The sequence below is a fragment of the Lentzea fradiae genome (assembly GCF_900100955.1).
GTDB lineage: Bacteria > Actinomycetota > Actinomycetes > Mycobacteriales > Pseudonocardiaceae > Lentzea > Lentzea fradiae.
Genome location: NZ_FNCC01000013.1, coordinates 57,194 through 169,603 on the forward strand (window position 1 = coordinate 57,194; position 112,410 = coordinate 169,603).

At 70.5% G+C, this 112,410-nt stretch carries 112 protein-coding genes and 2 pseudogenes (2 of these 114 only partly in view); 60 read left to right on the forward strand and 54 right to left on the reverse strand.

Annotation, left to right across the window (positions count from 1 at the left end):
- Positions 1–44: the 5' end (the start) of a DUF7711 family protein gene (locus BLT23_RS28680; protein ID WP_143036078.1), read on the reverse strand. 541 nt of this gene lie to the left of the window's left edge; 44 of the gene's 585 nt are visible here — the first part of the coding sequence; it begins with the start codon at positions 42–44; the stop codon falls past the left edge of the window.
- Positions 45–109: 65 nt separating this feature from the next.
- On the opposite strand from BLT23_RS28680, the gene BLT23_RS42320 reads away from it, so the two are divergent.
- From BLT23_RS42320 to rnhA, 3 genes and pseudogenes are all read left to right on the forward strand, one after another.
- Positions 110–1,021 (forward strand): amidase family protein, encoded by a 912-nt coding sequence (locus BLT23_RS42320; protein WP_425434420.1) that lies wholly within the window; start codon positions 110–112, stop codon positions 1,019–1,021.
- Between the two features lie 65 nt (positions 1,022–1,086).
- Positions 1,087–1,728, forward strand: a complete 642-nt coding sequence (locus tag BLT23_RS28690) for a hypothetical protein (protein WP_245744282.1) — start codon at positions 1,087–1,089, stop codon at positions 1,726–1,728.
- A 47-nt stretch (positions 1,729–1,775) separates the two neighbouring features.
- A pseudogene (gene rnhA, locus BLT23_RS28695) lies at positions 1,776–2,219 on the forward strand (ribonuclease HI); the annotation flags it as partial.
- A 270-nt stretch (positions 2,220–2,489) separates the two neighbouring features.
- Here rnhA and BLT23_RS28700 read toward each other — a convergent pair.
- Positions 2,490–3,626, reverse strand: a complete 1,137-nt coding sequence (locus BLT23_RS28700) for an aminotransferase-like domain-containing protein (protein WP_090054432.1) — start codon at positions 3,624–3,626, stop codon at positions 2,490–2,492.
- Positions 3,627–3,715: 89 nt separating this feature from the next.
- Between BLT23_RS28700 and BLT23_RS28705 the strand changes: the two genes are divergently transcribed.
- Positions 3,716–4,027 carry an ArsR/SmtB family transcription factor gene (locus tag BLT23_RS28705; RefSeq protein WP_090054435.1) on the forward strand — a complete coding sequence of 104 codons (312 nt, stop codon included), beginning with the start codon at positions 3,716–3,718 and terminating at the stop codon, positions 4,025–4,027.
- 2 nt (positions 4,028–4,029) lie between these two features.
- Positions 4,030–4,905, forward strand: coding sequence for an SRPBCC domain-containing protein (locus BLT23_RS28710; RefSeq protein ID WP_245744283.1), 876 nt, complete (start codon positions 4,030–4,032; stop codon positions 4,903–4,905).
- A gap of 61 nt (positions 4,906–4,966) precedes the next feature.
- On the opposite strand, the gene BLT23_RS28715 is transcribed toward BLT23_RS28710, so the two are convergent.
- Positions 4,967–5,176, reverse strand: coding sequence for a hypothetical protein (locus BLT23_RS28715; protein ID WP_090054437.1), 210 nt, complete (start codon positions 5,174–5,176; stop codon positions 4,967–4,969).
- A gap of 28 nt (positions 5,177–5,204) precedes the next feature.
- Positions 5,205–6,266, reverse strand: coding sequence for a DNA polymerase IV (locus BLT23_RS28720; protein ID WP_090054439.1), 1,062 nt, complete (start codon positions 6,264–6,266; stop codon positions 5,205–5,207).
- Between the two features lie 10 nt (positions 6,267–6,276).
- Between BLT23_RS28720 and BLT23_RS28725 the strand changes: the two genes are divergently transcribed.
- Positions 6,277–6,723: an NUDIX hydrolase gene (locus BLT23_RS28725; protein WP_245744284.1), complete on the forward strand. Its 447-nt coding sequence runs from the start codon at positions 6,277–6,279 to the stop codon at positions 6,721–6,723.
- Here the strand turns inward: BLT23_RS28725 and BLT23_RS28730 are convergent.
- From BLT23_RS28730 to BLT23_RS28735, 3 genes and pseudogenes are all read right to left on the reverse strand, one after another.
- Positions 6,710–7,498, reverse strand: coding sequence for an endonuclease I family protein (locus BLT23_RS28730; protein ID WP_425434423.1), 789 nt, complete (start codon positions 7,496–7,498; stop codon positions 6,710–6,712). The two genes, BLT23_RS28725 and BLT23_RS28730, sit on opposite strands and share 14 nt — an antisense overlap.
- Positions 7,484–7,876 (reverse strand): annotated as a pseudogene (locus BLT23_RS42325) (DUF6359 domain-containing protein); the annotation flags it as partial. The gene BLT23_RS28730 and the pseudogene BLT23_RS42325, both read right to left, overlap by 15 nt.
- Before the next feature lie 105 nt (positions 7,877–7,981).
- Positions 7,982–8,500: a DinB family protein gene (locus tag BLT23_RS28735; protein ID WP_090054821.1), complete on the reverse strand. Its 519-nt coding sequence runs from the start codon at positions 8,498–8,500 to the stop codon at positions 7,982–7,984.
- Between the two features lie 79 nt (positions 8,501–8,579).
- Here BLT23_RS28735 and BLT23_RS28740 point away from each other — a divergent pair, with 79 nt between their 5' ends.
- The 3 genes from BLT23_RS28740 to BLT23_RS28750 are packed head-to-tail and all read left to right on the forward strand — an operon-like array spanning position 8,580 to position 10,976.
- Positions 8,580–9,245 carry a YqeB family protein gene (locus tag BLT23_RS28740; protein ID WP_143036079.1) on the forward strand — a complete coding sequence of 222 codons (666 nt, stop codon included), beginning with the start codon at positions 8,580–8,582 and terminating at the stop codon, positions 9,243–9,245.
- The gene (locus tag BLT23_RS28745; protein ID WP_090054448.1) at positions 9,233–9,829 is read left to right on the forward strand and encodes a TetR/AcrR family transcriptional regulator; all 597 of its coding nucleotides are present in this window, start codon (positions 9,233–9,235) and stop codon (positions 9,827–9,829) included. The genes BLT23_RS28740 and BLT23_RS28745 overlap by 13 nt, the downstream gene beginning before the upstream one ends.
- A 4-nt stretch (positions 9,830–9,833) precedes the next feature.
- Positions 9,834–10,976 (forward strand): cysteine desulfurase-like protein, encoded by a 1,143-nt coding sequence (locus BLT23_RS28750; RefSeq protein ID WP_090054450.1) that lies wholly within the window; start codon positions 9,834–9,836, stop codon positions 10,974–10,976.
- Positions 10,977–10,979: 3 nt separating this feature from the next.
- Here the strand turns inward: BLT23_RS28750 and BLT23_RS28755 are convergent, their stop codons facing one another.
- Positions 10,980–12,581 carry a hypothetical protein gene (locus tag BLT23_RS28755; protein WP_090054452.1) on the reverse strand — a complete coding sequence of 534 codons (1,602 nt, stop codon included), beginning with the start codon at positions 12,579–12,581 and terminating at the stop codon, positions 10,980–10,982.
- Between the two features lie 109 nt (positions 12,582–12,690).
- Between BLT23_RS28755 and BLT23_RS28760 the strand changes: the two genes are divergently transcribed.
- Positions 12,691–12,876 carry a hypothetical protein gene (locus BLT23_RS28760; protein WP_090054454.1) on the forward strand — a complete coding sequence of 62 codons (186 nt, stop codon included), beginning with the start codon at positions 12,691–12,693 and terminating at the stop codon, positions 12,874–12,876.
- Entirely contained in the window at positions 12,863–13,783 is a 921-nt protein-coding gene (locus BLT23_RS28765) for a YihY/virulence factor BrkB family protein (RefSeq protein ID WP_090054456.1), read from the forward strand. The genes BLT23_RS28760 and BLT23_RS28765 overlap by 14 nt, the downstream gene beginning before the upstream one ends.
- Here BLT23_RS28765 and BLT23_RS28770 read toward each other — a convergent pair.
- Entirely contained in the window at positions 13,754–14,116 is a 363-nt protein-coding gene (locus BLT23_RS28770; protein WP_090054458.1) for a hypothetical protein, read from the reverse strand. The two genes, BLT23_RS28765 and BLT23_RS28770, sit on opposite strands and share 30 nt — an antisense overlap.
- A 136-nt stretch (positions 14,117–14,252) precedes the next feature.
- Between BLT23_RS28770 and BLT23_RS28775 the strand changes: the two genes are divergently transcribed.
- Together BLT23_RS28775 and BLT23_RS28780 are read left to right on the forward strand one after the other, a co-directional pair.
- Positions 14,253–14,927 carry a GNAT family N-acetyltransferase gene (locus BLT23_RS28775; RefSeq protein WP_218133929.1) on the forward strand — a complete coding sequence of 225 codons (675 nt, stop codon included), beginning with the start codon at positions 14,253–14,255 and terminating at the stop codon, positions 14,925–14,927.
- A 48-nt stretch (positions 14,928–14,975) separates the two neighbouring features.
- Positions 14,976–15,731 carry an EI24 domain-containing protein gene (locus BLT23_RS28780; protein WP_090054462.1) on the forward strand — a complete coding sequence of 252 codons (756 nt, stop codon included), beginning with the start codon at positions 14,976–14,978 and terminating at the stop codon, positions 15,729–15,731.
- Here BLT23_RS28780 and BLT23_RS28785 read toward each other — a convergent pair.
- A complete protein-coding gene (locus BLT23_RS28785; RefSeq protein WP_090054464.1) occupies positions 15,721–17,658 on the reverse strand; it encodes a beta-propeller domain-containing protein in 1,938 nt (645 codons plus the stop codon). The two genes, BLT23_RS28780 and BLT23_RS28785, sit on opposite strands and share 11 nt — an antisense overlap.
- Positions 17,659–17,714: 56 nt before the next feature.
- Entirely contained in the window at positions 17,715–18,521 is an 807-nt protein-coding gene (locus tag BLT23_RS28790; protein ID WP_090054822.1) for a S1 family peptidase, read from the reverse strand.
- A 171-nt stretch (positions 18,522–18,692) separates the two neighbouring features.
- On the opposite strand from BLT23_RS28790, the gene BLT23_RS28795 reads away from it, so the two are divergent.
- The 6 genes from BLT23_RS28795 (at position 18,693) to BLT23_RS28820 (ending at position 25,126) form a co-directional block, all read left to right on the forward strand.
- The gene (locus tag BLT23_RS28795) at positions 18,693–19,067 is read left to right on the forward strand and encodes an FKBP-type peptidyl-prolyl cis-trans isomerase (RefSeq protein WP_090054466.1); all 375 of its coding nucleotides are present in this window, start codon (positions 18,693–18,695) and stop codon (positions 19,065–19,067) included.
- A 151-nt stretch (positions 19,068–19,218) separates the two neighbouring features.
- The gene (locus BLT23_RS28800; RefSeq protein ID WP_090054823.1) at positions 19,219–19,749 is read left to right on the forward strand and encodes a YbaB/EbfC family nucleoid-associated protein; all 531 of its coding nucleotides are present in this window, start codon (positions 19,219–19,221) and stop codon (positions 19,747–19,749) included.
- A 33-nt stretch (positions 19,750–19,782) separates the two neighbouring features.
- Positions 19,783–20,088 (forward strand): type VII secretion target, encoded by a 306-nt coding sequence (locus tag BLT23_RS28805; RefSeq protein WP_090054468.1) that lies wholly within the window; start codon positions 19,783–19,785, stop codon positions 20,086–20,088.
- Complete coding sequence (locus BLT23_RS28810; protein WP_090054470.1) at positions 20,088–24,218, forward strand: hypothetical protein; 4,131 nt, start codon at positions 20,088–20,090, stop codon at positions 24,216–24,218. The genes BLT23_RS28805 and BLT23_RS28810 overlap by 1 nt, the downstream gene beginning before the upstream one ends.
- The gene (locus BLT23_RS28815) at positions 24,187–24,645 is read left to right on the forward strand and encodes an antitoxin YezG family protein (RefSeq protein WP_090054472.1); all 459 of its coding nucleotides are present in this window, start codon (positions 24,187–24,189) and stop codon (positions 24,643–24,645) included. Before BLT23_RS28810 ends, BLT23_RS28815 begins: the two co-directional genes overlap by 32 nt.
- A 43-nt stretch (positions 24,646–24,688) precedes the next feature.
- Positions 24,689–25,126: a hypothetical protein gene (locus tag BLT23_RS28820; protein ID WP_090054824.1), complete on the forward strand. Its 438-nt coding sequence runs from the start codon at positions 24,689–24,691 to the stop codon at positions 25,124–25,126.
- Between the two features lie 5 nt (positions 25,127–25,131).
- Here BLT23_RS28820 and BLT23_RS28825 read toward each other — a convergent pair whose 3' ends face one another.
- Positions 25,132–26,277, reverse strand: coding sequence for a hypothetical protein (locus BLT23_RS28825; RefSeq protein WP_245744285.1), 1,146 nt, complete (start codon positions 26,275–26,277; stop codon positions 25,132–25,134).
- A 308-nt stretch (positions 26,278–26,585) separates the two neighbouring features.
- Between BLT23_RS28825 and BLT23_RS28830 the strand changes: the two genes are divergently transcribed.
- Together BLT23_RS28830 and BLT23_RS28835 are read left to right on the forward strand one after the other, a co-directional pair.
- On the forward strand, positions 26,586–27,515 hold the full coding sequence (locus BLT23_RS28830; protein WP_090054476.1) for a hypothetical protein: 930 nt from the start codon (positions 26,586–26,588) through the stop codon (positions 27,513–27,515).
- Between the two features lie 66 nt (positions 27,516–27,581).
- Complete coding sequence (locus tag BLT23_RS28835; RefSeq protein ID WP_090054479.1) at positions 27,582–28,127, forward strand: HdeD family acid-resistance protein; 546 nt, start codon at positions 27,582–27,584, stop codon at positions 28,125–28,127.
- Here BLT23_RS28835 and BLT23_RS28840 read toward each other — a convergent pair.
- Entirely contained in the window at positions 28,069–29,238 is a 1,170-nt protein-coding gene (locus BLT23_RS28840; protein ID WP_090054481.1) for a glycosyltransferase 87 family protein, read from the reverse strand. The two genes, BLT23_RS28835 and BLT23_RS28840, sit on opposite strands and share 59 nt — an antisense overlap.
- 156 nt (positions 29,239–29,394) lie before the next feature.
- Here BLT23_RS28840 and BLT23_RS28845 point away from each other — a divergent pair, with 156 nt between their 5' ends.
- Positions 29,395–29,979, forward strand: a complete 585-nt coding sequence (locus BLT23_RS28845) for a DNA-binding protein (RefSeq protein ID WP_090054483.1) — start codon at positions 29,395–29,397, stop codon at positions 29,977–29,979.
- A 27-nt stretch (positions 29,980–30,006) separates the two neighbouring features.
- Positions 30,007–30,663 carry an RES family NAD+ phosphorylase gene (locus tag BLT23_RS28850; protein ID WP_090054485.1) on the forward strand — a complete coding sequence of 219 codons (657 nt, stop codon included), beginning with the start codon at positions 30,007–30,009 and terminating at the stop codon, positions 30,661–30,663.
- Positions 30,664–30,694: 31 nt separating this feature from the next.
- On the opposite strand, the gene BLT23_RS28855 is transcribed toward BLT23_RS28850, so the two are convergent.
- A complete protein-coding gene (locus BLT23_RS28855; RefSeq protein WP_090054487.1) occupies positions 30,695–32,557 on the reverse strand; it encodes a S9 family peptidase in 1,863 nt (620 codons plus the stop codon).
- Between the two features lie 89 nt (positions 32,558–32,646).
- Between BLT23_RS28855 and BLT23_RS28860 the strand changes: the two genes are divergently transcribed.
- A complete protein-coding gene (locus tag BLT23_RS28860; RefSeq protein ID WP_090054489.1) occupies positions 32,647–33,855 on the forward strand; it encodes a metal-dependent hydrolase family protein in 1,209 nt (402 codons plus the stop codon).
- 69 nt (positions 33,856–33,924) lie between these two features.
- On the opposite strand, the gene BLT23_RS28865 is transcribed toward BLT23_RS28860, so the two are convergent.
- Positions 33,925–34,935 carry a TerC family protein gene (locus tag BLT23_RS28865; RefSeq protein WP_090054491.1) on the reverse strand — a complete coding sequence of 337 codons (1,011 nt, stop codon included), beginning with the start codon at positions 34,933–34,935 and terminating at the stop codon, positions 33,925–33,927.
- A gap of 359 nt (positions 34,936–35,294) precedes the next feature.
- On the opposite strand from BLT23_RS28865, the gene BLT23_RS28870 reads away from it, so the two are divergent.
- Genes BLT23_RS28870 through BLT23_RS28880 form a run of 3 tightly spaced genes read left to right on the forward strand, consistent with a single transcriptional unit; the run spans position 35,295 to position 39,242 of the window.
- On the forward strand, positions 35,295–38,138 hold the full coding sequence (locus BLT23_RS28870) for an alpha/beta fold hydrolase (protein ID WP_090054493.1): 2,844 nt from the start codon (positions 35,295–35,297) through the stop codon (positions 38,136–38,138).
- Positions 38,131–38,319, forward strand: coding sequence for a hypothetical protein (locus BLT23_RS28875; protein ID WP_090054495.1), 189 nt, complete (start codon positions 38,131–38,133; stop codon positions 38,317–38,319). The genes BLT23_RS28870 and BLT23_RS28875 overlap by 8 nt, the downstream gene beginning before the upstream one ends.
- Positions 38,316–39,242, forward strand: a complete 927-nt coding sequence (locus BLT23_RS28880) for an ABC transporter permease (RefSeq protein ID WP_090054497.1) — start codon at positions 38,316–38,318, stop codon at positions 39,240–39,242. Before BLT23_RS28875 ends, BLT23_RS28880 begins: the two co-directional genes overlap by 4 nt.
- Positions 39,243–39,281: 39 nt before the next feature.
- Here the strand turns inward: BLT23_RS28880 and BLT23_RS28885 are convergent, their stop codons facing one another.
- The 5 genes from BLT23_RS28885 to BLT23_RS28905 all read right to left on the reverse strand — a co-directional run bounded on the left by BLT23_RS28885 (position 39,282) and on the right by BLT23_RS28905 (position 44,557).
- Positions 39,282–39,674 (reverse strand): VOC family protein, encoded by a 393-nt coding sequence (locus BLT23_RS28885; protein ID WP_090054499.1) that lies wholly within the window; start codon positions 39,672–39,674, stop codon positions 39,282–39,284.
- Positions 39,675–39,793: 119 nt separating this feature from the next.
- The gene (locus BLT23_RS28890; RefSeq protein WP_090054501.1) at positions 39,794–40,141 is read right to left on the reverse strand and encodes an MmcQ/YjbR family DNA-binding protein; all 348 of its coding nucleotides are present in this window, start codon (positions 40,139–40,141) and stop codon (positions 39,794–39,796) included.
- A gap of 7 nt (positions 40,142–40,148) precedes the next feature.
- Positions 40,149–40,619 carry a MarR family winged helix-turn-helix transcriptional regulator gene (locus BLT23_RS28895; protein ID WP_090054503.1) on the reverse strand — a complete coding sequence of 157 codons (471 nt, stop codon included), beginning with the start codon at positions 40,617–40,619 and terminating at the stop codon, positions 40,149–40,151.
- A 623-nt stretch (positions 40,620–41,242) separates the two neighbouring features.
- Positions 41,243–43,405, reverse strand: coding sequence for an excinuclease ABC subunit UvrB (gene uvrB, locus BLT23_RS28900; protein WP_090054505.1), 2,163 nt, complete (start codon positions 43,403–43,405; stop codon positions 41,243–41,245).
- 63 nt (positions 43,406–43,468) lie between these two features.
- Entirely contained in the window at positions 43,469–44,557 is a 1,089-nt protein-coding gene (locus tag BLT23_RS28905) for a DUF5685 family protein (RefSeq protein WP_090054507.1), read from the reverse strand.
- Between the two features lie 50 nt (positions 44,558–44,607).
- On the opposite strand from BLT23_RS28905, the gene BLT23_RS28910 reads away from it, so the two are divergent.
- Positions 44,608–45,117: a ribonuclease FAU-1 family protein gene (locus BLT23_RS28910; protein ID WP_090054509.1), complete on the forward strand. Its 510-nt coding sequence runs from the start codon at positions 44,608–44,610 to the stop codon at positions 45,115–45,117.
- A gap of 265 nt (positions 45,118–45,382) precedes the next feature.
- The gene (locus BLT23_RS28915; RefSeq protein ID WP_245744286.1) at positions 45,383–45,724 is read left to right on the forward strand and encodes a DUF402 domain-containing protein; all 342 of its coding nucleotides are present in this window, start codon (positions 45,383–45,385) and stop codon (positions 45,722–45,724) included.
- Here BLT23_RS28915 and coaE read toward each other — a convergent pair.
- From coaE to rpsA, 3 genes are all read right to left on the reverse strand, one after another.
- Entirely contained in the window at positions 45,700–46,848 is a 1,149-nt protein-coding gene (gene coaE / locus BLT23_RS28920) for a dephospho-CoA kinase (protein ID WP_090054514.1), read from the reverse strand. The two genes, BLT23_RS28915 and coaE, sit on opposite strands and share 25 nt — an antisense overlap.
- Positions 46,849–46,858: 10 nt before the next feature.
- Entirely contained in the window at positions 46,859–47,476 is a 618-nt protein-coding gene (locus BLT23_RS28925; protein ID WP_090054516.1) for a hypothetical protein, read from the reverse strand.
- Between the two features lie 165 nt (positions 47,477–47,641).
- The gene (rpsA, locus tag BLT23_RS28930) at positions 47,642–49,132 is read right to left on the reverse strand and encodes a 30S ribosomal protein S1 (RefSeq protein WP_090054518.1); all 1,491 of its coding nucleotides are present in this window, start codon (positions 49,130–49,132) and stop codon (positions 47,642–47,644) included.
- Between the two features lie 179 nt (positions 49,133–49,311).
- Between rpsA and BLT23_RS28935 the strand changes: the two genes are divergently transcribed.
- From BLT23_RS28935 to BLT23_RS28955, 5 genes are all read left to right on the forward strand, one after another.
- Positions 49,312–50,145 (forward strand): class I SAM-dependent methyltransferase, encoded by an 834-nt coding sequence (locus BLT23_RS28935; RefSeq protein WP_090054520.1) that lies wholly within the window; start codon positions 49,312–49,314, stop codon positions 50,143–50,145.
- 10 nt (positions 50,146–50,155) lie between these two features.
- The gene (locus tag BLT23_RS28940; RefSeq protein ID WP_090054521.1) at positions 50,156–51,076 is read left to right on the forward strand and encodes a GNAT family N-acetyltransferase; all 921 of its coding nucleotides are present in this window, start codon (positions 50,156–50,158) and stop codon (positions 51,074–51,076) included.
- Between the two features lie 78 nt (positions 51,077–51,154).
- Positions 51,155–51,784, forward strand: coding sequence for an ATP-binding cassette domain-containing protein (locus tag BLT23_RS28945; protein ID WP_090054524.1), 630 nt, complete (start codon positions 51,155–51,157; stop codon positions 51,782–51,784).
- Positions 51,781–53,697, forward strand: coding sequence for a YhgE/Pip family protein (locus BLT23_RS28950; protein WP_090054528.1), 1,917 nt, complete (start codon positions 51,781–51,783; stop codon positions 53,695–53,697). Before BLT23_RS28945 ends, BLT23_RS28950 begins: the two co-directional genes overlap by 4 nt.
- Entirely contained in the window at positions 53,694–54,269 is a 576-nt protein-coding gene (locus tag BLT23_RS28955; protein WP_090054530.1) for a TetR/AcrR family transcriptional regulator, read from the forward strand. Before BLT23_RS28950 ends, BLT23_RS28955 begins: the two co-directional genes overlap by 4 nt.
- 3 nt (positions 54,270–54,272) lie before the next feature.
- On the opposite strand, the gene BLT23_RS28960 is transcribed toward BLT23_RS28955, so the two are convergent.
- The 6 genes from BLT23_RS28960 to BLT23_RS28985 form a co-directional block, all read right to left on the reverse strand.
- Entirely contained in the window at positions 54,273–54,785 is a 513-nt protein-coding gene (locus BLT23_RS28960) for a Rossmann-fold NAD(P)-binding domain-containing protein (protein ID WP_245744287.1), read from the reverse strand.
- Positions 54,782–55,354, reverse strand: coding sequence for a P-loop NTPase family protein (locus tag BLT23_RS28965; RefSeq protein WP_090054533.1), 573 nt, complete (start codon positions 55,352–55,354; stop codon positions 54,782–54,784). The genes BLT23_RS28960 and BLT23_RS28965 overlap by 4 nt, the downstream gene beginning before the upstream one ends.
- A gap of 68 nt (positions 55,355–55,422) precedes the next feature.
- Positions 55,423–55,626, reverse strand: a complete 204-nt coding sequence (locus BLT23_RS28970; RefSeq protein ID WP_090054535.1) for a cold-shock protein — start codon at positions 55,624–55,626, stop codon at positions 55,423–55,425.
- A gap of 170 nt (positions 55,627–55,796) precedes the next feature.
- Positions 55,797–56,312, reverse strand: coding sequence for a hypothetical protein (locus BLT23_RS28975; RefSeq protein ID WP_090054538.1), 516 nt, complete (start codon positions 56,310–56,312; stop codon positions 55,797–55,799).
- Between the two features lie 91 nt (positions 56,313–56,403).
- Entirely contained in the window at positions 56,404–57,876 is a 1,473-nt protein-coding gene (locus BLT23_RS28980; RefSeq protein ID WP_143036080.1) for a DUF8189 domain-containing protein, read from the reverse strand.
- 129 nt (positions 57,877–58,005) lie between these two features.
- Positions 58,006–58,521 carry a GNAT family N-acetyltransferase gene (locus tag BLT23_RS28985; protein WP_090054545.1) on the reverse strand — a complete coding sequence of 172 codons (516 nt, stop codon included), beginning with the start codon at positions 58,519–58,521 and terminating at the stop codon, positions 58,006–58,008.
- Between the two features lie 75 nt (positions 58,522–58,596).
- On the opposite strand from BLT23_RS28985, the gene BLT23_RS28990 reads away from it, so the two are divergent.
- A complete protein-coding gene (locus BLT23_RS28990; protein WP_090054547.1) occupies positions 58,597–59,046 on the forward strand; it encodes a winged helix-turn-helix transcriptional regulator in 450 nt (149 codons plus the stop codon).
- Here BLT23_RS28990 and BLT23_RS28995 read toward each other — a convergent pair.
- The gene (locus BLT23_RS28995; protein ID WP_245744288.1) at positions 59,040–59,645 is read right to left on the reverse strand and encodes a TetR/AcrR family transcriptional regulator; all 606 of its coding nucleotides are present in this window, start codon (positions 59,643–59,645) and stop codon (positions 59,040–59,042) included. The two genes, BLT23_RS28990 and BLT23_RS28995, sit on opposite strands and share 7 nt — an antisense overlap.
- A 64-nt stretch (positions 59,646–59,709) precedes the next feature.
- On the opposite strand from BLT23_RS28995, the gene BLT23_RS29000 reads away from it, so the two are divergent.
- A complete protein-coding gene (locus tag BLT23_RS29000) occupies positions 59,710–60,147 on the forward strand; it encodes a DUF1453 domain-containing protein (protein ID WP_245744290.1) in 438 nt (145 codons plus the stop codon).
- A 10-nt stretch (positions 60,148–60,157) separates the two neighbouring features.
- Here the strand turns inward: BLT23_RS29000 and BLT23_RS29005 are convergent, their stop codons facing one another.
- Complete coding sequence (locus tag BLT23_RS29005; RefSeq protein ID WP_090054556.1) at positions 60,158–61,225, reverse strand: Hsp70 family protein; 1,068 nt, start codon at positions 61,223–61,225, stop codon at positions 60,158–60,160.
- Positions 61,226–61,583: 358 nt separating this feature from the next.
- Positions 61,584–64,208, reverse strand: coding sequence for a DNA polymerase I (gene polA / locus BLT23_RS29010; protein ID WP_245744314.1), 2,625 nt, complete (start codon positions 64,206–64,208; stop codon positions 61,584–61,586).
- A 154-nt stretch (positions 64,209–64,362) separates the two neighbouring features.
- Here polA and BLT23_RS29015 point away from each other — a divergent pair, with 154 nt between their 5' ends.
- Together BLT23_RS29015 and BLT23_RS29020 are read left to right on the forward strand one after the other, a co-directional pair.
- Positions 64,363–64,722 carry a hotdog fold thioesterase gene (locus BLT23_RS29015; protein WP_090054560.1) on the forward strand — a complete coding sequence of 120 codons (360 nt, stop codon included), beginning with the start codon at positions 64,363–64,365 and terminating at the stop codon, positions 64,720–64,722.
- A gap of 100 nt (positions 64,723–64,822) precedes the next feature.
- Positions 64,823–65,101 (forward strand): hypothetical protein, encoded by a 279-nt coding sequence (locus BLT23_RS29020; protein WP_143036081.1) that lies wholly within the window; start codon positions 64,823–64,825, stop codon positions 65,099–65,101.
- Positions 65,102–65,155: 54 nt separating this feature from the next.
- Here BLT23_RS29020 and BLT23_RS29025 read toward each other — a convergent pair whose 3' ends face one another.
- The 5 genes from BLT23_RS29025 to BLT23_RS29045 form a co-directional block, all read right to left on the reverse strand.
- Positions 65,156–65,872, reverse strand: a complete 717-nt coding sequence (locus BLT23_RS29025; protein WP_090054565.1) for an ABC transporter ATP-binding protein — start codon at positions 65,870–65,872, stop codon at positions 65,156–65,158.
- Positions 65,869–66,678, reverse strand: a complete 810-nt coding sequence (locus BLT23_RS29030) for an ABC transporter ATP-binding protein (protein WP_090054568.1) — start codon at positions 66,676–66,678, stop codon at positions 65,869–65,871. Before BLT23_RS29030 ends, BLT23_RS29025 begins: the two co-directional genes overlap by 4 nt.
- Complete coding sequence (locus tag BLT23_RS29035) at positions 66,675–68,387, reverse strand: branched-chain amino acid ABC transporter permease (RefSeq protein WP_090054571.1); 1,713 nt, start codon at positions 68,385–68,387, stop codon at positions 66,675–66,677. The genes BLT23_RS29030 and BLT23_RS29035 overlap by 4 nt, the downstream gene beginning before the upstream one ends.
- On the reverse strand, positions 68,384–69,298 hold the full coding sequence (locus tag BLT23_RS29040) for a branched-chain amino acid ABC transporter permease (protein ID WP_090054574.1): 915 nt from the start codon (positions 69,296–69,298) through the stop codon (positions 68,384–68,386). The genes BLT23_RS29035 and BLT23_RS29040 overlap by 4 nt, the downstream gene beginning before the upstream one ends.
- A gap of 78 nt (positions 69,299–69,376) precedes the next feature.
- Positions 69,377–70,603, reverse strand: coding sequence for a branched-chain amino acid ABC transporter substrate-binding protein (locus BLT23_RS29045; protein ID WP_245744291.1), 1,227 nt, complete (start codon positions 70,601–70,603; stop codon positions 69,377–69,379).
- Positions 70,604–71,077: 474 nt separating this feature from the next.
- Between BLT23_RS29045 and BLT23_RS29050 the strand changes: the two genes are divergently transcribed.
- On the forward strand, positions 71,078–72,463 hold the full coding sequence (locus BLT23_RS29050) for a hypothetical protein (protein ID WP_090054580.1): 1,386 nt from the start codon (positions 71,078–71,080) through the stop codon (positions 72,461–72,463).
- Here BLT23_RS29050 and BLT23_RS29055 read toward each other — a convergent pair.
- Together BLT23_RS29055 and BLT23_RS29060 are read right to left on the reverse strand one after the other, a co-directional pair.
- Complete coding sequence (locus tag BLT23_RS29055; RefSeq protein WP_090054583.1) at positions 72,444–73,055, reverse strand: ANTAR domain-containing response regulator; 612 nt, start codon at positions 73,053–73,055, stop codon at positions 72,444–72,446. The two genes, BLT23_RS29050 and BLT23_RS29055, sit on opposite strands and share 20 nt — an antisense overlap.
- 42 nt (positions 73,056–73,097) lie before the next feature.
- Positions 73,098–73,916 (reverse strand): hypothetical protein, encoded by an 819-nt coding sequence (locus BLT23_RS29060; RefSeq protein WP_090054586.1) that lies wholly within the window; start codon positions 73,914–73,916, stop codon positions 73,098–73,100.
- Between the two features lie 280 nt (positions 73,917–74,196).
- Here BLT23_RS29060 and BLT23_RS29065 point away from each other — a divergent pair, with 280 nt between their 5' ends.
- Both BLT23_RS29065 and BLT23_RS29070 read left to right on the forward strand, forming a co-directional pair.
- A complete protein-coding gene (locus BLT23_RS29065; RefSeq protein WP_090054589.1) occupies positions 74,197–75,783 on the forward strand; it encodes a thiamine pyrophosphate-binding protein in 1,587 nt (528 codons plus the stop codon).
- 45 nt (positions 75,784–75,828) lie between these two features.
- Entirely contained in the window at positions 75,829–76,314 is a 486-nt protein-coding gene (locus BLT23_RS29070; RefSeq protein WP_090054592.1) for a DinB family protein, read from the forward strand.
- 4 nt (positions 76,315–76,318) lie between these two features.
- Here the strand turns inward: BLT23_RS29070 and BLT23_RS29075 are convergent, their stop codons facing one another.
- Together BLT23_RS29075 and BLT23_RS29080 are read right to left on the reverse strand one after the other, a co-directional pair.
- Positions 76,319–77,050, reverse strand: a complete 732-nt coding sequence (locus tag BLT23_RS29075; RefSeq protein ID WP_090054594.1) for a HEAT repeat domain-containing protein — start codon at positions 77,048–77,050, stop codon at positions 76,319–76,321.
- Between the two features lie 7 nt (positions 77,051–77,057).
- A complete protein-coding gene (locus BLT23_RS29080) occupies positions 77,058–77,975 on the reverse strand; it encodes a LysR family transcriptional regulator (protein ID WP_090054597.1) in 918 nt (305 codons plus the stop codon).
- 83 nt (positions 77,976–78,058) lie between these two features.
- Here BLT23_RS29080 and BLT23_RS29085 point away from each other — a divergent pair, with 83 nt between their 5' ends.
- The 7 genes from BLT23_RS29085 to BLT23_RS41015 all read left to right on the forward strand — a co-directional run bounded on the left by BLT23_RS29085 (position 78,059) and on the right by BLT23_RS41015 (position 84,836).
- Positions 78,059–79,543 carry an aldehyde dehydrogenase family protein gene (locus BLT23_RS29085; RefSeq protein ID WP_090054599.1) on the forward strand — a complete coding sequence of 495 codons (1,485 nt, stop codon included), beginning with the start codon at positions 78,059–78,061 and terminating at the stop codon, positions 79,541–79,543.
- A gap of 43 nt (positions 79,544–79,586) precedes the next feature.
- Positions 79,587–80,684 (forward strand): NAD(P)/FAD-dependent oxidoreductase, encoded by a 1,098-nt coding sequence (locus tag BLT23_RS29090; protein WP_218133935.1) that lies wholly within the window; start codon positions 79,587–79,589, stop codon positions 80,682–80,684.
- An 8-nt stretch (positions 80,685–80,692) separates the two neighbouring features.
- Positions 80,693–81,811 (forward strand): Glu/Leu/Phe/Val family dehydrogenase, encoded by a 1,119-nt coding sequence (locus BLT23_RS29095; RefSeq protein WP_090054602.1) that lies wholly within the window; start codon positions 80,693–80,695, stop codon positions 81,809–81,811.
- Positions 81,808–81,945, forward strand: coding sequence for a hypothetical protein (locus BLT23_RS41010; RefSeq protein ID WP_176946967.1), 138 nt, complete (start codon positions 81,808–81,810; stop codon positions 81,943–81,945). Before BLT23_RS29095 ends, BLT23_RS41010 begins: the two co-directional genes overlap by 4 nt.
- Positions 81,942–83,027 carry a CaiB/BaiF CoA transferase family protein gene (locus BLT23_RS29100; protein WP_090054605.1) on the forward strand — a complete coding sequence of 362 codons (1,086 nt, stop codon included), beginning with the start codon at positions 81,942–81,944 and terminating at the stop codon, positions 83,025–83,027. Before BLT23_RS41010 ends, BLT23_RS29100 begins: the two co-directional genes overlap by 4 nt.
- Position 83,028: 1 nt before the next feature.
- A complete protein-coding gene (locus BLT23_RS29105) occupies positions 83,029–84,189 on the forward strand; it encodes an acyl-CoA dehydrogenase family protein (RefSeq protein ID WP_090054609.1) in 1,161 nt (386 codons plus the stop codon).
- Between the two features lie 104 nt (positions 84,190–84,293).
- A complete protein-coding gene (locus tag BLT23_RS41015; protein WP_176946968.1) occupies positions 84,294–84,836 on the forward strand; it encodes a TetR/AcrR family transcriptional regulator in 543 nt (180 codons plus the stop codon).
- Between the two features lie 62 nt (positions 84,837–84,898).
- Here BLT23_RS41015 and BLT23_RS29115 read toward each other — a convergent pair whose 3' ends face one another.
- From BLT23_RS29115 to BLT23_RS29130, 4 genes are read right to left on the reverse strand one after another with little or no spacing between them, the layout of a single operon-like run.
- The gene (locus BLT23_RS29115) at positions 84,899–85,594 is read right to left on the reverse strand and encodes a peptidylprolyl isomerase (RefSeq protein ID WP_090054612.1); all 696 of its coding nucleotides are present in this window, start codon (positions 85,592–85,594) and stop codon (positions 84,899–84,901) included.
- Positions 85,595–85,645: 51 nt separating this feature from the next.
- Entirely contained in the window at positions 85,646–85,978 is a 333-nt protein-coding gene (locus BLT23_RS29120) for a hypothetical protein (RefSeq protein WP_090054615.1), read from the reverse strand.
- A gap of 59 nt (positions 85,979–86,037) precedes the next feature.
- Positions 86,038–86,664: a response regulator gene (locus BLT23_RS29125; RefSeq protein WP_090054617.1), complete on the reverse strand. Its 627-nt coding sequence runs from the start codon at positions 86,662–86,664 to the stop codon at positions 86,038–86,040.
- Positions 86,661–87,734 carry a sensor histidine kinase gene (locus BLT23_RS29130; RefSeq protein WP_090054619.1) on the reverse strand — a complete coding sequence of 358 codons (1,074 nt, stop codon included), beginning with the start codon at positions 87,732–87,734 and terminating at the stop codon, positions 86,661–86,663. The genes BLT23_RS29125 and BLT23_RS29130 overlap by 4 nt, the downstream gene beginning before the upstream one ends.
- Positions 87,735–87,842: 108 nt before the next feature.
- Here BLT23_RS29130 and BLT23_RS29135 point away from each other — a divergent pair, with 108 nt between their 5' ends.
- The 4 genes from BLT23_RS29135 (at position 87,843) to BLT23_RS29150 (ending at position 92,743) form a co-directional block, all read left to right on the forward strand.
- Positions 87,843–88,526: an ABC transporter ATP-binding protein gene (locus BLT23_RS29135; protein WP_090054624.1), complete on the forward strand. Its 684-nt coding sequence runs from the start codon at positions 87,843–87,845 to the stop codon at positions 88,524–88,526.
- Complete coding sequence (locus tag BLT23_RS29140; protein WP_090054627.1) at positions 88,523–90,298, forward strand: FtsX-like permease family protein; 1,776 nt, start codon at positions 88,523–88,525, stop codon at positions 90,296–90,298. Before BLT23_RS29135 ends, BLT23_RS29140 begins: the two co-directional genes overlap by 4 nt.
- Before the next feature lie 54 nt (positions 90,299–90,352).
- Entirely contained in the window at positions 90,353–90,544 is a 192-nt protein-coding gene (locus tag BLT23_RS29145; RefSeq protein ID WP_090054629.1) for an antitoxin, read from the forward strand.
- A 183-nt stretch (positions 90,545–90,727) separates the two neighbouring features.
- The gene (locus BLT23_RS29150; RefSeq protein ID WP_143036083.1) at positions 90,728–92,743 is read left to right on the forward strand and encodes an NACHT domain-containing protein; all 2,016 of its coding nucleotides are present in this window, start codon (positions 90,728–90,730) and stop codon (positions 92,741–92,743) included.
- A 245-nt stretch (positions 92,744–92,988) separates the two neighbouring features.
- Here the strand turns inward: BLT23_RS29150 and recQ are convergent, their stop codons facing one another.
- Both recQ and BLT23_RS29160 read right to left on the reverse strand, forming a co-directional pair.
- The gene (gene recQ / locus BLT23_RS29155; RefSeq protein WP_090054834.1) at positions 92,989–94,980 is read right to left on the reverse strand and encodes a DNA helicase RecQ; all 1,992 of its coding nucleotides are present in this window, start codon (positions 94,978–94,980) and stop codon (positions 92,989–92,991) included.
- Between the two features lie 39 nt (positions 94,981–95,019).
- On the reverse strand, positions 95,020–96,870 hold the full coding sequence (locus tag BLT23_RS29160; RefSeq protein ID WP_090054634.1) for a Xaa-Pro dipeptidyl-peptidase: 1,851 nt from the start codon (positions 96,868–96,870) through the stop codon (positions 95,020–95,022).
- A gap of 100 nt (positions 96,871–96,970) precedes the next feature.
- Here BLT23_RS29160 and BLT23_RS29165 point away from each other — a divergent pair, with 100 nt between their 5' ends.
- The 4 genes from BLT23_RS29165 to BLT23_RS29180 all read left to right on the forward strand — a co-directional run bounded on the left by BLT23_RS29165 (position 96,971) and on the right by BLT23_RS29180 (position 104,042).
- Positions 96,971–97,909, forward strand: a complete 939-nt coding sequence (locus BLT23_RS29165; protein ID WP_090054637.1) for a maleylacetate reductase — start codon at positions 96,971–96,973, stop codon at positions 97,907–97,909.
- 92 nt (positions 97,910–98,001) lie between these two features.
- Positions 98,002–99,300: an alpha/beta hydrolase gene (locus BLT23_RS29170; protein ID WP_090054640.1), complete on the forward strand. Its 1,299-nt coding sequence runs from the start codon at positions 98,002–98,004 to the stop codon at positions 99,298–99,300.
- Positions 99,297–101,747: a rhomboid family intramembrane serine protease gene (locus BLT23_RS29175; protein WP_143036084.1), complete on the forward strand. Its 2,451-nt coding sequence runs from the start codon at positions 99,297–99,299 to the stop codon at positions 101,745–101,747. Before BLT23_RS29170 ends, BLT23_RS29175 begins: the two co-directional genes overlap by 4 nt.
- 114 nt (positions 101,748–101,861) lie before the next feature.
- On the forward strand, positions 101,862–104,042 hold the full coding sequence (locus BLT23_RS29180) for an ATP-binding protein (RefSeq protein WP_090054645.1): 2,181 nt from the start codon (positions 101,862–101,864) through the stop codon (positions 104,040–104,042).
- A gap of 8 nt (positions 104,043–104,050) precedes the next feature.
- Here BLT23_RS29180 and BLT23_RS29185 read toward each other — a convergent pair whose 3' ends face one another.
- From BLT23_RS29185 to BLT23_RS29200, 4 genes are all read right to left on the reverse strand, one after another.
- Entirely contained in the window at positions 104,051–104,659 is a 609-nt protein-coding gene (locus BLT23_RS29185; protein WP_090054647.1) for a LysE family translocator, read from the reverse strand.
- A gap of 63 nt (positions 104,660–104,722) precedes the next feature.
- On the reverse strand, positions 104,723–105,304 hold the full coding sequence (locus tag BLT23_RS29190; protein ID WP_176946969.1) for a DUF4232 domain-containing protein: 582 nt from the start codon (positions 105,302–105,304) through the stop codon (positions 104,723–104,725).
- A gap of 26 nt (positions 105,305–105,330) precedes the next feature.
- On the reverse strand, positions 105,331–106,002 hold the full coding sequence (locus tag BLT23_RS29195) for a response regulator (RefSeq protein ID WP_090054652.1): 672 nt from the start codon (positions 106,000–106,002) through the stop codon (positions 105,331–105,333).
- On the reverse strand, positions 105,999–107,507 hold the full coding sequence (locus tag BLT23_RS29200) for an ATP-binding protein (RefSeq protein ID WP_245744295.1): 1,509 nt from the start codon (positions 107,505–107,507) through the stop codon (positions 105,999–106,001). Before BLT23_RS29200 ends, BLT23_RS29195 begins: the two co-directional genes overlap by 4 nt.
- A 205-nt stretch (positions 107,508–107,712) precedes the next feature.
- Here BLT23_RS29200 and BLT23_RS29205 point away from each other — a divergent pair, with 205 nt between their 5' ends.
- The 4 genes from BLT23_RS29205 (at position 107,713) to BLT23_RS29220 (ending at position 111,090) form a co-directional block, all read left to right on the forward strand.
- Positions 107,713–108,684, forward strand: coding sequence for a Bug family tripartite tricarboxylate transporter substrate binding protein (locus BLT23_RS29205; RefSeq protein WP_090054655.1), 972 nt, complete (start codon positions 107,713–107,715; stop codon positions 108,682–108,684).
- Complete coding sequence (locus tag BLT23_RS29210; RefSeq protein WP_090054657.1) at positions 108,681–109,172, forward strand: tripartite tricarboxylate transporter TctB family protein; 492 nt, start codon at positions 108,681–108,683, stop codon at positions 109,170–109,172. The genes BLT23_RS29205 and BLT23_RS29210 overlap by 4 nt, the downstream gene beginning before the upstream one ends.
- Positions 109,165–110,661 carry a tripartite tricarboxylate transporter permease gene (locus tag BLT23_RS29215; RefSeq protein ID WP_090054660.1) on the forward strand — a complete coding sequence of 499 codons (1,497 nt, stop codon included), beginning with the start codon at positions 109,165–109,167 and terminating at the stop codon, positions 110,659–110,661. Before BLT23_RS29210 ends, BLT23_RS29215 begins: the two co-directional genes overlap by 8 nt.
- A gap of 78 nt (positions 110,662–110,739) precedes the next feature.
- A complete protein-coding gene (locus tag BLT23_RS29220; RefSeq protein ID WP_090054663.1) occupies positions 110,740–111,090 on the forward strand; it encodes a helix-turn-helix domain-containing protein in 351 nt (116 codons plus the stop codon).
- 48 nt (positions 111,091–111,138) lie between these two features.
- Here the strand turns inward: BLT23_RS29220 and BLT23_RS29225 are convergent, their stop codons facing one another.
- The 3 genes in view from BLT23_RS29225 to BLT23_RS29235 are tightly spaced (at most 57 nt apart) and all read right to left on the reverse strand, a layout consistent with a single transcriptional unit that may run on beyond the window.
- Positions 111,139–111,729, reverse strand: a complete 591-nt coding sequence (locus tag BLT23_RS29225; RefSeq protein WP_090054665.1) for a ClpP family protease — start codon at positions 111,727–111,729, stop codon at positions 111,139–111,141.
- The gene (locus BLT23_RS29230) at positions 111,726–112,340 is read right to left on the reverse strand and encodes a ClpP family protease (protein ID WP_090054668.1); all 615 of its coding nucleotides are present in this window, start codon (positions 112,338–112,340) and stop codon (positions 111,726–111,728) included. The genes BLT23_RS29225 and BLT23_RS29230 overlap by 4 nt, the downstream gene beginning before the upstream one ends.
- A 57-nt stretch (positions 112,341–112,397) precedes the next feature.
- Positions 112,398–112,410, reverse strand: partial view of an alpha/beta fold hydrolase gene (locus tag BLT23_RS29235; RefSeq protein ID WP_090054671.1) — the final stretch only. The gene runs 734 nt beyond the window's last position; only the last 13 of its 747 coding nucleotides appear in the window; its start codon lies beyond the right edge, outside the window; the stop codon is at positions 112,398–112,400.

A 112,410-nucleotide genomic window follows, 5' to 3' on the forward strand; every position in this document is an offset into this window, starting at 1 on the left:
TCGACGAGCTCGGTCAGGTGGTGCACTGCTCGGGTCCACTTCACCCGCGTCATTCTGCTGGAGGCGCACCATCGACCCGGTTTCGGCCGCCCTGGCCCGGCTGGACGCCGTGGAACCGCGGCTGTGCGCGTTCCACGAGGTGTTCCGCTCGCCTGTGCGGAACGTCGACCCGTCGCTGCCGCTCGCCGGGGTGCCGATCGCGGTGAAACGGGGCGAGCGCCGGAGTCACCGGGAGGCGTTGACGGCTCTCGGGTGCGTGCCGATCGGGTTGACGACGACGCCTGACGGCAGCACTCCGTGGCAGACGTGGGGCCGCAACTCCCGCGGTGTCACGCGCAACCCGTGGAACCCGGACCGGACGCCCGGCGGTTCGTCCGCGGGGTCGGCGGTCGCGGTGGCGGCCGGGGTCGTGCCGCTGGCCACGGGGGTCGACGGCGCGGGGTCCATCCGCATTCCGGCGGCGTGGTGCGGGGTGCTGGGGCTGAAGACGACGTCCTCGGAACGGGCCGCGGTCGGCGTGTTCACCCGCGACGTGGACCTGCTCGCGACCTACCTCGGCGTCTCCGGAACCGGCGAGCCGACTGCCGTCTGGTCAAACGACCTGGGGTTCGCGGAGGTGGACGACGAGCAGGTGGAGATCGCCTGGCGCGCCGCCGCTCCGTTGCGGCCGCGGCCTGTCCCGCTCGTGCTGCGCGACCCGGCGGAGGACTGGTACGCGCACCGGTGCGGCCCGAACCCCGCGCTGGACGAGCTGTTCGAGACCACCGACCTGCTGCTCACCCCGGCGACGCCTGGTCCCCCGCACGGCCACGACGGGCCGGGGGCGCGCGTCAACACGGCGTTGACCTGGGCGTTCAACCTCAGCGGCCATCCGGCGATCAGCATCCCGGCCGGGTTCGACTCCGCCGGTCTGCCGGTCGGGCTGCAGGCCGTGGCACGGCACGGACGTGAGGCGGACCTGGTCGCGGCGGCCCGCGCCGTGCTCGGAACCACGTCGCCACCGCTCGCCTCGATCGGGTGATTTGCTCCCGTTCGACCTCGGCGAGCTGGGTCTGTGCGCTGGGCTCGTGGCTTGAGGAGGCTGACGTGGGACGACGAATCGGCGGTGCCGGCGGAGGCTCGGATCCGGCGGGCAAGAGCGGCGCCGTGGTGGCCGCGGGGGTGCTGGCGGTGTCGCTCGCGGCGGGCGGTGGGATGTTCGTCAGTGGAGGCGCGGCGACTGATCCTGCTGGGGTGAACCTCAACAAGGCGAGGTATGAGGGCAGGAAGTCGGCCCGCAAAGGTGATGCCGACGGGGCGTGGCGTCAGTTGAACATGCGCACGCTGAAGCACACCGCCAGGCAGGCGGCAGAGTGCATAACGCACTCCTTCGGCCAGGTGCAAGTCCACTTCACGCGCAACCCGTGCACGTCGCTAGACCGATCACTGTTCGTCATCGGTGACGACAACGGTGCTGTCGCCGTCGTGTCCGTGGTGTGGGTCGGCTTCCGGACCCGGCGCGACGCGCGCGAGTTCAAGGAGTTGATCGACGTGCACGGCACGGGCGACGTCAGACCGCTCGCCACGCCGTTGCTCGATCTGGCAGACATCCGTTTCACCGGCCTGCACTACCAATCCCGGCCGGACGGCAACACGGTCGTCATCGCCGAAACGGAACCCACGTCGGGACGCGCGAGCGGCGAAATGCTGGACGTGATGGCCGACGTGGCGAGCTGGTTGCCGCGTTGAGCCTCCACCGGTCCGGGCGCAGACACCCGTCGGTAGCCTCCTGACGCATGGCGGTCGAGATCTACACCGACGGTGCGTGCAGCCCCAACCCCGGACCGGGCGGATGGGGTGCCGTGCTGCGCTACGGCGAGCACGAGAAGGACATGTACGGCGGCGACATCGGCCCCACGACGAACAACCGCATGGAACTGATGGCGCCCATCATGGCGTTGGAGAGCCTGACGCGTCCGTCCACCGTGAACCTCTACACGGACAGCACCTACGTGCGGAACGGGATCACCTCGTGGGTGCACGGGTGGAAGGCGAACGGCTGGCTCACGAAGTCCCGTGAGCCGGTCAAGAACGCCGACCTGTGGCGCCGGCTGGAGGAGGCCGCGAACCGGCACGAGGTCGAGTGGCACTGGGTGAAGGGCCACGCCGGTCACCCGGAGAACGAGCGCGCCGACCGGCTCGCCGTGCGCGGGGTGGAGGAGGTGACCGGGCGGGAGGTCACGCAGCCGCAGGCGAAACCGAAGAAGGTCAAGCCGAAGCAGCCGCGTGAGCTGTCCGGTCAGCCGTGCGGGGCGGTCACGAAGAAGGGCACGCCCTGCCCGATCACGGCCGGCAAGAACGGGTTGTGCCACGTGCACGATCCCGCGTTGCAGTGCGGTGCGCTCACCAAGAAGGGCGTGCCGTGCACCATCGCGACCGGCGGTGGCCGGTGCGAGTACCACCAGGACGCGCTCGAACTGTTCAGCTGACGCCGTCGTCGCGGAGCAGGCTCACCGCAGGACCTTCGCCAGCCGCCTCAGCCCTTCCTCGATCTCCGCGGGAGTGTTGGTGGTGAAGGACATCCGGAACGTCGCGGGGTCCGGCGTCGTCGCGAAGAACGGTGCGCCGGGCACGAAGGCCACGTCGTGGTTCAGCGCTTCGCGGAGCAGGGTGGCGCTGTCGGCGTCGCCGGGCAGGCGCAGCCACACGAACATGCCGCCGTCCGGGTCGCTCCACGTCGTTCCGTCGGGCACGGTGGACGGCAGGGCGGCGATCATCGCGTCACGGCGGGTGCCGTACTCGATGCACAGGCGGGCCACGTGTGCGTCCAGGTCGTTGTGGGACAGGTAGGCCGCGGCCGCTGCCTGGTCCACGGTGGACGTGTGGAGGTCGGTGGCCTGCTTCACGATCACGAGCGTGCGGAGCAGGTCCTCGGGGGCGCGCAGCCAGCCCAGGCGCATTCCGGGCGCGCCGATCTTGGAGAAGCTGCCGAGGTAGACGGTCCTGTCGCTGTGCGAGGCGATCGGGGCGACGGCGGAGCCGCGGTAGCGCAGTTCTCCGTACGGGTCGTCTTCCACGACCCAGAAGCCGTGCTCCTCGGCCATCGCGGCGACGGCGGCGCGGCGGGACTCCGACAGGGTGCGGCCGGTCGGGTTCGCGAAGGTGGGCACCAGGTAGAGCAGCGTCGGGCGTTCGCGTTCGACGACGTCGCGGAGTGACTCGGGGTCCAGGCCGTCCTCGTCGCTCGCCACGGGGACGATCCGGACGCCCGCCAGTTGGAAGCACTGCAAGGCGGCCAGGTACGTCGGTTCCTCGACCGCGACGACGTCGCCGGGCTCCAGGAGCGCCGTGGTCACCAGCGACAGCGCCTGCTGGGAGCCGGTGGTGATCAGGACGTCCGAGGTGGGCAGCCCGCGCCGGGTCAGGCGGTCCGAGACGAGCGCGCGCAGTGCCCGGTTGCCCTCCGTGGGCGCGTACTGCAGCACCGAGCGGTCCTGCAGCGCGAGGTCGTACGCGGCGCGCAGGGCGGGCACGTCGAACAGCTCGGGCGCGGGCAGGCCGCCCGCGAAGGAGATCACCTCCGGGCGCGAGGTCAGCGCGAGCAGGTCGCGCACCGGAGAGCTGGCCACGGAGAGGGTGCGGGGCATGGACGAGACGCTATCCGCCGGGGGTGGCCAGGAGAACGCCCCTTCCCGGTGACTGGACACGTATATTGCCCTCTGGCTATATTGCCGACATGGCATCTACTTTTGCCGCGCTGGCGGACCCGAGCCGCCGGGAGATCCTCGACCTGTTGCGCGAGCGCGAACGGCCGGTCGGCTACCTGGTCGAGCGGCTGACGCTCGCCCAGCCGACCGTCTCGAAGCACCTGAAGGTGTTGCGCGAGGCCGGTCTGGTCGAGGTGCGCACCGAGGCGCAGCGGCGCTGGTACCGGGTCTCCCCCGGACCGCTCGCGGAGGTCGACGCCTGGCTCGCGCCGTACCGGCGGATGTGGGAGAAGAGCCTGGACGCGCTGGAACGACGACTCGACGAGATCGAAGGGGACTGACCGTGGACGTCGAACTGCGGATGATCAAGGGCAGGCCGGTGTTGCGCTTCGAGCGCGAGCTGCGGCACTCGCCCGAGAAGGTCTGGCGGGTCGTCACCGACCCCTCCGAGATGCGGCACTGGTTCCCGGCCGAGGTCGAGCTGGACGGCCGGAAGATGCGCTTCACGTTCCCGGAGGCGGCGCCCGTCGACGCCGACGGCGGCGAGGGCGAGCTGATCGAGTCCGACCCGCCGAAGGTGTTCGCGTTCCGCTGGGAGCAGGACGTGCTGCGGTTCGAGCTCCTGCCCCGCGAGGACGGCTGCCTGCTGGTCCTCACCGTGGCCGTGACGTCGCGGCTCAGCGTCGGCCGCGACACTCCCGGCTGGATCGGCTGCCTCGACGCGCTGGAGGCCCACGCCGATGGCAGGCCGTTCGAGCCGGTGACGGACCACCTGCCGCTGATCGAGCACTACGTCCGGGAGTTCGGTCTCGACCTGGGCACCGACGAACCGGAGGGCGTGCGGTTCGTCCGCGACCTGGTCTGGGCCCCGCTGGACGACGTCTGGCGGCTCCTCACCGACGGCGGCGCGGACACCGTGCCGGCCCGTGCCGCGCACCCCGGCCTGACGCCCGGCCGGGTCACGAAGGCGGAGGCGCCCCGGCTGCTGGAGTACGAGTGGCTGCGAGACGGCGAACCGCAGGGCGTGGTGCGCTGGGAGTTCGAGCACGTGCCGTTGCAGGGCACCACGGTCACGCTGACCCAGGAGAACGCGCACGGGCCCGAGGCTCTCGCGGCCTGGCACGTGCACCTGGAACTGTTCTTCGCGGCCATCCAGGGCGTCGAACGCCCGTGGTCCGCCGAACGCGAGGCGGAACTGACCCGGCATTACACCGGTTGACCGGGAAATGCAGCGAAAAGACCGTCGCCGAGCCAGATCGGAAACCGGCGGCAAGAACTGATCAGGCGGCGAGCAGGGCCTGTCCGGCGCTGGTCAGGGCTGCGCGTCCGGGCCGGGCGCTGATCAGGCCCGCAGTGGTCAGGCGCAGGCCGACGAACTGGTCGGCGCAGCACAGGCCGTCGACGAGCAGGGAGTGTCCGGCGATCTCACAACGGCCGTCGGCGACGGCTTTGAGAACCGCTCGGTCGCGATGAGTGAGCGAGGCGTTCATCTTCTTCTCCTAGCGGTGGAACGTCTACTTACTGATACGTCGAAGGAGAAGAGTTCGGTTCGACATTTTCGGAGGAGAATTCCGCGCGGACTCCGAGAAGCCGCACAGCGCGACCGTGGTCGAACCGGTCGAGCACCACCAGGGCGGCGTCGGCCAGGTCCGACGCGGACGACGTCGGCTCCGGCAGCTTCATCAGGCGCACCTTCGTGAAGAACGGGACGAACCGCACCTTCACCCCCACCCGCACGACCGGGCGGCCCTCGGCTTCCACGTCCGCCGCCACCTGGTGGGCCAGTGCCACGACCTCGCGCCGGATGTCGTCCAGGGACACCAGGTCCTGCTGGAACGTCTTCTCGTGCGAGCGGGACTTCACCACCCACGGCGTCGCGCTCACGGTCGTGTCGCCCGCGCCCCGGCCGAGGTCGTGGAAGTACGGACCCATCCGCGGGCCGAAGCGCGCGGCCAGGTCGCCCACCGGCGCGGTGGCCAGGTCCGTCACGGTCACGAGGCCCATCTCGGCCAGCTTGCGCTCGGTCTTCGCGCCGACGCCCCACAGCGCGGACGTCGGCCGGTGACCCATCACCTCCACCCAGTTGTCCCTCGTCAGGGTGAACACACCGGCGGGCTTGCCGAACTCGGTGGCGATCTTGGCGCGCAGCTTGTTGTCTCCGATGCCGACCGAGCAGTGCAGGCCGGTCCGCCGCAGCACCGCTTCCTGCAGCGACCGGGCTAGCGCGACCGGGTCGTCGACGGAGGCGCCGACGAACGCCTCGTCCCAGCCCAGCACCTCCACGACCACGGGGAACGACCGCAGCACGGCCATCACGTCCGCCGACGCCGACTCGTACAGGGTGTGGTCGGCGGGCAGGAAGACGGCGTCGGGGAGCTTCTTGAACGCGGTCCGCAACGGCATCCCGGAGCGGACGCCGAACTCGCGCGCCTCGTACGACGCGGTGGCGACGACCGCGCGTTCGGTCGGATCACCGTTGCCGCCCACCACCACGGGCCTGCCGCGCAACGACGGGTCCCGCAGGACCTCGACCGCCGCGATGAACTGGTCGAGGTCCACGTGCAGGACGTGGTCCGCCATGCTGGACAGTATGAAACGGTCGGCCGGAATCCTGCTCTTCAGACGACGCGAGCAGCTGGAGGTGCTCCTCGGGCACATGGGCGGCCCGTTCTGGGCCCGCAAGGACGCCGGGGCGTGGTCGGTGCCGAAGGGCGAGTACACCGAGGACGAGACGCCGGAGGCCGCCGCGCGGCGCGAGTTCGAGGAGGAGCTCGGGCTGCCCGTGCCCGAGGGCGAGCTGGTCCCGCTCGGCGAGGCCAAGGGGTCCGGCAAGGTCATCACGGTGTGGGCGCTGGAGGGCGACCTCGACCCCGAGGCGGTCGTGCCCGGCACGTTCGAGCTGGAGTGGCCGCCGAAGTCGGGGCAGCGCAAGACCTTCCCCGAGGTCGACCGCGTGGGGTGGTTCTCCGTGGAAGAGGCGAGCGCGAAGATCGTCTCCGCGCAGCGCCCCTTCCTCGAACGACTCACGGCCAGATAGCGGCGACCCACTCCGGGTGGTCGATGAACGGGTTGCGGTTGTGCTGGTAGCTGTCGAAGATCACCTGGTTGCGGCGCTTCTCGAACGCGTCCGGCGGGTCCTGCTGGTGCCACTGCTTGAGCACCGACAGCTTGCCCATGTACGGGGCGGAGCCGTTGGACACCGAGTTGTTGATCTCCAGGTTCACGTAGCCGTCGTTGCCCTCGTAGCGCACGGCCATGTAGAAGATCATCCGCGCGACGTCGCCCTTCACGGCGTCGCGCGGCTCGAACGAGTCGCCGTCGGCGTAGTTGCCGGGCGCCTCGGCGACCGGGGAACCACCGTTGTCGAAGTCGAGGTTGCCGCGCGCGGAGTTCACCGAGACGTCCGTCGGCCGCAGGTGGTGGATGTCGGTGCCGGGACCGGTGGACGTGCCGAAGTCACCGTGCGACTTGGCCCAGACGTGCTCGCGGTTCCAGTCGTCGGCGCCGCCGCCGTTGGTGGACTTGGCCTGTGAGCGGCCGCTGTAGAGCAGGATCACGTTGTTCGAGTTGTTCGGGTCCTGGTCGGTGGCCTTCAGCGCGTTCCAGACCTGGTCGTAGCTCAGCTTGGTCTGGTTGCGGATGATCCCGTTCAACGCCGACTTCAGCGTCGCGCCGCTCTTGCCGCACGCCGCCGTGTAGTAGCTCTCGCACGCCGAGTTCGGGGGTGCCGTCGTCGTGGTGGCGGTCGTTGTTGTTGTCGTGGTCGGCGGTGTTGTCGAACCGGCGAACGCGAACGCCGTGGACGAGGTCAGGCCCGCGTGCGAGAAGTACGCGCCGAGCTTGCCCGTCACGTCGATCTGCTTGCCGAGCAGCGAGGGGTTCGTCTTCATCCCCCACTGCGCGCGGAACGCGGACGGGATCTGCACGTAGACCATGCTCGACGTGCTGGTCGTCGACGCCGAGTCGGCGAGAGCCAACGCGTAGTCGTTCGGGTAGTTCGAACGGAGGACGGTCGTCGTGGCCGTGGGCTGGCCGACGACGTAGCCGCGGACCGTCGCCGACGAGCCGTTCTGCTGGCTGATCGCCTGGGCGACGGTGAGCGGTGCCGCTGCGACGGCGGCGGTCGACCCGTACAGGCCGGCCGCCGCGAGCAAACCGATGACTAACGCGAGAGGATTCCACCGAGCCATGTGCTCTCCCCGATCGTGTGGACGTTGTGCACACGATCGAGGGGTGCGGTCAACGAACGGTTAACGCGGGGTCACGTCGGCAGGACGACCTGAGGTCGGTCAACGTCAATACCTGCGGATTCCTCGGTTCTTGCGCGCGTAGAGGTCGCGGAGCAGCGAGATCTCGGCGCCGTGGTGGATCACCTCGCGGTTGATGTGCAGCACCAGAGTCGCCATCGGTTCCGCAGCGAACGGCCCCTCCGCGGGCCCGACCGGCAGCGAGAGGTCGGCCTTGCGCGCACCGGCCATCCACGTCTCGCAGGCGTCGTCGAGCTGCCGCAACGCCTCGGCGGCGGTCAGCGCGTAGGGCCAGGTCGCGTAGTCGGCCGGTGGACCGCCGAAGTGCGAAGCCGACCGCATCGCGAACACGCCCACGATCACGTGCGCCATCCGCCAGGCGATCGTCGTGACCGGTGCGGGCTCGGGTGGCGGGTGCTCCCAGTCGATCCCGCCGGACCGCAGGGTCCACGCGCCCGGGACGGGTTCCCAGAGGTACTCGTCATCGGTCAGGCCGTCGAGCCGCGGCCGCAGCTGCACCTTCCAGTGCCATTCGAGCTGGTCCGTCAACTGCCTGTTCCAGTCCATGACGGCGACGGTATGACCGTTCGCGGACACCTACTGTCCTGAAACTGATAAACCGAGCGCTCGGTCTATTATTCATCGCATGACGACTGTGCGAGAGGCGGCGGCGGTCCGGCACGGCATCTGGGCGCTCTGCCCGGCCGTGGGCGCCGCCGCGGTGTGGGGGCTCGGACTGGCGGCCGACTGGGTCGCGAACCTGCGGTGGTTCCCGTTCCAGGGCGTGTTCCAGCTGGTCGCGGACATCCCGGAGCCGTGGGCGACGATCGCGGCGGTGGCGCTCGGCGCCGTCGCGGGCCTCGTGTTCGCGGCGCTCTGGGCTAAGGACATGCTGGCGGTCGAGGTCACGTCCGGGCGCGTCGTGCTGCACCGCGACGACGTGGTCCTCGCCTTCGAGCGCGCCGAGGTGGAGTCGGCGTTCACCGACGGCAAGCAGCTCGTGCTGCTCTCCCGGGACGGCGCCGAACTGGCCCGCGAGACCTCCGACCTGAGCAGGGCGGACCTCGAACGCGCTTTCACCGGCGAGGGCTACCGGTGGCGCGACGCCGACCCGTTCGCGGCGGAGTTCCGGCTCTGGGTCGAGCACGCGCCCGAGCTGGCACCGGAGGTGAACGCCCTGTTCGCCGCCCGCCGCAAAGCCGTCGCGAAGCACGAGTCCGAGGAGGCGGCAGAATTGGCGCGGGAGATCCGGCACCGCGGCGTCGCGGTCAGGGACGAGAAGAAGAGGCAGTACTACAGGTGCGAACGGTAGATCCGGTCAAGCACGCGGAGAAGAAACGCCACATCACCGACACCGCGGCGGGGCTGTTCGCGACCAAGGGCTTCGACCGCACGACGGTCGCCGACATCTGCCAGGCCGCCGGCATCAGCACCGGCAGCCTCTTCCACTACTTCCCCACCAAGCGGGCGATCTTCCGGGAGATCTTCGAGCAGGACAGCGCGGACAACGAGGCGATGTTCGCGCAGGCGCGCGAGCTGAGCCCGTGGGACGGCGTCCTGCTCGTCGTGGACCGCCTCAGCGAACCCGCGCTGGACCGGGCACTGGCCGGGCTCGTGGTGGAGATCGTGGCGCAGGCGAGCCGCGACCCGGAGCTGTGGGAGCTGGCCGCCCGCAACGAGCGGGTCGTGCGCGACGAGCTGGCCGTCCTGTTCCAGCGGGCCCACGACGCCGGCCAGATCGCGCTGTCGGTGAGCGCGACGACCGCGGCGAGCTGGACGCAGGGTCTCGTCGACGGGCTGTACGGGCGGCTGGTCGACCCGGAGTTCGACGCCCCCGAACAGGTGGTCACCCTACGTCTGATCCTTTCCCGATTCGTGGGTGCTGAAGCACGATGAGGGCATGGCTTACGACGTCGCAGCTGTTCGCGCCCACTTCCCCGCCCTGCGCGAGGGCGCAGCGCACTTCGACGGTCCCGGTGGGGCGCAGGTCCCCGACGTCGTCGGTGACGCGGTCAGGGAGGCGCTGACCTCGGCGGTCTCCAACCGCGGCTCCGTCACGGCGGCGGAGCGCAGGGCCGAGGAGATCGTGCGGACGGCCCGCCGCACGATGGCGGAGTTCCTCAACGCGGGCAGCGTCGTGTTCGGCCGCAGCATGACCCAGCTGACCTACGACTTCGCCCGCACGCTGTCGAAGAACTGGCGGCCGGGCGACGAGATCATCGTCACCAGGATCGACCACGACGCGAACATCCGGCCGTGGGTGCAGGCGGCCGAGGCGGCACGGGTCACCGTGCGCTGGGCGCCGTTCGACCGCACGACCGGGGAGCTGCCCGTCGAGTCGGTGACGAAGCTGCTGTCCGACCGCACGCGGGTCGTCGCCGTCACGGCCGCGTCGAACCTGCTGGGCACCCGGCCGGACATCGCCGAGATCGCGCGGGCGGCGCACGAGATGGCGGCGTTCGTCTACGTCGACGGCGTGCACTACACGCCGCACGTCCCGGTCGACGTCGAGGCGCTGGACGCGGACTTCTTCGTGTGCTCGCCGTACAAGTTCCTCGGACCGCACCTCGGGGTGCTGGCCGCCGCGCCGGAGCTGCTGGAGACGCTGCGGCCGGACAAGCTGCTGCCGTCGACCAACGCCGTGCCGGAACGGTTCGAGCTCGGCACCCTGCCCTACGAGCTGCTGGCAGGGACGACCGCGGCGGTGGAGTTCATGCGCGGGCTCGACGGGCTGGAGGAGCACGAGCTGGGCCTGCGCGAGAAGCTCGAGACCGGCCTGCGCGAGCTGGGCGTGCGGATCTACAGCAAGGCGTCGTCGCGGACGCCGACCGTGCTGTTCTCCGTCGACGGGCTGGAGCCCGCCGAGGTGTACCGCCGGCTCGGCGCCGAGGGCGTGAACGCGCCCGCCGGGCACTTCTACGCGCTGGAGTGCTCGCGCTGGCTCGGCCTCGGCGACAAGGGCGCGGTGCGGGCGGGGATCGCGCCGTACACCGACGAGTCCGATGTGGACCGGTTGCTGCAGGCCGTGTCCCGGCTGCGCTGAGCCTCAGACGAACAGCGCGAGCCCGGCGTAGGCGGCCGCGGCGAACACGCCGACGTTGAGCCGGCGGGTCACGCGGTCGCCGGAACGGCCGGAGAGGAGCGAGCGGGCACGGGCCCACATCACCTTCTCGCCCGCCTCCCGGTCCGGCAGCTGCGGCGTGGTGAGCACGTCGCCGTGCGGGCCGAACGCGAGCATCAGCTGAGGTCCCGCCCTGCGCACGCCGTGCAGCTGCGCCCACGGCACGCGGTACGTCCAGACACCGGTGTAGAGCACGACGTGCCGGTGGTCGAGGCGCATCATCGGCTGGAACCGCGTCACGGCCGACAGCACGCACTGCACGCCGATCAGGCCGAGCACGACGAAGCCCGGGTAGTACTGCAGCCCCACCAGCGCGCCGACCGCGCCGAGCAGCAGGACGACGCCCTCGGTGCGGCGGCGGTCACCCGGCCACACCGCGTGCGGCAGGTCGACCGGTGTCCCCGCGGTGACCGGTTCGCCCGGCAGGTGGGCACCGTGGACGGTGTGGTGCCGGCGGATCCTGCCGAGGCTGCTGGTCGCGACCACGTCCCCGTCGCGCACCAGCGCGACCTGGCCGCCGTGGTGCCACTCCCCCGCGACGAGCAGCTCCACCGGGTCGAGCGGCACCGGCGGGTCCTCCTCGCCGCGCCAGACCCGGCCGAACTCCTCGGTGTCGTGGTAGAGCGGCTCCTCCAGGCCGAGGTCGGCGAGCGTGGTGACGACGGCGACGTCCGCGTCCCCGTGCCGCAGCAGGACGCGGCGCGGTCCGACCGGGACGGCCCGCACCCGGACCGCCTTCACCGGGCCGCTCCACAACGCGCGGCGGCGGCGTTCCCGCACGGCGAGCATCACCGCGAGGAACACCGCGGCGCCACCGAGGGTGAGCCACCACGTGACGTCCTCCGGCTCGTTCTCCATCCGCACCCACTCGCCGTCGGCGAGCACCTGCACGGAGTCGCCGACCTGATAGGTCTCCGGGGCGAGCGGCTCGAACCCCGCGCGCTGCCGGTCCGGCAGCTCCACCCACACCTCGTAGGTGTTCTTGATCTCGACGACCTCGGCCTCGACCCGGCTGGCCTTCGCGACGTGCTGCTCGATCTCGCCGCTGGACAGGTCGTACTGCACGAACGTCAGGAACCCGAACAACACGAGCAGCACGGCGACGACCCGCAGGGCGCCTCGCTGCGGCGGCATGTCCGGCAGCATGACGAGCGCCGTGCCCGCCGCCTCGTGCTGGTCCGCACGCGACCTCACCGTCCACGCCGCCACCACCGCGCACGCGGCGGCGTGCAGGCCGAACGCGAGGTTGGCGGTCGCGCTGCCGTCGAGGGCCAGGTCGAGCGCACCGAACACCACGCCCGTCGCGCACCCCGTGAGCACGCGGCCGAACAGCAGCAACAACGGCGTCGCCAGCAACGGCACCACGGCGAGGGCGAACAGCGGGTCCGGCGCGCAGGGATGCGCGGCCGTGCAGGGCACGTCGTTGCCGCCCACCGCGAAGTAGAACGCGGCGACCCACCCTCCGACGAGCCCCACCTTGGTCACCCACCACGGAACCGCGGCCGCGTGCCAGCGATGGAGGTCCACGGACCGATCATGACACGTCCATTGCTCCGAACGGCGCGGTTCCCCGGCATCGGAACGGGTATCCGCCGCTCACCACGAATCCGGAGCAACTGAGCAGGAGGCGGACGCAATGCTGGCCATCATCGCCGCGGTGTCGTTCGGGTTAGCGCTGATCCTGGACCTCGCCAAGACCGGGCTCGGTGACGTGATCACGGTGAACACGCTCGTCGTGCTCGGCCTGTTGCTGCTCGCGCTGCACCTCGCCGGCGTCGGCAGCGGCACACGGTCGTTCGGCTGGCGCCGTGCCCGCAGGTAACCGCGTCGCGAGCCCCGCCAAGCTGTCCAAGGGCGCTTGGTGGGGCGTTCTCAAACGGACGGTCAAGGAGTTCGGCGACGACAACCTGACCGACTGGGCCGCCGCGCTCACCTACTACGCGGTGCTCTCCCTGTTCCCCGGCATCATCGTGCTGACGTCGGTGCTCGCCGTGCTCGGCGAGACGACGACGCAGGAGCTGGTCAAGTGGGTCGACGAGGTCGCCCCCGGCCAGGCGGGCGACATCGTGAAGTCGTCCATCGAAGAGCTGCAGAAGAGCCAGAACGCGGCGAGCCTGCTCGGCATCGTCGGTCTGCTCACGGCGCTGTGGACGGCCTCGGGCTACCTCGGCGCGTTCATGCGCGCGTGCAACGCGGTGTACGACGTGGAGGAGGGCCGCCCGCTCTGGAAGACCCTTCCGCTGCGGCTCGCGCTGACGCTCGGCTCGGTCGTGCTCGTGTCGCTCACGCTCGGCGCACTCGTGCTGACCGGCGGTGTGGCCGACGCGGTCGGCGAGCTGCTCGGGCTCGGCGACACCGTCGTCACGGTCTGGGACATCGTCAAGTGGCCGGTCATCCTGCTGCTCGTGAGCCTCGCGTTCGCGGTGCTCTACTGGGCGGCGCCGAACGTGCGGCAGCCCGGCTTCCGCTGGGTCACGCCGGGCAGCCTGCTCGCCATCGTGCTGTGGGCGCTCGCCACCGTCGGGTTCGCGATCTACGTGGCGAACTTCGCCTCGTACAACAAGACCTACGGCTCGCTCGGTGGCGTGATCGTCTTCCTGGTGTGGCTGTGGATCTCCAACATCGCGGTGCTGCTCGGCGCCGAGTTCGACGCGGAGCTGGAACGCGGCCGCCGGCTCGCCCAGGGCGAGCGGGACGCCTCACCCGAGCCGCGTGATCTCCCCGGGTAGCTCGGCCTCGACCGCCGTCCACACCCCGTCCGGCCCCGGTTCGACGCGCTCGCTCGTGTCGCCGGGGACCAGGACCCACAGCTGGTCCCGCTCCGGCAGCCACACCACGCCGATGCCGTCGGAGCGCGAGCTGGTCGCGTACTCGTAGGACTTGCGGAACACGTCACCGCCGTTGCGGTCGGTGACCCGCACCTCGCTCGCGCTCTCGGCGTGCGCGACGAACTCGCCGCTGGGCGAGGTCTTCGGGGCACCCGGCCGGGCGAACCGGTCCTCGGAGCCGCCGCAGCCGGCCAGGACCACCACCAGTGCGACGAGTGCGGCCAGGAGCCTCATGACGGACCGCTGCGGAAAATGCCGAGCCTCATGCGGCCCAAGGTAACTACCGTGATCGTCCGTGTGGGACGTTCTGGAGAGCTTTTACGACTCTGTGGCCCGACCGGGATCTCGCGTTGAGGAACACGGCGAGCTGGTGCTGTTCGTCCAGGAGGGCGACGGCTACCCGTTGTACGCGCGGCCGCGCTTCCCCGGCGGGCGGCCCTCGCTCGCCGACATCGCCGCGGTGCGGGAGCGGCAGCGCGAGCTCGGCGTGCCCGAGGCGTTCGAGTGGGTGCACGAGACCACGCCCGACCTGCACGACATCGCCGTCGAGGCCGGTCTGGAGGTGCTGCGGGCGCCGCTGATGGTGCTCGAGGAGGACGCGCTGCCGGAGCCGCACCCGCACGTCCGCGTGCTCGCCACCCGGCCACCCGAGGTGCCGGTGGTGGCGGGCATCGCCTTCTCCTCCCCCGGCACGGCCAGAGGCGAGGCCGGGGCCGCCGACCGGGACGCGGCGCTCGCCGGAGCCACGCAGGAGAACACCCGGCACCGGCACGCGGTGGCCGACCTGCCCGGTGAGGGCGTGCTGGCGGTGGGCACCGCGCAACGCGCCGGTGACGTCGTCGAGATCGCCGGGATCGGCACGCTGCCCGCGGCCCGGCGGCGTGGCCTGGGCGGAGCGGTCACCGCCGCGCTGGCACGCGACGCGCTCGACCGCGGCGCACAGCTCGTGTTCCTGTCCGCGGGAAGCGAGGACATAGCGCGTGTCTACGCCCGCGTCGGGTTCCGTCGCGCCGGGACCGCCTGCATCGCGGCCCCGCCCGCCTGACCCGCGCGAAACACCTCGCCGGACGCCCGCACCGACTATCCTGCGCGCGTGATCAAGGATTTCGGTGCCGGTGTCGGACTGCTGCTGCGCGGCTTCAGGCTGGTGTTCAGCTCGCCCAAGCGCGTGCTCGTCGGGGCGCTGCCCGCGGTGATCACCGTCGTGCTGATGATCACCGGCTGGGTGCTGCTGTTCAGCAACATCGACACGATCGCGGGCTGGCTCACCGGCTTCGCGGACTCGTGGAGCGACACCTGGCGCAACGTCGTCGAGGTCGCCGTCGGCATCTCGGTGATCGCGGCGACGCTCGGGCTGAGCGTGCTGCTGTTCACCGCGATCACGCTGATGATCGGCGGCCCGTTCTACGAGTACATCGCCGAGGAGGTCGAGGACGAGCTCGGCGGCGTGCCGGGAACGGAGCAGGTCGGCTTCTGGCGCGGGTTCGTCGTGGGCCTGCGCAGCACGATCCTGCTGGTCGGCGTCTCCGTGCTGTTCGCGATCCCGCTGTTCCTCTGCGGCTTCATCCCCGTCGTCGGGCAGACCGTCGTGCCGGTGCTCGGCGTCTGCATCAACGGCTACCTGCTCGGCATCGAGCTGACCGGCATCCCGTTCACCCGCCGCGGCCGGTCGTTCAAGGAGCGCAGGCAGATCCTCGCGACCCGCAGGGCGATGGTGCTCGGCTTCGCCGTCCCCACCTACCTGCTGTGCCTGATCCCGCTCGCCGCGCTCGTCGTCATCCCGGCGGCGATGGCAGGCGGCACGGTGCTCGCGCACCGCCTGCTCACCGGGGACCGCGCTACGGCGTGAACGGCAGCCACGCCTGCCGGGTCAGCCCGTCGCGCGCCGTGACCTGCGCACCGGCCGCCGAGACCGACCACAGCTGGTCGCCGATCACGATGGTCCGGCGCTGACCGCCGCGGTCCTCGTCGTCCGGTTCCACGATGGTGCCGACGTCGCGCAGCCGGTCGCCGTCCACCCGCAGCACCAGTGACGACACCTCGTGGTAGTCGGACACCGGGATGACGAGCGTGCCGTCCTGGGGCCAGTACAGGAACGCGTGCGGGTCGAACTGGGCCTCCGAGGTCGTGTTCCGCAGGTGGCGCTGGTCCAGCCGCTTCGGTGCCGCGGGGTCGCTCACGTCGAACAGCGACACCTGCGTCCCGGTGGTGCGGCCCTGCTCGGTCGCCTCCTGGCCGACGCCGATGAGCCTGCCGTCGCCCGCCGGGTGCAGGTAGGCGGAGAAACCGGTGATCTTCAGCTCCCCCAGCACCTCCGGCCGCGCCGGGTCGGCGAGGTCCAGCGTGTAGAGCGGGTCGGTCTGGCGGAACGTGACGACGTAGCCCATCCGTCCGATGAAGCGGACGCTGTAGATCCGCTCGCCCTTGCCCAGCCCGCCGACCTCGCCGACCTTGGTGAGCGTCGCGCCGTCACGGCGCAGCGTCGTCACGAAGCTCTCCGACGGCGCCGGCTCACGTTCGACGTCCGCGGGCATGCGCCAGCAGCACCGGTTCTCGTTGCCCGTGGTCGTCGCCACGCGCAGGATTCCCTCGTGCTCGGACAACGAGTACTGGTTCAGCAGCGTGCCACCGACCTCACCGGAGGCGACGTGCTTCGGCGGTCCCGCCCGGCTGATGTCGAACTGGTGGATCGCGGTCGTGACCGGGCGGCGGATCGGCGGCCCGGAAGGCAGTCGCGGCAGCAGGCGGTGGTCGTCGGCCACGTAGAGGCTGCGGCCGGTGCCGTAGACGGTGTCCCCGTCGGCCACGATCGAGACGGGCTGACCGGTGCCGAGCTTGCCGGAGAGATCAAACGAGAGAACGGTCAGCATCGACGTCCCGGAGTGCACCACGGGGTGGCTGACGTTCGCGCAGTCGACCAGCGTGCCGCTCGACTGCGTGCCGTTCTCGGACAGCTCATAACGCGGCAGCCACGACGTGATGGGCTCGTTCTGCAGGATCTCCCTGTTGCGGCGCAACGACCCCGCCTCGTTCGTCGTCTGGTCCGGGTAGACCCACGGGATGCGCGGCTGCGAGCGGACGACGACGCGGGCGGTGCCGCCGACCTGGCGTGCGTCGAGGTAGGAGCCGTCGGTGCGGAGACTGCCGATCTCCTTGAGTCCCTTGAGGTCCACGAGAACCAGCTCGGTGCCGGAGTAGGGCGCGAACGACGGCCTGCCGGGCGGACGCGAGGGCTTCTCGATCGCCACGGCGTTGTCGACGACCACCAGCGCGCGGTCACCGGAGACCAGCAGCTGGTGCGCCCTGCGGTCACCGAGGTCGACGGTGCCGGTGACCGACCGGCTCGCCACGTCGATCACGCGCAGCTTGCCGTCCGCGATCGAGAAAACGCGTTTTCCGTCCGTCTTCACGATATCCGGCTCGTCGACGCCCTTCTCGTGGACGTTGGTCGTCGAGTGGTCCTGTTGCTGTTCGGGCGGAGTGGCGGCCCTGGCGTCGGGCACGCTCTTCTGCGCGACGCCCGCGCTCGTGTCCGACGCGGTGCTCTCGGCGAACATGACGTTGCCGCTGCCGACTCCGTACGCGGTGACGTACGGCGCCATCGCGCGCCGCAGTTCGGTCACCGCGTTGTCGCACGAGTCGAACGCGACGAGACGCACCGGTCCCGCTTCGGAGACCGATGGTGGCGCAAGGGACTCGTCCCTCACCGCGGAGCTGACGCACACTCCGGCGACGGCCAGCGCGGCGGCACCGGCCAACAGCTTCTTGCCCTTCATGGCCGGAAGACGGAAGCGGAGCCGGGAAAGGTTGCCCGCCCTTCCCGGCTTTCGCCCTACAGCTGCGCCTGGATCTGCGCCGCGTACGCGGAGACGCGCGCGTAGACGCCGGGGTAGCCGGCCGACGCGCAGCCCTGGCCCCACGACGTGATGCCGATCAGCTTGCCCCCGGCCACCAGCGGGCCGCCGGAGTCGCCCTGGCAGGTGTCGGTGCCGCCCTGCGGGTAGCCCGCGCACACCATGTGCGTGGCGTTGAAGCTGCCGCCGTACGAGCTGGAACAGCTGGAGCTGCTCGTCAGCGGCACGGTCGCCTTCAGCAGGTACCGCGAGGCGGAACCGCCGGAGGACGTCCTGCCCCAGCCGAGGATCGTCGAGCTGGTGCCCGCCGCGTACAGGGCGCTGTCGGCCGAGGTGGCGAACGGCAACGGGGTCTGCGACAGGTTGCGGTCGAGCGTGAGCACCGACACGTCGTAGCCGCGCGTCACGTCGCGGTAGCTCGGGTGGATCCAGATCTTCGTGACTCGGGCGACGGTGCCCGCGGAGGAGTTCTTGTCGTCCCGGCCCGCCACCACGCGGACGACGGACGGCGAGTCGCCCACGGTGCAGTGCGCCGCCGTGACGACCTTGTCGGGGGCCACCAGCGTGCCGCCGCAGTACTGCGAGCCGCTGCTCGTGGCCAGGTAGACGACCCACGGGTACTCGGCGGTGCTCGCACGCGTGCCGCCGACGACCTGGGTGCCGAAGTCACCGTCGGCGGTCGGGACCGGAGCTGCTTCGGCCACGCTCACGCACGCCATCGACAGCGTCGCCGCCGCCAGTGCCGCACCGAGCCATGACCGGAGGCGGTGCAGGGGTGCCGCCATGATCATCTCCTTCTTCCGTCGTGTCCCCCGGCCGCAGGGCCGGTGGTGTCGGTCAAGAAAGCCACGGGCGGGGCCCGGCGGGTAGGGCTGGTCCGCGTAGTCCATTCGGTCCTCGTCGCGCGCGCGTGATTGGATCGGGGTGAACAACCCCGTTCCGAGAGGATGTCTGTGATGGCCCCCACCAAGCCTGAGGTCGACCCGCACGACGGCCCGGCGCCGAAAGACCTGCTCATCGAGGACATCACCGTCGGGGACGGCCCGGAGGCCACGCAGGGTCAGCTCGTGTCCGTGCACTACGTCGGTGTCTCGCACTCGACCGGCGAGCAGTTCGACGCCTCCTGGGACCGCGGCGAGGCGTTCCAGTTCCCGCTCGGCGCCGGCCGGGTCATCCAGGGCTGGGACCAGGGCGTCCAGGGCATGAAGGTGGGCGGCCGCCGCAAGCTGGTCATCCCGCCGCAGCTGGGCTACGGGGCGCGCGGCGCCGGCGGCGTGATCAAGCCCAACGAGACGCTGATCTTCGTCGTCGACCTGCTGGGCGTGAACTGACCCCACCAGGCTCGCTTGACTCCGCGGTGTCCCACTGGTTCCTTCGGTGGGACGCCGCTGGTCTGTCCGGACCATTTGCCGTCGCGGTGGAACGACCGGTGGTCCGGCTGCGTCATCCTTTGTGTCCACCGCCGTCGTGGAGGGAAAACCGGTGCCCGAGGACATCGCCGGGTCCGAGCAGATGCTCGCGAACTGGAACAAGAACATCCAGGAACGCGCAGCGCGTTACCAGGAGATGGCGACGCGCGTGCAGGGCATGACGCTCTCCGAGCGGTCGGCGGACGGCTCGGTCGAGCTGACGGTCGGCTCCAACGGCATCCTGCAGAACCTCGTGATCCACGAGTCGGCCGCGGGCAAGCGCATGGCCGAGATCAGCGGCGAGATCATGAAGCTGTTGCAGCGCGCGCAGTCCCGCATCCCGGCGCTGCTGCAGGAAGCCATGGCCGAGACGATCGGCACGCAGGACGAGACCGCCAACGTCCTGTTCAACGAGGCCAAGAAGAACTTCCCGGCACCTCCCGCCGAGGAGCCCTCGCGCACGCCGTACGACCGCAACGAGATCAACTTCCGGGTCGAGGACGACGCTGTGCCGCCCTCCCGCCCGACGCCGCCTCCGCCGCCGCGCCGCCGTCCGCCGTCCGATGACGACGACGACTTCGGCGGCCAGTCCGTGCTCTCCTGATCTCCTGTCACTGCCCGAACTTGAGGGGGTTCGATGACTTCCGGTGGTTTCCAGGTCACCTCGGACGTGCTGGAAGCGCACGCCAAGGCGCTGGAAGGACTGCACGGGCGGTTGCAGGCGGCGGTCGACGCGGCGAACACCGTGTCGATGCCGACCGATGCGTACGGCATCATCTGCCAGCCGTTCCGGATGTTGCTCGACCCCGTTGAGCAGTGGGGCACCGACGCGCTCAAGGGCGTGGCCGAGGCGATGGACGCGACCTCGAAGAAGGTCACCGACACGGCCAAGCAGTACCAGACCGTCGAGGACCAGATCGCCAACTCGCTGAAGGGCTTCTGATGTCCACACCGAACCCCCTGGTGGCTCAGGCGCCCGCGGAACCGTCCGGTTTCTTCAACGCGGGCACCGGCGACAACGGCTGGGCGACCGGCTTCTCCATCGCCGACTCCGCCATGGACGCCTACAAGGGCATCTCCGACGGCAACTGGATCGAGGGCGGCCTCGGCGTCGTCGGTCTCGTGGCCGACGCCGCCTCGATGGCGATCGACCCGTTCGGCACGCTGCTGTCGTCCGCGGCGGCGTTCCTGATGGAGCACATGCAGCCGCTGAAGGAGGCGCTGGACTGGCTCGCGGGCGACCCGCCGGTGATCCAGTCGTACTCCACGACGTGGAACAACGTCTCGCAGGAGCTGGGCAAGGTCGCGGCCGACTACAAGGCCGCCGTCGACACGACCTCGTCGTGGACGGGCGCCGCCGCCGACGCCTACCGCAAGGCGGCGGGCGAGCAGCTCGACGCGCTGTCCGGCGCCGCCTCCACCGCGGGGTCGGTCGGCACCGTGGTCAGCGTGATGGGCATGGTCGTCGGGTTCGTGCGCGAGATGGTGCGCGACCTGATCGCGGACCTGGTCGCGAAGCTGATCACGTGGGTGCTGGAGGCCGTGTTCACGCTCGGCTTCGGCACGCCGGTGATCGTGGCGCAGGCCGTGACCGCGATCTCCAAGTGGGCCACGCGCATCGGCGAGCTGATCCAGAAGCTCATCAAGACCATCAAGAAGGTCTCGCCGCTGCTGGGCCGCCTCGTCGAGATCTTCACGAAGATCATGAAGGTCGTCGGCAAGATCGTCGGCAAGGTCACCGGCCTCGACGTGATCTCCACGAAGAACATCAAGGCGGGCGGGTTCTTCCAGCGCGGCGGCAGCCCGGACGTCACCCCGTCCGGCACGCCCAGCTCGCCGGGCTCGTCCTCCTCGCCGTCCAACGGCTCGCCGTCGTCCACCCCGGACAGCTCGCCGTCCTCGCCTTCTTCGCCGTCCTCTCCGGACGGTTCGCCGTCGTCACCTTCGTCCCCGTCGCCCTCGTCCTCGTCGCCGTCCTCCACACCGGACGCGTCGTCGCCGACGCGGACACCGGACGGTTCGTCGCCGACGTCCGCCCCGTCCACGGGGCCGTCGCGCACGCCCGACAGCTCGTCGCCGGACGCCCCGTCGCGGACGCCGGACTCCGGGTCGTCCTCGCCGTCCCGCACGCCGGACAGCTCCCCCGCTCCTTCGTCCACGCGCACGCCGGACAGCTCTCCGTCGTCGTCCCCGGACGCCCCGCTCGCCCGTAACACGGGCCAGACGGTCCAGTCGTCGGTGGCGCCCCCGGAGGCCCCCGCACGTGCCGACGTGCCGCAGGCCCCTGCCCGCACCCCGGACAGCTCGCCGTCGACGACGCCGTCACAGTCGGGCCCCGTGGGCGGCGGCGCGCCGAACGCGGGCGGCAACGCCCCGTCGTCCCCCTCCGCGGGCCGCCCGCAGACCGGTGGCCAGGGCTGGACCGGCACCCCCGGCAGCCGCGGTGACCTGGGAGCGAGCGCCCCCGCCCCGCGTACGCCGGACACCTCCACGTCGGCCTCCCGCGCCGACGCGCCCGCCCGTCCCAGCTCGATGCCCACGGCGCCGTCCTCCCCCTCGACGCCGATGTCCCCCTCCGCACCGCCGGGGATGCCGAACTCCGGGATGCCGCACGGTGGCGCCCCGTCGGGCGGGATGCCGCACAGCCCTTCGGCTCCGCACGCGCCATCGGCCCCGCACAGCCCGAACGCACCACACAGCCCGTCGGCACCGCACGGTCCGAACTCCGCGGCGCCGAACGCTCCCCGCCCCGACGCGACCCCGCCGAGCCGCGCCACCGCGCCCTCTTCGGCGCCTGCAACGCCGTTCGCCGGAACGCCGCACAGCCCGTCTGCTCCCCACGGCCCGTCGGCACCGCACGGCCCGTCGGCACCGCACGGCCCCGCGGCAGGCTTCCCGCACCACCCGAACGCCCCGCACGCACCGTCGCCGGGCGCACCGCACAGCCCGAACGCTCCCTCGGCCCCCGCGCACCGCCCGGACGCCCCGCAGGGCCGTCCCCAGGGCCCGAACGTTCCCCAGCACGGCGGCCCGAACCCGCCGTCGAGGCCCGACGCGTTCACCCCGCCGCCCGGCAGCCCCCACACCCGCCCGGACGCACCGCACGGTGGCCCGAACCAGCCGTCCCGCCCGGACGCGCCCCACCACGCCCCCGACCGGCCCCGGGACACCACCCCGGCCGGTCCGCACGACCGCCCCCGCACCGACGCTCCGCACCACGACGCTCCCCACAGCGACACACCGGGCAGTGACACGCCGGGCAGCGACCGCCCGCACCACGACCGGCCCGACAGCGACGGTCCGACCAACGACAGCCCGCACCACGACGGCCCGGACGGCGACGGCCCTCCCGCCGACCGCCCGAGCCCGGAGGAGGCGCACGCCCGCCACGCCGAGCAGACCCCGGCCGGCATCTCGCACCACGGCGGCGACGGCGACATGGGCGACCTGCCGCACCGGGTGCCGGAGGACCCGCGCTTCTTCACGGCGGACGTCCACGTCACGCCGGACGGCAGGGCGCGCATCGGTGGCCACGACTACACGCCCGCCGAGTACGCGGACATGTTGCGGCGCGGCGGGTACGACGGCAGCCGTCCCGTCCGGCTGATCGGCTGCGACGCGGCCAGCAACGACTTCGCCCAGCAGCTGTCGCGGCACCTCGACGCCCCCGTCGTGGCGCCGACGAGGCCCGCGTGGACCGACAGCAGCGGCCGGGTGTTCACGTCCGACCCGGAGATCGGGCCGGACGGCACGCGGTCGCCGCGGATCCCACCGAACGGCGAGTGGGAGACGCACCACCCGGACGGCTCCAGGACCAGGGCGAGCGACGACGGCTACGCGCCGGGCAGCGACCGCGACACCGACGGCGCCGACGCCAGGGACCGCGGCGACGACCCCCAGGGCCAGGACGCCCAGGACCAGGACGCCCAGGACCAGGACGCCCAGAACCAGCACCAGGACCCCGACGAGGACCCGGAGTTCACCCCGCCCCCGCGGGACCGGGTCATCTCCCCGGACGACCCGGCGTTCACCGAGCGGTTCGTCGAGTTCGACCGGCCCACGCACCAGCCGGTCGACCCGGCCAACCCCGACGCGCCTCGCCAGCCGCTCAACAGGCACGACGAGATCGTGGCGCCGCACCGCGACCGCGACGCGGTGCCGGACGGCAACACCCAGCCGGACGACCTCAGGCCGGTCGCGAACCCGGAGACCGTGCCGGTGCCGCTGCGCGACCACCAGCCGCTGGAGCCGTGGACCGAGTACCCGGTCCGCAACGAGAACGGCACGCGCACGACGTTCATCACCGACGGCGACGGCAACGTGAAGTGGGTCGAGGCCACGCCGGGCCGCCAGGACATGGCGATCGACGGCAAGGGCAAGTGGTCCGGGTTCAACCCCGACCTCAGCCACCCGTTGCTGCCGGACGCCAAGTACCAGGTGCCGAACACCCACAACAGCGAGAAGATGCTGGCCTTCCACACCGACTCGCACGGGCAGACCGACTCGATGACCGGTGACGTCGAGGCGGGCGGGCAGAACAAGAACTACCGCGACGACGACTCCACCAGGGGCGCCCAGCAGCGCGCCTACCAGGAGGGCGAGGCCGCGTACCCGAGCAACCCGCCGGGCGACCGCACGCTCACGCCGGAGGAGCTGGAGAACTCGCGCGTCAAGTGGGCGGGCGGTCACCTGCTCGCCAACGAGCTGGGCGGTCTCGGCGAGTACCTCAACATGCACGGGCAGATGGCGGCGTCCAACTCCGGCAACGCGCGCGACGGCTGGTTCCACGCCCCGTCGTGGCGGGCCAAGGAGACCGAGCTCGCCGACTTCGCGAAGCAGCCCCACCAGGACATCCAGAACTACCAGGTGCGGGCCACGCGCGAGGCCGACGGCGTGCCGAACGAGGTGACCATGCGCTGGCAGGAGGTCACCTACAAGCAGAACCCCGACGGTACGGTCGTGCACGGTCCCGACGGCAAGCCGGTCGTGGACAACGTGGTGACCAAGGAACGGGTCTTCCCGAACCGCCCGGAGGTGAACTATGGACCCCAGAACCGCTACAAGGGCCGGTGAGCTGCTCGCCCTGCTGGAGGCGGGTGCCCCGGTCGGCTGGAACCGCGTCACCCTCGACGTCTGGGCGAACGTCCTGTCGTACGAGCTGTCCGCGTCCGCCCAGGACGCGCAGGGCCGGTTCGCGGGCGAGGTGCGGCTGGCGGAGATCACCGACCAGCTGCAGGAGCTCCGCGAGGAGATGTACGAGGAGGGGCGCGGCACCTGGCTGTCGGCGCGGTTCGTGCTGCACCGCGGCGGCGAGCCGGAGGTGACGTTCAACTTCGACGAGGACCCGCGGTGGTCGCCCGAGCTGCACCCGATGATGTTCGTGCGCGACCTGGAGGCGTTCCCACGCACCGACGAGCACGTCCCGGACTGGCTGCGCGAGACCGTCGAACGCGGCCTGGAGCTGCAGCGCGCGCACGAGGCGGGTCTCGACCGGCAGTAGGCTGGCCCGCGCCCGACCGCGACAGATGGAGGAAGCGAACACCATGCCGAACTGGCCCGCGCTCAGCCCGGTGGAGCAGCAGGAGAAGCTCGCGGAGATCACCCAGGAGATCCTCCCGACCCTGCCCCAGGGGTGGTCGCGCCTGGTGCTGCGCGCCAAGATGATCGGCCCGCACAGCGAGGCCGACACGGGCGTGAAGATGGGCGACGGCTCGGTGCGCGGCTGGTCGTTCCCGCCGGAGGTGTGGCGGAAGTTCCAGCAGCTGCGCAAGGGCATGTACGCCGAGGGCCTCGGCTCGTGGGTGGAGTTCGAGTACGTCCTCGACCCGCCCGGCAAGTTCTCCATCCGCTACAACCGCGACGAGGCCCCGAACTTCGACGCGGCCCCGTCGCCGGAGAACTTCGCCACCGAGCAGAAGTGGTTCCCGCGCTCGGACGAGCAGATGCCGGAGTGGTTCCGCCGGGGCCTCACGCCCGCCTGACCCGGTCAGTCGGTCTGCTTGTTCCTGGACGCCTTCCACTGCTTCCACGGCACGGTCCCGAAGTCCTGCCAGTGCCGGAACCGCGCGGAATCGTCAGGGGGCACCGCGGGGTCGACCGTGCCCACCTTGGCCGACCCCCGTGCCGGGATCCGGGAGGCGTGCTGCAACGCGTCTCTGAACTCGCCCCAGACCCCTTCGGCCTTGACGGCCATCTCCTTGTTCAGCGACTCGAAGAGGGTCGCGAGGTCCGCCAGGCAGTTGCCGGAGGAGAACCCCTCGACGGCCGCGTCGACGGCGGTCCAGCCGTACTTGGTGGCGAAAAGCACGTCCATGGCGTCGTTGAGCCGGCTGGTGAGCCAGGTGTTGCTCAAGAACTCCGGGATCGCGATCTTTCCCACGGCCTCGGCCCTGCTCGCCTTCTCCCCCTCGGTGTAGACCTTCACCACCAGGTCCCGGAGCTCCCGCAGGTCGGCCGCCCGCTTCTTCTTGTCGTCCACGCTCCGGAGCTTGGCTCTGACGTGCTCGACGACCTGCCGCCGCAGGCCCAGCTCGGCCGCCTCCGTCTTCTGCGACAGCAGCTTGGTGACGGCCAGGGGGATCTCCGGCAGGACCGCCTTGTACTTCTCGGTGTAGTAGACCAGCCCCTGGGTCGCCTTCAACGGCCCGCCCCAGGTCTTGCCCTGCAGGTCGCGGCTCTGGATCTCGGCGGCGACCGCGGCACCGTAGGCAGCGCCCTCTCCCGCACGGCCCTGCCCACCGCCGCAGGACACGAACTTGAACGCGGTGTCCTGCTGCAACGCGCGCTCGGGTTTGTGGACCGCCTTGGCGAACTTGCGCGGTTCCAGCCCGCCGAGCTCGCTGCGGTTGCCGTGGCCGTAGAAGACCGAGGGCTCGGTGGTGGGCGACGGCGGGAACACCCAGTCGTCCTTCCACCCGTGCTGCCCGCCCACGCCGGCATACTTGGCGGCCAGCGCTCGTCCGATCTCGTCGACCTCGGCGTCCCCCACCGACCTGTGCATGCCGCACTCGTACGGGTTGGGCATGCGCACCATCAGCCGCTGCACGGCCCGGTTTCCGGCGAGCTGCTGCAACCCCAGGAGGTGGTGGGCCGGTGGCCCGCCCGCGCGGACCGCGGCCGACGGCCTCGACATGCGCCCCTGCTCCGGTTCGGCGTGTTCTTCCACTGCGCACCGCCCTCATGAGGAGAAGGGACATCCGCTGGCAGGGACCGTTCACGCTACCGGCGGCAACGGGTTCGGGACACCGGCGGCGAGAGCGGTGATTCCTGCCCGTCCGGGCGGACGGACGGGCTCCGCGCACCGGCGGCCTGGTCCGGTGGACCACGTCGTGGACCCACTACCAGTAGCTGTCGCGCGCCCTTCGCCGTGACCGCCCCGCGCGTCCCGCGGCCGCCCGATAAGATCAGCGAGGTTTCACGGGGAGAGGGGCGAGGACCACCATGAGCCAGCCGGCGACACCGCTGAGCGACCAGGACCAGCAGCAGCTCGTGCGTCAGCTCGGGCGCGCCATGCTGCCGGCCGTACCTCAGGGCTGGCAGCGCATCCGGGCCGAGTACCGCGCCGCAGGCAGGCACATCGAGGTCGACCTGGCCTTCGCCGGGCCCGACGGGCAGTTCCGGCCGGTGCGGCCGCCGATGGACGTCGTGCAGATGTTCGGGCAGCTGCGCGCGGGCATGTACCACCCGGACCGCGGGACGTGGCTGCACGCGTTGTACGAGATCGAGGCGCCCGCGGCGTTCACGGTCGACTTCAACGCCGAGGAGGAGCCGCGCTGGCGCAACGCTCCGCCGCCCATCGGCTTCCGCGACGAGCTGCAGACGTTCCCGCGTCCCGACCGGCTGATCCCGGACTGGTGGCGTCAGCGCGTCGGCCTGCCGCCGCTGCCCCCGCAGGAGCCCGCTCCCCAGCCGCAGCAGGAGTTCCAGGCCCCGCCGCCTCAGCAGCAGGAGTACCAGGTCCCTCCGCAGGCCCCGCAGCAGCCGGCCCCGGCGGGTGAGCTGCGGACGGCGCGCGTGTACGACGGCAAGAACGACGACGGCCGGATCGTCGTCAACCGCCAGCCCGTCGACCCGCAGCTGGTGGACGGCCTGCTGAACTACCTCGAGTCTGCGCCGGTCGTGCTCGCCGCGCGCAGCTACGACCTCGACGAGTTCTCGCAGAGCGGCGAGCAGGACGTGCCGCTGAACTTCCGCACCGACGGCACCTGGATCTGGGCCGGCGCCGTGCCGCACTACCTGCGCAAGTACGGCCTGCCGCCGGAGCCGGAGCTGGTGGCGCACGCCGCGGCGCGCGGGTTCCAGGTCGGCGAGGTGCCCGAGCAGACGCAGGACCGCGCGGTCTCGATCATCACGGGTCAGGGCCAGGGCTGACCGTCCCCGCACCGGGACGAGGGTCTCCGGTTGCCGGGTCCACCGGCAACCGCGACGATCTCGCGCATGCGACGTTGGTGGCTCTTCACGGTGCGCGGCGTGTTCGCCGTCCTGTTCGGCCTGGCCGCCCTGGTGTGGCCGGGGCTCACGCTCGTCGCCCTGATCGTCCTGTGGGGCGCGTACGTGTTCTTCGACGGCCTCGTGCTGCTGTACCTGACGCTCGCCCACCGGGCATGGCCGGCGCGCTGGGCCCTCGGCCTGATCGGCGTTACGGGGGTGGCCACCGGTCTCGTCGCGTGGTTCTGGCCGGGCCTCACCGCGACGGCGTTCCTGCTGGTCATCGCGGTTTGGACGCTCGTCACCGGTGTCGTGCAGATCGTCGACGCGGTCCGGCTGCGCGCGGTGATGCGCAACGAGTGGTTCTACGTCGTCACGGGCGTGCTGACCGTCGTGCTGGGTGTCCTGCTCGTCCTGAACCCGGAAGCGGGCGCGTTGGCGTTCGTGATCACGATCGGGGTCTTCGCGATCCTGTGGGGTGTCGTGCTGGTGCTGTTCAGCCTGCGGCTGAGGCAGTTCGACGGCGGTCGCGCACGGCACGCACACCGAGCGTGACCAGCACGGCGATCCCGATCAGCACGTAGAGGTTGCCGACCAGCTGCTGCCACCACGACCAGTCGCGTTCCACGTCGTTGTCGCGCGGGAAGAGCCAGTGCGGCCCGACCGCGAACACCGCCACGATCGCCCACGACGCCCAGTGGCGGCGCAACGCGGGCCGGGCGAGCAGCACGAGAGCCGGTGCGATCCACACCCAGTGGTGTCCCCACGACACGGGTGAGATCAGCAGTCCGCCGATCGCGACGACGAAGAACGCCTCGACGTCACCGAGCTGCGACGCCACCCACCACACCGCCGCCACGACCAGAAGCGCCACCAGGAGCCACACGGCGACCTGGGCGCCGTCCTCCAGGCCGAAGCGCGCGAGCAGTCCGCGCACCGACTGGTTCGACGCGTACGTCAGCCGTCCGACACGGCCCGGGTCGAGCAGGGCGTGCGTCCAGTACTCCTTCGCGTCGTCGAACGCAATGACGAACCCCAGCAGTCCGAAGAAGAAGAACGACCCGATGGACACGAAGACGGGCTTCCACTGCCGCCGCGCCACGAAGTACAACGCGAAGAACGCGGGCGTCAGCTTGATGGCCGCCGCGAGCCCGATGAGCGCGCCGCGCGGCCACCAGCGCGTGCGTTCGAGCAGGCAGTCCGCCATCACGAGCAGGCCGAGCAGCAGGTTGATCTGGCCGAACCACAGCGTCTCGCGCAGCGGGTCGAAGATCGTCGTCACCGCGGCGGCGCCCAGGCCCCAGCTGACGGCGGCAGGGCTCCAGCCGAGCACGCGCTGCGCCGCGAGCAGGCACAGCCCGGTGAGCATCGCGAGGTTCGCGAAGGCCACCGCGAAGATCGCGACCTCCAGCGGCACGATCGCGAGCAGCCCGAACAGCGCGGCGGCGATCGGCGGGTAGGTGAACGGCAGGTCGGGTCCGCCGAGGGGGTTCGCGAAGCCGTCGACGTAGAGGGGGAGGTCCTTGAGGAACGCCACCCCGCCGTTGCGGTAGACGCGCAGGTCGAGCGAGAAGCCCGACGGGCGGCTCATGATGTAGACGAGGGTGGCGACCATGACGGCGCCCCACGCCACCACGACCCGCTTGGCCGAGCGGTCCAGCTGCATCGGGAAATGGTATCGATGCGCCTGCTGAGGCCCACGTCACCGTTGCACGGCGGGAAATCTCACGTAGCGTCGTGGAGTGGGTGCGCAAAGTGGAACTTTCGTCCTTGCCCCGTTCGTAGGGCGCACAAATGCGCACGCACGGGATATTCTGTGCGCATGAGTCCCGCACTGGAGACGGTGCTGGCCAAGGCCGGCCTGCAGGTGAGCCCCGACGAGTTCCTCGACCTCGTGACCGACGCGGCACGACGGCTCGCTCCACCACACCCGGAACCGGCCACGTACTTCACGCCCGACCAGCAGTCGGCGCTGCGGGACGTCGGTCTCGACCTGTCCCCCGCCGGCCCCGGCGACTCGAAGCCCCGCACCCGCACCGTCGTGGCCCACGCGGTCCTGCGCGACTCGGCGCTGACCGTGAACGAGGCCGCGCGCCAGCTCCAGGTCGACACGAGCCGCATCCGCCACCGCCTCGGCGTCGGCAGGCTCGTCGGCTGGAAGGACAGGGGCAGCTGGCGGCTGCCCGCCTGGCAGTTCGCGGGCAACGGCGTGCTGCCGGGGCTGGAGGCCGTGCTGGCCGCGATCCCGTCCGACCAACCGGCGCTGGTGGTCGCCGCGTTCATGACGAAGCTGCAGGAGGACCTGCTGGTCGACGGCAAGCCCGCCACGCCCCGCGACTGGCTCCTCGCCGGAGGAGACCCGTGCCGCGTGGCAGACCTGGCCTCCGTGCTCGGCACACCCGCCTGAGCGTTCCCGAACACCGACAGGACCCGAATGTCACGGCTTCCACAGCCGCCTGCCCCTGCCGTGCTCCAAGCGCAGCTGCGCCGCACCGAGGACGTGGTGGCGGTGCACCGGGCGACCCGCCTGGTGCGCGTCTTCACGGCCAAGGGCTCCCACCCGCAGCGCTGGAACACGTTCCGCTACACGGGCCCGCTTCCGCACGCCCGCTTCGACGCGCAGCAACCGGCCGACGACGGCAGCCCGGTCCAGGACCACCAGAACGGTGTCCTGTACTTCGGCCTGTCCGTGCGCACGTCGATCGCCGAGGTCTTCCAGGCCACGTCGATCGTCGACCGCCGCACCCGGTCGCCGTTCATCGTGGTGCTGCGCCCGCGCCGCACGCTGCGGCTGCTGGACCTGGGCGGCCTGTGGCCGACTCGCGTCGGCGCGTCGCAGGAGATCTCGACCGGGCCGAAGCTCGTGACGCAGGCGTGGTCGCGGGCGATCCGCGCGGCCTACCCGGAACTGGACGGGCTCTGGTACCGGTCGTCGATGGACTCCGGCGACCCGGCCATCTGCCTGTGGGACCCGCCGGGGGCGTCCGGGCTGCCGGCGGCGCCGGACGTGCTGCTGCCGCTGGACCACCCCGGGCTGGACCTGCCGCTGGCGCGCGTGTGCGAGGAGCTCAACTACACGTTGCTGGGCTGAGCTGACGCGGGCGTCAGCTCAGCCGGGGCCGTCACGCCTTGAGGTAGCGGTCCCACCACTGAAGCACCGCGTCGAAGCGCTGCTTGCGGTGCCGCGGCTGACCGGAGCGCGTCAGCTCGTGCCCCTCGCCGGGGAAGAGCAGCAGCTCCGTCTCGACGCCGCGCCGCTTCAGCGCCACGAACATGCGCTGCGCCTGCTCGACCGGGCAGCGCCAGTCGTGCTCGGAGTGGACGACCGCGAACGGCAGGGTGATCTTCTCGGCGTAGGTGAGCGGCGACATCGCGCGCTGGGCCTCGGGGTCCGTGCCGCAGTAGGCGTCGGCGAAGAAGTAGCCGATGTCCGACGAGCCGGTGAACGAGTCCCAGGCGTTGACGGCGCGCTCGCTCCAGGCCGCCTTGAACCGCTCGCCGTGGTGGGCGGACAGCCAGGACGTCATGAAGCCGCCGTACGAGCCGCCCATCACGCCGACGCGCTCGGCGTCGCAGTCGGGCCTGGCCAGCGCGACGTCGAGGAGGGACAGCACGTCGTCGACGTCCACCGTGCCGAACTTGCCGACGACCGCCTGGCCGTGGGCCTGGCCGTAGCCCGCGGAACCGCGCGGGTTCGGCAGCACGACGGCGTAGCCCGCGGTGGCGTAGACCTGGGCCTCGTCGAAGAAGGCCCAGCTGTGGTACATGAACGGTCCACCGTGGACGGCGAGCACGACCGGGTGCGGGCCGTCGCCGTCGGGCAGCACGAGCCAGCCGTGCACCGGGTAGCCGTCGGAGGCCGAGCCGGTCAGCTCGACGACGCGGCGGGTCGACTCCAGCGACGGGAACGCCGTGCGCACACCGGTTCCGACGAGCTCGACCTGACCGGGGCTGTCCGGGGTGGACACGACCGCGACCACTGTGGACCCGTCGGTGGCGAACGAGCGGACCGCGGCCTCGGTGCCCGCGAGCACCTCGCCGGGACCGCCGTCGAACGGGATGCGCCGCAGCTCCAAGGCGCCGCGGTTGCGCACGACCAGCAGGACCCCGGACGCGTCGGCGACCGGCGCGCCGGAGAGCCGTTCGACGTCCACGGTCTCTTCGTCGGTGAGCCGGGTGGCGCCGCTGCCGTCCAGGGCCGCGCGCCACAGGCCGTGGTTGCGCGCCACGGCGTTGTTCCCGGTGAACTCGGTGCCCAGCCAGTACAGCGACGACTGCGCGACGAACGGCATGGAGACCTCGCCCGCGCCCGTCACCAGCAGCGACGGCGAGCCGCCTGCCACGGGGACGGTGTAGAGGTCGGAGTGCAGCGTCTCGACGGCGCCGAGGTCGCGGGGCGCCACGAACACGAGCGTCGCGTCGTCGAGCCAGGCCGGGTCGGAGACGTCGAACGAGCCGTCGGTGACCTCGGTGACCTCGCCGTCCAGGTCGACGACGTGCAGGCGCGGGCGGCGGTCGCCGAGGAAGCCGACGTCGTCGACGCGGTAGTCCAGGCGCGTGATGCGGCGCGGTGCCTCCGCCTCGGGAGCCTCGTCGGTGGTGCCGTAGCGGCCGTGCTCGGGCACACGGGCCACGAAGGCGATCCGCGACGAGTCCGGCGACCACACCGGTGCCCCGGCGCCGAGCGGCAGATCGGTCAGCTGACGGGGTTCACCGCCGTCCACCGGGGCGACGTACAGCTGTGGTTTCGACTTTCCGTGCACGCGCAAGAACGCGACGTGACGACCGTCCGGAGAAATTCGCTGTGCATTGTCGCGATCACCGTGTGTCCACGGTTGCGTCGTTCCGTCCGGGAACACCCGGTGCAGACCGCCCCGGTAGGTGTTCTTGTCGAGGTCGGGCGTGGTGATGCTGACCAGCACCAAGTCCCCGGACACGGCCACCGTGCCGGGAGTGGTGAGCAGCTGCAGGTCTTCAGGGCGCACGGCCAGGACGCTAACAGAAGTTGTTAGCAAGGCTTAGAGTTATTTGTTGACCGATCACAAAAACTGACTTTCGGCATAGATTTCCGCGTATGACGCGCATCGTGTTCTCTGGGGGCAGGGTCTTCACCGGCCACACGACCGAGCCCGGCGACGTGGTGGTCGAGGGCGACCGCATCGTCGACGTCGGCACCGGGCTCGACGGCGACACCGTGGTCGACGCGACCGGCCACACGATCCTGCCGGGGCTGTTCGACTGCCACGTGCACTTCATGTTCAGCGGCGCCGACCTGGTGCGAACGCTGACCACGCCGTTCTCGCTGCCGTTCTACGAGGCGATCGGCAACATGCGGGAGACCCTGCGGTGCGGCATCACCACGGTCCGCGACGCGCTCGGCGCCGACCTGGGCGTGGCGGAGGCCGTGCGGCGCGGCCTGGTCGCCGGACCGCGCATGCAGATCGCCGTGAACATGGTCTCGCAGACCGGCGGCCACAACGACGACTGGATGCAGTGCGGCGCGCACATCTCGCCGCCGCTGCACCCCGGCCTGCCGGACACGGTCGCCGACGGGCCCGAGGAGCTCCGGAAGGTCGTGCGCACGCTGGTGCGGCACGGCGCCGACGTCATCAAGATCGCGTCGAGCGGCGGCGTGATGTCCCCGCGCAGCAACCCCCGGCACGCGCACTTCCGCGACGAGGAGATCGCGATGATCGTGCAGGAGGCCGCCGCCGCGGGCATCGCGGTCATGTCGCACGCGATGAGCGGTGACGGCATCCTCACGGCCGTGCGCAACGGCGTGCGCTCCATCGAGCACGGCGTGTTCCTCACCGACGAGGGCGTCGAGGAGATGATCAAGCACGGCACGTGGCTCGTCCCGACCCTGATGGCCCCGCGCATGGTGCTCGACCAGGCAGCGGCGGGCGCGGCGATCTCCGACGTCGTCCTGGAGAAGGCGAAGACCGTCGTCGCGCAGCACTTCCAGTCGTTCCAGAAGGCCCACCAGGCCGGTGTGAAGATCGCGATGGGCACCGACTCCGGCGTCGGCCCGCACGGCGACAACCTGACCGAGCTCACGCTGATGACCGAGTACGGCATGTCGCCCGCCGAGGCGATCCAGGCGACCACCAGGTCGGCCGCCGAGCTGCTGCGCCTGGAGGACGACCTCGGCGAGGTCGCGCAGGGCAAGCTCGCCGACCTGGTCCTGGTGGAGGGCGACGCCGAGCAGCACGTGAAGGCCGGAACCCTCAAGCAGGCCATCCGCGCCGTCTACCAAAACGGCACCCCGCTCGTCCAGCTCTGATTCGCACGCGGGGGCCCTTCGTACTATCACGTAGTACGAAGGGCCCCCGCGTGCAGAGAAGTTCAGCCGTCAGTGGTGGGCGTCGGTGTCGGAGCCGACGTGGATCGCGGCCTCCGGGTGGCGCCGCACCTTGATCAGGCTCGCGATGGTCGTGATGGCCAGCACGCCGACGATGACCGACAGCGAGACCTCGATGCCGATGGTCGGCACGTGGAACGGCTCGCCGCCGTTGATGAAGCTGAGCGTGTTGGTGTGCAGCGCCTCGAGGATCAGCTTCACGCCGATGAACCCGAGGATCACCGACAGGCCGATCGAGAGGTACACGAGCTTCGACAGCAGGCCGCCGAGCAGGAAGTACAGCTGGCGCAGGCCCATCAGCGCGAACGCGTTGGCCGTGAACACCAGGAACGGCTCCTTGGTGAGGCCGAAGATCGCGGGGATCGAGTCGAGCGCGAAGAGCAGGTCGGTGGAGCCGATCGCGACCATCACGATGAACATCGGGGTCACGTAGCGCTTGCCGTCGATCTTGATGAACGACTTGGCGCCCTGGAAGTCGTCGGTCACCGGGAAGACCTTGCGCACCATGCGGAGCATCAGGTTCTCCTTGAACTCCTCCTCCTCGTCGTGGTTCTCCCGCGCCAGCTGCCAGCCGGTGTAGATGAGGAACCCGCCGAAGATGAAGAAGACCCAGCTGAACTGGCTGATGAGCGCCGCGCCGGCCGCGATGAAGATGCCGCGCATGACGAGGGCGAGCAGGATGCCGATCAGCAGCACCTTGTGCTGGTGGATCGCGGGCACCTTGAACGTCGTCATGATGATCAAGAAGATGAAGAGGTTGTCGACGCTCAGCGAGTACTCGGTGATGTACCCCGCGAAGAACTCCGTGGCGTACTGCCCGCCGGAGTAGAACCAGAGGCCGAGTCCGAAGAGTCCCGCGATCGCGACGTAGAAGACCACCCAGCGCGCGGCTTCGCCGATCGTCACCTCATGGGGCTTGCGGTCGACGATCACGAGGTCGACTGCCAGAAGGACGAGCAGCCCACCGATCGTCGCGATCCACAACCATGCGGGGACGTTCACAATCCAACCTCCGGGATTCTCAGCGCACGCCAAATGAACCCGGAGGTCTCCTCCGCCGCCGAGATGATCTCTCGAACGACCGACGGCACCGGAAGCTCCACGCCGAGCTCCGTACTGACGACACCGCCGCTTAGGGAGTACTCCCCTCCATGCTGCGTCCAACATTGTGCTCCACGAGTGCCACCCGGCGCCACACAGGGTGACTCGACCCACGCGGAGTGCTGCTCCGGGAATACCCAGCGTGTCGTTCGGGTATGAACAACGCCCTACCTGAAGGGCGCCTGAAGATCCATTCAAGCTGAGACCGCCACCGGATCCCGGCAGGTCGCTCTCAGCGAAACTCGCATATCGTTCACGCTGTGTCCCGCCTCTCCCGCCTTCGCGGCAGGTGGACGATCCCCGCATTGATCGTGGTACTCGCCCTTGTCGCAGGCGGCGTGTACTTCACTCGATCCGGGGACGACCCCGTGGCCGTTCCCTTCAAAGAAGCGAACATCGACGCACCGGAGAGCCCTGACAGCGCTCAGACGGTGTCGATCGAGACCCGCCTCTACCTCCCCCAGCAGACGCCCGCGCCCGCGATCATGCTCGCGCACGGCTTCGGCGGCAGTCTCCGCAGCGTGCACACGCAGGCGGAGGAGTTCGCCCGCCGCGGCTTCGTCGTCCTGACGTGGTCCGCGCGCGGCTTCGGCCGCAGCACGGGCCAGATCGCGCTCAACTCGCTCGACCGCGAGGTCCGCGACGCGCAGAAGCTGCTCGACTTCCTCGGCACCCGTGACGAGGTGCAGAAGGACAGCGGCGGTGACCCGCGCGTCGGCGTGACCGGCGCGTCGTACGGCGGTGCGCTGTCGTTGCTGCTCGCCGGTGTCGACAAGCGCGTCGACACGCTCGTCCCGGTCATCACCTACAACGACCTGGCGCAGGCGCTGCTGCCGAACTCGGCCCTCGCGACGCCGCGCTCGGACGCCACCCCCGCCGCCACCGCGTTCGCCGAGGACGGCGTCTTCAAGCGGTCGTGGGCGGGCATCTTCTTCTCCGCGGGCATGACGTCGATCGACCTGTCGTCCCCCACCGGTGACGCGCCCGAGTCCGGTCAGCGCGAGCCCAGCCAGAACAGCGTCCAGCAGCCCCAGCAGCCCGGCGGCAACTCCGGCGCCCAGGGCCTGCAGCCGCCGACGCCGTCGCTGGGCGCCTGCGGCCGGTTCACGCCCGAGGTGTGCGCCGCGTACACCGAGGTCGCCACGACGGGCCGCGCCTCGCAGCAGACGCTCGACCTGCTGCGCAGGTCGTCGCCGGTCGCCGTGACCGACCAGATCAAGCAGCCGGCGATGCTGGTGCAGGGCGAGCAGGACACCCTGTTCGGCCTCGACCAGTCCGACGCCACCGCGCGCCAGATCGCCGCGGCCGGCGGCCAGGTCAAGATGGTCTGGTACGCGGGCGGCCACGACGGCGGCAACCCCGGCACCGCCCTGCGCGGCGAGATCGCCGACTGGATGGCGTTCCACCTCAAGGACGAGGGCACCGACCCCGGCACCGGCTTCGAGTACACGGTGCAGGGCGCGTTCCGGTCGAGCGGCCAGCCGTCGCTGCGCACCGTCGTCGCGCCCTCCTACCCCGGCCTGGCCGGGGGGACGGCCACCGAGCGCAAGACGCTGAAGCTCACCGGTCCCGAGCAGATCGCGGTGAACCCGGCGGGCGGCAACCCGGCGGGCATCAGCAACCTGCCCGGCCTCGGCTCGGTCCTGTCGCGCTCGGCCGCCATCGCGTCGAGGCTCTCGCTCGACATGCCCGGCCAGGCGGCCGTGTTCACCTCGGAGGAGCTGACCTCCCAGCTGCTGCTGACCGGGTCGTCGACGGTGAAGCTGCGGGTCGCGCGCGGTGACGAGAGCTCGGGCGAGGCGGTCCTGTTCGCCAAGCTCTACGACGTCTCCTCGGACGGCACCCGCACGCTGCCCGGCTCGATCGTCGCCCCGTTCCGCGTGGCGCTGCCGCCCGACGGCTCCGCCGCCGAGGTGACCGTGACGCTGCCCGGCGCGGTGCGCCCCGTCGAGTCCGAGCACAAGCTGGCGCTGGTCGTGTCGACGACGGACCAGGCGTTCGCGAACGCCGAGCAGCCCGCCGCGTACCGCATCTCGCTGGCCTCCGACGAGATCTCGGTGCCAGTGGTGCCCGGCCGCAACGTGACGGAGGGCTTCCCGACGGGCGCCCTGTGGGGCATCGCCATCACGCTGCTCGCGCTGCTCGGCGCCGGTGTGGTCGCGCTGTTCCGCCGCCGCATGGAGCACGACTCCGACCCGGACCTCGCCGGCGTGCCGCTGGTCATCTCGAACCTGACCAAGTCCTACCCCGGCGGCCTGACCGCCGTGAACGACCTGTCGTTCCGGGTGGAGCACGGCCAGGTCCTGGGTCTGCTCGGCCCCAACGGCGCGGGCAAGACCACGACCCTGCGCATGGTGATGGGCCTGATTCACCCGTCAGAGGGACACATCCGGGTCTTCGGCCACAAGGTGACGCCGGGCGCGCCCGTGCTGTCGCGCATCGGCTCGTTCGTCGAGGGCTCCGGCTTCCTGCCGCACCTCTCCGGCGCGGCGAACCTCAGGCTCTACTGGGCCGCCACCGGCCGCCCGGTCGAGGAAGCGCACGTCGAGGAGGCGCTGGAGATCGCCGGTCTCGGCGACGCCGTGCACCGCCGCGTGCGCACCTACAGCCAGGGCATGCGCCAGCGGCTCGCGATCGCCCAGGCGATGCTCGGTCTGCCGGACCTGCTCATCCTGGACGAGCCGGCCAACGGGCTCGACCCGCCCCAGATCCACCAGATGCGCGACGTGCTGCGCCGCTACGCGGCGGCAGGCCGCACGGTCGTGGTGTCGTCGCACCTGCTGGCCGAGGTCGAGCAGACCTGTTCGCACGTGGTCGTGATGCACAAGGGCCAGCTCGTCGCAGCGGGCGAGGTGGCCGACATCGCGGCGGGCGGCGGCGAGGCGACGTTCCGCGTCGACTCCCCGTCCAAGGCGGCCGACGTCCTGCGGGGCCTCGAAGGCGTGCAGGAAGTGCACGAGGACGAGGACGCCGTGCACGCGGCGCTGAACGGCGTCCCGCGCGCCACCGCCGTCTCCGCCCTGGTGGCGGCGGGCGTGTCGGTGGACCAGGCGGGCCCGCGCCGCAGGCTGGAAGACGCGTTCCTGGAGCTGGTCGGTGAATGACTTCCTGAAGGCAGCGGCGTCCGCCACGGCGGACGCCCCGGACCCCACCGCGATCGAGGCCCTGACCGAGGCGGGCCTCGACGTGGCGGACGAGATCGCGGAGCCGGCACCGGTCATCAAGACGGTGCTGACCGCCAACCCGAACCGCACCAAGGCACCCCGGCAGGAGGTGGACCGGTGAACGAGCACGACGTCCACACCGATCCCGGCGCGATCACCGACCTGACCGACGCCGCCGCCCGCCGGCGCACCGAGGTGGCGCCGGACGGCTCGGCGGCCGGCTACAAGGCGCGCCGCACCCTCCCGATCCGCGTCGAGCTGCAACGGCAGATCCGCCGCCGCAGGACCCAGCTCGTGCTGGGCTTCCTGGTGCTGCTGCCGTTCATCCTGGCGCTGAGCTTCGAGATCGGCCAGTCCGACCCGAACCGCCGCACCGGCGGCTTCGTGGACCTCGCGACCGCGAGCGGCATCAACTTCGTGGTGCTGACGCTGTTCGTGAGCAGCAGCTTCCTGCTGCCGATGATCGTGGCGCTGTTCTTCGGCGACACGATCGCGTCCGAGGCGTCCTGGTCGAGCCTCAAGTACCTGCTGGCCGCCCCGATCCCGCGCCACCGCCTGCTGAGGCAGAAGGCGATCTCGTCGGGCATCCTGAGCTTCTTCGCGCTGGCCCTGCTGCCGGCGGTGGCCCTGGGCGTCGGCGTCGCCTGGTACGGCGCGGGCGAGGTCGTGAGCCCGACGGGCGAAGCGGCCCCGTTCGCCGACGGCGTGCTCGGCATGGCGCTGGCCGTCTGCTACATCGCCATCAACCTGTTCTGGGTGGCGGGCCTGGCGCTGTTCCTGTCCGTGACCACCGACGCACCCCTGGGCGCGGTCGGCGGCACGGTGCTGGTGTCGATCCTGTCGCAGATCCTCGACCAGATCGAACCGCTCGGCGACCTGCGCAACTACCTGCCGAGCCACTACGCGATGGCGTGGGCCGACCTGCTGTCGACCGACATCGACTGGTCGGAGATGACCCGCGGAACGTTCTCCGCGCTCGTCTACGGCGGCATCTTCACCCTGCTCGCGGCAAGCCGCTTCAAGACCAAGGACGTCACGAGCTGACAGGCCGCGGGCCCGGCGAGTCCGGGCCCGCGGCACCGCTCACTGGACGCAGAACTCGTTCCCCTCGGGGTCGAGCAGCACGACCCAGTGCCCCTTGCCGTCCTCGACCTCGCGCACCTTGGTGGCCCCGAGCGAGACGAGCCGGTCAACCGCCTCCAGCCCGGCGTTCACGTCGAGGTGGAGGCGGTTCTTCGCCGTCTTGCCCTCCGGAACGCGCTGGAAGAAGACCCGAGGCCCGTTCCCCTCCGGATCGATGATCGCCGAGTAGTCGTTGACCGACTCGAACGGGATGCCGTTCTTGACGGCGAAGTCCTCCCACGACTCGAAACCGGGAGGCGGCGGCTGCACCACGTACCCGAGCGCCTCCGCCCAGAAGGCAGCCAGCTTCCCGGGGTCGGCCGCGTCCATCGTCACCTGAAATCCGATCGCCATGCGGCAACCGTAAAGACCAATGCGGACAACCACTGTCCGGAGAGCACCACGCATGCCCTTTGCTCGCGCAGGGCTTCACGACCGCGGCACGGTGACCCACGACCGGCCGTCACCCGCCGTCAGGCAGGCCGCCTCCGCTTGGGCAACCGCGCCACGACGGCCTCGTAGGAGGAGTCGACCAGCTCCAGCAGGTCGTCGTCCGGCACGGCTCCCTTGAGCGAGACCGTGTTCCACCCGTACCGCCCGACGTATCCGCTGATCGTCACGTCATCGGGAAACCGCTCGCGCCAGGGCGCGGCAGCCTCGGCGTCGGCACCGCACTTCAGCCCGACGGTGTGCGCGTCGAGCCCGACGAAGGCGAACGCCTTGCCACCCACCTTGCACACCAGCTCGGCGTCACCCCACGGGTACGTCTCCTCCGCTCCGGGCTTGGCGGCGCAGTAGGCGATCAACTCGTCCAGTGTCACAACAGGATTATCGCCCGCCGAACACGGCCACGAAACGAGTGAGCAAGTCGGCGAACACAGCCCGCTCCTCATCCGTCCAGTCCGCCATCGCGGTGGCACAGGCGGCCTGCCGAGCCCGATGCAGCTCAGCCGACGTGGCCCGCCCCCGAGCCGTCCGCACGAGCAACACCCGCCGCCCGTCCGCCTTGTCAGCGACCCGCGACAGCAACCCGGCGTCCACGGCACTGGTGACCAGCTTGCTGGCCCGAGGCTGGTCGACGTGCAGCGCCGAAGCCACGCTCGAGACTGTCGCCTGCACCCCCGCACGCTCCGCACTCTCCACAACGTCCAACACGTCAAATGCCGGAACAGCAAGCTCCGCAAGCGCTCGACGTGACTGACTGCGCCGCACAGCGATCAGCGCCTGCTCCACCGCGGCAAGGTGGGAGTCCACATCCACCCAGCGATCATGGCCGTCCTGCGCCGTGACGAAAGGCATCAGCCCACATCTCACCCCAGAGGGGGATTTACGGGCGCCCAAACATGGGCGTTCCACCAAAAAAGCTACGCGCCGCACACGTCGAACTCACAGTGAGCGACAGACAAAACGAGACATGACACAAAGGACACACTCTGAGTCAACCTCGCCCGACACCGACGGCACAGGGGACGACCGGATGGACACAGGCGCGGGAGGCCCATGTGAGACGACCGAGCAAGCACCTCGAGCAGACCGCACGGATCGGGCACAGGTCAGCGCAACTCGGGCACGAAGTGTCCGATTGAGCCGGACACGCCACAGACGCCAGCCGACGTAAGTAGGCGCCACCCCGGCAACGCCCGCCCAAGCGACGGCGAAGCCGAGTCCCAGCGATGGCGCAGCCGAGCAGTCCCGGGCAAGGCGAGGCGCGGTGGTGGCTCTCCCGTCCAGCGCGGCAAGGGCCGAGCCGTGCTGGACGGGAGAGCCACCACCCACAAACGCAACCACCAGCACAACAGCAAGCCGCCCAACACCAACAGACGTGCCATCTGCCTACTCAGAGCGCTGGCCCCGGCTCCTTCGGGAGTGCCGGGGGCGAGGGTGCGAAGCCCTCAGGGTGCATGGGGCGAAGCCCTCCGCCCTCACCGAACCCCAGCGGCGTCCATCCCCCGAAGCTCCTTCTTCAGATCCTGGATCTCGTCCCGCAACCGAGCGGCCAGCTCGAACTGCAGGTCCCGAGCAGCGTTCATCATCTGATCAGTCAACGACTGCACCAGATCCGCCAGCTCCGACCGAGCCATCCCAGCCCGCTCATGAGCGGCCACCACCCCGGAAGACCGGCCACCCTCACCGGTGGCCCGCTTCCCCCGAGACTGGTTCCGCCCAGACCCGCCGACAGGAACCTCGTCCTCGGCCTCGGAGTACACCGCCTCCAAGATGTCGGTGATCTTCTTGCGCAACGGCTGCGGATCGATGCCCCGCTCACGGTTGTAAGCGACCTGCTTCTCCCGCCGCCGGTTCGTCTCGTCGATCGCGTGCCGCATCGAGTCCGTGATCTTGTCCGCGTACATGTGGACCTCACCGGACACGTTGCGAGCGGCACGGCCGATCGTCTGGACGAGCGACGTCCCGGACCGCAGGAAGCCCTCCTTGTCCGCGTCGAGGATCGCCACCAGCGACACCTCGGGGAGGTCGAGGCCCTCCCGCAGCAGGTTGATGCCGATCAGCACGTCGAACTCGCCGAGCCGCAGCTGGCGCAGCAGCTCGACGCGGCGCAGCGTGTCGACCTCGGAGTGCAGGTAGCGGACCCGGATGCCCAGTTCGAGCAGGTAGTCCGTGAGGTCCTCGGCCATCTTCTTGGTCAGTGTGGTGACCAGGACGCGTTCGTCGCGCTCGGCCCGTTCGCGGATCGAGTGCACCAGGTCGTCGATCTGGCCCTCGGTCGGCTTCACGACCACCTCGGGGTCGACCAGGCCGGTGGGGCGGATGACCTGCTCGACGAACTCGCCGCCGGACTGGCCCAGCTCGTACGGGCCGGGGGTCGCGGACAGGTAGACGACCTGGCCGATGCGGTCGGCGAACTCCTCCCACGTCAGCGGGCGGTTGTCGAGCGCCGACGGGAGGCGGAAGCCGTGCTCGACGAGGTTGCGCTTGCGGGACGCGTCGCCCTCGTACATGCCGCCGATCTGCGGCACCGTCACGTGCGACTCGTCGATGACCATCAGGAAGTCGTCGGGGAAGTAGTCGAGCAGCGTGGCCGGTGCGGTGCCGGGGGCGCGGCCGTCGATGTGGCGGGAGTAGTTCTCGATGCCGTTGCAGAAGCCGACCTGGCGCATCATCTCGATGTCGTAGGACGTGCGCATGCGCAGGCGCTGGGCCTCCAGCAGCTTGCCCTGGCGCTCCATCTGCGCGAGCGTCGTCTCCAGCTCCGCCTCGATGTCGCGGATGGCGCGTTCCATCCGCTCCGGGCCGGCCACGTAGTGCGTCGCCGGGAAGATGCGGAGGTCGTTGACCTCGCGCACCACGTCGCCCGTCAGCGGGTGCAGGTAGTAGAGCTTGTCGATCTCGTCGCCGAAGAACTCGACGCGGATCGCCAGCTCCTCGTAGGACGGGATGATCTCGACCGTGTCGCCGCGCACGCGGAACGAGCCGCGGGTGAACGACATGTCGTTGCGGGTGTACTGGACGTCGACCAGGAGGCGCAGGAACGCGTCGCGGTCGACCTCCACGCCCACCTCGAGCGGGATCGAGCGGTCGAGGTACGACTGGGGCGTGCCGAGGCCGTAGATGCACGACACCGACGCGACCACGATGACGTCGCGCCGGGTCAGCAGCGACATGGTGGCCGAGTGGCGCAGGCGCTCGACGTCCTCGTTGATCGAGGAGTCCTTCTCGATGTACGTGTCCGTCTGCGGGATGTACGCCTCTGGCTGGTAGTAGTCGTAGTAGCTGACGAAGTACTCCACCGCGTTGTGCGGGAAGAGCTCCTTCAGCTCGTTCGCCAGCTGCGCCGCGAGCGTCTTGTTCGGCGCCATGACGAGCGTCGGCCGTTGCAGCTTCTCGACCAGCCACGCCGTGGTCGCGGACTTGCCCGTACCGGTGGCGCCCAGCAGCACCACGTCGCGCTCGCCCGCGCGCACCCTGCGCTCCAGCTCGGCGATCGCCGCCGGCTGGTCACCGGCCGGCTGGTACTCGCTGACCACGCGGAACTGCCCGTCGGTGCGCACGATGTCGCCGACGGGACGGTGCTCGGAGTGCGCCTTGACGGTGCTCTCCTCTGACGGGAGCTCGGTTGCGAATGCCACGGCAAGCACGTTACGCCGAGGGTCCGACAATTTCAGATCGCGCCTGGTCAGAGCCTTGAACGACTAGTCGCAGGGACAACAGCAGCAGTCGCAGCTCCCGCAGTCGCAGTCACAGTCGCAGCCACCGCGGCGCTTGTCGCTCCACGGGCCGGGGAACGGGTCGCGGCAGCAGAACTGGCACGTCCCGCACTGGTAGAGGAACGCGCCGCAGCCCGCGAAGCACCCGCGCGGACGCGGCTGCCAGTTCAGCTTCGGGTACGCCCACAGGCCGCTGCCGGGATCGGACCAGGTCGGCTTGTGCGGGTCGCGGCCCTTGCGGCCGAACACGCGGATCACCGCCTCCTCCAGCTCGTGCACCATCAGCTTGTGCACCAGCCGCCCGTCGGTGAACTCGACCTCGTCGAGCGCCAGCCGGATGCCGGTCAGGGCGTCCAGGCAGAGCCGGTGCGCCTCCTCGACCGACGTCCCGGTGGCCGTCAGGGGGTTCCAGGCGCCGGACGCGCGGTCCTCCTCCAGGTCCTCCGCGGCGTCGATCAGGTGCGCGACCCGTCCGAACAGGCGGCCCACCTCGCGCAACGGCTCCGCGTTGCCCGGCCGTCCCGCGATGACCGCCGTCTGCGCCAGGGCGAACCCCGTGGCGGTCTCGGTCGGCTCCGTCACGGCGAGCACGGAGCTGCCGAGCCCCGCAGCCTGCTCCACGAGCGGCTGCCTGCGCACCGTCTCCACCATCACCGAGGCGTCGAAGCCCAGGTCGGAGGCGGTACCGAGACCCTTGTCCGCCCAGCGCCGCGCGACCTTGCGGCTCGCCCAGCCCATCCGGGCGGCGAGGCCGTCGCCGTCGTCCACGTGGTCGTGGATCTTCAACGACGCCAGCACGAGCGACACCGACGCCGCGAGCCGCGCCCCGGACCCGATGGCCACGTCCGCGGACTTCATGCCGCGCAACGCACACGGCCCCGCGGTCCGCCGGGAGACCTCCGACTGGGCCTCCACGGCGGCCGAGATCACCAGACCGTCGTAGTTGGTGACGAGGCGCGCGAGGTGGCCGTGCTCGTCGCGCAACGACAGGCACATCCCGCACAGGTGCGCGAGCCACGCGGACCGCAGCTCAGCGCCCAACCTGTTGCGGCAGGGGCGGATGATCCCGAACATGCGCGGAATCCTAAGTGGCCGGAGGCCGCGACGATGGCAGTATCGGCGACGTGGCACACATCCATCCGCCGAAGATCGAGTACTTCGACCTGGACGCCAAGAGCAACACCGATCCGAAGGGGCAGCTGCGCAGCGTCGACGAGTTCCGGCTCACCCCGGCCGGCCTCTACATGGTCCGGCCGCTCGCCGGGCACCCGAAGATCAGCCACTTCGAGAGCTGGTTCCTGCCCAAGCTCAACCTCCGCGTCACGCGGCAGTCGTGGCACCCCGGTCACGAGCTCGACTTCGACTTCTACGTGGACGTCGTGGAGATCAACGCGATCGGCAGCGTGTGGAAGACGACGGATCTTTACCTGGACCTGATAGTCCGAACGGGTAGAAGTGTCACGGTTCTCGACACCGACGAACTGATAGCCGCGGTCCAGCACGGCCTGCTCACGCCGGAACGCGCGCAGTGGGCGCTGGAAACCACCTACACGGCGGTGTCCGGAATTTCAGCGCACGGTCACGATGTTGTCAGTTGGCTCGCCTATTCGGGTTGCCCCACGACCTGGCGTTGATACACGGAGTGTAGTCGTCACCTGAACGTGACGTAACAAATCAACCCGCAGTGTTACTGGCAGCATTTATATGACTACCCTCGGCGCGGTGGGAGCGGTTACTACACCTCAGCTGGTCGATGTCGTCGACACCTATTCAGGCGTCCGTGCGTATTCGTCCGGCGGCACACGGACGCTCAGTTCGTGCGAAGTCGAACGCTGGGGTCTGCGAATCGAACATCCCACCCCCGAGGACCCCTTTTCGGACTCCGAGGTCACCTGGCTGATGCCCGATCTGGGCCTGCGCCTCACGACCTACCGCGGCCGCTCCCGGCACTCGCGGGTCAGCCCGAGCGTCCTGTCCGCGGTGCGGGTGGAACGCGACCACCGGCACTGGCGGACCACCGACCTGCTGCTCGGCCTCGCGGTCCCCGGCGGCTCGACGCCCCGCATCGTGCGCACCGAGGAGTTCGCCGCGGCCGTGGCGGGCCGGGTCCTGCGCCCCGGTGACGCCGACCAGGCCCTCCGCACGGTCCACCGCGCCCTCGAAGAGCTGAGCAACGTCAACCACAACCTGACGTCGTGGCTGACGTGGCACGGCATCTACGACGCCTGGCCGCCCCTGTAAGCCTCGACGCGCGCCGCGGCCGCCGCCATCCAGGGCTCCTTCGCCTCGCTGTAGGCGGCCCCGTCGGCGTCGGCCGCGAACCGTTCGGACAGCCCCAGCTTGATCTTCGCGTACTCCTCGCGCGCCGCGTCGTCGTGCCGGAGCCAGTCGCGGAAGTCCAGGGCCCACCGCCAGTTCGCGGCGCCCTCGACGCGCAGGTGCAGGTGCACGCGCCGTCCGGGATCGGCGCCGGCGTGCAGCCGCTTGTCCCAGTTCCCCTCACCGCGTGGCGTGTCGACGTATGGCCCCATGTACGGGAACCCGGCCTGCTCCAACGCGCCCCGCAACGAGTCCGCCGCGTCCATGTCCTCGACGGCCAGCTGGAAGTCGAGCACGTCCTTGGCCGCCAGACCGGGCACCGATGTCGACCCGATGTGCTCCACACGCCGCCCACCGGCCGCCAGAGCGATCCTCCGCGCGATCCGCCGCGCCTGGGCGGGCCACGTCTCGTCGTACGCCACGACGACCGGCGCCCCGCCGGCGACCGTCCGCGTGCGGACGTTCTTCTCGAACGCCACCAGCCGGTCCCACAACGCGGACACGTCCGGAACCTCACCGCTGTTGTCGAGCCACACGTCCGCGACCGCCCGCCGCTGCTCGTCCGTGGCCTGTGCGGCGATCCGCTTCTCGGCGTCGGCGCGGTCCATCCCCCGGCTGCCGACGAGCCTGCCCAGCCGCGTCTCGGTGTCCGCGTACACGACGACCACCAGGTGGTAGGCCGCGGCCATGTCCCGCTCCACCAGCAGCGGGATGTCGTGCACGACGATCGCGTCCTCGGGCGCCTCGGCCATCCGCTGCGCGGTGAGCGCCCCGATCCGCGGGTGCGTGATGCCGTTGAGGGTCTGCCGGGATTCCTCACTGGCGAACGCCTTGGCGGCGAGAGCGGCCCGGTCCAGCGTCCCGTCGGCGGCGAGCACGTCCTCGCCGAACGCCTCGACCACCTCGGCGAGCCCTTCGCTGCCGGGTTCGAGCACCTCCCGCGCGAGCTTGTCCGCGTCGACCACCACGGCACCGCGCTCCGCGAGGAGCCTCGCGACCGTCGACTTCCCCGACCCGATCCCGCCGGTCAACCCCACCCTCAGCATGCGGGCCAGGTTAGACGGGCGGCGTCATCGACCGTTCGGCGAGTACGGGCAGCACGGCGGTGAGCCGGTCGGCGGGGAGGAAGTTGTTGCGGTTCCGCACGACGAACGTCGACTTGCCGAGGGACCCGATCAGCAACTGCTCGTCCTTGCCCTCGATCAACGTCCCCTTCTGCTTGCCCACGTCGACCTCGGTGATCTTCGCCCCGTCGGTCCGCTCGGCGTCGACGCTCTCGGCCACCCTGGTCTTGGCGGTGGCCTCGTCCGTGTAGGTCGACAGGCCGATGACGATCTTCGCGTCCGGCAGGTTCCGCTTCTCGGGAATCCCGTAGTAGCAGTCGATCTTGCCCGTCCGCCCGATCCCCGGCTCCTTGATCCCGATGATGATGCGCGGCTCCCCCGGCAGCTCCTGCCCGAGCGTCGCGTTCATGACGTCGGCGGGAACCACGAGGTCGCAGTCGTCCGGCAACGGCCGGTCCACCATCACCGGGGCCTTGGTCGGGGTCGTCTGCGGCGTGATCTTCGGGATCTGCGGCGGCGGCGCGGCCGTCTGCGGCCCGGCCTCCGCACAAGCGGCACACACCGACAGGGCCACCGCGCCCAGCGCGACGAAGATCAGATTCCCACGCATAGGTTTGTCAACCTACACAACGGACTTCACCCTCCACCACAGGTCGGGGGCGTCGCAGGAGGACGAACCGCCCGGTCGGGCGACAGAGCCGATCGACCGCGAGCCCCGGACGACAGAAGGCCCCCGCACCACGAGGGTGCGAGGGCCTTCCGCTCAGAACCTAGCTCACATGCCGCCCGACAGCTTCTCGCGGAGAGCCGCGAGCTGCTCGTCGGAAGCGAGCGTGCCACCCGACTGGGCCGGCGCACCGACGGAGGTGGACGGAGCGTCCCCACCGGAGGTGTAGTTGCCGGCGCCCTCGGCGGACGCCTCTTCCTCGGCCTCGGCGGCCTTGCGGATCTGCTTCATGTGGGCCTCGTAACGAGTGTGCGCCTCGGCGTACTGGCGCTCCCACTCCTCACGCTGCTTGTCGAAGCCGTCCTGCCACTCCTGGGTCTCCGGGTCGAAGCCCTCGGGGTAGATGTAGTTGCCCTGGTCGTCGTACTCGGCGGCCATGCCGTACTGGGTCGGGTCGAACTCGGTGTCGACCGTGAAGCCCTCGTTGGCCTGCTTGAGCGACAGCGAGATGCGGCGACGGTCGAGGTCGATGTCGATGACCTTGACCATGACGTCGTCGCCGACCTGGACGACCTGCTCCGGGATCTCGACGTGGCGCTCGGCCAGCTCGGAGATGTGGACCAGGCCCTCGATGCCCTCGTCCACGCGGACGAACGCACCGAACGGAACGAGCTTGGTGACCTTGCCCGGCACGATCTGGCCGATCGCGTGGGTGCGGGCGAACTGGCGCCACGGGTCTTCCTGGGTCGCCTTCAGCGACAGGGAGACGCGCTCGCGCTCCATGTCGACGTCGAGGACCTCGACCGTGACCTCCTGGCCGACCTCGACGACCTCGGACGGGTGGTCGATGTGCTTCCAGGACAGCTCCGAGACGTGGACGAGACCGTCGACGCCACCCAGGTCCACGAAGGCACCGAAGTTGACGATCGAGGACACGACGCCCTTGCGGACCTGGCCCTTCTGCAGCTGGTTGAGGAACTCGCTGCGGACCTCGGACTGGGTCTGCTCGAGCCACGCGCGGCGGGACAGGACCACGTTGTTGCGGTTCTTGTCCAGCTCGATGATCTTCGCCTCGAGCTCACGGCCGACGTACGGCTGGAGGTCGCGGACGCGACGCATCTCGACGAGCGAGGCGGGGAGGAAGCCGCGGAGGCCGATGTCGAGGATGAGACCACCCTTGACGACCTCGATGACGGTGCCCTTGACCGGCTCGTCCTTCTCCTTGAGGGCCTCGATGGTGCCCCAGGCGCGCTCGTACTGGGCGCGCTTCTTCGACAGGATCAGGCGGCCTTCCTTGTCCTCCTTCTGGAGAACAAGTGCCTCGACCTCGTCACCGACGGAGACAACCTCGGCGGGATCGACGTCGTGCTTGATCGACAGTTCGCGCGAGGGGATGACACCCTCGGTCTTGTAGCCGATGTCGAGCAGGACCTCGTCCCGGTCGACCTTGACGATCGTGCCCTCAACGATGTCGCCGTCGTTGAAGTACTTGATCGTCTTGTCGATAGCAGCGAGGAAGTCCTCCTCCGTCCCGATGTCGTTGATCGCGACCTGCTTGGGCGCAGCGGCAACGGGGGCGGTGGTGGTGTCGGTGGACATTAGGTAGGTGGCTCCGGTACGGATTGGCATCGATGGCTGGTAGTGGTGCGCGCGCAGCGTCGCAGCGACCTGGAATCCCGACCGTTCTGGATCATGGGCAGCACTAACCCACTACGCACGCGATATCGTACGCGGCCGCCGGACCTGCGAGCAAACCAGGCCCCATGTGAAGGAGCAGTGTGTCCAACCAGCACGCGAGCGCGGAACAGGCGCTCGGCACCGCCGGCATCGTCAAGCGGGACGCCGGCGCGGCGGAGTCGCGCCTGGCGAACCGGATCTGGTGGGACGCGGACGCCGACGACTACCACGCGACGCACGGCGACTTCCTGGGCGCGGCGGACTTCGTCTGGTGCCCGGAGGGCCTGCGCGAGGAAGACGTCAGGTTCCTGGGCGAAGTCGCTGGTCAGCGCGTTCTGGAGGTCGGCTGCGGCAGCGCCCCGTGCGCGCGCTGGCTGCAGGCGAACCACGCGGAGGTGACCGCTTTCGACATCTCCGCCGGCATGCTCCGGCACGCCAGGAGGAGCAACGCCGAGACCGGCATCGACGTCCCGCTGGTGCAGGCCAGCGCCGACCAGCTGCCGTTCAAGGACGCGAGCTTCGACGCCGCGTGCTCCGCGTTCGGCGCCGTGCCGTTCGTGGCGGAGGTGCACGAGGTCTTCTACGAGCTGGCCCGCGTGCTCAAGCCGGGCGCGAGGTGGGTGTTCGCGGTGAATCACCCGATGAGGTGGATCTTCCCGGACGACCCCGGCCCGCTCGGCCTCACCGTCACGCAGTCGTACTTCGACCGCACCCCGTACGTGGAGGTCGACGACGAGGGCCGCGCCACCTACGTCGAGCACCACCGCACGCTCGGCGACTACGTGCGCGCGCTGACGGCGACCGGCTTCGTCGTGGAGGACCTGGTCGAGCCGGAGTGGCCGAAGGGCCACACCCGCACCTGGGGCCAGTGGAGCCCGCTGCGCGGCAAGCTGTTCCCCGGCACCGCGATCTTCCGGACCCGCCTGACGTCGTAACCTCACGCGCATGACCTCGGCACGCGGGCTCGTGGCGGCCCAGTCGGCTCGTTTCGCGGCGCTGGACCCGTTGCTCCCGCCTGCCGCCGAACCTCCGCTGGACGGTCATGTCCTGACGGCGGCGCTCGCGGACGGCGCGCGCGTCGCCGGGGTCGTGAGCCACCAGAGCTTCGAGCCGAGGTCGATCACGCAGCTGTGGTCCGCGGCGGAAGTGTGGGAGCTGCTCCCTCTCATCGGCACCACGCAGGGCATGGACGCGCTGCTCACGCGTTGGCGCAAGTACCTCGACACGCAGGACATAGGTGAGGACACGGCGTGTGTCGTGCACTGGCCGAGCCGTGACACGAGGGCAGCGCGCGCGTTCCTCGACCACGGCCTCGTGCCGCTGTCCGTGCTCGCCGTCCGGTTGCGAGCCCCTCACCAGCAGCTGCACCGCACGCTCACGATCCGCCGGGCCACCCCGAACGACCTCGAAGTGGTGCTGGAGCTGTCGCTCGCCGAGCTGGAGTACTCGTCGTCCGTCGGCTCGACGGTGGTCAGGCCGGACGCCGCCGCCACCAAACGGCGCGCGCTCGCCGAACGCCTGGCCAACGCGAGCCCGATCTGGCTGGCCGAACGCGACGGCATCGCGGTGGCCCTCGCCGAGTGCGCGATCGTCTCGTCCGCACCGGGCACGGCCGCCGCGGCACGGCTGCCGCAGGGCCGGTGGGGCTACGTGAACTGCGTCTCGGTGCTGCCCGGTGCCCGCGGCACCGGCATCGGCCAGCAGCTCGTCGCCCACGTGCACCAGGAGCTGCACCGGATGGGCACGGTCGGCACGTACCTCTACTACAACCCGCCGAACCCGTTGAGCAGCGTCTTCTGGCCACGTCAGGGCTACCGCCCGCTGTGGACCGTCTGGGAGGTACGCCCCGCCTCGGCTCTGAGGTGAGCTATGTCCGAGTTGCAGAGCGGCCCCGCACGGAGTTCAATTTGAACTGACCGGTCAGTTCAATGAAAGGGTCACGCCGTGGAGATCCACGCCAGCCGCGCGGGCGTCAACGGAGGACATGGTCCCCTGCTCCGGCCGACCTCGCTGACCGTGAAACCCGGTGAGCTGACGCTGGTCGCCGGTGAGCCCGGCACCGGCCACACCGCGCTGGCCCTGCTGCTGTCCGGCCGCCTCAAGCCCTCCACCGGCACCGTGTCGCCGGACGCGAAGACGCTGCGCGAGCGGGTCGTGCTCGTCGACGCCCCCGAGGTGAACGAGCCGGAGGAGGCGCTCAGCCTGGCCGCCGTCGTCGGCGAGGAGCTCGCGATGAACGGCAAGCCGTCCGGCCGCAAGGCGGTGCACGACTGGCTGGTCGAGCACGCCGCCGACGAGCACGCGGCCAAGCGCTTCGAGCACGTCCCGCCGCAGACCCGGTGCGCGGTGCTGCTCGAGCTGGCCGCCGCGCGCCCCGGTGCCACGGCGCTCGTCCTCGACTCCCCCGACCGCTACCACCCGCACCCGCACGAGTGGTTCGCCCTGGCGCACGACCACGTGACCCCCGGCCGGGCCGTAGTCGTCCTGTGCTCGAACTCCTCCGCCCGCATCCTCGACGTCCCGCACGCGCGCCTCGGTGAGGACAACACCACCCAGATGGAGATCACCGCATGAGCGCCCTCCGCATGGCCTTCAACGAGATCCGCCGGGTCACCTCCGGCACCCTCCCCCGGCTCGCCGTCCTGGGCCTCGCCCTCGTGCCACTGCTGTACGCGTCGCTGTACCTGTACGCCAACAAAGACCCGTACGCGAACCTCGGCAACGTCCCCGCGGCGCTGGTCGTGAAGGACAGGGGCGCGGAGAACCTGAACGCCGGCAAGGACGTCTCCGACGAGCTCCTGAACGGCAAGAAGTTCAACTGGCAGGTCGTCGACGACGCCGACGAGGGTGTGCGCAAAGGCAAGTACATCTTCGCCCTCACACTCCCGGAGGACTTCTCCGAGGCGCTCACGTCCTCGGAGCAGCAGAAGCCACGCCAGGGCGTGCTGACGTTGACGACCAACGACGCCAACAACTACCTGGGCAGCACGATCGCGAACCAGGTCGTGTCCGAGGTGCGCCGCGCGGTCACGGCGAAGGTCTCCACCGAGGCCGCCGACAAGCTGCTGCTCGGCTTCGCCACGATCCGCCAGGAGACGACCAAGGCGGCGGACGGCGCTACGAAGCTCGCCGACGGCGCCACGCAGCTGCGCACCGGCGTGAACGACCTCGACAGCGGCCAGCGCGAGCTGCTCGCCGGAGCCACGCAGGCCGCGACCGGGGCCGCCCAGCTCCGCGACGGCACCCACGACCTGCGCTCGCAGACCTCGACGCTGCCCGACAGCACCCGGCAGCTCGCGAACGGCGCACGTCAGGTCGCGAACGGCAACGAGACCGCCGCGGCCCAGGCCGAGGAGTACGCGAAGAAGGCCCAGGCGCTCGTCGGCGTGCTGGACCAGGCCAACGGCGACATCGCGGCCCGCCTGCGGGCGGTGGGCTTCACCGAGGAGCAGGTGCAGAGCGTCCTGGCCACGATCGGCCAGGTCCGCCAGCCCGTCGACGACGCCAACGCCAAGGTCCAGGGCGCCGCGGGTGACCTGCGCAAGCTCGCGGGTGGCGCCGACCAGGTGGCCGACGGCGCCGAGCTGCTCGCGTCGAAGATGCCCGCGCTGGTCGACGGCGTCGGCAAGCTCGACGACGGTGCCACGAAGCTCGCGGACGGCACCGCGCAGCTGCGCGACGGCGAGCAGCAGGCCGTGAACGGCACGACCAAGCTGAAGGACGGCGCGAACCAGCTCGCCGACGGCTCCACCGAGCTGCGCGACGGCCTCGCCGGCGGCGTCTCCAAGATCCCGGACAACGACGACCCGACCCGCGCGGCGATCGCCCAGACCATCGGTGACCCGGTCGCGGTGCGCGGACTGTCCCAGACGAAGGCCGACACCTACGGCGCGGGTCTCGCCCCGTTCTTCCTGGGGCTGGCGACGTGGATCGGCGCGTTCGTGCTGTTCCTGCTGCTGCGTCCGCTCTCACGCCGTGCGCTGGCCGCCGGTCAGTCGGCGTTCCGCGTCGCGTTGGGCGGCTGGTTGCCGGCCGCGTTGATCGGCGTGGTGCAGGTGCTGGTGATGTTCACGGTCGTGCGGTTCGTCGTGGACATCGAGCCCTCGAACCCCCTCGGCACGTTCGGGTTCCTCGTGCTGATGTCGATGACGTTCGTGGCGATCCTGCACGCGTTGAACGCGGCGTTCGGTGCCGTCGGCAAGTTCCTCGGCTTGGTCCTGCTGATCCTGCAGCTGGTCAGCGCGGGTGGCACGTTCCCGTGGCAGACGATCCCGGTGCCGCTGTACCCGCTGCACTACGGCCTGCCGATGGGGTACGCGGTCGACGGGCTGCGGCACCTGATGTACGGCGGTGACCTGGGCATCGTGGGTCAGGACGCGCTGATCCTTCTCGCCTGGCTGGCCGGGGCCCTAGCCTTGACGTCCGTGGCGGCCTACAAGCAGCGGGTGTGGACAGCGGCGAAGCTGAAGCCGGAGCTCGTGCTGTGAGCGCGCGGACGACGGCGACGAAGCAGAAGCTCTTCGACGCGGCGCTGAAGCTGGTCGGGGAACGGGGTGCCGCCTCGGTGACGGTCGACGAGATCGCCGCGGAGGCCGGTGTCGCCAAGGGCACGATCTACTACAACTTCGCCTCGAAGGACGCCCTGGTCGAGGCCCTGCTGCGGCACGGGGTCGAGATCCTCGCGAGCCGGCTGCGGTCCGCGGAGGAGGCCGACGACTCGCTGGAGGCGCTGGTCGACGAGATGCTCGGCTTCTGGGCCGACTACCCGGCGTTCGGCCAGCTGCTGGTCTCGGAGCTGTGGCGCACGCCCGGCCAGTGGCACGGCACCCTGTCGATGCTGCGCGACGACATCGTGTCGATCGTGCGCGGCCAGATGAAGCGGCTGTCCGACGCGGGTCGGCTGCCGGAGGGCGTCGAGGTCAGCACGGCGTCGGGAGCCCTGTTCGGCACGCTGCTGGTGATCGCGCTGGACTGGCAGGTGTTCCAGCCGGAACGGTCGCGGGCCGAGGTGCGCGAGTCGGTCATGCTGCTGGTGCGGGGGATGCGGTCGGCGCGCTGACGCTCAGCGGGTGTCCTCGTGGCGCAACGAGGGCGCTCGTCCCTCCAGCGCCCGTTCGACGGCGTCGAGCACCGCGCGGCTCGTGCAGCGCTCCGTCTCGTGCACGAAGTGGCCGAGCAGCACCTGCTGCGTGGGGTTCGGCAGGATCGGGTCCGGCACCGGGGTGCAGGTGTGCACCTCGACGACCGGGGCGCCGTCGGCCAGCAGGTGCCGGACGGCGTTGAGGACGTTCGCCCGATAGCTGGTGTGCACCCACGCGACCAGCAGGTTCACCGGTCTGCCCGCCAGCTCGTCCTCGACCTCGGCCGCGAGTTCGTGCGGGTCGGCCCAGTCGGCCTTGACCCACGTGGGACGGTGACCGCGGCTGATCGACGCCCGCGCCGCCCTGCCGGGACCGTCGTCGGCCATCAGCGGCCGGGTCCGCGACGGCAGCACGACGTGCCACCCGCGTTCCAGCAGCCGCCGTGCGCAGCCAGCCAGCATTCCGGTCCCGCCGAGCACCAGCGCAGTCCTCACCGAGCACGCTCCTCCCGGACCGCGGCCAGCGGCCCCGCCAGCCACCGTTCGACCTGGGCCTGCCCGCGCAGCCGCACGACGACGACCTCGCCGGTCAGGGCGAGCACCCTGGCCCGGTTGCGCCGGTAGGACTTCCAGCCCCACCGCAGGATGTGCCCGGAGTCCGTGAACACCGACCACAGCGGCGACTCCTGGTTACCGTTCCACAACTCCGCCCGGTTCGCCCGGCGCCGGACCGTGCGGCTGACCAGGCGGGCCATCACGGTCATGAACCGGTGGTCGAGCCACACCACGGTGTCCGCGCGCGGCAGCAACAGCGGGCGCGCGTCGGTGTACTGGTACTCGGTGACCCAGTGGTCCTCCCGCGCGAGCGCCTCGACCTCGGCGGCGAACTCCGGGCGCGGTGTCCACCGCGGACCCCAGTAGAGGCTGTCCAGCTCGACCCGGCGCAGCCGGCACCGGTTCGCGATGCGCAGGCAGAGCGTCGACTTGCCGGCTCCGGCGTTCCCGGCGACGAGGACCCGCCGCGGCACGTGCGGCAGCGGATCTGCTGGTCCGAGCAACGGCATCGGACCAGACCAGGGGGAAATGCGGCAGGGCCCCCGGGAATCCCGGGGGCCCTGCGCGTGACGACTCGTCAGAGAGCGGTCACGTTCGTCGCCTGCGGGCCCTTCTGGCCCTGCGTGATGTCGAACGAGACCTGCTGGTTCTCCTCGAGGCTGCGGTAGCCGCCGCCGTTGAGGGCCGAGTAGTGGACGAAGACGTCAGCGCCGCCGTCCTCGGGGGCGATGAAGCCGAAGCCCTTTTCGGCGTTGAACCACTTGACGGTGCCGTTGGTCATGTACTGCTCCTTCTGGTACTGAAGAGCGGGCCACACTGTGCGGCCGCTCCGGTGGTTGGTCTCGAGCCGACCACTCCCACCGCGAAGAAGGAGAATCGCTCGCAACTGAAGTTCGGCGAGCGTGCAAGACACGAACACAAAACCGCAACCAGAGACAACACTACCAGGTTTCAGCGGCGTTTGCGCTGAGGCACCGCGAACCGCTGTTGCATGAGCGAGATCCGGAAGATCAAGAAGCACGCCAGGGCGGCCGCTCCGAGGGCGCACGCCGTCGACAACGTCGAGAACACGACGTACAGCGGGGTGTCGAGCAGCAACGACTCCAGGACGTCGCACAGCACCATCGCGAGGAACGCGTACTGCCACGGTTTGATCAACGGGCTGGCGGCGCGCTGGTCGAACGCCACGTCGCGCTGCGCCGGGTCGCTCGCCTTCCACACCTGCGGCACCGTCCGCACGCCGTGCAGCGCGATGGCCTCCGCGTTGTGGGTGGCGCCGCGGAACCACAGGTAGGACACCACACCGGCGGGCAGCACGAGCACGATGGCGAGGAAGCTCCACGACGACGACCCGCCCTGCCAGTCGTTGACGGTGCCCCAGACGGACTCGGCGGCGACGAGGGCGATCAAGCCCATCGCCGCGTATCCGGTCACCCGGACGTCCCTCAGGTCGATGTAGGTGTCCAACGCACTACCCCCGAACACAGCGGACCTCGCGGGAGACTACCGCCCCCGGACCGCGCGGCGGTTCCGCCAGGGCCGTCCACAGTGGACGAGGTCAGCCGATGGCGCGGTCGCTCAGCAGGGCCCACTGGCTCCAGCCGGCCTTCTCCTTGTAGAAGCGGCGGATCAGCTTGCCGTCGTCGGTGCGGGCGAAGACCTCGATGGTCTTGGTCTGGGCGTGGTACATCGCGGACGGCGCCTCGGCGACCTTGGTGGTGCCGAGCTTCGCCCACGCGGTCCAGCCGCTGCCGGTCGCCCGCGCGTGCTCGACCACGCCGTTCTCGCCGAGCTGCACGACGTCGATGGAGCCGGTCGTCGAGTTGAAGACCGCGGACGGCGCACCGATGCCCGTGCCTCCGAGCGACTGCCACACACCCGCCGCGTACTGCTCGACGCTGCCGGACGCGGTGCGCACGAAGACCTGGCCGACGGCGACGCTCGGGTCGCTGAGGATCTTCTTGTCGCCCTGGTCCTGCCAGGCGGTGCCGTCCCACTTGACCAGCTTGTCGTCGGCCGAGCGGGCGTAGACGTCCTGACCCGCGACGGCGGGGCTGCCCTGGACCTTGCGGTCGCCGAGCGGCGCCCACGCGTCGGTGAAGCGCAGCAGCGTGCCGTCCTCACCGCGGGCGAGGACCTCGACCGCCTTGGTCTTGGCGTTCCAGCTGAGCACCGGGTCGCCCGCGACGACCGCGTCGCCGAGCGCGAGCCACTGGCCGTCGACGCGGCGGTAGACCTTGCCGTCCGTGCCGCGCGCGAACACCTCGACGATCTTCGTCTCCGGGTTCATCAGCGCGACCGGGTCGCCGGCGAACAGCTCCGGCCCGAGCTGCTGCCAGCCGTTCCAGCGGCTCGTCTTGTGGAAGTTCGTGATGATCGTGCCGTCCGCGGCGCGCGCGAACACCTCGAGCTGCTGCTGACCGGTGTTCGAGATCTGCGGGCCCGCCTCGACGACCGTCTTGTCCGTCACGGGCGTCTCGCTGCCGGCGCTCGCGCCGCCGGACTCGACGAGGTTGTTGTAGCGCAGCGGCACGTACTTGCGGGCCGTGCTCGCGCTCCAGACCCGCTGGACCGGCCTGCTGCCGTCGGGGCCGGCCTGCTCGCGCACGATCGGGCGCGTCTTGGCGGCGTCGGCCCAGCCGATGAACAGCGCGACGTGGTTCTCGCGGTCGTTGAGCGCGTCGCCGGGGCGCAGGTCCTCCCAGTCGATGCGGTGCGCGACCTGCTCGAGGATGTGGGTGGTGTAGGAGATCCGCAGGCCCCAGGCCATCGAGACGAAGCCGGAGCAGTCGGTGCGGTAGGCGCCGTACTTGTTGCCGAAGCAGTCGCTCTGGCTGTAGGGGACGCGGGCGCTGATCCACGTGCGCGAGCGCGCCAGGATCTCGCTGCGGGTGATCTTGGAGTTGGCCTCGTACGTCCCGCAGAGCACGCCGCCCTCCGCGGCGGCCGCCTCCGCGACGTCGGGCATGGCGAGCGTCGAACCGAACGTGATGGCCGCCGCCGCGACCGCCAGCATCCCCCACCTCTTCATGGCGGTCACCGTAGCAAGGCGATGTGAAGTCCCGGTCCGGTCGAACGTCTTGTGTTCCGGGAGTCCGCGCCGGTCAACCGTGAACGACCGCCCGCGCGGGCACCGATCTCCGCCCTCGGGACGGGACCCTCAGCCACCCAGCAAGCTGTTCACCAGGTCGGCGTCGGTGATCTCCGCGGTCGCCCACGCCAGCGGGTAGCTCAGGTGGACCGTGTCGTCCTCCCGCGTCAGCCGCACGCCGGGCAGCACCTTCCGCACGAGCTCCAGCATGGCGCGGTTGTCCGGCAGCACCTCGCCGTGCAGCTCGGCGACGCCCATCCGCGCGGCGACGGCCGACAGCTCCTCCAGCAACCTGCGGCCGATGCCCCGGCGCTGCCAGAGGTCGACCACCGCGACCGCGATCTCGGCGCTCCCGCACTCGCCGGTCCTGATCAGCCGCGCGATCGCCACCGGGGTGCCACCGATCCGGGCGCACAGGGCCGCGTGCCGCTCGCCGTCGACGTCGGTCAGCGCCCGGCGGGCGGACGCGGTCAGCCGCGGCGTCGGCGAGTGGAACCGCAGGTAGCGGCTCTGCGCGGAGAGGCCGGCGAAGACCGCGTCGACGGCCTCGCCTGCGGTGTCGCGGTTGAGCTCGGTGACGCGCATGTGGACGACCCCCTGAGTTCGGAATCCGAACTGTAGCTGAGTTCGAAAAACGAACGCAAGGGATATCCTGGGGTCATGTCGTACGCGAGTTTCGCCAGCCTGCCGTGCACCCTGGGCCGCCCCGCGGCGCTGCTGGGCGAGCGCTGGACGCTGCTGCTGCTCCGCCAGATCTTCCTGGGAACCCGCCGGTTCGAGGACTTCCAGTCCTCGATGGAGATCTCGCGCAGCGTCCTGACAGACCGCCTCAACGTGCTGCTGCAGGAAGGCGTGCTGAAGCGCGTGCCCTATCAGGCCGATGGCCGCACACGGCACGAATACCGGCTCACGGAGAAGGGCAGGGACCTTTACCCCGTGCTCATGGCGTTGCGCACGTGGGGTGAGAAGTGGATGGCGCCCGACGAAGAAGAGTCGTTCCACCTCCACCACCGCGACTGCGGCGGCGACGTGCGCGCGAAGGTCGAATGCACGGAGTGCGCCACCGAACTGACCGCACGCGACGTGGTTGTGACACCGAGGACTCAGTAGCTCAACGACTCCAGATGCCTGCGCAGCACGGACATCGCGAGGTCGGGCGTCATCCGGTCCGGGTGCAGCACTCCGTCGACGGTGAGGCCGTTCAGCAGCGACGCCAGCCGCTCCGCCTCCAGCCCCAGGTCGAGCGAGGCCGAGATCGTGCCGGCCTCGGCCATCAACGACACCGCGCGCAGACACAGCCACCGCAGCCCGTCGTAGAGCCGTTCGGCGTGCGGCAGCAGCGAGGGCCGGGTCCTGGCGGCCGTCGCGAAGGCCAGCCACAGCACCGCCTCGTCACGACGGCGTTCGTCGAGCGGCAGGACCTCGGAGAGCACGCGTTCCGCCGGGCGGCGCGGGTCCGAGCGGTCGTCGAGCGACCGCACGTGCGCCGCGACCCGGTCCTGGATCGAGTGGATCAACGCGTCGACGGCGAAGATGATCATGTCGTCGTGACTGTCGAAGTAGTGCCGGACCGAACCGATCGCGAGCCCCGCCTCGACCGCGACGTTGCGCAGTGACGCCTGCTCGACACCGTCCCGCACGACCACCCGGAACACCGCCTCGGCGACGGCCTGGCGACGGGCGGCGGGATCGACGACTCGGGGAGACACCGCCTTTTTGTAGCACGACTCTGCTAGTTTAAGTAGCAGGGTCATGCTACTTAGGGGGAGCTTGATGACGTACGCGCTGATAGCGGTGGGTGTCCTGTACGTGCTGGTGCGCAGGTTCCGGGGAGAACCGCTCAACGCCCGCGACCTGCTGGCGCCGCCGGCGTTCCTGTTGTTCTTCGGCATCCGCGCCGTCGAGGAGTTCCACGTCATCTACCTGCTTCCGCTCATCACCGGGTTCGCGTTCGGCGCGTTACGAGGGCTGACGATCGGCTTCTTCAAGCGGGACGGCTACCTGTGGCAGCGCTACACGCCGTGGACGCTGGTCGTGTGGGTGACGTCGCTCGGCACGAGCATCGGCCTCGGCATGCTGATCGACGAACACGCGCCGACGCCGCTGTCGATCGGCGTGAGCATGCTCGGTGAACTGTGCGTGGTCGGCACCAAGGCGCTGCGCACCGGCGTCCCGTTCGCCCCGAGCGAGGTGCCGCGAATCCGGTCCTGAGGGCACGCGCTCACTCGATGAACGGCAGTTCAGCCGTCCCAGGCGCTTCCAGCCGCACACTCGTGTTCTCCGTCATCACCTGACGCGGAGCCATCGCCTCGTGTGCGGCCCATCCTCCTCCGAGGACGAGCGCGAGGAGTCCGGCAGCGATGAACGGCGTCGTCGGAAGATGCCGCTTCTCGTCCTCCTGCCTCGGCAACGGCACCTCGACCGCCGGCTCCTCCACCGGTTCCGGCTCCAGCCGCCGAGCCTCGGCCAGCGCACCCATCGCCGCCGCACCGTCGGGCGCCCGCAGCACGGGAACCCGGAGCCGCGCCGCGATCTCCTTGGCCACCAACGGAATTCGCGACGAGCCACCGACGAGCAGAACGACGTCGGGCGGACCCGACCCGGCACTCGCGGCGACCCGTTCGAGCACGTCGACGGTCAGCTCCACCACCGGCCGGACAACCGCCTCGAACTCCAGCCTGCTCAACCGGACCTCGCGCACCTCGCCGCTCTCCGCCCCGGCGCCGTTCTCCGCGACGTACGGGATCCGCACCTCCGGGTAGCTGCCGAGCAGCTCCTTCGCCTCGGCGCAGCTGCGCACCAGCTCCCGGCTGTGCGTCCCGATCTTCGCGATCACGTGCTCCGCCACCAGGTCGTCCAGGTAGGACCCGCCGACCTCGACCCGTTCCGGCAGACCGGCCAGCAGGAACACGCCCTGCTTGCGCAGCACCGCGATGTCACACCCGGTGGCGCCGAAGTCGAACACCGCGACCGTGCCGTGCTCGGGCACTCGCGCGTCCTCTTCGAACGCGATGGCGGCGGCGTGCGGCGCCGGCACGAACAGGACGTCCGCCCGCCCCTCGTCGACGAGGTCCTGGCGAAGCTGCTCGAGGTGCTCGTGCGGCCAGGTCACCGGATGCGTCAACGCGACCCGGCTGGGCGGCTCCCCGCGCCGCCGCGCGAGCTCGCCGAGGGCGACGGCGATCTCCCTCGCCGGGGCACCGCAACGGCGCCTCGTCGTCGTGACACCGCGGTCGGTGGCCACCGTGGTGCCTGCGGATCCGAGATCGAGCCCAACCTGGTACGGCATAGCAGGTCTCCCTCATGCGCGGACACCCACCACACGTACGCCCCGGCCGACGCGGTTCACCCGCGCACGGGACGCGGTAAGCCGACACGGCAGGCACCCGGCTGACCGACCGTCAAGGCAGCCCGGAGCGGGCAGAGCAGCTGCCCCCGGCTCACCACGCCAAGACCATCTCGCCTGGGCGCAGTCGCAACCCTCGGGTCATGCCGCACCGCCAGCCTGGCGGTGCCCGCCCGGCTGCTTTTCCACAAGCGCCGCCTGCCGTGGCACGACCTTCCCGCACTGCCTGCCGGCACGGCCTCTTCCCCACGCTGCCCGCCAGGGCGCCGCATCTCCGGCCGCGCCCCTCAGGCGGTGCGGGTCAGTGCGCCGCGTCGTCCCACGAGCGGCCGACGCCGACCGAGACCTCCAGCGGCACCCGCAGCTCGTAGGCGTGGCCCATCTGGTCGCGCACGAGCGCCTCGACGGCCTCGCGCTCCCCCTCGGCGACCTCCAGCACCAGTTCGTCGTGCACCTGCAGCAGCATCCGCGACCGCAGGCCGGACGACTCCAGCGCGCGGAACACGCCCAGCATGGCCACCTTGATGATGTCGGCCGCGCTGCCCTGGATCGGCGCGTTGAGCGCCATGCGCTCGGCCATCTCGCGGCGCTGGCGGTTGTCGGAGGTGAGGTCCGGCAGGTAGCGGCGGCGACCGAGGACGGTCTCGGTGTAGCCGTCCTTGCGGGCCTTCTCGACGATCTCGTTGAGGTAGTCGCGCACGCCGCCGAAGCGGGAGAAGTACGCCTCCATCTGCTCGCGGGCCTCTTCGGTCGGGATGCGCAGCTGCTGCGACAGGCCGAACACCGACAGGCCGTAGGCGAGGCCGTACGACATCGCCTTGATGCGGCGGCGCATCTCGCCCGTCACCTCGGAGGTGGGGATCGAGAACGCCTGCGAGGCCACGTAGGTGTGCAGGTCCTCGCCGCTGTTGAACGCCGCGATCAGGCCCTCGTCGCCGGACAGCGTGGCCATGATCCGCATCTCGATCTGGCTGTAGTCCGCGGTCATCAGCTCCGCGTAGCCGTCGCCGACGACGAACGCCTGCCGGATGCGGCGGCCCTCGTCCGTGCGGATCGGGATGTTCTGCAGGTTCGGGTCCGTCGAGGACAGCCGGCCGGTGGCGGCGATGGTCTGGTGGAACGTCGTGTGGATGCGGCCGTCGTCGGCCACCGACTTCAGCAGGCCGTCCACAGTGGACTTCAGCCGCGTGACGTCGCGGTGCGAGAGCAGGTGCTGCAGGAACGGGTGCTCGGTCTGCTCGAACAGGTTCTGCAGCGCGTCCGCGTCCGTGGTGTAGCCGGTCTTGGTCTTCTTCGTCTTCGGCATCTTCAGCTCGTCGAAGAGGACCGCCTGCAGCTGCTTCGGGCTGCCGAGGTTGATCTCCTTGCCGATGACGGAGTACGCGTCCTGCGCCGCCTGCTTCACGCCCGCCGCGAAGTGCGCCTCCAGCTCCGAGAGGTGCTCGACGTCGATCGCGATGCCGACGGCCTCGACGTCGTCGAGGACGTTCATCAGCGGCAGCTCGAGGTTCACGAGCAGGTCGGCGCCGCCGATGGTGACGAGCTCGGCGTCCAGGCGGTCGGCGAGCTCGGCCACGGCACGGGCGCGCAGGATCGCGCTCGTGGCGACCTTCTGCGCCTCCTCCGACTCGTCGGAGAGCAGCGACAGCTGGCCGTCGCCGGACTCCTCCGCGCGCAGCTCGCGCTTGAGGTAGCGCAGCGCCAGGTCGTCGAGCGCGAACGACCGCTGGCCGGGCCGCACCAGGTAGGCGGCGAGCGCCGTGTCGGAGGTGAGGCCGCGCAGCTTCCACCCGCGCGCCCGCACGCGGCGCAGCGGCAGCTTCAGGTCGTGGCCCGCCTTGGCGACGCTCTCGTCGGCCAGCCACGCGGCGAGCGCCTGCTCGTCGGCCTCGTTCAGCTCGGTGACGGAGACGTAGCCGCCCTCGCCGTCGGCCGTGCAGAGCGCGACGCCCTCCAGGTCGGTGGTGATGCGCAGCGCCACGCCGACGCGGGCCCCGCGGGCGTGCTCGTCGAGCCACTTCGCGAGCGTGCCGGCCGGGATCGCGCCGCCGGAGACCTCGAAGCCCTCCTCGGCCTCGGGCTCCGCCGTCGTGAGCGTCTGGAAGAGACGGTCGCGCAGGACGCGGAACTCCAGCTCGTCGAACAGCGCGTGCACGGCGTCGCGGTCCCACTGCTGGGACTCCAGCTCGCTGATCGTGTACGGCAGCTCGACGTCCTTGACCAGCTCGGTGAGCTGGCGGTTCATGATGATGTTCGCCAGGTTGCCGCGCAGCGCCTCGCCGACCTTGCCCGGCACCTCGTCGACGCGGTCGACCAGCTCGTTGAGCCCGCCGAACTGGTTGAGCAGCTTGATGATCGTCTTCGGGCCCACGCCCGGCGTGTTCGGCAGGTTGTCCGACGAGTCGCCGCGCACCGCCGCGTAGTCGGCGTACTGGTCGGGCCGCACACCGTGCTTCTCCTCGACGTACGCCGGGGTGAACCGCCCCATCTCCGAGACGCCCTTGACCGGGTACAGCACCGTGACCTGGTCGTTGACCAGCTGGAACGCGTCGCGGTCGCCGGTGACGATCTCCACCTCGAAGCCCTGCGCCACGGCCTGCGTGGTCAGCGTCGCGATGACGTCGTCCGCCTCGTAGTTCTCCTTCTCCATCGTGGGGATGCGGAGGGTGGCGAGCACGTCCTTGATCAGGGAGACCTGGCTGCGGAACTCGTCCGGCGTCTTCGAGCGGCCCGCCTTGTACTCGGCGTACTGCTCGGACCGGAACGTCTTGCGGGACACGTCGAACGCCACCGCGACGTGCGTGGGCTTCTCGTCGCGCAGGATGTTGATCAACATGGACGTGAAGCCGTACACGGCGTTCGTGACCTGGCCCGTCTTCGTCACGAAGTTCTCGGCGGGCAGGGCGTAGAACGCGCGGTAGGCCATCGAGTGACCGTCGATGAGCAGGAGCCGCTTCACGTCTGAGGGAGTCACGAGCCCGAGTCTAGGGTGGGGGTCTGACAGTTTTGCTTGAGCCCTTGGAGCCCGCGTGACCCCCGACCTGCCCACCGAGTACGCCGACGAGCAGCTGCACGCCCGCATGGGCATCGAAATCACCCGATGGGATGTGCAGGAGATGGTCGGCACCATGCCGGTCAAGGGCAACCGCCAGCCGTTCGGGTTGCTGCACGGCGGCGCGAACGCGGTGCTCGCCGAGCAGCTGGGCTCGCTCGGCTCCGCGATGCACGCCGCGAAGTTCGGCTCCATCGCGGTCGGGCTCGAGCTGAGCTGCACCCACCACCGAGCCGCCCGCGAGGGCCTCGTCACCGGCGTCGCGCGGCCGATCCACCTCGGCCGCAGCACGGCGACGTACGAGATCGTGGTGACCGACGAGGACGGCAGGCGCACCTGCACCGCCCGCCTCACCTGCATCATCCGTCCCCAGGCTCCCGGGGCCTGACGGTTGCGGTGAACCCCACCGCGGTCTTGCGGTAAACCCCACCCCTGCTGTGCGGTGAACCCCGCTGTGCGACCGGGGTCAGCCGGGCAGGCTCGACCGCATGACCTGGCTGACAGCAACAGTCCTGTGCGGCGCGGTGGTGGTGGTGATGGTGGTCGCGCTGGCGGCGGCCCCGGACGCCGCGACCGCCCACCCGGCCCGCGGCGACCTCCTCGACGCCGTCCGGGCGTCCACGATGGACACCCACCGGCTCGTCGTCCACCCTGGCGACCACGCCGTGGACGCGAGGCGCGGCACCTGTCGCGCCGTCGACGCGCGAGGCAGGCCGGTCACCGCCGGTACCCTGCCCCGCGGACCGGCCCCGTTCGAGGGCACGTGAACGAGAAGCGGGGCGGAGGACAAGTCCTCCGCCCCGCTTCCCCGAACGCCTACCTCAGTGGACCTCGCCCAGGTACGCGTCGCGCACCCGCTGGTCGGCCAGGAGCGAGTGCCCCGGGCCGTCGAGGGTGGTCCTGCCGAGGTCGATCACGTAGCCGTGGTCGGACAACGCCAGCGCCGCGAGGGCGTTCTGCTCGACGAGCAGGATGGTGGTGCCCAGCGACTGCAGCTCCTTGATGGTGTCGAAGATCTTCTGCGTCATGATCGGCGAGAGACCCATCGAGGGCTCGTCGAGCATCAGCAGACGGGGCTTCGACATCATCGCGCGGCCGATGGCGAGCATCTGCTGCTCACCACCGGAGAAGAGCCCGGCCTTGTTGTGCCGCCGCTCCCCCAGCACGGGGAACAGCTCGTAGACCCGGTCCATGTCGGCCTGCACGCCGTCGTCCTTGCGGACGTACGCGCCGAGCTGCAGGTTCTCCTCCACGGTCATCCGCGGGAAGAGCCGACGGCCCTCCGGGGAGTGCGAGATGCCCATGCCGAGGATGGCGTGGGCGGGCTCCGCGTGGATGGGCTTGCCCTGGAACAGGATCTCGCCCGACGCGGGACGCAGCAGCCCCGAGATGGTGCGCAGGGTCGTCGTCTTGCCCGCACCGTTCGAGCCGATCAGCGACACGATCTGGCCGGCCTCGACGGTGAACGAGATGTCCCGGACGGCCTCGATCGCGCCGTAGGCGACCGAGAGGTTGCGGACTTCGAGCAGCGGGCTCATGCCTGCTCTCCCTTCGCGGCCTCGACGTCGTGCTGGACTTCCTCCGGCGGCTTGCCGAGGTACGCCTCGACCACCCGCGGATCCGCCCGCACGACCGCGGGGCTGCCCTCGACGAGCAGTTCGCCCTGCACGAGCACGGAGACCGAGTCGCACAGCCCGAAGATGAACTTGATGTCGTGCTCGATGACGACGACGGACACACCCGTCTCGCGGATGCGGAAGATCAGCTGCTGCGTCGCTTCCGTCTCCTGCGGGTTCATGCCCGCGGTGGGCTCGTCCAGCAGCAGCACCGCCGGGTCCGTCGCCAACGCGCGCGCGATCTCCAGACGGCGCTGGTCGCCGTACGGGAGGTTGCGCGAGAGCTCGTCGTCGACACCGTTGAGGCCGACGAACGCGAGCAGCTCCCGCGACCGCTCCCGCGCCGCCTTCTCACCGCGCTGGTAGGCCGGGCCGTGGAACAGCGAGGCCAGCGGGCCCTGCTTCATCCGCACGTGCCGGCCCACCATGACGTTCTCCAGCACGGTCATGCTGGGGAACAGGCGGATGTTCTGGAACGTGCGGGCCACGCCCGCGTCCGTCACCTTCGCCGGGTCACCGGGCAGGACGTTGCCCTTGAGCAGCACCTGGCCCGTGGTCGGCGTGTACAGACCCGTCAGGCAGTTGAAGAACGTCGTCTTCCCCGCGCCGTTCGGGCCGATCAGGCCGACGATCTTGCCTTCCTCGAGCGTCAGGGTGACGCCCTTCAACGCCTTGAGGCCACCGAAGACCATCGAGACGTCACGCGCCTCCAGAACAGGCGTGCTCATGCCTTCCTCGCCTCCACGTGCGCCTCTTCGGCGTTCTCATCGGCCTTCTCGGCCATCTCGGCGCGCCGGTGCGCGTCGGGGATGAGGCCGACCGGCCGGAACCGCATGATCAGGATCAACGCGAGGCCGAAGATCATGAGGCGGTACTCCTCGAAGTCGCGCAGCTTCTCGGGCAGCACGAACAGCAGCGAGGCACCGAGGACGGCACCGGGGATCGAGCCCATGCCGCCGAGGATGACCGCCGCGAGGAGCGTGATCGACTCGAGGAACTTGAACGACTCGTACGAGACGGTGCCGTTCTTGTGCGCGAACACCGCGCCCGCGAGACCCGCGAGCATGGCGCCGATGAGGAACGCGAGGATCTTCATCTTGCCGGTGCGGATGCCCATCGCGCGGGCGGCGTCCTCGTCCTCCCGGATCGCGATCCAGGCACGGCCGATGCGGCTGAACTTGAGGTTCGCGAACACCGCCATCGTGGCCGCGACGAGCAGCACGATGAGGATGTAGTAGAGAACACCTCCCGGGAGCTTCACCGGGCCGATCGTGATCGAGCGGTTGAACTCCGCCCCGAACAGCGACAGCGCCGGGATGCCGGGGATGGCGTTGGAGCCGTTGGTGAAGCCACCGATGTCGTTCTGCGCGGAGCGGGTGAAGATCTCACCGAACGCCAGCGTCACGATCGCGAGGTAGTCACCGCGGACCCGCAGCGTCGGCGAGCCGACGATCGCGCCGAAGATGCCGGCGACGACGGCCGCGATCGCCGCGGCGACCGGGAACGGCAGGGAGAAGCCGAAGTACGCCGTGGCCGCGCCGGAGAAGTTCGCCGCGACGAGGGCGCCGATGCCCATGAACGCGACGTAGCCGAGGTCGAGCAGACCCGCGAGGCCGACGACGATGTTCAGGCCGATCGCGGTGGCGGCGTAGATGCCGATGTTCGCCGCGACCGTCATCCAGTACTCGTTGCCCGCGTCGGTGAACGGCAGCAGCAACGCGCACGCCGCCAGCACGATGACGCTGAACACGCGGTGCTCCTCGGACAGAGCCGAGATCCACCGCACGAGGCCGACACCGCTGAGAGCGGCGAGCACGCCACCCGCGAACCCGAGGAACGACAGGAAGATCGCACCCGCGTACGGGTTCGAGGCACCGACGCCACCGGTGGTCAGCATCGCGGCGACGGCGTAGAGCACCCCGCCGAACGCCACCAGCAGCACCAGGTAGGCGACCGGGGTCGAGACCTTGAACTTCCAGTCCGCCACCGGCTCGATGCCGATGCCGTAGCTCGCGAGGATCACGAGCACACCGGCGACGACGCCGACGACACCACCGAACGCGACCTCACCGTCGAGGGCGGTGATGGCACCGAGGCCGCCACCCTTGATCGTGATGTAGAGCGCGTTGATGAACGACACGGCCAGGGTGCCCCAGCCGAGCGCCCGGAGGACCCGGCCACGCGACGGGGTCGGCGCCAGGGCCGCGACCAGGATGAACACGCCGAACAGCAGCATGTGCCACCGGAAGCCGGTGACGAGGAACGGAGCGTCGAAGAACTGCAGCGTCGACTTGTCCGGCCAGTTGCCGTCGTTGAGGCTGAACGTGACCCAGGGCAGCAGGGCGGCGACGACGGCGAGGACACCACCGGCGATCGCGAGCGGCTTGCCGAGGGGTGCGAGCGCTGAGCGCTTCTCCGAAATGGCGACCGTGCTCATGCGCGCACCCTTTCCGGCTCACCGAACAGACCCTGCGGGCGGAAGACGAGCACGAGGATCAGCACCACGAAGATCCAGACGTAGTCGTACTGGGTGCCACCCGGCATGTACTGACCGGACAGGGTCTTGATCAGACCGATGATGAACGCGCCGACGACAGCGCCGCGGATGCTGCCGACACCGCCCAGCACGGCCGCCGTGAAGGCGAAGATGCCGTTCTGGAAGCCCATGTCGATGTTGATGTTGTTCAGGTAACCGCCGAACATGACGCCCGCGACGCCCGCGAGCACGGCGCCGAAGACGAACGTCAGGACGATGACGCGGTCGGGGTTGACGCCCATCAGCTTCGCGGTGTCGGGGTCCTGCGCGGTGGCGCGCATCGCCCGGCCCATCCGCGACTTGTTGATGTAGGTCTGCAGGATGATCGACAGACCGACGGACAGCACGATGAGCAGGACGCCCGTCCACGGGATGTTGACCGCGCCGAGGGACAGGTTCCCTTCCGGGAAGACCTTCGGGTAGGGCAGGTTCGAGGTGGCGTCCGGGTACCAGACGCGCACGGCCTCCTGCAGGAACACCGACACGCCGAGCGCGGTGATCAGCGGGGCCAGCCGGGACGAGCCGCGCAGCGGCCGGTAGGCGAAGCGTTCCATGACCACGGCCACCAGGACCGCGACCGCGATGCCGCCGACGAACATGAGCGGCAGTGCCACGGCGGGCGTCTTCTTGAGGTCGTCAGGAAGAAGCGTGAACGTGGCGAGACCTCCGTACGAGGCCACCATGAAGACCTCGCCGTGGGCAAAGTTGATCAGCTGGATGATGCCGTACACCATCGTGTAACCAAGGGCGATCAGGGCGATCAACGCGCCCTGGATCACGCCGTTGGCCAGCTGTTGGAGCAGGACTGACACGACTACCTCCGTAGACGGCGGGGGCGAGCAAACAACGCCCGCCCCCGCCGTGGCTTCAATCAGTGATCGGGTAGCCGATCAGCCGGTGAACTCGCCGGTCTGAACGTCCTTCCAGGCACTCGAGGTGACCTGGTACACGGTGAGCACCTTGTTGGTGCTGTCGCCGTACTCGTCGAACTTGACCTCGCCGGTGGCGCCGGAGGCGCTGTAGGCGGCGACGTTGGTCAGCATGGCCTCACGCTTCGACTCGTCCCAGGCACCGCCCTCGACGGTCTTGGCCAGCGCGCCGATGATCACGTTCGCGGAGTCGTAGGAGAACGCACCGTAGGCCGCGTAGTCCTCCTTGCCGAACTTCGCCTTGTAAGCCTCGACGAACGACTTGGCCGTGGCCAGCGACTCGGTCGGGGCGCCGACGGAGGTGGCGAGGTCGCCCTCCTTGCCGCCGAGCTCGACGAACTTGCCGTCGAAGATGCCGTCGCCACCCATCAGCGGGACGTCGAGACCGGCGTCCTTCATCTGCTTGGACAGCGGGCCGGCGACGGGGTACTCACCGCCGTAGTAGACGGCCTCCGGGTTGAGGCCCTTGATCTTGGCGATGACACCGGAGAAGTCGGTGTCCTTCTCGCCGACCTTCTCGGCGCCGACGATCTCGCCGCCCTTCTTGGTGACCTGCTTCTGCAGCTCGGCCGCCAGACCCTCACCGTAGGTCTTGCCGTCGGTGATGATCGCGATCTTCTTCTTGCCGGCCTTCTCGACGAGGTAGTTGGCCGCGAACGGGCCCTGCAGGTCGTCGGTGGTGCAGACGCGGAAGTAGTTGTCGTACTGGCGCTTCGGGGCCGTCTGGAACTCGGCGCCCCTGGTCAGCGTCGGGCTGGTGTTCGCGGGCGACACCTGGACGATCTTCTTTTCCTGCAGGATCGGCTGCACCGTCTGGGCCACCGACGAGTTCAGCGTGCCGACGACACCGACGACGTTCGGGTCGGTCGACAGCTTGGTGGCGGCCTGGGCGCCCTTCGCGGGGTTGGCCTCGTCGTCCTGGGCCGACACGGTCAGCTTGTAGCCCGGGACCGTGCACTTCTTGTTGGCCTCGTCCACGGCGAGCTCGGCGGACTGCTTGATGCCGAGGCCGAGCGCGGACAGGTTGCCGGACAGCGGAGCGACAACACCGACGGTCAGAGTGCCCTTCGACGTGTCGCAGCTGCCCCCGTTGTTGCCGCCGGCTTCATCCTTGTTCGAGCCACAGGCTGCAAGAACCAGCAGCGCTGACCCGACAATCGCTGCGGACTTCACAGAGTGCTTACGCACGTGATGTCCCTCCTCTATCCCTGCTCCCGGCGACGCGAGTTCTCCGCGCACCGCTCCATCACCCTCTCCTGAGGGATGGCCGGAACCTAGGGGATGACTGTGACTCCAGTCATCAAGGCCGGAGGGCTCGTGACCATAACGCAACTCGGCGTTATGTTTTGTTTAAGGAATGTCACATACGGTAACTTCAGTTCACTCTTTGGACGGCTGTCATAACGTGCACGTATGACTCCCCGTCGTCGGCTCATCGCACTTCTGTGCATTGCCGCAGGGCTCACAGCGGCCGTCCTGGTGCTGCGACAGCCCGCCGAGTCGCCCCGAAATCCCAGCTCAGAGGCCGTTCGACTGCGGCCGTACGCCGCCGATTTCATCACATTGCCGTCTCAATCGGTTCACCCGGATTCGCCGTCAGCCGCATGGAGCAATGACGGACGTGTCCAATGGACACCCGTCGACGGCGCGGCCGGGTACGAGGTGGACGGCAGGCTCGTCGCGTCGTCCGAGGTCACGGGCTCGGGAAGGGCCCAGGTGCGGACGGTCGACGCCTTCGGGCGGCGTTCCGCTCCTGTGGAGGCCGAAGAACGTCCCGACGACAACTCGTGGAGACGTGCGTACGCCGGAGGTCTCGACGAGTTCGACGACCGGTTCCTGGAGCGGCGCTACCACCTCAGCGCACGCCGGGGATGCGTGAACCCCTATGCCGGGAATGGCCGGCTCGTGGTGGACATGCCGTGTGGCGACGACACGGCGGTGCTGCGCTCGCGGACGCTCCTGCGGCTGTCCGGCGCCGACGAGCTGGGCCGCGTCGCCGTGGTGACGGATGCCGCCGGACCGCGCGGCCGCCTCGTCATCGACCTCGTGCCGGGAAGTCCTGACCGCACCGGGCCCGTTCCCCCTGCCGAAGCGGTTCGCGTGGTGGTGGACGACTCGGTGGCGCCCGGAACACGGGGCGCGGGCGTTCTGCACCGGTTCGAGGTGGTGCTGACACGTACCGGTGGGCGCGTTCTGCAGGACGGCGTGCACATAGCCGCACTCCCTGCCGTGCCTTCGTGGCGTGAGGCGAGCGTGCTTGTCGGCGTGACGCCGCCTCCCAGCTACCCCGGACGGGTGGAGATCGACGCCATCGGCATCACCAGCTCGGTTCCGCCCGCGGAGGAGGTCGTGGAGACGCAAATCGTGGCGGGGACGCTGCGGGTGTTGGAGCCTGACGAGGACGCGCCCGGCATCGGCACAGCGCGCGCACCACTGCGTGGGGCTTCGTCGGCACGATTACGCGCGACGGTGCGCATAGGCGATGGCGGTGACCCGAACGGCCTCGTCGCGCAGTTGGGCACGGCACGGGTGCCGTTGCGGCCGGCCGTCAGCGGGTGGTCCGGCGCCGAGGACAGCGAGCTGACCGTCACCGGTGACCTGCCCGCCGACCTGCTCGGCGCGGACGGCCCCGCCACGATGACCCCGTTCGTGTTGCGCATGCCGGGCGCGTCGCAGGCCCAGGTGCTGGAGAGCTATCTGGAGGTGCCGGGCCGGTCGGCGGTGGAGCTGGCGGACGCGCCGCGGGAACCGGCGCCCGTGCTGCCCGTGCTGACCGCTGAGTTCGCTCGTGTGACACCGAACGACGTGACCCTGGTGGTCACCCTCGACGCCGCTTTCGCGCGCACAGTGGCGCCTCTGGCGGGTTTTGAGGTGTACGTCGACAGCGGCCACGCCGCGACGGTGCCGATGCCCGGCGGGGTCGGGGGCAGGCACGAGATCGGGCTCGCGCTGGCAGGCCGCCACAACGTCGAAGTCCGCCTGCGCCCCGAGGACCCGGGGCGGCAGACGGACTCCGTGTGGCTCGAGCTCAGCCGAAGTTCTCGATGACGGCTTCCGCGACGGCCTTCATCGTCGTGCGGCGGTCCATGGCGGTGCGCTGCACCCACCGGAACGCCTCCGGCTCCGACAGCCCCTGCTTGGTCATGAGCACGCCCTTGGCGCGTTCCACGACCTTGCGCGTCTCGAGGCGCTCGGTGAGGCCCGCGACCTCCTGCTCCAGTGCGGCCAGCTCGGTGAACCGGCTGATCGCCAGCTCGATCGCGGGCACCAGGTCCCGCTTGGCGAACGGCTTGACCAGGTAGGCCATCGCACCGGCGTCACGGGCGCGTTCGACCAGGTCGCGCTGGCTGAACGCGGTGAGGATCACGACCGGCGCGATGCGGTTGCCCGCGATGTGCTGCGCTGCCTCGATCCCGTCGACCTTGGGCATCTTGACGTCCAGGATCACGAGGTCGGGGTTCAGCTCGGACGCGAGCTTGATGGCCTCTTCACCATCAGCGGCCTCGCCCGCCACGTCGTAGCCCTCCTCGCGGAGCATCTCCACGAGGTCGAGGCGGATCAGCGCCTCGTCCTCGGCGACGAGCACGCGGGGGGCCTTGCGCGTGGCTTCGGCTTGGGCCTCGGCAGCCTGCTGGGTCACCGGGGTCCTCCTGACAGTCGTTCCGGCGTGCGAAAGGGCAGTCTACCGGCGGTCAGGCCGCTGATCAGGCCCGGCGGCCGTGACGGCAGACACGAACTCCTCCGGCCACGGGTAGCTCCGCAGTCCCTCGTCCACGTCCTCGGCGGGCGGGTCGAGGCGGCGGAGCGCGACCTCGGCGGTCGTGCCGAAGACCTCGTGCCCGAGCCGCTCCCGGATCTCCGCCTCGGCGGGACCACCCGCCCACTCGACGAACCAGGTGTCCCCCATCGGCAGTGCTCGCAGCCAGCTCGCGTCATGCCACAGGTGTACCCGGCGCAGCAGCGCGCTCCCAGTGGCCGCTTCCGCGATCTCGTCGGCGGTGCCGCCGCCGTCGGTGTACGCGACACCGCGGAACTCGTGCATCCAGCGCATGTACCGCATACCGGCGTCCCACGCCCGCTCGTCGACCCCGACGAGGACGACAGCGGCGTCACCGGTGGTCAGCTCGGACGACCGCCGGTACTGGCGGTGACGCAGCCCGGCGATGCCCATGCCGAAGCCGTCCTCTGTGCGCGGCAGCAGCTCGAACAGCAGCGGCCCGAGCGCACGGGCGGCCAAGTGCAGCTTGACGACCTCACCCGGTTCGACCGCGCGGAAGACGTGGCAGGGCCTGATGATGCTCGCGGGCGGCATGAGCTGGAGCACGCTGGCGGCGGTGCACGCCGCGAGCAGCACCCTGGCTTCGAGCCGGCGCTGCGCCTCGGTGGCCGCACCGGGCAGCGGCTCCCCGGAGCGGACGGCCGGAACCGCCTGGGACAGGTTCTCGCCGGTGTAGCGGCGCCGCAGATCGGCGAGCTGGTCCGTGGTGGACAGACGTGCCATGACAGCAGTCCTCGTTTCCGCCGCCCGGCTCGGCACGACAAGGACGCAGTGCACGCGTCTCGGTGGTCGGTTCGCTTCAGTGAGCAGGAGTTGCTGAACACCGCGGCGGAGAACGCCGCTCAACGCCGGGGAGCGGCTCCAGCCTCACGTCTGCTCGGACGCCGCTGACCACGGTACCGGACGCCGGTAGCGCTCGGGAGAAGTACGTCGCATGAGGCTGAGCGCCAGAACCACTGCGTGTTCGTTGCCCGGCCGGTAAGCAGCCCTTAGCGTCGAGCCCATGCCGAACGGTGCCGGGTGCCTGCTGGACGTACTGGCCGCGCACGACGTCGAGGTGGTGTTCGGCCTGCCCGGCGTGCACAACCTCGCCGTCTGGGAGGCGCTGCGCGAGCACCCCGGCATCCGCATGATCGGCGTGCGGCACGAGCAGACGGCGGTCTACGCGGCGGACGGCTACGCACGGGCGACGGGCCGTCTCGGCGTGGCGATCGTGACCACCGGGCCCGGCGCGGCGAACACGCTCGGCGCGACCGGTGAGGCGTGGGCATCGGGCAGCCCCGTCCTCGTGGTCGCCACGGACATCCCGTTTACGCTCCGGCGCCCAGGAGTGCACCGGGGCGTGCTGCACGAAACACGCGACCAGAGGGCCCTGTTCGGGCCGGTCACCAAGGCGTCGTTCGACGTTCCGTCGGCTCCGGAGCTGGGCGCGTACGTCGACCAGGCCGTTCGGCAGGCTCTGCGCAGCCCGCACGGACCCGTCTACCTCGGCGTGCCGACGGATTTCCTCTCCGCCGAGGTGCCACGCCACCTGCCCGAGGAGGCCGAGCCGCTCCCACCCGTGCCCGACCTGGCCGACGCCGAAGAGCTGATCGCCAGGTCGGTGCGGCCGGTGATCTGGGCAGGAGGAGGCGCCGCACGATCAGGAGCCGGTGCGGCGGTGGGCGACCTGGCGGCGAAGCTGCGCGCACCGGTCCTCACCACCTACGGCGCGCGTGGCCTGTGCGACAGCCCGTTCGTCGTGCGAGGCCCGGTGCACACGCCGCCCGCCGGGAGGCTGTGGGACGAGGCCGACCTGGTGATCGCCATCGGCACGGACTTCGACGGCATGATGACGCAGAACTGGTTGCAGCCCAGGCCCTCCGCGCTGCTGGCCGTCAACGTCGACCGGGACGACGCGACGAAGAACTACCCCGCCGACGTGGTCGTCGAAGGTGACGCGGCGTCGGTCACCGCGGCTCTGGCGGCGGCCGTGACCGAGAAGAAAGCGGTGTTCGACGTCGAGGCGGTCAACGCCGACGTGCGGGCGTTCGCCGAGGCGGACTCCCCCGAAGCCGTGCGGTTCCTCGACGCCCTCGCCGGCACCGACGCCACGATCGTCGCCGACATGTGCATCCCCGGCTACTGGGTCGGCGGCTTCCACCACGTCACCAGGGAACGCGGTCTCGCGTACCCGGTCGGCTGGGGCACGCTCGGTTTCGGCTTTCCCGCGGCGATCGGCGCGGCGGTCGCAAACCGGACGATCGCGGTCGTCGGTGACGGCGGTTTCCTGTTCGCGTGCGGGGACCTGGCGACGCTGCGGCAGGAGAACCTGCCGGTGACGATCGTCCTCGTCGACGACGGCGGCTACGGCATGCTCCGCTACGACCAGCGGATCGCCGGGCACGCCCACACGGGCGTCGACCTCACCCGGCCCGACTTCGCGAAGCTGGCGGAGAGCTTCGGCGTCCCCGCGGTGACCCTGAAGGGCTTCGACGGCCTCCGGGAGGCCCTCGCGGACACCACCGGGCCCGCCATGATCGTGGTCGAGGCGAACCTGGACCCGCCGATCACCACCTCACCCCGCTGGTACCGCAAGAGCAGCGCCTGATCAGGTCCAGCGTCCGCCACCGCCGACGACTGGCAGACTCACCCGGTGACCCGTTCCTGGCCCGCCAAGACAGCCTCCGACGAAAGCGTCCTCGCCTGGGAGTTCCTGGACTTCCTGCGCAAGACCGCCGTGCTGAAGGTCGAAGGGCTGACGCGGGACCAGGCCGCGGCGGCCCCCATCGCCACCTCGCCGAGGCTGACGGCTCTGGGCGTGCTCAAGCACCTCGTCGCGGTCGAGCGGTACTGGCTGTGCATCGCGGGCGCGGGCCTCGAACTGCCGTCCCTGTGGAAAGGCGACCCGGACCCGTCGTGGGACCTCGCCGGCAGCGACACCCCGGAGTCGGTGATCCAGGCGTACCGCGACGAGTGGGCCAACGCCGAGGCGCTCCGGCGGCGGCACCCGGACGACACCGCCGCGGACGGCGAGCGCACCGTGCGGTGGATCCTGGCGCACGTGACCCAGGAGACGGCACGGCACGCCGGCCACCTCGACCTGCTCCGCGAGCTCGCGGACGGCCAGACGGGCGAATGACCCGTCAGACCTCACCCGGCCATAACGGCGTGAGCGGCGCGACGACACCGTCGAGCGCGTTGTCCACGATCGCACCGGCCAGCGGCATCAACGTGGCCCGCGACCACACCAGGTGGTCGCGAAGAGCCGGAACCGCCAGTGCGGCGGCGGCCTGCTCGACGACCTCCTGACGTTCGTGGTGCAGGCACCGCAGCAACGCCTCCGCCGCGCCACCGACCTGGACTCCCGACCCCGCCAGCCGCCGGACCGCTTCGGCGGCCGCGACGCGCACCTGCCACTTCGCGTCCCGCAGGCGGCCGGTGACCGGCGGCACCGCGGCCGGGTCGGCGGTGTCGCCCAGCGCCGTCACCGCCCCCTGACGCCGGCAGGCCAGCCAGTGCGTCACGTCCGGGACGATGTGCTCGACCGGCTTCGCCCGGCGCAGCCTGGTGATGCCGTAGAGCCACACCCACGGGCCGCGGTACACCTCCTGGCCGAGCCACTGGCGGACCGGGCCGCCGGTCTCGGCGTAGAAGTGCCGCAACGCGAACCCCGGATCGCGGTCCGGGTCGCGTTCGGCGAGCACCCGGCAGAGCAGCGGACGCAACGGTCCCGCGTCGTCGAGGGTCCCGAGGATGATCTCGTCCACCCCCTGCTCCGTGTTCTCGACCAGGTTCCTGATGTGGCTGAGGTGCTCCGGTATGCCCCAGTAGCCCCCCGCCCCGGCCAACACGCTGTAACCACTACGTTCCCCCATGTAGCCATCATGGCGGACTTACATGATCGCCTACAGTCCTTTCACACACCTGCAGGAGAGCATTCACCGCATCGCACAACAACGGATTCGTGTTCGCGGTGCGGTGGACGACGTGCACGTGCCGACGCAACGGCTTGTGCCTCAACGGCATCGCATGCGTGCCGGGCAACGCCTTGTACCCGAGAGCCGGCACCAACGCCACGCCGACACCCGCCGCCACGAGCGACTGCACGACCTCGTAGTCGTTGCTCCGAAAGGCGATCTTGGGCGCGAACCCCGCCGCCGCGCACAACCGGGTGAGGCAGGTGGCCCCGGACGTGCCGTCGCGCGAGGCGATCCACCGCTCGTCCCTGAGGTCCTCCAGCCTGACGTTGCTCTTCGCGGCCGGGTGGCCGGACGGCACCATGACCAGGAGCGTCTCGTCCAGCAACGGCACGACCGTCAGCTCCTCCGGCCACGTCCTCGGCACGAGGTCGTAGGCGTAGACGAGCGCCAGGTCGAGCTCACCGGTCAGCACGAGCGGCAGCACGTCGTCCGGCTCGGCCTCGTCCAGCCGGATCTCCGCGTCCGGCAGGTCCCGCGTCAGCCGCGCCAGCGCCTTCGGCACCACCCGCGCGCTGGCCGTGGGGAACGTGCCGATCCGCAGCCGCCCCCGCAGCCCCTGCACCATCGCCTTGACCTCGTGCTCGAAGCCGTCGAACGCCGCGAGCAGCTCAGCACCCCGGTCGGCGATCATCAGCGCCGCGCTCGCCGGCCTGACCGAGTGCGCCTCGCGTTCGAAGAGCGTCACGCCGACCGCCCGCTCGAACGCCGAGATCTGCTGCGACACGGCCGACGACGTGTACCCGAGCCGCCGAGCCGCCGCAGCGAACGACCCCGTCTTCACGACCTCGACGAGGGTGCGGAGATGAACCGGGTTCAGCACCAGAACAGCTTATGCTCGACTCGGCCAGGTTTCAGTCTGCGACCTCTGGCGCGACCCGGCGGGCACGCGCCAGGGTGGGACGCATGCCCTACGTCTCCACGAACCCGGCGAACACCTCTGACGTGGTCACCGAGATCGAGCTCGGGACCAGCCGCACCTTCGTCGAAGCAGCCCGGCGGGCGAAGGCGGCACAGCGCGCGTGGGCACGCGTACCCGCCCCCGTGCGCGGACAGGTCATCGGCAACATCGGCAGGCTCGTCGAGGCGAACTTCGAACCGCTCGCCCAGCTCGTGACCCGCGAGATCGGCAAGCCGATCGCCGAGGCCCGCGGCGAGGTCCGCGAGATCGTCGACACCTGCGACTTCTTCGTCGGCGAGGGCAGGCGCCTCTACGGGCACACCGTCCCGTCCGAGATGCCCGACAAGCAGCTCTTCACCTTCCGCACCCCGGTCGGCGCGGCGGCCATCATCACCGCCGGCAACTTCCCGGTCGCCGTGCCGTCGTGGTACATCGTGCCCGCGCTGCTGTGCGGCAACTCGGTCGTGTGGAAGCCCGCCGAGTACTCCGCCGCGTCGGCCCGCGCCTTCTACGACGTGTTCCAGGCGGCGGGCATCCCGGCCGGGGTGTTCGAGATCGTCTTCGCCGAGGGCTCGGAGACGTTCGACGGCCTGGAGCAGTCGCTGCGGGAGGGACTCGTCGACAAGGTCGGCTTCACCGGCTCCAGCGAGGTCGGTGTGCGGATCGGCGAGCTGTGCGGACGCCACCTCCAGACGCCGTGCCTGGAGCTCGGCGGCAAGAACCCGATGGTCGTCACCGAGGACGCCGACCTGGACCTGGCCGTGCAGGGCGCGTTGTTCGCCGGCTTCGGCTCCGCGGGCCAGCGCTGCACCTCGCTCGGCACGGCGATCGTGCACGAGTCGGTGCACGACGAGTTCCTGACCCGGTTCGTCGAGGCCGTGTCCACCGCCACCGTGGGCGACCCGACCGGTGATGTCCTCTATGGACCGTTGCTGGACGAGAAGTTCGCCCTGGCGTACGAGAAGTACCTCGGCTGGATCGGCGAGCACCACACGGTGCACGGCCCGACCGGCCGCATCACGGACTCCAGCCCGCGCAACGGCTTCACTGGTGAGAACGGCTTCTTCTACCACCCCGCAATCGTTTCCGGTGTTCGTGCCGACGACGAGCTGTTCCTCCAGGAGACGTTCGGCCCGATCGTCGGCGTCATGAGGTACTCGGACCTGGACGAGGCGATCGAGCTGGGCAACCGGCCGGGGTACGGCCTGTCGTGCTCGATCTACACCACGGACCCGGACAAGGCTTTCCGGTTCCGCGCCGGCATCTCGGCCGGGATGGTGAGCGTCAACAACTCGACGTCCGGGGCCGAGGCGCACCTGCCGTTCGGCGGCAACGGCAAGAGCGGCAACGGCTCCCGGCAGTCGGGCGTGTGGGTGCTCGACCAGTTCACCCGCTGGCAGTCCATGAACTGGGACTACTCGGGGACGCTGCAGAAAGCGCAGATGGACACTCTCGCGATCGAGGCGGACCTTGACTTCCGGCTGGCCTGAGCTGCCCGGTCAGGCCGAGGTCGTCGTCATCGGCGGCGGGGTGATGGGATCGTCCATCGCCTTTCACCTCGCCGAGGCAGGCGTCCGCGATGTCGTGGTCGTCGAGAAGGACGAGCTGGGCTCCGGCTCCACCTGCAAAGCCGCGGGTGGGGTGCGCGCCCAGTTCTCCGACGAGCTGAACATCAGGCTCGGGGCTCGGTCGCTCGAGTTGTTCCGGCGCTTTCCGCAACGGCCCGGGCAGGAGATCGATCTGCACCAGGTCGGCTACCTGTTCCTCCTCTCTTCCGACGACGACGTGACGGCGTTCGAGCGCAACGTCGACCTCCAGAACTCCCTCGGAGTGCCGAGCCGCATGGTGACGGCCGAGGAAGCACGACGGATGTCTCCGTTGATCGAGACGGACGGCCTGCTCGCGGCGGCCTTCTCCCCTGACGACGGACACTGCACTCCTGAGTCCGTCGTCCTGGGTTATGCCACCGCGGCCCGCCGGTTCGGTGCCCGTTTCTGCACCAGAACTGCCGTGCGATCGATAGTAGGGACGGGGTCCGACAGTTTTCGCGTGGAAACCGGCCGAGGCTCGGTCTCGACGCCGACGGTGGTCTGCGCGGCGGGCGCCTGGTCCCGGGAGATCGGCGCGATGGTGGGCGTTGACCTGCCGGTTTCTCCCTTGCGGCGGCAGGTGATGTTCACCGAACCCCTGCCGGAGCTACACGATCAGGTGACACCGTTCACCATCGACTTCGACAGCACCTTCTACTTCCACCGCGAGGGCCCGGGACTGCTGTTCGGCATGTCCGACCCGGACGAGACACCGGGCTTCAAGCTGGACGTGTCCGACGCGTGGCTGCCGCGGCTCACCGAGGCGATCGGGCGGCGGGCGCCGAGGCTGCTCGACGTCGGCGTCCGCACCGGCTGGGCCGGGCTGTACGAGGTGACGCCGGACCACAACGCGCTGATCGGCTCGGCCGGGAGGTTCTTCTACGCCACCGGGTTCTCCGGGCACGGCTTCCTGCAGGGCCCGGCCGTCGGCGAGGTCGTCCGCGACCTCGTGCTCGGCCGCGAGCCCTTCGTCGACGTGTCCGCGTTGGACGCTTCCCGCTTCGCCGCCGGCCAGGCGCGGCCCGAACTCAACTGCGTGTGAGGACGACGATGGACGTTCTTGAGCTCATGGACGAGTGGGGGCCCGAGAAGGTCGTCTGCGTGTCCGACCGGCGCACGGGCATGAAAGGCGTGCTCGTCATCGACAACACCGCGCGTGGCATGGGCAAGGGCGGCACGCGGATGAGCCCGCACGTGTCCGTCGCGGAGATCGCCCGGCTCGCGCGCGTCATGACGTGGAAGTGGGCGGCGGTCGACCTGTTCTTCGGCGGCGCCAAGGCGGGCATCGTCTTCGACCCCTCCTCACCGGACAAGGAGCAGGCGCTGAGAGCGTTCGCGCGCAAGCTCTCCAACGAGGTGCCGCGCGAGTACGTGCTGGGCCTCGACGTGGGCCTCACCGAGCGGGACGCCGCGATCGTCCAGGACGAACTGTCGGACCGCGGCGCTATGATGGGCGCACCGGCTCAACTCGGCGGTCTTCCGTACGACGAGCTGGGCGTCACCGGGTTCGGCGTGGCCGAGGTGGCGGACGAACTGGCGGGGCTGCGGGGCAGACGCGTGGCCGTCCAGGGTTTCGGAGCGGTTGGTGCCGCGGCGGTGAAGCGGTTCGCCGAACTGGGTGCCGTCGTCGTCGCCGTGTCGTCGGTGCACGGGGCGTTGGTGGATCCAGGCGGCTTGGACGTCGCACGGCTTCTGGCTTTGCGGGGCGAGTTCGGCGACCTCGCGGTGCGGGAGTACGGCGGCGTGCGCGAGCTCGGTGCCGAGCTCCGCGTGCCGTGCGACGTGCTGGTGCCGGCGGCGCTGCAGGACGTCATCGACGCGGATCTGGCGGGCGAGCTCGACACCGCACTGGTGGTCGAGGGTGCGAACCTGCCCACTTCCGTTGCGGCGCAGGAGGTTCTGGCGCGACGTGGCATCACGGTCGTGCCGGACTTCATCGCGAACGCCGGCGGCGTGATCGCGGCGGCGTTCGGGATGGACGCGCGGTACTCGGCGTTCCCGGTGGACCCCGCGACGGTGCTGGACGCCGTGTCCTCGAAGCTGAGGGCGAACGCGGCGAATGTCGTCACCACGGCGAAAAACCGTGGTACGACAACGCATGTGGCCGCGCGCGACATGGCGCAGGAACGCGTCCTGACCGCGATGAAGCTGCGGGGGCGGGTGGCATGAGCGCGTCCGGAGCGGTGGTCTCCTGCCTCGGCCAGGTGCCGGGCACGGCGGTGCTCGGCGGCTCGCGGGCCGGACCGAGGACGAGCACAGCGCACGAGCCCACCCCGACGAAGCCGTGGAGGCGGATCGCATGAGCTCCCTCGAAGGCGTCGTGATCGCGGACTTCAGCCGCGTGCTGGCGGCGCCGTACGCGACGATGGTGCTGGGCGACCTCGGCGCCGAGGTCGTGAAGGTCGAGCAGCCCGGCAAGGGTGACGAGACCCGCACGTGGGGTCCGCCGCACCACGGGGACGAGGCGACGTACTTCCTGGCGGTCAACAGGAACAAGACGTCGGTGCAGATCGACCTGTCCACCGAGGCCGGCCGGGAGCGGGCGCGCGAGCTGATCGCGCGTGCGGACGTCGTGGTCGAGAACTTCAAGCCGGGCACGATGAGGAAGTTCGGGCTCGACTACGAGTCGCTGGGCCGGGACGACCTCGTCTACTGCTCGATCTCGGGCTTCGGCTCCGGCAAGGGCGCGGACCTGACCGGCTACGACCTGCTGGTGCAGGCCGTGGGCGGGTTGATGAGCGTGACCGGGCCCGGCCCGTACGAACCGGTGAAGACCGGTGTGGCGCTGGTCGACGTCCTCACGGGACTGCACGCGTGCGTGGGCATCCTGGCGGCGTTGCGGCACCGGGAGGCGACCGGGCAGGGGCAGCTCGTCGAGCTGGACCTGCTGACGGTGCTGCTGTCCAGCATGGTGAACCAGAGCGCGGGCTTCACCCTGGCGGGCGCGGTGCCGAAGCCGATGGGCAACCGGCACCCGTCGATCGCGCCGTACGAGGTGTTCCCGACGGCCGACCAGCCGATCGTGCTCGCCGTGGGCAACGACCGGCAGTTCCGGCGGTTGTGCTCGGTGCTGGACGTGCCGGAGCTGGCGACGGACCCGCGGTTCGTCACGAACTCCGACCGGGTCGAGAACGTGGACCAGCTGTTCGAGGTCCTCTCGGCGCGGCTGCGGACGCGCCCGGCACAGCACTGGTTCGAGACGCTGACGCCCCTGGGTGTGCCGTGCGGGCCGGTCAACGACATCGCGCACGCGTTCGCGCTGGCCGAGTCGCTGGACCTCGCCCCGACCGCGACGATCGAGGACCTGACCCTGGTCGCCAACCCCATCCGCCTGTCGCGCACGCCGGTCACCTACCGGCTGCGCCCGCCGAAGCTGGAGCCGTGACGTGCAGGACCCGTTGCAGTTGCTGGACATCCCGTCGCTGCTGAGCGACGAGGAACGCGACATCCAGGCCACCGTGGCGGCGTTCCTCGCCGAGCACGTCCGGCCGCACGTGGCGTCGTGGTTCGAGGAGGGCGTGCTGCCGCGCGAGCTGGCCCGCGAGCTGGGCAAGCTCGGGGTGCTGGGCATGCACCTCGAGGGCTACGGCTGCGCGGGGACGTCCGCGCTGGCGTACGGGCTCGCCTGCCTGGAGCTGGAGGCCGTGGACAGCGGCATCCGCAGCTTCGTGTCGGTGCAGGGATCGCTGTCGATGTTCTCGATCTGGAAGTACGGGTCGGAGGAGCAGAAGCAGGAGTGGCTGCCGCGGCTCGCCGCCGGTGAGGCGATCGGCTGCTTCGGGCTGACCGAACCGGACTTCGGCTCCAACCCGTCGGGCATGCGCACGCGGGCCGTGCGCAACGGCGCCGACTGGGTGCTCGACGGCACCAAGATGTGGATCACCAACGGCGGGCTGGCGGACGTGGCGACCGTGTGGGCGCGGACCGAGGAAGGAATTCGAGGATTCCTCGTTCCCCGGGGCACCCCGGGATTTTCCACGCGGGACATCAAGAACAAGCTCTCAATGCGAGCTTCCGTCACATCCGAGTTGGTCCTGGAGGGAGTGCGGCTGCCGGAAAGCGCGCGTTTGCCGCTCGCGACTTCCCTCCGCGCGCCTCTTTCGTGCCTGAACGAGGCGCGGTTCGGGATCGTGTTCGGGGCCGTCGGGGCGGCGCGGGATTGCGTGCAGGCGGCACTCGGCTACGCCGGCACGCGCGTCCAGTTCGACCGGCCCATCGCCGGTTTCCAGCTGACGCAGCGCAAGCTCGCCGCCATGTCCGTGCAGGTCAACAACGCCATGCTGCTGGCGTTGCACCTCGCGCGGCTCAAGGAGGCCGGCACGCTGAAACCGGAGCAGATCAGCGTCGGCAAGTACAACAACGTCGAGGCGGCCATCGCGATCGCGCGGGAAAGCCGCACGATCCTCGGGGCCAACGGCATCTCGTCGGAGTACTCGCCGCTGCGTCACGCGAACAACCTGGAATCCGTGCTGACCTACGAGGGGACTTCCGACATCCATTTGCTATCCATCGGCCACGCGTTGACCGGAATCGCCGCGTTCCGCTGATCGTTCGTCTTATCCTGCACCTCGCACTGGGGGATCGCGGGTGGGAGGACGTTCTGCCGGAGGAGACAAGCAGCCGCAGTGACGCGCGCCGGAACCGCAAGCGATTGCTGGATGCCGCGACGCACGTCCTGCGGGCTGAACCAGCAACGGCGACGATGCAGTCGATCGCCCGCAAGGCGTCACTTTCGCAGGCGACGGCGTATCGGCACTTCCCGTCCGTGGACGCGCTCGTGACGGCCTACCACGAGGACGTCATAGCGTCGTTGGCCGAGCACGGCGAACGATCCCGCAAGACCGGCAAAGAGCTGTTCGAGCACCAGGTCACGCGCTGGGTGCAACTGCAGGACGTGCACGGGCCGGTGATCGTGCGGTTCTGGTCGCAGCGCGGTTTCCTGGAACGGCTGCAGGCCGCGGACACCATGACCACGCTGTCGTGCGGCGCCTGGGACCGCGCACTGCGCGGGGTGCTGGACGACTTGGCGCTGCCCGACACGCTGCTGAACGTCGCACGGTTCCTGCACAACTCGTTGTTCGACCCGCGCGAGATCATGGACCTCACGAAGGCCGCCGGACTCCCTGACGACCAGGTGGTCCGGCGGCTCTCCGACGCGTTCTACGGCGCGCTCACGGGCTGGGCCGTCCGCTAGTGGTGCGTCACGAGGCGTCCTGCTGAGCTTGGATAACGCCGCCGACGTCGCGAGCCGCACCACTAGACACCGAGCGGGACCACCCACTTCAGCTCGGCCTTCAGGTTCGGGCGGCCGTCCTCGGGGTTCTCCCCCGCGATGCCGCCGGCCGCGATCCTGTCCAGCGTCTTCAGGCCCTCGGGGAGGATCCGGCCGAACACCGTGTAGTTCGGGCGCAGGATCGAGTCGGACTGGACCAGGAAGAACTGGGAGCCGTTCGTGTCCGGACCGGCGTTGGCCATCGCCAGCGTGCCGCGCGGGTAGACGCGGCGCTCGCCGGTCGGGTCGTTCGGGGCGGGCCGCAGGTCGGTCGGCAGCTCGTCGGCGTAGCGGTAGCCGGGGCCGCCCTCACCGGTGTTGGACGGGTCACCGCACTGCAGGACCTTCAGCGTCGAGTACGCGGTGAGGCGGTGGCACTCGGTGTGGTGGTAGAAGCCGCGGTGCGCCAAGTGGATGAAGCTGTGCGCGGTGCACGGCGCTTGGGTGCGGTCGAGCACCAGCGGGAGGTCGCCGTGGTTGGTCTTCACCGTCACGAGCACCTTGCCCTTGGTGAACCAGGGGTCGTGCGGGACCGGCACCGGCCGGGCGGCCGGGTCGTCCGGCGTCGCGGTGTACCCGCAGTCCGGCCTGGCCACCCGCTCCTCGGCGGACGCGGTACCCGTGGTGATGAGCCCGGCGGCCAGTGCCGCCACTGCCAGACCAGCTGCGATTCGCCTCATGCGCGCTTCCTAGCCGAGCCCGCCGCGGCCCGGCAAGGCTTAACGGATCACTCAGTTGACGGTGTCCTCGGTGAGCTCGTACTCGCACTTCGCCTCCGCGCCGGACCCCACGACCTCCTTCTCCTGCTCCACGCGGAGCTTGCAGGTCGCCCGGCCGTCCCGCGGCTTCACGGTCAGGGTGATGCGGCCGAGCGCGTTGGCGAGCAGGGCCTGGTTCTCCAGCGGCAGGTCGACGGTCTCGGACCGGGTCGCGCCGCCGGGGACGACGAGCGTCAGCTCGGCCTTGCCGGTGCCTTCCACGTCGTAGAACGCCTCGTAGGTGTAGCTCTTCGTGCCGCACCCCGCGAGCACCAACGCGGGGACCAGGAGCAGGAGTTTCCTCATGGCTCGAATTCTGCTGGCGGGCGCGGGCCGTGGCCTCTGTCCGGGGACCGGTCCGGGTCCTACTTTCGGCCGACCAGGCGGGACTCCCAGGCCCAGGCGGCGATCTCGACGCGGTTGCGCGCGCCCAGTTTGGCCTGAACGCTCGCCAGGTGCGTCTTCACGGTGCCGACGGAGATGAACAGCTCGTGCGCGATTTCAGCGTTCGTCCTGCCGATGGCGGCGAGTTTCACGACGTCCAGTTCTCGTGCGGACAGGTTGTGCGACCGTTCCGGCGCGAGCGTGTTCATGTGCTGCAACAGCCTGACGGTGATCGACGGGCTGACGAGCGCGTCTCCCGCGAACGCCGCACGTACCGCTTCGAGGAGCAGGTTCGGTCCGGCGTCCTTCAGCAAGAAGCCGCACGCGCCGTTCTTCAACGCCGTGTGCACGTACTCGTCGTGGTCGAACGTCGTGCACACGACCACGTTGACGTCGTCGGCGATCTGTTTGAGTGCTTCCAGGCCGTCCATGCGTGGCATGCGGATGTCCATCAACGCGACGTCCGGCTTCGTGCGGCGTGCCTCGGACACGGCCTCGACGCCGTCCCGCGCCTCCGCGACGACCTCGATGTCAGGTTCGGCCCCCAGGATCATGCCGAACCCGGCGCGCACCATCGCCTGGTCGTCCGCCACGAGCACCCTGATCACGCGGTCACCTTTCCGATCGGGAGGACGGCGTCGACGACCCAGCCGCCGTGGGCGCCCGGTCCCGCGCTGAGCCTGCCACCCGCGGCCTGCACGCGTTCGGCGAGCCCGATGAGCCCGAAGCCCTTGCCTCGCCTCGACGGCTTGCCGTCATCGGTGATCGTGACCGTGACGTGGTCCGGTGTGGACTCGATCCGGACGTCCACGGCGGTCGCCTCCGCGGCGTGCTTCCTGAAGTTGGTCAACGACTCCATGACCACCCGATGCACCGAGCTGGTGACCTCCAGCGGCAGGTTCGCGGTGTCGCCGCGGACCTGCAGACGTGCCCTGGGCTCGGCCGCGACCAGCGGTGCGACGTCCACGATGCCCGCGACCGGTGCGACGGGGACGTCGTCGCGGAGCATGCCGATCATGCGGCGCATCGCGGACATGGCCTCGCCGCCCGCCTCCTCGATGCGTTCGAGGGCCTGCCTGGCCTGCGCGGGGTTGCGTTCGACGATCCGGCCCGCGCCCTGGGCCAGCACCACCATGCCGGTGATGTGGTGGCCGACGAAGTCGTGCAGGTCCCTGGCGAACTCCGCCCGCTGCTCCGCTCTGACGGTCGCCACCTCCTTCTGGCGGGCCCTGCCGAGCAGCCGGAGGTAGCCGGTCAGCGAGACGGTCGCGGTGGCGACGAGGAGCAGCGCCATCGCGCCGACGATCTCGCCGCTGCCGTTGAACCGCTGGAGGGGCTGGGTGGCCAGGGCGACCACGACCAGGACGACCAGCGGGGCGTCCCACCAGTTCCTCGCGCGGTGCACGGTGACGGCGAGGACACCGGTCAGCGCCAGGGTCTCGGCCAGGCCGAACTCCCTCGACACCGGGTTGACCAGGGTGAACGTCAGGCACGCGGTGGCGGCGACGAACGCCGCCGGACGGCTGGGACGCAGCCACGCGAACGCGGGCAGCACGATGCAGCCGAGCGCCGCCGCGCCGACCCACGGGTAGCGGCCGGGCGAGCTGAACAGGCCGAAGGAGAAGTCGGCCAGCGTCAGGGCGAGCAGTGCGACGACCGCGCCGATCCTCCAGAGCATGCACCGACCCTATGCACTCGTGCGCGGTCCGCGGGTCAGCCGAAAGGCAGAGGCGGGCCGTGCTCGCGACGGAGGTGCCCGCCCCTCCCCCTCGTCCACGCTCGCCCCGTGAACAACTTCGCTTCCGCCGCGACCGACCTGGTGAAGGTCTACGGCTCCGGCGCCACCGCGGTCCGTGCGCTCGACGGGGTGACCGTCGGGTTCCGGCCCGCCGCGTTCAGCGCGATCATGGGGCCGTCGGGCTCGGGCAAGTCGACGCTCATGCACTGCCTGGCCGGCCTCGACACCGCCACGTCCGGCGCGGCGCTGCTGCGCGGAACGGACCTCACGAGGCTGTCCGACACGGCCCTGACGAGGGTCCGGCGCGACCGCATCGGGTTCGTGTTCCAGGCGTTCAACCTGCTGCCGACGCTGAGCGCGGAGCAGAACGTCCTGCTGCCGGTGACGCTCGCGGACCGGAAGGTGGACCGGGTCTGGTTCGAGCGGCTGGTGGAGGTGCTCGGGCTGTCGTCGCGGCTCTCGCACCGGCCGTCGGAGCTGTCCGGCGGGCAGCAGCAACGTGTGGCGCTGGCCCGTGCGCTGGTCACGCGTCCCGAGGTCGTCTTCGCCGACGAACCGACCGGCAACCTCGACTCGCGGGCGTCGGCGGACGTGCTGGGCCTGCTGCGGCAGGCCGTGCGCGAGTTCGGCCAGACCATCGTGATGGTCACGCACGACGACCGTGCCGCCTCCCACGCGGACGTCGTCGTGCGGATGGCCGACGGGCGCGTCGTCGAGGCGGTCGCCGCGTGAGGAGGTTCCTGCCCGTCCTGTCGATCATGATCGCGGCGTTCTTCGCCTACGCGACGGTGCTCGCCCGGGACGTCGCCGCGCTGTCGCTCGACGTCCGCGCGTCCCAGCTGGCGGAGGTGTTCGCGCTGCTCGGAGCGTTCGTCACGGTCGCCATGGTCGTGGCGGCGCTGGTCTCCACCTCGACGTTCCGGATCGTGTTCGCGCAACGGATGCGCGAGCTCGCGTTGTTGCGCGCGATCGGTGCCACGCGGGCACGCCTGGTATGCGGCCTGGTCGCCGAAGGGGTGCTGACCGGCCTGCTCGCCTCGGTCGCCGGAGTGGTGCTGGCGGCGGGCGCGGGACAGCTCGTGCCGCTCGCGGGCCTCGTCGCGCCGGGGTTCCCCGCCCTCCCCGCGGTGCTCGTGGTGGTGGGATCGTCCCTGCTCACGGTGCTCGCCGTGCTGGCACCGGCGTGGTCGGCGGCCACGGTGTCACCGCTGGAGGCGCTGCGGACGTCGGCCGTGCAGGACGCGAAGGGCCGGATCGGTGCGACGCGGTGGGCGCTCGGTGTCCTGCTGGCGGCCGGCTCGGTCGCGCTGCTGGCCGGAGTCGCCACCGAGGGCCTCGCTACGCCACAACGGCCGGGCGGCCTGACCGAACACCTGCTGCTGCGCACGACGATCAGCGGCACGCTGGCGTTCGGCGTGTTGATCACGCTCGGACCGGCGCTGATCTCGCCCGTGCTCCGGCTGACCGGTCTGGCACTGCGGCGCAGCACGATCGGCACGCTGGCGGTGAGCGGGATCGGCGGCGCACCACGGCGGGCCGCGTCCGTCACGGCGGTGGTGGCGCTGGGCGTCAGCCTCGTCATCGCGACGCTGACGGGAGCCGCCACCCTGCAGAGCCTGGGACGGGCGGAGATGGCGAGCGCCTACCCCGCCGACCTGGAGATCATCGGGCCGGTGGACGCGGACGCGCTGCGGGCGGCGGGGCTGACCGACGTCCTGCCGTACCGCCGCACCGAGATCACCGTCGGCGGAGAGCTCACCATGAACGCCACGGACCTCGACATGACCCGGCTCCGCGGTCTTCCTGACTTCCACGTGGACACCGGGTCGCTCTCGGACATGGGGCCACGCCGGATCGTCCTGTCGGTCATCGCGGCCGACCGGCTCGGCGTGGCGGCGGGGTCCCAGGTCGACGTCGGCGGCGTGCGGATGACGGTCGCGGCGACCGTGTTCGGCGGCATCCCGCTCGGCAGCGCGCTGCTGCACCCGTCCGATGTGGAGGGTGAACCGGCCGGGGCGCTCGCGAACGGGCCGCGGGACCGCGTGCCGGCGGGGTTCGAGGTGGACCCGCTCGCGGAACACAGGCTGGCCAAGGAGAACTGGTTCACCACATTGGTGGCGATCGCGCTGGGACTGCTGTTCCTCACCGTTTTGATCGCCGTGGTGGGTGTAGCGTCGACCACGGCGTTGTCGGTGCTCGAACGGACTCGTGAGTCCGGTCTGTTGCGTGCGATCGGTTTGACGCGCGGGGAGCTCCGCCGTCTGGTCACGGCCGAAGCCGGTCTGTACGGGGTCATCGGCGCGATGCTCGGCCTGGCGATCGGCATCCCCTACGCGTGGCTCGCCGTCCTTTCCCTGGGCGTCGAGTGGCCGCTCCAGGTCCCCGTCGTTCCGGTAGCCGCGGTGGTGCTCGTCCTGGCCGCACTCACAGCAGGTGCGGGGCTGCTGCCCGCCCGTCGCGCGGCACGTCTCAGCCCGGTGGCCGCGCTTCACCCGATCCAGTGACGAATACCGGCTTCGGGAGCGGGTAACCGAACTCCATAGGGAGGTAATGCACTCATGGGATTCGATGAGCTGAAGAACAAGGCGAAGGACCTGGTCGGCGAGCACGGCGACAAGGTGGACCAGGGCGTCGAACGCGCGGGCCAGTTCGCGGACGACAAGACCGGCAACAAGCACAGCGAGCACATCGACAAGGGTGAGGACAAGCTCAAGGAAGGTCTGCGGAACTTCGGCGGCCAGCAGCAGTAGCCACACGGGACGCACGAGGTGGGCGCGTGAGGCTGCGCAGGCGAGTGGGTCGCCTGTGAGTTACGCCTGACCGGATGGCACAGGTCCGGACCGCGCCCGCGTCCCTGATTCACTTCCGCGATCCCGGCGACACGGTTACCGTCGTTCGCCGGGATCGCGGAGGTGAAGGTGGATCCGAGCGGCGTGACAAGAGCGGCGCGCCTGACGGCGCTGGCCGCGTTGTGCCTGGTCACCGTCGTCCTGCTGCTCCCGGCTGCCATCAGCGTGAGCACCGGCGGGACCGTGCCGGAGTTCTTCGGCGACTTCGGCAGGTGGCTGTGGCCCGCCGTCGGCGCCATGGTGCTCGTCGCGGCCGGCCTCGCGGTGTGGGAACGCCTCCGAGGGCAGGAGACCAGCAACCGCGTCGCCGCCCTGGACCGCGTCGAGGCCCGGACGAAGGCGTTGCTCGCCTCCTCGCTGGCCGCGCAGACGCAGATCAAGCTGGGTCTGCTGCGCCAGCCCAAGCTCGCGGTCCGGGTCGACGGGGAGGCTCTCTCCCACACGAACCTGGAAGCCGTCTACGACCGCCTCGGCCGGACCATGGTCCTGGCCGGCCCGGTCGGCAGCGGCCGTTCGACGTTGCTGCGCGAGCTGTGCCTGGTGCTCGTGGAACGGGCCCGCAACGACCCTGAAGCACCGATTCCCGTCGTCGTGGACCTGGCGACCTGGCGTGCGTACGGCACGCGCAAGCCCACGGAGTTCACAGCGTGGTTGTTGCGCGAGATGAACCGCCGCTACGGCATCAGCCGCTCGGCAGGCACGATCTGGCTGCGCCGCTCACGGGTCACCGTGCTCATCGACGGACTCGACGAGGTGCCGCGCGTCGACCGGGCGCTCTGCGAGTCCGAGCTGGCGCCGTTCGCCTCGGTGGTCTGCTCGACCGGTCCCATCGAGAACCTGCCGACGGTGCACGTCGAGCCGTTGTCACGCGGTCAGGTCCTCGAGTACATCGCCTCGGTCAGTCCTCGCCTCGACGGCCTGGAAGCTGCCCTCACCCCGGAGATCTGGGACCGCCTCGACTCGCCGCTCGCCCTGAACCTCCTGGCGCTGACCCACCTGGACAAGCAGGTCGACACGATCGGCACCGACCTGGTCGGCTCCTTCGTGGTGGAACGGCTCTCCGGACAACGCGGCGCGGGACCGGCGATCCGCGCGCTGAAGTTCCTCGCCCGGCTCGGCAGACCGGACCTCGGCGCCCCGGTCCACCTGCCGCACCGGCGCACGTGGCTCCCGCTGCTGCCGACCCGCCCGTTGTGGTTGCTGTTCGTCCGGGCCGTACCCGCCGCTTTCACCGGTGGGGTGTGCGCCGTGGCGTTCGTGACCGGCGTGCGCCTCGGCTTGTGGCCCGCACTGGCGTTCGTCGTCGCGTCTTCGGCGTTGCTCGTGCTGGTGAACAAGCTGCCGAACGTCTTCCACCCGCCCGGCCGCGCACACGGGATCATCACCGCCGCACTCGCGTTCCTCGCGGGCTTGCTCGCCGGGTTCGTGGTGGGCCTCGCGGGACTGTGGCTCGGCGAGATCGGTGCCCCGTGGCCGTATGCCGTGGCCTACGTGTTCGTCGTGGTGGCGTCGTTCTTCCTGGCGCTGGGCATCGTTCCCGGTGACGCGCCCATCCCGTGGGCCGTGCTCATCGCCGCCGCACCGGGGATCGCGATGATCTGGACCGGCCCGTACGTGGTGATAGCGGGCATGGGCATGGGCTTCTCCGCGGGTGTGGCGGGCGGCATCTTCGCCGCGGCCGTGGGACGTGTGTGGAGCACCGTGCGCCCGGCGCAGCAGAAACGCATGCGGCTGGGCCGCCCGTGGTGGGTGCAGCCCGTCGTCCCCGTCCTCGGCTTCGCCGGTCTGCTGGGCGGCCTCGGCATGCTCGGTTCCTGGGGCACCGCCCTGGGCGTGGTGCTGGGGCTGCTGGTGACGCCGACCGCCGCCCGCGACTACGTGTGGCCGTTCGACGCGCTCGCCGAAGTGGCCGCGGAAGGCATCACGCGGCCGCTGGTGCTGGGCGAGTTGTCCTTCCGCCGCAAGGCTTTGTTGCACCTCGCCCAGGACCGGCTGCTGCTCACCCGCGTCGACGGCGACTACCGCTTCGTCCACGTGGCACTGCGCGACCACCTGGCCGCGTGCGACCCGACCGCCCTGGTCAGGGCCACCCGCAGGTGAACCGTCCCGGCCTCTCGGCCGCAGGGCTGGTCAGGCGGGGAAGACCGTGCTCGAACGGCGCGAAGGAGCCGTCCGGGTTCGAACGGCACGGAGCGTCCGGACGGCGATGGGGTAGGGCAGGCTTGGCGGCTGGCGCCGGCTTGGTGCGGTCACCGGCTCACCGAGCCTGCGCGGGTCCGTCAAGCCAGCGCTGGTCCGTCAAGCCAGCGCGGGCCCGCTCTTTCACCAAAGCACCGAGCGCGGGGTCACCAGTCCATCGGCTCGTCGGGTTCTTCCGGTTCGGGCCACTCGTCGGCGTCGGCGCTCGCGCCCCAGGCCGCGGCGCCCGGGGTGGTGGTCTTCTGCTTGGGCTTCGGGGTGGGGGCCGCAGTGGCGGCGGGAGTGGTGGGGGCCGGACCGGCGGCCACCACCTCGAGGATCTGCTCGCCGTACTTGGTGAGCTTCGCCTGGCCCACGCCGCTCACGCCGCCGAGGGCGGAGAGCGAGTCGGGGCGGGAGGCGGCGATCGATTTCAGTGTGGCGTCGTGGAAGATCACGTAGGCCGGGACGCCCTGCTCGCGGGCCTGCTGGGCGCGCCATTCGCGGAGTGCCTCGAAGAGCGGTGCGGCTTCGGCGGGCAGGTCGATCTTCTGCTTCGCGGCGGCGGGTGCGGCCGCGGCTGTGCGGGTGGTCGAGCGGGTCGGGGCCGGGTCCTTGCGCATCCGGACCTCGCGTTTGCGGCCCAGGACCTCGGCGCTCGCCTCGGTGAGGACCAGGGTCGAGTACTCGCCCTCCACCGCCAGGAGGCCCTGCGCCAGCAGCTGGCGGACGACGCCGCGCCACTCGCTCTCGTTCAGGTCGGTGCCCAGGCCGAACGTGCTGAGCTGGTCGTGGTCGAACTGGATGACCTTCGCGGTCTTGCGGCCCAGCAGGATGTCGATGGCCTGGCCCGCGCCGAACTTCTGGCCGCGCTCGTTGCGCAGGCGCCAGACCGTGGAGAGCAGCTTCTGGGCCGCGACCGTGCCGTCCCACGACTCGGGCGGCGTCAGGCACGTGTCGCAGTTGCCGCACGGGACGCCGCTCTGGCCGAAGTAGTCGAGGAGCACGGTGCGGCGGCACGAGACGGTCTCGCAGAGCGAGAGCATCGCGTCGAGGTGCATCTGCGACCGGCGGCGGAACGCCAGGTCGCCCTCCGAGGACTCGATCATCTTGCGCTGCTGCACCACGTCGTTCAGGCCGTAGGCGAGCCAGGCGGTGGACGGCAGGCCGTCGCGGCCCGCGCGGCCCGTCTCCTGGTAGTAGCCCTCGACGGACTTCGGCAGGTCGAGGTGGGCGACGAACCGGACGTCCGGCTTGTCGATGCCCATGCCGAAGGCGATCGTGGCGACCATGACCAGGCCGTCCTCGCGCAGGAAGCGGGCCTGGTTGCGCTGGCGGACCGACGCGTCGAGGCCCGCGTGGTACGGCAGGGCCGGGATGCCGTTGGCCACCAGGAACTCCGCCGTCTTCTCCACCGAGGCGCGGGACAGGCAGTAGACGATGCCCGCGTCGCCGCTGTGCTCGCCGCGCAGCAGGTCGAGGAGCTGCTTCTTCGGCTCCTTCTTCGGCACGATGCGGTACTGGATGTTCGGGCGGTCGAAGCTGGAGACGAACTGGCGGCCCTCGGAGAGGTCGAGCCTGGTCAGGATCTCCTTGCGGGTCGCGTCCGTCGCGGTGGCGGTGAGCGCGATGCGCGGCACCTTCGGCCAGCGCTCGTGCAGCTGCGTGAGCGAGAGGTAGTCGGGCCGGAAGTCGTGGCCCCACTGGGAGACGCAGTGCGCCTCGTCGATCGCGAACAGCGCGATCTCGCCCTGGTCGAGCAGCTTCAGCGTGGCCTCGGAGGTGAGGCGCTCCGGCGCCAGGTAGAGCAGGTCGAGCTGGCCGTTGACGAACTCGGCCTCGACCATCCGCCGCTCGTCCCACGACAGCGAGGAGTTCAGGAAGCCCGCGCGCACGCCGAGGGCGCGCAGCGCGTCCACCTGGTCCTGCATCAGCGCGATGAGCGGGGAGACCACCACGCCGGTGCCGGGCCGCACCAGGGCGGGGACCTGGTAGCACAGGGACTTGCCGCCGCCTGTCGGCATGAGCACGAGCGCGTCGCCGCCCGCGATCACGTGCTCGACGATGTCGGCCTGGTCGCCGCGGAACTCGGGGTACCCGAAGACGCGCTGCAGGACCTGCAGCGCGTCTCCAAGGTCGACACCGTCGGTTGAAGCCATGCCGCCGATGCTAGCGAGCAGCACCGACAGTCCGGTTCGCTAGCCCAACGCGCCCCTCGTACCTGCGGAAACGTTCGTGGCGACGAGCGGAGCGGGTGACGCGGCGGGAACGGCGCCCAGCAGCGGGACCCGCACCGACGTGCTCGCCAGGTCGACGGTCAGACGGGGCAGCTGACCGGGGCGGACGACGACGCTCGAGTCGGTGCCGCCGATCAGCAGAGCGAGCCGGTGGCCCGCCGGGACCACGTGGTCCGTTGTGGACAGTCGGAACGTGGTGCGATACATGGTTCCTGGCGTGATCGTGCGCGTGACGGACCGGGACTCGTAGTTCGCGAGATCCGCCCAGCCGCGCGCGATGACCTGCGCGTCGACGTCGCCCGCTGTCGTCGCGGTGTCGCGATAACAGGCGTCGTCACCGGTGCGGCTCTCACCCCAGCACGACTCCGTGGTCAGGGTCCGGATGCCCTCACCCGTCCGCACCCGCGCCGGTCCGTAGTCGATCAGATATGCCGCCAGGTGCGCGGTCGGAGTGGACGACGACACCCCCAGCGTGATCGACGACGTGCCCGCGACGCGCAGGTCGGACGTGAGCGGCGCGGTCGAGTAGATGACCCGGCCGGTGTTCGAACCGGAGAGCCACGAGGACGGCGTGCCGCTGCCCGTGTCCGTGAACGACGCCGTGCCGGTGCCGACTGCCGTGCCCAGCCCCGAAGAAGAAGGACGCAGCACGGTGCTCACGGTCCCGGCGGGTGGCCATGTCTGCGTGTCCTGCCACTGGTCGGGAGCACGCTCTGCCGACACCTGAGGTTCGTTCTCGATGCCGTTCTGCACGTTCAGCAACCAGCGGTCGAACCACCGGTGCAGCGTCCTGACCCACTCGGCACGGCGGAAGTCGAACGGGTCGACGTGCGCCGTCTGCGAGTACCAGAGCTTCTTCGGCACCGACGCGGGCAACGCGTCCCAGAACTGGCCGAACTGCAACGTCTTCACGTTGAGGTCGTTCTGCCCGTGGATGGCGAACACCGATGCCTTCACGCGTGAGGCGTCACGCACGAAGTCACGTGCCTGCCACATGGCCGTGTAGTCGCCGTTGGACGGAGAGCCGTTCGTCATCTGCGTGCGCACGGCAGCGCACCGTGACCGCGCGTTGGAGTTCTCGAACTGCGATCCGAGCCCGGTCGGCGAGCTGTAGCTGTTGTAGGCGACGCCGTCGGAGCGGAACCAGTCGTACCAGGAACTGATCGCCGCGATCGGCACGATCGTCTTGAGGCCGTCGATCCCGGTGGCCGCCACGCCGTTGGCGATGGAGCCGTCCCACGACTTGCCGATCATGCCCACGGCCCCGGTCGACCACGAGGCGGACCTGGTGGCGCTGCCGGTGAGGGTGGTGTAGCCGGTGCGACGGCCGTTGAGCCAGTCGATCACCGCGGTGCCGGACGCGATCTCGGACTGGCCGCCGACGTCGACACAGCCGCGCGACCGGTTCGTGCCGAGGAAGTCGACGAGCACGACCGCGTAGCCGCGCGGCACGAAGTAGTTGTCGTAGAACAAGGGGAACTTCACCGGGACGCCGGCCGAGTCGTAGGTCTTGACCTCGCTCTCGTTGCCGCGTCCCGCGCTTTGGTAGTAGGGGCTGGCGTCCATGATCACGGGCACGGGTGCCGTGGTGGCGGGCCGGATGACGTCGGCGGCCACCCGGTCGCGGGTGCCGTCGCCGTCGAGGTCGATGCCGGAGTCGACGTAGACGGTCTCGCGCACGGCGTCGGCCATCGAGTGGATCGGGGCGGACACGCCGCCGGACAGGGTGAACGCGGGTGTCGCCGCTGTGGCAGGGATCGGCGTCAGGGTCAGGGCACCTGCTAACGCCGCTACAACACGAACTCGCTTCATGAAGTTTCACGCTAAGGAGTGACGCAGTCACTCGTCAGAGCCAAAAGTCTCGATCCGCTCGGTTGCGCCGGCTACACGTCGTGGCGAATATTCGTCCCCCGTGAGCTTCACCTTCGAACCAGGCCGCACGCGCGTCGTCTTCGGCCGGGGCACGATCGCCTCCGTGCGCGAGGAAGCCGAACGCCTCGGTGCGACCAAGGTGTTCCTGATCGCACGGCACGGCGGCGACGAGGTCGCGACGCACCTCGGCGCGTTGCTCTCCGCCCGGTTCACCGGAGCGGCGATGCACACGCCCGTCGAGGTCACGGAGCGCGCGCTCGCGTCGTTGCGTGAACACGGTGCGGACTGCGTCGTCTCGGTTGGCGGCGGTTCGAGCACCGGATTGTCGAAGGCGCTGTCGGTGCGCTCAGGCGTGCCGCAGATCATCATTCCGACCACGTACGCGGGCTCCGAGGTCACACCGGTGCTCGGAGAGACGGCGTCAGGGCTGAAGAAGACCCGACGCGACCCCGCGATCCAGCCGAACACCGTGATCTACGACGTCGACATGACGCTGGGTCTACCACTCGACGTCACGGTGACAAGCGCGTTCAACGCTCTCGCGCACGCCGTCGCGGCGCGTGGCAACGAGAACCCGTTGGTCGACTCCATCGCCACCAAAGCGATCGAGGGTGTGCTGCACGCTTTGAGCGACGATCCGACCACGGTGGAAGCCCGCGGCGAACTGCTGTCGTCGGCCTGGCTCGCGGGGATGTGCCTGGCGTCCGTCCCCATGGGACTGCACCACAAACTCGCGCACGTTTTGGGCGGTACGTTCGCATTGCCGCATGCCGCGACGCACACGGCGTTGCTCTCTCACACGGCACCCGCGGACCTGGCCACGCCGATCCACGACACGGCCAGGCGGTTCGGCGCGGCGACCTCGTTGCGGGACTTGGGAATGCCGGAGTCCGGTTTGTCCCGCGCCGCGGAGATCGCCGGGCATCCCGACGCCCTGCGGGTGCTGACCGAAGCATGGCGGGACGCACCATCAGGCTGATGGGTTGTCAGCCTGAGGTCTGATGTTCGCGCCGCAGAACCGGTACGAAGCGCCGATGCGGGAACCTGAAGAACTCCTGAAGCATTGCGGGTATGCCCAGCCCGTTGGACCTGTCCCTGACGAACGGCCCGATCCCCTGGATCGCCACCGTCGCGGCCGTGCTCGCCGTGGTGTACCTCGCGGCGCGCAGGGGCCGCTCCTGGCAGGTCCGCGTGCTGCCGGTCGTCGTCCTGGCGTGCCTGGTCGTCACGACCGGTCTGACGTTCGTGATCGACCACGTGTGGAGGCCGTGGCCGGAACCGATGCCGGCCATCCTCGTCGTGTGGCTGGGCGCGGTGCTGATGGCACTCACGCTCGCGGCACTGCGGCTGCGCTCCGGGCGGTGGTACGGCCGGGCGTTCGGCGTGGTCCTGGCCGCAGGCGTCGTGACGAGCGCGGGGGTCGCGGTGAACGCGCACTTCGGGCAGTACCCCACCGCCCGGGCGGTGCTCGACGTCTTCCGCGACACCAAGATCGACCTCGACCAGGCCGCTCCCCCGCCGGCCACCGTGGTCGAGGTGCCGGTGGGCGGGCGGCTCGCCGACGTCTGGACGAGGCCCGCGAACCTGCCCGAACAGGGCACGGTCTCCGAGGCGGCCATTCCCGGCGGGTTCCCGGCACGTCCGGCGTGGGTGTACCTGCCGCCCGCCTACGCCGCGACGCCGCGCCCTCGCCTGCCCGTCATCGTGCTGATGGCGGGCCAGCCGGGTAGTCCGCGGGACTGGTTCGACGGCGGCCGCATCGTGGACAACCTCGACGCGTTCGCACGGGCGCACAACGGGCTCGCACCGATCGTCGTGGTGGCCGACCAGCTCGGCGGCCCGACGGCGAACCCGCTGTGCGTGGACTCGAAGCTGGGCCGTTCGGAGACGTACCTGGCACGCGACGTGCCCGCGTGGATCAAGCAGAGGCTGACGGTCGACGAACGCCGCGAGGCGTGGACGGTCGCGGGTTTCTCGCAAGGCGGCACCTGTGCCGTGCAGCTGGCCGTGCGCGCGCCGGACGTGTACGGCAACTTCATCGCCCTCGCACCACAAGGCGAACCGACGCTCAGCACACGGCAGGACACTGTCAAGACGGTGTTCGACGGCGACGAGGCCGCGTTCACCCGCAGCAACCCCAGGGACATCCTCGCGCGCCAGCGGTTCCCGCAGACGGCGGGCGTCGTGGTCGCGGGTCGCGACGACGCCCAGTACCGCCACGCGGACGCCGAGGTCTACGAGGCGTGCCGCAAGGCCGGAATGGACGTGCTGTGGAAAGAACTGCCGAACGGCCACGACTGGAACATGGCACGGGAGGGCCTCTTCGGGTCGCTGCCGTGGCTCGCGGCGCGAACAGGGCTGGCCAGATGATCGGCCGGCTGTTCCGCGGCGCTCCGCTGACCTGCACCTTCCTGATCGTCTACTGGACGGCGGGGGCGCTGACCGGGACGATCGGCGGGCCGGATCCCGTCCTGTCGGCGAAGGTCGGGCTCGGCATCGGGAGTCCGGTGTGGACGGTGTTCACCTCCGCGCTGTGGTCGATGGACCTGGTCGGTTACGTGGCGACCACGGTGCTGCTGCTGGTCTTCGGCCCGCAGGCCGAACACGCCTTCGGTGCGGCGCGGACCGCCGCGATCTTCCTGTCCTCGCACGTGATCGGCTCGTACCTGGGGCTCGGCCTGGTGCTGCTCGGGCACGACGCGCACTGGTCGTGGCTCGAGTCGCTGATGGACGAGGTCGCGGCCGGGCCGTCGATCGGCGGGGTGGGCCTCGTGCTCGCGCTGACGTTCCGGATGCCACCGGCCTGGAGGCGCCGCGTCCGGCTGATGACGATCTTGTCGGTGCTGGTGCTTACCCTGTACTCGGGTTGGCTCGAAGATGTGCTCCGACTGTCCGGTGGCGTGGCCGGGTTGCTGGTCGGAGCTGTGGTTCTGCGCACCGGACCGGCGCGGAGGACCCGGTCGTTCCAGGACACCAGGGTGCTGGTGGCGCTGCTGCTCGCGGCGTCGGCGCTCGGGCCGGTCGTGGCGATGATGTCGCCGTACCCGAACGGCCCGCTGTCCTGGTTCGCGGACGTGGTGGCGGTCGCACAGCCGTCACCGGAGTACGTGGGCGAGGTCTGCGACGCGGGGCTCGTGGAGCTCTGCCGGACGATGGCGATCCAGCTGTCGTACGGCCGGTTCCCCGCGCTCGTGATGTCGCTGCTGCCGGCGTTGCTGCTGCTCGTGCTGGCGGAAGGGTTGCGACGCGGCCGCCAGTTCGCGTGGTGGTCGGCGCTGGTGTGCAACGTGGCGTACACCGCGTTCATCGGGTGGTACGTCGTGGAGGCCGTCCAGCTCCCGGACGCCGGTGCGGCCGAGGCCGCGTTCTCGTTCGGCGTCCCGATGCTGGCGCCGCTCGCGATCACGGTCGTGCTGGTGGTGACGCGCGGGCACTTCGCCGTGCGGCTGCCCCGGCGTGCCGTCAGGAGGTTCTGGCGGTTCACGGCGGGCAGCGTCGCGTCGCTGTCGGCGCTGTACGTCTTCGGCGGGTACCTGATCCGTGATCAGCTCCTGCCGGAGCCGGGCTTCGCGCAGCTGCTCGCGGACCTGCCCACGCGGTTCCTGCCGCCGGGCTACCTCGGGCTGGTGCCGTTGCACTTCGCCGCGGACGGGTTCGCCGCGACACTGCTGTTCGAGTACACGGGCGTGGTGTTCTGGCTGATCGTGCTCGCGGGTCTGCTGATGGCGTCGTGGCGGTCGTGGCCGTCACCGTGCGAGGAGGAGGCGAAGCGCGCCCGCGAACTGGTGCGGCGCCACGGCGGTTCGTCGTTGTCGTACATGACGACGTGGCGTGGCAACCAGTACTGGTTCACGCCCGACGGCGGCACGGCGGTCGCCTACCGGGTGGTGGCGACGATCGCGCTGACGGTCGGCGACCCGATCGGTCCGGCGCGGGCCGACGCCGTGCGCGGGTTCGCCGAGTTCTGCGCGCGCAACGGGTGGACACCGTGCCTGTACAGCGTGGGAACCGAGACGAAGGAGGTGGTCGAGAGCCTGGGGTGGTCCGCGGTGCAGGTCGCCGAGGACACCGTGATCGAGCTGGGCGAGCTGAGCTTCACCGGCAAGAAGTGGCAGGACGTGCGCACGGCGTTGAACAAGGCCGAGAAGGCCGGTGTCACCGCCGAGTGGTGCTCGTACGCCGACGCGCCGTTCGCGATCACCGACCAGATCCGGTCGATCTCGGCGGAGTGGGTGGCCGACAAGGGCCTGCCGGAGATGGGCTTCACGCTGGGCGGGCTCGACGAGCTGACCGGCGACGGTGTCCGCTGCCTGCTGGCCGTGGACGGCGACCGCACCGTGCACGGCATCACGAGCTGGCTGCCGGTGTACGCGGACGGCGAGGTGGTCGGGTGGACGCTCGACTTCATGCGCCGTCGCACGCACGGGTTCCGCGGTTCGACGGAGTTCCTGATCGCCTCGGCGGCCAGGGGCTTCCAGGCCGAGGGGGCGCGGTTCCTGAGCCTGTCGGGAGCGCCGCTCGCCCGGCTGGACCGCGGTGAGCGCCCGCGCGCGGTGCAGCGCGTCCTGGACCTGACCGGGCAGGTGCTGGAGCCGGTGTACGGGTTCCGGTCGCTGTTCGCGTTCAAGGCGAAGTTCCAGCCCGTGTACCGGCCGATGTTCATGGCCTACCCGGACTCGGCCGCGCTGCCGCGCATCGCGAACGCCGTCGGGCGCGCCTACCTGCCGCACCTCAACGCGCGTCAGGGACTGCGGCTCGCGACCAAGATGATCATCCGGCCGCGGGCGCGGACCGGGACGCCGGAGAAGACCGGCTAGGTGAAGGGGTGCGGGCGGGTGGCTCGCGCCCGTTTCGCCCGCGGGCCTACGCCGATAGGGTGGAGAGCAGCCCGCCTGCCGCACTCCCGGGCCGGGCTGAGCGAAGATGCGCCGATGACCGTTCGGGGCGATCTGACTGCCCAGACCACGACGTTCATCGGCCGTCGGACGGTGCTCGCCGACGCCGGGGCGCTGCTCGGCCGCGCCCGGCTGATCACCCTCACGGGTGTCGCCGGGGCGGGCAAGTCGCGCGTCGCCGAGGAGATCGGGCGGGCCGCGGAGGGAGCCGGGGCGTTCCAGCACGGTGTCCGGGAGGTGCGGCTCGCCGACCTCGGGGACGCCGCGCTGCTCGCGCGCACCGTGGCGGCCGAGCTGCAGATCGTCGACAACTCGCAGGACAACGGGTTCGGGCGGCTCGTGGAGTCGTTGTACGACAAGCACCTGCTGCTCGTCCTCGACCACTGCGACCACCTGCTGGACGCCGTCCGGCACTTCGTGCACCACCTGCTGCGGGAGTGCGAAGGGCTCACCGTCCTCACGACCTCGCGGGAACGGCTCGGCGTGTACGGCGAACACGTGGTGCAGGTGCCGGGGCTGGGCGACGAAGCGGTGGAGCTGTTCCTGGAGCGGGCGGCCACGCCACCGGCCGAGGACGAGATGCCGGCCGTGAAGGCGCTCTGCCAGGCCGTCGGCGGACTGCCGCTCGCGGTCGAACTGCTGGCCGCACAAGCACCGGCGGCGCAGGTGGCCGAGGATCTCGGAGCGGCGACGCTGGACGACGTTCTCAGCTGGACTGCACAGCGGTGCACAGAGGAGCAACGGCTGCTGTGGGCGGAGTTGTCGGTGTTCCCGGCCGACTTCGACCTGGCCGCCGCCGAGGCGGTCGCAAGCGGGACGGTCCCACGCGACAACGTTGCTGAGGCGTTGGACGAACTGGTGCGCAAGGCGATCGTCGTGGCGTCCACCAGCCAGGTCAGCGGACGCACGCGCTACCGGGTACCGAGAGCGGTGTGCGAGTTCGGCGCCCGCCTGGTCCCGGACACCGACGCACGGCGGCGGCATGCCCTGCACTACAACGCGTTCGTCGACGAGGCGGCGCGGTTGTGGTTCTCGCAGGACGAGACGTTGTGGATGGGCCGGCTGCGGGAGGAGTGGCCGAACGTCCGCGCCGCCATCGGGTACGCGCTGGCCACGCCGGGGCTGGCCGAGACCGGCACGCTCATGGCGATGAACGTGCAGCGCACCCGGTTCACGGCCTCCGCTGGCAGGCTCGGTCAGGCGCGCGACCTGCTCGCCACGGCCCGTGAGGTGATCACGGAGGCGCCGCTGCGCACGTCGTTGCTGGCGCACTGCGCGTACATGGCGCAGGCGCTGGGAGACATGGCGACGGCGATCCCGTTGATGAACGAGGCACGGTCGTTGCCGCGCCAGCCCACGACCGACATGAACGTGCTGATCGTCGAGGCCACGCACCTCTTCCTCGTCGAGGGCTCACCGGACTGCGTGCCGTTGTACGCGCACGTCGTCGAGCTTTGCCGCCAGTACTCACCGGCCGGTGACACCTACTGCGCCGAGCTGATGCACGCGATGGCGTCGTGCTTCCTGCTGGACGCCGAAGCCGCGGACAAGGCCACGACGGGGTTGCTGAGGACCGCGGAGAACAACGGCGTCGAGTGGTCACGTGCCTGGGGCCTGTGGCACCGGGGCCTCTACGAGCTGCTGCACGGCGACCCGGTGCAGGTGTACGCGCTGGCGATCGAGGCGCTGCGGACCCAGCTCGCGATCGGCGACGCGTGGGGCCCGGCGTACAGCCTCTGGTTGCTCGCCTGCACGTGCGCCGAGCTGGGGGCTTTCGACCGCGCGGCACGGCTGCTGGGCGCGTTGCGGTCGCAGGAGCGGCTCGCGCGGATCTCGTTCGGCACGATGAGCCCGTTCCGCGCCGTGCTGGAACGGGCGGACCGCACCGTGCGCCGCGCGCTCGCCGACGACTACCCGGTGACCACGACCCTGGGCGCCGACCTGCGGCCGGACCAGGCGATGGCGCTGGCCCTCGAACCGTTGCCGGACGCGGAGCGCCGTCCGCCGAAACCGTTGCTGCCGGGCGGGTTGACGCGGCAGGAGCTCACGATCGCCGGACTGGTCGCGGAAGGGCTGACGTCGAAGCAGATCGGCGCGCGGCTGTTCATCTCACCGCGCACCGCGGACCGGCACGTCGTGAACATCCGGGTGAAGCTGGGGCTGCCGACCAGGGTCGCGCTCGCGGCGTGGCACCGCGAGCAGCAGGGGAGGTCCTGAGTGGACGGTCAGCGCGCGTCGGCCGCTGTCTTCAGGCCGAACGCGATCAGCGCGGACGCGGACAGGCGGTCGAGCAGGGTCCGTTGCCGCAGCAGGAAAGCACGTGCCCGGCCCGCCGCGGTGATCAGGACCGGGAACCACAGCAGGCCGATGCCGAGGTGGATCGCCACCAGCACGACACCCCACGCCGGTTGGCCGACCGGCAGGAACTGCGGCAGCAGCGAGAGGTAGAAGACGCCCGGCTTCGGGTTGAGCAGGTTCGTGAGCAGTCCCACGCGGACAGCCGCGCGCACCGACGGCACGGGTGCGGGCTCGTCGATCTCGGTGGGCCCGCGCGAGGCCCACAACGCCTTGACGCCCAGGTAGACCAGGTATGCCGCGCCGAGCCAGCGCACGACGTCGTAGGCCAGTTCGGACGCCTGCAGCAACGCCGTCAGGCCGACCAGTCCCGCGACCGCCCACACCAGGCAGCCCAGCGTGCTGCCGACCACGACGCCCATCGCGGCACGGCGGCCGACGAGCAGGGCGGTGCGCAGCACCAGCAGGGTCTCCAGGCCCGGCGTGATGACGGTCAGGAGCGCGACGAGCGTGAAGCTGAGCAGCGCGGCGGTCGACATGCCGTCATGAGAACACGGAGAAACCGGCCGACCGCCGAGATTTAACACGCCCGACACCGGACGTCAGCGGCGCCAGGCCCGCACGCCCATCCTGCCGGTGCTGCCGAGGTCGATCAGCAGGTCGTTCCCGCCCGACTCCGGCACCAGCGCCTGCCACGCGCCGTCCGGCGTGAGCGCGATGTCGGCGTGGCCACCGACCAGGGGCGGCTCGACCGACGTGTGCGTGTTGCGCCACAGGAACGCCGTTCTCGCCCGCTCCCCCGGCTGCACGGTGACCGACTGGGGCGGGTCGTCGAAGCCCGCGAGCACCGCGATGCCGCCCGAGCCGGGAACGATGTCGACCGCCAGCGGCCGCCACTGGTCGTCGTGCAGCTTGACCTGCGGATACCCGTTGAGCTCCACGGGTTGCGTCCCGCAGTTGAGCAGCTCGACTGGCATCACCCGCAGCCCCGACGCCGCCTCGACCTCGCCCGCGGTGAACTTCAGGCCGGTGCCGCAGGACTCGGCGCTCGCCGACGGCGCGGCGAGCGTGCGCTGCTGGACGGGTGGCGGTTCCTGCACCGGCGGCACCGCGCTGCGCGCTCCGCACGCCGTCAGGACGACGAGCGCAGCCGACAACGCGAGAATTCTGCCCCCAGTTCTCATGTCCGCGATCATGCCACGGCGCCTGCTCAGGTCAGGCGGTAGCCGTGCGCCGGCCGGTTCGCCATGCCGTAACGGGGCTGGACCTCGGCTTTCCCGATCGACACCAGGTGCTCCAGGTACCGGCGCGCGCTCACCCTGGACAGCCCGGCCCGGTCGGCGACCTCCTGCGCCGACAGGTCCGTCTCGCAGTCCCGCAACGCGTCGATGACCAGCCGCATCGTCACGGCGGACAGCCCCTTGGGCATCACCGCCGTGCGCGGCCGGTGGTGCATCAGCTGGTCGACCTCGTCCTGGTCCAGGACCTGCCCGAGCCTCTGCACCTCGATCCGCTGGGCGAGGTACTCGCGCATGCGATCGAGGAACGCCGTGCGGGTGAAAGGCTTCACCAGGTAGTTGTCGACGCCCCTGGACATGGCCTGCCGCACCGTCTCCCGCTCGCGCGCGGCCGTGACCGCGATGACGTCGACCGGTGTCCCGCTGCGGGCGCGCAGCCGTGCCAGCACCTCGAGCCCGGAGATGTCGGGCAGGTGGATGTCCAGCAGCACCAGGTCGGGGCGCAGCGCGTCGACCGCCCGCAACGCCTCACCGCCGCCGTGGGCCTCCCCGACCACCTCGAACTCGGGCATCGCCTCCAGGAAGCCGCGGTGGATCGCGGCCACGGCGAAGTCGTCATCGACTACGAGCGTCCGCACGCTCATCGGTTCCCCGTTTCCGGCAGCCACACGTCGAACGACGCGCCGCCGAGCTCCGAGTCGCGGATCTCCACCCGGCCACTGCGCCGGGTCACCACCCGCGACACCAATGCCAGTCCTATACCCCTGCCGTGCGCTCCCTGAGCGTCCTTCGAGCTCACGCCCAGGTCGAAGATACGGTCGCGTTGCGACTCCTCCACGCCGGGACCGTCGTCGTCCACGACCACGCGCACCCCGTCCGCCGACGAACGCACGAGCACGCGCACGGTGCCGCCCGTCTCGACCGCGTCGACGGCGTTGTCCACCAGGTTCCCCAGCACCGTCAACGCGTCGTCACCCGCCCTGGTGTCCACAGCGCTCTCCGGATCGAGTCTGAGCCGCACGCCGCGTTCGTGCGCTGTCGACGACTTGGCGAGCAGCAACGCCGCGAGCGCGGGGTCCGCGTTCGCGCCGTCGATGATCTCGGCTGAGACCGAGCCCGCGCCACCCACCCTCTCGATGTAGGACACGGCGTCGGCGCTGCGGCCGAGGTCCAGCAGGCCGCCGATGACGTGCAGGTGGTTCGAGAACTCGTGGGCCTGCGCTCGCAGCACCTCGGTGACGGTGCGCTGGCCGTCCAGCTCGCGCAACGCGTCGTGCAGCTCCGTGCGGTCGCGCAACGTCAGCACGACCCCGACGGCGCGGTCGTGCGTCTTGGCGGTGCTGCGGTTCGCGACCAGCACCCGTTCACCGGCGAGGACGAGCCGGTCGACGACGTCGTCCTTGCCGCGTGCCAGCTCCAGCAGGCCGTCGTCGAGGACCTCCGCCGCGAGCCGTCCGCTCGGGTCCTCCGCCAGGCCGAGCAGCCGCATCGCCTCGTCGTTGACCAGGGCGAGCCTGTCCCGGTCGTCGACGGCGACGACGCCCTCGCGGATGCCGTGCAGCATCGCGTGCCTGGTCTCCAGCAGCTGCGCGATCTCGGCCGGTTCGAGCCGGAACGTGCGCAGCCGCACGTGCCGGGTGATCAGCGCCGCGCCCAGCACACCGATCAGCGCGGCGGTCGCCAGCCAGCCGACCAGCTCCGGCAGGTCCTCCGCGAGGTCGTCGGACAGCTCGCTCTCCAGGATGCCGACCGACGCGATGCCCAGGATCTCCCCCTCGCGCGAGCGCACCGGCACCTTCGCGCGCAACGACGTGCCGAGCGTCCCGGTCTCGGTGCCGACGAAGATCTCGCCGGACAACGCGACGCTGGGGTCCGTCGAGACCCGCTCGCCGATGCGGCTCGGGTCGGGGTGCGAGTAGCGGACGCCGCGCCGGTCCGTGACGACCACGTACGTCACGTTCGACGCCTTCCGGATGACCTCGGCCAGCGGCTGGATGGTCACGGTCGGGTCGTTCGCCCCGAACGCGTCGATCACCGTGGGTAACTTGGCGACACTCTCCGCGACCGACAACATGCGGTCTTTGTACGACTCCCGGATCCGGTCGCTCTGGAGCTTGGCGGCCAGCAGACCGGCCGCTGAGGTGGTCATCAGGACGATGACCACCTGCAATGCCAGTAACAAGGCTCCAAACGACACCGTCCGGCGAGACATGGCTCGAATTCTGTCGTATCGGCTGTGAATCGTGTCACGACCTAAACGACCAATACGGTCCTTACGACCGAACACTTACGTGTAGCGCTGCGGTTACCTAGCGTCCCCGCCCAACGTTCGCATCGAAACTAGGAGTTCCTCGATGACTAGGGCCTGGAGACGAGCTGTGGCGGTCGCCGCCGCCGGACTGGTGCTCGCCGGGTGCGGCCAGTCGGCCGGCGGTGCCGGCGATGACTCCATCGCCAAGCTGGAGATCATGGCGCCCGCCGACCCCGGTGGCGGCTGGGACCAGACGGCACGGGCGATGCAGGCCGCGGTGCAGGGGGCCAAGCTCGCCGGTTCGGTCCAGGTCAGCAACGTCGGCGGCGCGGGCGGCACGGTCGGGCTGCAGAAGCTCACGTCCGAGCGCTCCGAGTCGTACCTGATGATCACCGGGCTGGTCATGGTCGGCGCCGTGGAGACCAACCAGTCGAAGGCGCGGATGGAGGAGACGACGCCGATCGCCCGGCTCACCGCCGAGGACGAGGTCGTCGTCGTCCCCGCCGACTCGCCGTACAAGACGATCGACGACCTGCTCAACGCCATCAACGAGAAGGGCAAGGCGGTGTCGATCACCGGCGGCTCGGCCGGCGGCACCGACCACATCCTCGCCGGCCTGCTGCTGAAGGCGAAGAACATCGACCCCGGCAAGCTCAACTACGTGCCGTACTCCGGCGGCGGCGAGTCGCTGGCGGCGCTGCTGGGCAACAAGGTCGCCGCGGGCATCTCGGGCGTCGGCGAGTACAAGGAGCAGATCAAGGCGGGCAAGCTGCGCGCGCTCGGCACCTCGGGCCCGAACCCGAACCCCGACGTGAACGCGCCGACCTTCAAGGACCTCAACGTCGAGCTGATCAACTGGCGCGGCGTCGTCGCACCGGCCTCGATCTCGGCGGAGGCCAAGGCCCGGCTCACCAAGCTCGTCACCGACATGCACGCGAGCGAGCAGTGGAAGGAAGAGCTCAAGAAGAAGGGCTGGACCGACACGTTCCTGACCGGCACCGAGTTCTCCACCTTCATGTTCAAGGAGATCGGCCGGGTGAAGCCCGTCCTGCAGGACATCGGGCTCGTTCCGTGATTGCCGAGAAGGTCGAGGAGTACGCGTTCGGCGGTCTGGTCGCGGCGGTCGGGGTCTTCACCCTGGTCGACGCGTCCGCGATCGCCGTGCGCGACGACAACGCCGTGGGCCCGCGGGCGTTCCCATACCTCGTGGGGGCGATGCTGGTCCTGACCGGCATCGCCACGATCGTCGCCACGGCCAGGGGCAAGCTGGGCCGGGCGGAGGAGAGTGAGGACGTCGACGAGTCGGTCCGCACCGACTGGGTGACCGTCGGCAAGCTCGTGGCCGTGCTGGTGGCGCACCTGGTGCTGATCGACGTCGCCGGCTGGCCCGTCGCGGCGGCGTTGTTGTTCTTCGGTGCCGCGTGGGCCCTGGGCGCGACCTGGTGGCGCGCCCTGGTCGTCGCGGTCGTGCTCGCGCTCGTCGTGCAGGTGGTCTTCGCTTCCGGTCTGGGCCTCTCGCTGCCCGCCGGGATCTTCGAAGGGGTGCCGCTCCTCGATGGATAGCATCACCGCGCTCCTGGAGGGCTTCGCGACCGCCGCGCAGCCCGAGTACCTGCTCTACGCGCTGCTGGGCGTCACGCTCGGCACCGCGGTCGGCGTCCTGCCGGGCATCGGCCCGGCGATGACGGTGGCGTTGCTGCTGCCGTTGACGTACACGCTGGACCCGACGGCCGCGTTGATCATCTTCGCGGGCATCTACTACGGCGGCATGTACGGCGGTTCGACGACGTCGATCCTGCTCAACACCCCCGGCGAGTCCGCGTCCATCGTGACTGCCCTAGAAGGCAACAAGATGGCGAAGGCGGGACGGGGCGCGGCGGCGCTCGCGACGGCCGCGATCGGGTCGTTCGTGGCGGGCACCATCGCCACGCTGCTGCTCACGCTGCTCGCGCCGACCATCGCGGACGTCGCGGTGCAGCTCGGCCCCGCCGACTACGTGGCGCTGATGGTGGTGGCGTTCACGACGGTGGCCGCGTTGCTCGGCTCGTCCCCGTTGCGCGGCTTCGCGTCGCTGGGGCTCGGCCTGTTCATCGGGCTGGTCGGCACCGACACGCTCACCGGTCAGCAGCGCTACACCCTCGGGGTGCCGACGCTGGCCGACGGCATCGACGTGGTCGTGGTGGCGGTCGGCGTGTTCGCCGTCGGCGAGGCGCTGTACGTGGCCTCGCGGATGCGGCACGGGCCGATCGAGGTCGTCCCCGTCGGCGGCAAGTGGATGACGGGCGAGTTCTGGAAGCGCTCGTGGAAGCCGTGGCTGCGCGGCACGTTCATCGGCTTCCCGATCGGCACCGTCCCCGCCGGTGGCGCCGACGTGTCGACGTTCCTGTCCTACGCGGCGGAGAAGAAGCTCTCCAAGCGGCCGGAGGAGTTCGGCAAGGGCGCGATCGAGGGCGTCGCGGGACCGGAGGCGGCCAACAACGCGGCGGCGGCGGGTGTCCTCGTCCCGCTGCTGACGCTGGGCCTGCCCACGACGGCGACGGCGGCGGTGATCGTGGCGGCGTTCCAGAGCTACGGCATCCAGCCGGGACCGTTGCTGTTCACCAACAACTCGGCGATGGTGTGGGCGCTCATCGCGTCGCTGTACATCGGCAACGTGATGCTGCTCGTGCTGAATTTGCCGCTGGTGAAGATCTGGGTGAAGGTGCTGCAGATCCCGCGGCCGTACCTGTACGCGGGCATCCTGCTGTTCGCGGCGCTGGGCACCTACGCGGTGAACTTCGTCGCGGACGACCTGATCGTGCTGCTGGTGATCGGTGTCGTCGGCTTCTTCATGCGGCGGCACGGCTACCCGGTCGCACCGCTCGTGGTCGGCCTGATCCTCGGGCCGATGGCGGAGGAGCAGCTCCGGCGCACGCTGCAGATCAGCGAGGGTGACCCGGGCGCGCTGGTCGCGAGCCCGTTCGCCGCGGTCACCTACGGCGTGCTCATCGTGGTGACGGTCGCGGCCGTCGTGGTGCGGGTGCGTCGCAAGAAGGCGGACGCACTGGTCTGACCGGTGCGGCGAAAGGGGCGTTCTGCTGACAGCGGAACGCCCCTTTCGCTCGCTCACGATGCTGTCACGATGGTCCGCATGGCGGAGATCCTGGACTTCAAGCGCACTCCCGAACCCCTGTGGCGGGAGGCTTTGGGCCGCAAGCTGCGCGAGACGCGCGAGGAGCTGGGCGAGCGCCTCGTCGACGTGGCCGACCGCGCGGGCATCTCGGTGCAGTACCTGTCCGAGATCGAGCGGGGCCGCAAGGAACCGTCGAGCGAGATGATCGCGGCGGTCGCGGGCGCCCTGGGCGTCGACCTGGCCGACCTGCTGATCGGGATCGCCGGCCTGGTGCGCCACGGCTACGCGGTGCGGACGCACGGGACGAGCCAGTTCCACACGTCGCGCCCCACGGGTCGTCCGTCGGGTCCCGTGCTCATGGCGGCCTAGGCGCGGGTCCGCACCCCCAGGACGGACCCGCGCAAAGCCCGGCACCGCCTACCCCCGTCGTTCGAGCACCCGGTCGACGAGCCCGTACTCGACGGCGCCGGGCGCGTCGAACACGCGGTCCCTGTCGGTGTCGTGGCGCAGCTGCTCGACGCCGCGGCCGGTGTGCTTCGACAGGATCTCCTCCAGCTGCGTGCGCACCCGGACCACCTCGTCCGCCGCGAGGATCAGGTCGGGGATGGTCCCGCGCCCCTGCGCGGCGGGCTGGTGCAGCACGACCCTGGCGTGGGGCAGCACGGCGCGGCGCCCCTCGGCACCCGCCGCCAGCAGCACGGCCCCGGCCGCCACGGCCTGGCCCACGCACGTCGTCGCCACCGGCGCCTCGATGTAGCGCATGGTGTCGTAGAGCGCGAGCATCGCCGCCGGGTCGCCGCCCTCGCAGTTGATGTAGAGGTTGATCTCGGACTCGGGGTTGTCCGCCTCCAGGTGCAGCAGCTGGGCGATCAACGCGTTGGCGACACCCGAGTCGATCCCGGTGCCGAGGTAGACGATCCGTTCGGACAGCAGGTGCGAGTAGACGTCCATGACGCGCTCGCCCCGCGCGTCCCGCGTGATGACGTTCGGAATCGTGTAGGTGCTCATGCGACGGCTCCCGAGTGCAGTCCGAGCTGGTGCGTGCGCACGGGCACGACCTGCGTGAGATCGCTGACGACGTGGTCGATGAAGCCGTACTCGCGCGCTTGCTCCGTGGTGAACCACCTGTCGTGCAACGAGTCGGTGAACACGCGGTCGAACGGCTGCCCGGTGTCCTCGGAGATCAGCCGCAGCACGGTGTCCCTGGTGTGGCGCAGGTCGTCGGCCTGCACCTCGACCTCGACGGCCGAACCGCCGATGCCCGCACTTCCCTGGTGCATCAGGATTCGCGCGTGCGGCAACGCGAACCGCTTGCCCTTCGTCCCCGACGACAGCAGGAACTGGCCCGCGCTGCACGCCAGCCCGAGCGCGAGCGTCGCCACGTCGCACGGCACCAGGCGCATCACGTCGCGGATGGCCAGCATCGCCGGCACCGAACCGCCCGGCGAGTGGATCCACAACGCGATGTCCCGATGCGGGTCCTCACTCGCGAGCGACAGCATCTGGGTGGCGAGCACCGTGCCGTTGTCGTCGTCGAGACCGCCGTCGAGCACCAGCACCCGCTGGGCGAAGAACCGTTCCCTCAGCCCGGGACTGAAGAGCTTGTCGTTGTTCGTCATGGCATCGACGATGCCGGTGCGTTCCCGCCGGGCGCCGGTTTCTCTGCTGTGGGCAGATCAGCTCACAGCA

Coding starts and splice junctions, on each gene's coding strand:
- BLT23_RS28700 (WP_090054432.1), bottom strand. CDS start 3,626: ATGCCCCGCACCCTCTCCGTGGCCAGCTCTCCGGTGCGCGACCTGCTC.
- BLT23_RS28705 (WP_090054435.1), top strand. CDS start 3,716: ATGGCATCTACTTTTGCCGCGCTGGCGGACCCGAGCCGCCGGGAGATC.
- BLT23_RS28715 (WP_090054437.1), bottom strand. CDS start 5,176: ATGAACGCCTCGCTCACTCATCGCGACCGAGCGGTTCTCAAAGCCGTC.
- BLT23_RS28720 (WP_090054439.1), bottom strand. CDS start 6,266: ATGGCGGACCACGTCCTGCACGTGGACCTCGACCAGTTCATCGCGGCG.
- BLT23_RS28725 (WP_245744284.1), top strand. CDS start 6,277: ATGAAACGGTCGGCCGGAATCCTGCTCTTCAGACGACGCGAGCAGCTG.
- BLT23_RS28735 (WP_090054821.1), bottom strand. CDS start 8,500: ATGGACTGGAACAGGCAGTTGACGGACCAGCTCGAATGGCACTGGAAG.
- BLT23_RS28740 (WP_143036079.1), top strand. CDS start 8,580: ATGACGACTGTGCGAGAGGCGGCGGCGGTCCGGCACGGCATCTGGGCG.
- BLT23_RS28750 (WP_090054450.1), top strand. CDS start 9,834: ATGGCTTACGACGTCGCAGCTGTTCGCGCCCACTTCCCCGCCCTGCGC.
- BLT23_RS28760 (WP_090054454.1), top strand. CDS start 12,691: ATGCTGGCCATCATCGCCGCGGTGTCGTTCGGGTTAGCGCTGATCCTG.
- BLT23_RS28770 (WP_090054458.1), bottom strand. CDS start 14,116: ATGAGGCTCCTGGCCGCACTCGTCGCACTGGTGGTGGTCCTGGCCGGC.
- BLT23_RS28785 (WP_090054464.1), bottom strand. CDS start 17,658: ATGAAGGGCAAGAAGCTGTTGGCCGGTGCCGCCGCGCTGGCCGTCGCC.
- BLT23_RS28790 (WP_090054822.1), bottom strand. CDS start 18,521: ATGGCGGCACCCCTGCACCGCCTCCGGTCATGGCTCGGTGCGGCACTG.
- BLT23_RS28795 (WP_090054466.1), top strand. CDS start 18,693: ATGGCCCCCACCAAGCCTGAGGTCGACCCGCACGACGGCCCGGCGCCG.
- BLT23_RS28805 (WP_090054468.1), top strand. CDS start 19,783: ATGACTTCCGGTGGTTTCCAGGTCACCTCGGACGTGCTGGAAGCGCAC.
- BLT23_RS28810 (WP_090054470.1), top strand. CDS start 20,088: ATGTCCACACCGAACCCCCTGGTGGCTCAGGCGCCCGCGGAACCGTCC.
- BLT23_RS28815 (WP_090054472.1), top strand. CDS start 24,187: ATGGACCCCAGAACCGCTACAAGGGCCGGTGAGCTGCTCGCCCTGCTG.
- BLT23_RS28820 (WP_090054824.1), top strand. CDS start 24,689: ATGCCGAACTGGCCCGCGCTCAGCCCGGTGGAGCAGCAGGAGAAGCTC.
- BLT23_RS28825 (WP_245744285.1), bottom strand. CDS start 26,277: ATGTCGAGGCCGTCGGCCGCGGTCCGCGCGGGCGGGCCACCGGCCCAC.
- BLT23_RS28830 (WP_090054476.1), top strand. CDS start 26,586: ATGAGCCAGCCGGCGACACCGCTGAGCGACCAGGACCAGCAGCAGCTC.
- BLT23_RS28835 (WP_090054479.1), top strand. CDS start 27,582: ATGCGACGTTGGTGGCTCTTCACGGTGCGCGGCGTGTTCGCCGTCCTG.
- BLT23_RS28840 (WP_090054481.1), bottom strand. CDS start 29,238: ATGCAGCTGGACCGCTCGGCCAAGCGGGTCGTGGTGGCGTGGGGCGCC.
- BLT23_RS28845 (WP_090054483.1), top strand. CDS start 29,395: ATGAGTCCCGCACTGGAGACGGTGCTGGCCAAGGCCGGCCTGCAGGTG.
- BLT23_RS28850 (WP_090054485.1), top strand. CDS start 30,007: ATGTCACGGCTTCCACAGCCGCCTGCCCCTGCCGTGCTCCAAGCGCAG.
- BLT23_RS28860 (WP_090054489.1), top strand. CDS start 32,647: ATGACGCGCATCGTGTTCTCTGGGGGCAGGGTCTTCACCGGCCACACG.
- BLT23_RS28885 (WP_090054499.1), bottom strand. CDS start 39,674: ATGGCGATCGGATTTCAGGTGACGATGGACGCGGCCGACCCCGGGAAG.
- BLT23_RS28895 (WP_090054503.1), bottom strand. CDS start 40,619: ATGCCTTTCGTCACGGCGCAGGACGGCCATGATCGCTGGGTGGATGTG.
- BLT23_RS28905 (WP_090054507.1), bottom strand. CDS start 44,557: ATGTTCGGGATCATCCGCCCCTGCCGCAACAGGTTGGGCGCTGAGCTG.
- BLT23_RS28915 (WP_245744286.1), top strand. CDS start 45,383: ATGCCCGATCTGGGCCTGCGCCTCACGACCTACCGCGGCCGCTCCCGG.
- coaE (WP_090054514.1), bottom strand. CDS start 46,848: ATGCTGAGGGTGGGGTTGACCGGCGGGATCGGGTCGGGGAAGTCGACG.
- BLT23_RS28925 (WP_090054516.1), bottom strand. CDS start 47,476: ATGCGTGGGAATCTGATCTTCGTCGCGCTGGGCGCGGTGGCCCTGTCG.
- rpsA (WP_090054518.1), bottom strand. CDS start 49,132: ATGTCCACCGACACCACCACCGCCCCCGTTGCCGCTGCGCCCAAGCAG.
- BLT23_RS28940 (WP_090054521.1), top strand. CDS start 50,156: ATGACCTCGGCACGCGGGCTCGTGGCGGCCCAGTCGGCTCGTTTCGCG.
- BLT23_RS28950 (WP_090054528.1), top strand. CDS start 51,781: ATGAGCGCCCTCCGCATGGCCTTCAACGAGATCCGCCGGGTCACCTCC.
- BLT23_RS28965 (WP_090054533.1), bottom strand. CDS start 55,354: ATGCCGTTGCTCGGACCAGCAGATCCGCTGCCGCACGTGCCGCGGCGG.
- BLT23_RS28970 (WP_090054535.1), bottom strand. CDS start 55,626: ATGACCAACGGCACCGTCAAGTGGTTCAACGCCGAAAAGGGCTTCGGC.
- BLT23_RS28980 (WP_143036080.1), bottom strand. CDS start 57,876: ATGAAGAGGTGGGGGATGCTGGCGGTCGCGGCGGCGGCCATCACGTTC.
- BLT23_RS28985 (WP_090054545.1), bottom strand. CDS start 58,521: ATGCGCGTCACCGAGCTCAACCGCGACACCGCAGGCGAGGCCGTCGAC.
- BLT23_RS28990 (WP_090054547.1), top strand. CDS start 58,597: ATGTCGTACGCGAGTTTCGCCAGCCTGCCGTGCACCCTGGGCCGCCCC.
- BLT23_RS29000 (WP_245744290.1), top strand. CDS start 59,710: ATGACGTACGCGCTGATAGCGGTGGGTGTCCTGTACGTGCTGGTGCGC.
- BLT23_RS29005 (WP_090054556.1), bottom strand. CDS start 61,225: ATGCCGTACCAGGTTGGGCTCGATCTCGGATCCGCAGGCACCACGGTG.
- polA (WP_245744314.1), bottom strand. CDS start 64,208: ATGGCCTACCGCGCGTTCTACGCCCTGCCCGCCGAGAACTTCGTGACG.
- BLT23_RS29015 (WP_090054560.1), top strand. CDS start 64,363: ATGGGCATCGAAATCACCCGATGGGATGTGCAGGAGATGGTCGGCACC.
- BLT23_RS29020 (WP_143036081.1), top strand. CDS start 64,823: ATGACCTGGCTGACAGCAACAGTCCTGTGCGGCGCGGTGGTGGTGGTG.
- BLT23_RS29025 (WP_090054565.1), bottom strand. CDS start 65,872: ATGAGCCCGCTGCTCGAAGTCCGCAACCTCTCGGTCGCCTACGGCGCG.
- BLT23_RS29030 (WP_090054568.1), bottom strand. CDS start 66,678: ATGAGCACGCCTGTTCTGGAGGCGCGTGACGTCTCGATGGTCTTCGGT.
- BLT23_RS29035 (WP_090054571.1), bottom strand. CDS start 68,387: ATGAGCACGGTCGCCATTTCGGAGAAGCGCTCAGCGCTCGCACCCCTC.
- BLT23_RS29060 (WP_090054586.1), bottom strand. CDS start 73,916: ATGGCACGTCTGTCCACCACGGACCAGCTCGCCGATCTGCGGCGCCGC.
- BLT23_RS29065 (WP_090054589.1), top strand. CDS start 74,197: ATGCCGAACGGTGCCGGGTGCCTGCTGGACGTACTGGCCGCGCACGAC.
- BLT23_RS29075 (WP_090054594.1), bottom strand. CDS start 77,050: ATGGGGGAACGTAGTGGTTACAGCGTGTTGGCCGGGGCGGGGGGCTAC.
- BLT23_RS29085 (WP_090054599.1), top strand. CDS start 78,059: ATGCCCTACGTCTCCACGAACCCGGCGAACACCTCTGACGTGGTCACC.
- BLT23_RS29090 (WP_218133935.1), top strand. CDS start 79,587: ATGGGATCGTCCATCGCCTTTCACCTCGCCGAGGCAGGCGTCCGCGAT.
- BLT23_RS29095 (WP_090054602.1), top strand. CDS start 80,693: ATGGACGTTCTTGAGCTCATGGACGAGTGGGGGCCCGAGAAGGTCGTC.
- BLT23_RS41010 (WP_176946967.1), top strand. CDS start 81,808: ATGAGCGCGTCCGGAGCGGTGGTCTCCTGCCTCGGCCAGGTGCCGGGC.
- BLT23_RS29100 (WP_090054605.1), top strand. CDS start 81,942: ATGAGCTCCCTCGAAGGCGTCGTGATCGCGGACTTCAGCCGCGTGCTG.
- BLT23_RS29115 (WP_090054612.1), bottom strand. CDS start 85,594: ATGAGGCGAATCGCAGCTGGTCTGGCAGTGGCGGCACTGGCCGCCGGG.
- BLT23_RS29120 (WP_090054615.1), bottom strand. CDS start 85,978: ATGAGGAAACTCCTGCTCCTGGTCCCCGCGTTGGTGCTCGCGGGGTGC.
- BLT23_RS29130 (WP_090054619.1), bottom strand. CDS start 87,734: ATGCTCTGGAGGATCGGCGCGGTCGTCGCACTGCTCGCCCTGACGCTG.
- BLT23_RS29145 (WP_090054629.1), top strand. CDS start 90,353: ATGGGATTCGATGAGCTGAAGAACAAGGCGAAGGACCTGGTCGGCGAG.
- recQ (WP_090054834.1), bottom strand. CDS start 94,980: ATGGCTTCAACCGACGGTGTCGACCTTGGAGACGCGCTGCAGGTCCTG.
- BLT23_RS29160 (WP_090054634.1), bottom strand. CDS start 96,870: ATGAAGCGAGTTCGTGTTGTAGCGGCGTTAGCAGGTGCCCTGACCCTG.
- BLT23_RS29170 (WP_090054640.1), top strand. CDS start 98,002: ATGCCCAGCCCGTTGGACCTGTCCCTGACGAACGGCCCGATCCCCTGG.
- BLT23_RS29175 (WP_143036084.1), top strand. CDS start 99,297: ATGATCGGCCGGCTGTTCCGCGGCGCTCCGCTGACCTGCACCTTCCTG.
- BLT23_RS29180 (WP_090054645.1), top strand. CDS start 101,862: ATGACCGTTCGGGGCGATCTGACTGCCCAGACCACGACGTTCATCGGC.
- BLT23_RS29185 (WP_090054647.1), bottom strand. CDS start 104,659: ATGTCGACCGCCGCGCTGCTCAGCTTCACGCTCGTCGCGCTCCTGACC.
- BLT23_RS29190 (WP_176946969.1), bottom strand. CDS start 105,304: ATGAGAACTGGGGGCAGAATTCTCGCGTTGTCGGCTGCGCTCGTCGTC.
- BLT23_RS29195 (WP_090054652.1), bottom strand. CDS start 106,002: ATGAGCGTGCGGACGCTCGTAGTCGATGACGACTTCGCCGTGGCCGCG.
- BLT23_RS29200 (WP_245744295.1), bottom strand. CDS start 107,507: ATGACCACCTCAGCGGCCGGTCTGCTGGCCGCCAAGCTCCAGAGCGAC.
- BLT23_RS29205 (WP_090054655.1), top strand. CDS start 107,713: ATGACTAGGGCCTGGAGACGAGCTGTGGCGGTCGCCGCCGCCGGACTG.
- BLT23_RS29215 (WP_090054660.1), top strand. CDS start 109,165: ATGGATAGCATCACCGCGCTCCTGGAGGGCTTCGCGACCGCCGCGCAG.
- BLT23_RS29220 (WP_090054663.1), top strand. CDS start 110,740: ATGGCGGAGATCCTGGACTTCAAGCGCACTCCCGAACCCCTGTGGCGG.
- BLT23_RS29225 (WP_090054665.1), bottom strand. CDS start 111,729: ATGAGCACCTACACGATTCCGAACGTCATCACGCGGGACGCGCGGGGC.
- BLT23_RS29230 (WP_090054668.1), bottom strand. CDS start 112,340: ATGACGAACAACGACAAGCTCTTCAGTCCCGGGCTGAGGGAACGGTTC.